Below are 115,343 nucleotides of genomic sequence, written 5' to 3' on the forward strand. Positions count from 1 at the left end.
GTAGATTATCAGTTGATGAAAGAAATTGGAAAAGCATTTGCTGATCATTTTAAAAATGCGGGGATCACAAAAGTTGTCACAATTGAAGCATCTGGTATTGCTCCAGCTATCTATGTTGCTGAAAGTTTAGGATTACCGATGGTTTTTGCTAAAAAAGCAAAGAATATAACGATGACAGAAGGTATTTTAACAGCAGAAGTTTATTCATTTACCAAACAAGTTACTAGTCAAGTTTCTATTGCCAGTAAGTTTATTTCTCAAGATGATAAAGTATTAATTATCGATGATTTTTTAGCGAATGGACAAGCCGCAAAAGGATTGATTGAGATTATTACGCAGGTAGGTGCCGAGGTTGCGGCAGTTGGGATTGTAGTTGAAAAATCATTCCAAGATGGTAGAGAGCTTCTGGAAAAAGAAGGTGTTAATGTCGTTTCGCTCGCTCGCTTGGCTGCTTTTGAAAATGGTCAAGTTGTGTTTACTCAAGCTGATATTTAAAAAAGTATTTGGACGATAAAACCTCACCCTAACAGCTAGGTATAAAGAATCTAGCTGTTAGGGTGAGGTTAATTTTTTAACACTTTTTATTTAAATTGTTCCGCAACTTTAACAAATTTGGCAAATTTACCTAAACCTTGTCCTAAGAATGCGACAGTTGGGCCATCTTTTAAGTCACCTTGTGGATTGAATGCTTCTTTTACATTACCAAGTAAGAACTCATGGCCAGGCATAACTAAGGCTTCTAAACCAGGAGCATCGAGAATTTGGCGTAAGTGTAATTGCGCTCGAGCAGCTCCTTGATCGAAATAAGAGGCCCCCAGTACCATAACAGGTTTATTCTTGAAAGGATGTTGCTCAAATGAAAGCCACTCTAGGGCATTTTTTAAGCAAGATGGTAGGGTGCGATTATGTTCAGGAGTTGTGATGATGACACCATCAGCCGCTGCAATTTTTTCACGTAGGTCATTAACAGCAGGGTCATCAATAAAACTGGCATCGCTTTGATTAAAAAGTGGAACATCTTTAATTTCTAATACTTCTAATTCAAAAAGGTAGTCGAAGTGTTTTTTTATATATTGAAGTAGGATACGATTATATGAGAAGTCAGAATTTGACCCTACAATACCAACGATTTTCATGTTTTTACTTCCTCTTAATTTTTCTATTGATCTAACTTACCAGTTATAAGTTTCAGTTTCACCGAGATGATATAGTTTTGCTGCAGGTAGTTGTTTGATAACCTCGATGTAATCTAGGAAATTATCAAAAATAATTTCTAATTGTTCAATGCGTTTAGGATCTAAAAGATAGCCACTGCTATTAAATGCTTCTTGTGCGTATGGGAGTAAAAACTCAGAACTTGGCATAACACAGGCACGTAGTTGAGGTGCATCAAGGATTTGGCGAAGTTGTGCTTGCGCACGTGATGAGCCAAGAGGTCCATAAGATGCCCCCGTGATGAGTACGGGTTTGTAGCGAAGAGGACGCTTACCAAGCGAAAGCCATTCCAGTGCACTTTGGAGAACAGCAGGTACAGCGTGATTATACTCGGGTGTTCCAATGATAAGAGCATCTGCATCTAAAATTTTATCAGCAAAAACTTCTACTATCTCAGGGACATTGCCACCAGCAGGTTTATTAAATGCAGGGAGATTTTTAATTTCCAGAAGTTCAATATCGGCTTTTTCAGTGAAATAACGTTGAATAAATTCTAGTAATGTACGATTGGTAGACTGATCGGAGTTAGTTCCAACAAGGGCGATAATTTTAGGCATATTAACCTCTTTCTTTAGTGTGGTATAAATAAGGGAGGATGGACGGCGAAGCCGTTATTTTTTTGTTTTTGGTGATACAGATAAAGGCCAAGTCTTTATTAGATTTGATGTGCCTGTAAAGTTCGGAAGGCGCCTGACCAAACCAGCGAGAAGATAGAAGTTCGGCTTCCAGAGCACTTGGTGCAATGATAGTCAAACTGGTCATATCTGTTTTGATGGGATAACCTGTCATAGGGTCTAAAATATGGTGATAGGTTGCATTTTGGTGTGAGAAATAACGTTCATAGATGCCACTAGTTACAATAGCTTTATTTCTTATACCAAGTAACAAGACTTCTTTTTTTAATTTTGATGAGGGGTCTTGGATGCCGATTTGCCAATTACCATCTTGTCTTTTAGGATTAGGACCATAAGTGAGGATATTTCCTCCTAGATCAATCAAAGCAGCTGATACAGCTTGTTTTTTTAAAAAATCAAGGAGTAAATCAGCAATATAACCTTTTGCTAGAGCTCCTAAATCAATTTCCATTCCTTTTTGACGTAAAAAAACCTTTTTATCTTGTTTTGAAAGGATAATATCTTTGGGATCTGTTAGCTTCAATTTTTCACGAATGACAGCAGTTTCTGGAAGTTTAGCGTTTCTAAACCCAATTTTCCACTCTTTTACCAAAGGACCTATGGCAATATTTAGGCGGGAACCAGCTATCAAGCTATTTTTTTTCCCCAACTCTATCAGATGAAAAAGATCTTTGTGAACAGAGCGAGAGTGAGAACCTGCTGCATGATTCACTTGCATCAATTCAGAATTTGGATCATTAGCGCTAAATCTCTTTTCCAAATAAGCTAATAGTTCAAAGGCTTCTTCTAAAATGGGGAGTGGATTAGAAGAAAAGATAGTGATGCTCACAAGAGTTCCCATCATCTTTTGTGATTTTTGGTGAAACATACTTCCAACCTTTCTGATGAACTATTTATATGATAGCGTTTTCTATGGTTAAAATCAAGCTATATCGCTAAAGATCATAGTACAAAAAAGCTAGAATTGATATTCTAGCCTTTTTGATGTATAAGTTTGGAATAAGGCTTATTTTTTCTTCATTTCACCTTGTGGGTAATAAGTTCCTTCAGGCATATCGTTGATAAAGACGTGAATAGCTTCTTTAGGAGCTTTAGCGATACGTGAAACCACCTCGGTAACTTCGCGTGCAAGTTCAATTTTTTGTTCCTCTGTGCGACCTTCAAAAAGATCAATTTTAATAAATGGCATAAACTATCTCCTTAGAAAAGTATAGCTTTATTTTAACATAAATGAAACAAAAAGCATAGAAAAATTCCTCATCTTAGCTAGTGCTTATTCTATTATTTTGTGATAAAATGGATAGGATATTAGTAGAAGGTGGCGGGAAATTGGCTCAATTATATTATAAGTACGGGACCATGAATTCTGGAAAAACTATCGAAATCTTAAAGGTTGCACACAACTATGAGGAGCAAGGGAAACCTGTTGTGATTATGACTAGTGCCTTGGATACACGAGATGGTTTTGGAATTGTCTCTAGTCGTATTGGGATGCGTCGAGAAGCTGTTGCAATAGAGGAAGATACAGACATTTTTGGTTTTGTGCAATCCATCACTCCGAAACCCTATTGTGTTTTAGTTGATGAATCTCAATTTTTAAGACGCCATCATGTTTATGATTTGGCTAGAGTTGTTGATGAGCTGGATATTCCGGTTATGGCTTTTGGTTTAAAAAATGATTTCAGAAATGAATTATTCGAAGGTTCAAAACAATTGTTGCTATTAGCTGATAAAATTGATGAAATTAAGACGATTTGCCAATATTGTTCTAAAAAAGCAACTATGGTTTTAAGAGTTGAAAACGGTCAACCAGTTTATGAAGGTCATCAAATTAAAATCGGGGGGCACGAGTCATACATATCTGTTTGTCGTAAACACTACTTTGCCCCTGAAATTTAAGAATAAAAGGAGATAAGAAATAATGAATATTTATGATCAGTTACAAGCAGTAGAAGATCGATACGAAGAGTTAGGTGAATTATTATCAGATCCTGCAGTTGTGAGTGATACCAAACGTTTTATGGAACTCTCAAAAGAAGAAGCCAACACACGTGAAACCGTGACTGTTTATCGTGAGTATAAGCAAGTGATTCAAAATATCAAAGATGCTGAAGAGATGATTAAGGATGCATCAGGTGATTCAGAGCTAGAAGAAATGGCTAAAGAAGAGCTTAAGGAGTCAAAAGCTGCCAAGGAAGAGTACGAAGAAAAACTCAAAATTTTGCTACTACCTAAAGATCCCAATGATGACAAAAATATTATCTTGGAAATTCGTGGTGCAGCAGGTGGTGATGAGGCGGCCTTATTTGCTGGTGATCTTTTGAGTATGTATCAGAAGTATGCAGAAGGTCAAGGTTGGCGTTTTGAAGTTATGGAAGCATCATACAATGGTGTTGGTGGTATCAAAGAAGTCGTTGCGATGGTTTCAGGTCAGTCAGTTTATTCAAAACTAAAATATGAGTCTGGTGCACATCGTGTGCAACGTGTTCCTGTGACAGAAAGTCAAGGTCGAGTTCATACTTCAACGGCAACTGTTCTTGTTATGCCAGAAGTAGAAGAGGTGGAATACGATATTGATCCAAAAGACCTCCGTGTTGATATCTATCATGCATCTGGTGCTGGTGGGCAAAACGTCAACAAGGTTGCCACAGCAGTCCGTATCGTTCACTTGCCAACCAATATTAAGGTTGAAATGCAAGAAGAGCGTACTCAACAGAAGAACCGTGAAAAAGCGATGAAGATTATTCGTGCACGAGTTGCTGATCACTTTGCGCAAATTGCCCAAGATGAGCAAGATGCAGAGCGAAAATCTACCGTTGGTACAGGGGATCGTTCAGAGCGTATCCGTACTTATAATTTCCCACAAAATAGGGTGACAGACCACCGTATTGGTTTGACACTTCAAAAACTTGACACTATCTTATCTGGAAAGTTAGATGAAGTCGTTGATGCTTTGGTTTTATATGATCAAACACAGAAGTTAGAAGAGTTGAATAAATAAATGGTAACGTATGGACAAGTTATTGGCCAGTTGGAGAGCAAATTAGAAAGTGTAGGTGAGGAAAAAGAGGCCCTCACCTATGTTTTTCAAGCTTTAAAAAAATGGTCCAAAACACATCTTATTTTAAGTCTGAATCAAGAGATATCTGTAGAAGATCAGCACTTACTTCAGCAAATTGCTAGAGATTTATTACAGCATTATCCTCCTCAATATATCATAGGGAGTACTTATTTTTGTGAGTTGTTATTAAAGGTTGACGAACGTGTTTTAATTCCAAGACCAGAGACAGAGGAGTTAGTTCATCTAATCTTGAATGAGAATCCCCATCAAACCTTAAAAGTTTTAGATATTGGAACAGGGAGTGGTGCCATTGCGCTTGCACTAAAGAAGGCACGACCTAATTGGGAGGTCTATGCAGCCGATATTTCAAATGAAGCTTTGGATTTAGCTCGTGAAAACGCAGAGCTAAATCAATTAGAGATTACCTTTATGCAGTCTGATGTTTATAGTCGTATCGTGACATCGGATTTTGACATTATTGTGTCAAATCCACCCTATATATCCTATAAAGATAAGGAAGAAGTTGATCTCAATGTCCTAAGTTCTGAACCCCATCTTGCCTTATTTGCAGAGGAAAATGGTTTAGCAATATACCGTCGGATTATTTCGGGGGCTTCAGAGTTTTTGAAAGATGGAGGAAAACTTTATTTTGAAATTGGTTACCAGCAAGGAGATGATCTTACCTTTCTTGTAAGAAACTATCTGGGTTCAAAGCGTGTACGTGTTCTAAAGGATATGTTTGATCAAAATAGAATGGTTGTGGTCGATAATGGATGATTTAAAAAGAATATTAAATTCTGGAGGAGCCGTTATACTGCCAACAGAAACAGTTTATGGCATCTTTGCTAAAGCTTTAGATGAAGAAGCGGTTAACAGGGTTTACACCTTAAAGAAAAGACCGAGAGAAAAAGCATTGAATTTAAATGTTGGAAATTTTGAGAATATTTTAAAATTTTCTAAAAATCAGCCAAAATATCTTGAAAAAGTGTATAATAGGTTTATGCCAGGTCCATTGACCATTATCCTGAAAGCAAACGACAATGTTCCTTTTTGGGTTAATTCTGGACTGGATACTGTTGGATTTCGTCTTCCCAATCACGAACAAACCTTACGTTTGATCTCAGAGACTGGCCCACTTATTGGACCGTCCGCCAATATTTCAGGAAATGAAAGCGGCAAGAAGTTTTCGGACATCCAGGCACAATTTTCAGTTGATTTGCCTGGCATTGAGGATGACCAAGCTCTGACAGGTATTGATTCAACGATTTTGGACCTTTCTGGACAGAGAGCGCGGATTTTGCGTCAAGGTGCTATCAGCCGCGAAGAGATTCAGAAAGCCATTCCCGAAATAGAATTTGAGGTAGTTTCATGATTCGTCCCATTGAGAAAGGTGACTTGGCAGTCATCAGAGAAATCAATGCTCAATCTTTAGGGTATGATTGTTCATTGGAACAAACTGAGCGACAGTTTTTTAGATGTACGAGTACATGGGGGCATATCTTATTGGTCTATATAGATGACATAAGTGGTGCAGTGCAAGGCTATATACACGCACAAGTCTATGAAAGTCTCTATTCGGATACAGGCCTCAATATTCTCGGACTAGCTGTTTTGTCTAGTCATCAAGGACAAGGGATTGGAGCAAGTCTGCTGAAAGCCGTTGAGCAAATTGCACAGAAAGAGGGCTACCATTTTATTCGCCTCAATTCTGCTGGAAGTCGTCTCCAAGCCCATCTTTTCTACGAAAAGAATGGCTATCACTCCGATAAAATGCAGAAGCGTTTTATCAAGCACATTTAGCCCAATACAAAGGAGTACCGTATATGATTTTTGACAAAGTTAACTACAAAGAATTTGATAAAGAAGTTTGGGAAGCTATCCAAGCTGAAGAAAAACGTCAACAAAATAATATTGAATTGATTGCGTCTGAAAATGTTGTTTCGAAAGCTGTGATGGCAGCCCAAGGAACTTTACTCACCAACAAGTATGCTGAAGGTTATCCTGGTAAGCGTTATTACGGTGGTACGGATTGTGTCGATGTTGTGGAGACCTTAGCAATTGAGCGTGCCAAGGAAATTTTTGGTGCAAAATTCGCCAATGTTCAAGCGCATTCAGGAAGTCAAGCCAATGCAGCTGCTTACATGGCTTTGATTAAGCCAGGAGACACTGTAATGGGAATGGACTTATCAGCGGGTGGACACTTGACACACGGTGCAGCTGTGAGCTTTTCTGGACAGACTTATCGTTTTGTATCATACTCTGTTGATCCAGATACGCATTATTTGGATTATGATGCCATCTTGGAACAAGCCAAGGAAGTACAACCTAAATTGATTGTTGCAGGAGCGTCTGCTTATTCACGTACTATTGATTTTGCCAAATTCCGTGAGATTGCTGATAGCGTAGGTGCTTATTTAATGGTAGATATGGCTCACATTGCTGGGTTAGTAGCGTCTGGTCATCATCCGAGTCCTGTTCCATATGCGCATATTACCACGACAACCACTCATAAAACGCTTCGTGGACCGCGTGGTGGCCTTGTTTTAACAAATGATGAAGATTTGGCAAAAAAAATTAACTCAGCTATTTTCCCTGGTTTACAAGGTGGTCCTTTGATGCATGTGATTGCAGCTAAAGCAGTAGCTTTCAAAGAAGCTCTCGACCCAGAATTTAAAGTGTACGGAGAGAATGTGATTAAGAATGCTCAAGCTATGGCTGATGTTTTCCTAAAACATGATAAATTCCGTGTCATTTCTGGTGGTACGGATAACCACCTATTCTTAGTCGATGTGACAGGAGTAGTTGAAAATGGTAAAGTAGCTCAAAATATTTTAGACGAGGTTAATATTACCTTGAATAAAAATTCTATTCCATTTGAAACGTTATCACCATTTAAAACATCAGGAATCCGTGTAGGTTCTCCAGCTATTACTAGTCGTGGTTTAGGGGTTGAAGAGTCTAGAAAAATTGCGGAATTGATGGTGAAAGCTTTGGAGAATGCAGATGATGCAACTGTTTTAGCAGAAGTTAAAACTGAAGTTAAGACCATTACAGATGCTTTCCCCCTTTATGAGAATTTAAACTAATGGATTTTTACATAAAAAAAATCATCATTCACCAGTTTAGCCCATCTGACACAGAATTATTTTTATCTAATCAAGAATTGGTTTTAACGCCTAAAATAGATGAATACTTTCGCAAGAAATTGTCGAAAGTATTTTCTGATGAAGCCAAGCGTGGAGTGTTTGATGTAGAGAATGTTTTTTTAGAACAACTAACAGACGATTTTATCTCATCTTCGGTGGCAGTGGCAAAACTTTGGAAAGAGGAGTTTGTCATTTCGGAAGATCAAAAAACAAATGATCTTGTTTTTATTCAATTTGATAAAGAAGGACAGGAATACTTTGCTTTTCTACGTATTGCTTTACGTGAAAATTTTGTGCATCTGAGTGATAGTGTAGATCCTATCAAAATGACACAAAATAATCTTCCTTCTGCAGCCCAAACGCCTGATGAGGCTCTGGTTGTTAATCGTTTAAGTAGGCAATATTATTTGATTGAAAAACGGATTAAGCATAATGGATCTTTTGCAAATTATTTTTCAGAAAATCTTTTGCAAGTTCAACCAGAACAGTCTGTCAAAAAATCGATTAAATTAATGGAGCAAACTGCTAAAAAAATTGCAGATAATTTTAATCAAGATGATTTTGGTTTTCAATCAAAACTTAAATCAGCCATCCATAAAAACCTAGAAGAAGAGCAGGTACTATCTCCTGAAAAATTAGCTGATCAGTTGTTTGATAATAATTTGACGGCACGTTTAACTTTTGTAGATCAGTTAAAAGAAAGTATTCCAGAACCAGTTGAAATTTCTGATATTGATCATTCTCGTCAGCTTAAGAAATTTGAGAATCAAAAGTTGTCTCTATCTAATGGTATCGAATTAATCGTGCCTAATGCTGTTTATGAAGATGCAGAATCTGTTGAGTTTATTCAAAATGATGATGGAACGTATTCTATTTTGATTAAAAATATACAAGACATACAGAGTAAATAATATGATTAAACGAATCGGACAATTTATCGCTTTAATTTTTACGCTATTTATTGTTTTTTATCTTTATCAAACCTATCGTAATGTTCAAAATGTTCTTTCCTATCGTTCTCTGGTACAAGAGGTTTTGGCAGAAAATGATACAGTAGCTAACGAGGAATTGGTCTTGGCAATGATTTACACCGAGACCAAAGGGAATGCTGCTGATTTGATGCAATCGAGTGAAAGTTCTACAGGTGTTGCCAACAGTATTACAGATAATAAAGAAAGTGTCCGTCAAGGCGTCAGTGTATTGTCTGAGAATTTAACTGAGGCTGGACAACAAGGTGTAGATGTTTGGACAGCAGTTCAAGCCTATAATTTTGGAAAAAACTATATTGCATATGTTGCCAAAAATGGGAAGGCAAATACAATTGCTGTTGCTAAAAAATATTCTAAGACGGTTGTTGCACCTAGTTTAGGAAATACTGAAGGACTTACTTATCGTTATTATAATCCTATTGCGCTTTATTATGGAGGTGGGGAGTTGTATCAAAATGGAGGGAATATTTACTATTCGAGACAAGTTCAGTTTAACCTTGTCCTTATTAAAATGTTGAGTGATTTATAGATGAAGCAGTTATTTAAATACTTTAGGGGGTATATCAAGGAGTCCATCCTTGCTCCCCTTTTTAAATTGTTAGAAGCATCTTTTGAATTAATGGTGCCAATGATTGTGGCAACGATTATCGACAAGGCGATTCCAGCTAAAGATAATGGATTATTATTTAAAGATTTAATCTTTTTATTTGTTTTTGCGATTCTAGGAATTATTGTTGCGATCACAGCCCAATACTATTCTGCTAAAGCGTCGGTTGGTTACACTGAAAAGTTAACATTAGCTTTGTATGATAAGGTGATGCGTTTACCACGTTTATCGAGAGATCATATTGGTACTGCTAGTTTAGTGGCTCGATTAACTGGAGATACCTATCAAATTCAAACGGGAATTAATCAATTTTTACGCCTCTTTCTAAGAGCACCTATTATTGTATTAGGGGCAATCGTTATGGCGTTTACCATCAATGCTACACTAGCAATTTGGTTTGTCGGCATGGTGGTAGCTTTATTTATACTGGTTTATATAATTTCAAAAGTGGTAACACCTTTATATCATAAGATTCGCCAAAAAACCGATCAACTCATCTCCTTGACAAGAGAGCAGATAGAGGGCATGAGGCTGATCCGAGTTTTTAATGCTAAATCATTTGAGTTATCAGAGTTTGCAACTGTTAATCAAAAATATACTCAGGCACAGCTGAAATTAGGAAACTTATCAAATTTATTAACTCCTCTTAGTTATCTGATTGTAAATGGCACTTTATTACTGCTTTTGTGGCATGGCCACTTATTAATCTTAGATGGTCATATTAGTCAAGGAAAGATAGTAGCTCTAATGAACTATCTTCTTCAAATTTTAGTAGAATTACTGAAATTAACGATGTTATTGACCTCTTTAAACCAGAGCTATATAGCAGCTAAACGTGTTCAAGCAATTTTTGATGAAAAAGAAGAAGATCTATATGATTCTTTACCAATCAAATATGATAAAGAGTTAATCTTGAAAATTGTTGATCTGTCATTTACTTATCCAACAGCAAGGCAATCGTCTTTAAAAAATATTTCTGTTTCAGTAAAAAAAGAAGAGATGTTAGGGATTATCGGTGGGACAGGTTCTGGAAAATCAACCTTGATAACCTTGATTGCGGGGTTATATCAGCCTACAAGTGGTGAATTAGATCTTTTTTATGAAGGGAAGAGCCCTAAGAATCTGTTTATCTGGAGGGAAGGGATTGCGATTGTTCCACAAAAGGCAGAATTGTTCAAAGGAACAATTAGAGAAAATCTGACACTTGGTTTAACCAGAACGTGTTCTGATAGTGAGTTGTTTGAGGCATTGAAAATGGCAGAGGCTGATGAATTTATTAAAGAAAAAGGTGGTTTAGATAGTATAGTAGAAACCTTTGGTAGAAATTTTTCAGGAGGTCAACGTCAACGCTTAACTATTGCGAGAGCACTTTTGAGAAAATCCAAATTATTGATCTTAGATGATGCTACATCAGCACTAGATTATCAAACGGAGAGTCGTCTCTTATCGAATTTAAAGCAATTAGCTGATACCAATCTGATCGTCATTTCGCAAAGAACAAGAAGTCTAGAGACAGCTCAGCAAATACTGGTCTTAGATAAAGGTCAACAGGTTGCTTTGGGAAACCATCAAAAACTTTTGGAAGATTGCTCTATTTATCAAGAAATCTATCATTCACAAGAGAAAAGGAGTTCATGATGAGAGCAAAACAACCTAGAACAATTTTTTATCGCTTACAGCAAGATTTTCTAGAAAAGAAAACTTTGTTTTTTCTAGCTAGTTTATTAACCTTAATTCAGGTTATTTTGACGCTTTATCTGCCCATATTGATTGGTCAATCAATTGATCACTTATTGGACAAAGGGGAGGTTCATCGATTAATTTTACTCATTGGTCAGATGTTTGGTGTTATTCTGCTTAATGTGATCATTCAATGGGTGAATCCAATACTATATACACGCTTGGTTTATGAATATATTTTTCGCTTAAGAGAGAAACTTATGAAAAAAATTCATGAACTCCCGTTATCCCAACTTGATCAACACAGTATCGGAGATATGGTCAGTAGGGTAACAACTGATATTGAGCAATTAGCTAATGGCTTGTTAATGATATTTAATCAGTTTTTAGTTGGTTTTTTGACCATCATCATGACGATGATCATGATGGCAAACATTGACTTTTTAATGATGGGGATGACGATTGTTTTAACTCCTTTGTCTTTATATTTAGCACGTTTTATTGCGAATCGAAGTTATGTTTTTTTTGGTCAACAAACTCAAAAAAGAGGCCAACAAACGCAATTGATTGATGAAAGTATTTCTCAGGAAGATTTGATTCATAGTTTGGGTGCTCAGGAAGATTTTATTAGACGCTTTAAAAAGACTAATGAACAATATGCTCAGGCATCAAAACAAGCTATTTTTTATTCTTCAACAGTCAATCCTTCTACTCGATTTATCAACGCTTTGATTTATCTGCTGTTAACAGGTGTTGGTGCCTTACGTATTATGTCTGGAGACTTATCGGTAGGACAATTAACAACATTTTTAAATTATGTTAACCAATATACCAAACCATTTAATGATATTTCATCAGTGCTATCAGAGATGCAAAGTGCCTTAGCTTGTGCAGATCGCCTTTACAGTATTTTAGATTTACCAAGTATGGTAGAGAGCGTTGAACACTCAACGTTTAGGATACAATTAGGTCAGGTTAGTTTTGATAGAGTTACCTTTGGTTACTACAAGGAAAAACCGTTAATCAAGGACCTATCTTTAGATATTCCTGCAGGTGCCAAAGTAGCTATTGTAGGTCCGACTGGTGCGGGAAAATCCACTTTAATCAATCTTTTGATGCGTTTTTACGATGTTGACAATGGGCGGATTCTAATTGATAACGTTCCCCTAGAAGAGATTCATCGTGAGATTCTTTATCAGGATATGGGGATGGTTCTCCAAGAAACATGGCTGAAAACGGCAACTATTCATGATAATATTGCTTATGGTATCAAAAATGCTAGCCGATCCGATGTCATACAGGCAGCAAAAGCCGCAAATGCTGATTTTTTTATTCAACAGTTACCAGATGGCTATGACACCTTTTTAGAGGATGGCGGGCAGTCGTTATCACAGGGGCAACGGCAATTGATCAATATTGCACGTGTATTTTTGAAATCTCCCAAATTTCTTATTTTAGATGAGGCAACGTCATCCATTGACACACGAACAGAGCTTTTAGTACAGTCTGCTTTCGAGCGTTTAATGGATGGAAAGACCAGTTTCATTATTGCCCACCGTTTATCGACTATTGAACATGCAGATCTCATTTTAGTGATGGTGGATGGAGATATAGTAGAGCATGGTAGTCATTCAGAGTTAATGGATAGAAAAGGCGTTTATTACGGTTTACAAACTGCAAATATAAAAAATTGAGGTTAGGATATTTCCTAACCTCAATTTTTTATATTATTTAGTGAAGCTATTGATTTCTTGTTCAATATTAGCAATTTTTTCTTCAGCTTCTGCTAAAGTCTCACCAACTGTTGCGATGTAAAACTTGATTTTTGGCTCAGTTCCTGAAGGACGAACGGCAAACCAAGAGTCATCTTCGAGGGTATATTTGAGAACGTCTGATGGAGGAGTAGTCAATTTAGTGACATTTCCAGACTTATCCGTTTTCGTTTGAAGAGCGAAATCTTCAAATACCACAACATCTGTTCCGTTAAATTGTTCTGGAGAATCATCACGGAATTTAGTCATGATTGCCTTAATTTGCTCAGCTCCATCTTTACCTGAGAGAGTAAGCGAGATAGTTTTTTCAGCGAAATAGCCATATTCTTGGAAGATTTCATCAATACCATCAGCTAAGGTCATACCACGTGAGCGGTAGTAGGCGGCAATTTCAGCTACCATAAGAACGGCTTGGATGGCATCTTTATCACGTACAAATGGTTTAATCAAGTAACCAAAACTTTCTTCAAAACCAAACATGTAAGTGTGGTTGTGTTTTTCTTCAAATTCTTGGATTTTCTCCGCAATGAACTTGAACCCAGTCAAGACATTAAACATGGTTGCGCCATAGCTTTCAGCAATCTTGGTCACCAATTCAGTTGATACAATTGATTTGGCAAGTGCTGCATTTTCTGGAAGAGTACCAGCTTGTTTATGAGCTTCAAGAATATACTTGGCAATAATTGCTCCAATTTGGTTCCCAGATAGGTTCCAGTAAGAACCATCGGCTTGGCGGACTTCAACACCAACACGGTCAGCATCTGGGTCAGTTGCAAGGAGAACATCTGCACCGACTTCACGACCTAATTCTTCTGCTAGTGCAAAAGCCACTTGGCTTTCAGGGTTTGGTGATGCAACTGTAGAAAAGTCTGGATCAGCAGTTGCTTGTGCTTCAACAACTTGAACAGATTCAAAGCCAGCTTGAGCAAGGGCGCGTCGTGCTAACATTTCACCTGTCCCATGTAGAGGAGTATAGACAATTTTCATATCTTTTCCATACTCTTCAATCAACTTAGGATTAATGCTGAGATCTTTTAATTCTTCAAGGTATTTAACATCTGTTTCCTCACCTAAAACAGTGATCAAGCCATTTGATTTACTATCTTCTAGATCAGCTAACTCTACTGTAAAAGGATCTTGGATAGAGCGGATATATTCTGTTAATGCACTAGCATCCGCAGGAGGCATCTGTCCACCATCTTCACCATAAACTTTATAGCCGTTAAATTCTTTAGGGTTATGACTGGCTGTTACCATGATACCAGCAATGGTATTGTAGTGACGTACAGCGAAGGAAAGCTCAGGGGTTGGACGAAGACTTTCAAATACATAGGATTTGATGCCATGTGCCGCTAAAACTTGAGCTGACTCAAAGGCAAACTCTGGAGAAAAGTGACGAGAGTCATACGCGATAGCTACACCGCGTTTTTTGGCTTCCTCACCTTTTGATTCCACTAATTTTGCCAAACCTTCAGTAGCCTGACGAACCACATAAATGTTGATGCGGTTAGTACCAGCTCCAATATAGCCACGCATACCAGCTGTACCAAATTCAAGATTGGTGTAAAAAGCATCTTCTTTTGTTTTTTCATCCATCTCTACTAATTCTGTTCGGAGATAGTCAGGTAATCCTGTAAAGTCAAGCCATTTTTGGTAGTTTTCCGTATAAGTCATAGTATTCTCCTTTAGGTTTTTGTTTTATAACCGCTTTCATTATACCACTTTCAATAAGAAAATGGAATACTAATTTTTTAAGTTTATCCTTATTTTTAGTTTGATAAAAACCATCTGTATCGATCTTGTAAGTTGATACAGATGGTTTTGTCATTTTTTCAAAGATTCTATGCGTGGAATGATAGTAAAAGTTAGCAGGCTTGCGATAAGCATTTCTGCTATTGAGTTAACAGATACGATTCCAGCTAACAGCAACTCAATGTTTCCTTGATAAACATTGGAGAAAAAGATAAAAATGCCTAATAAAACAAAGAAGGTATTTGTTAAAGTCCCTGCTAATCCAGACAAAATTAATCCGATTCGATTCGGAAGCAATTTATAGACAAAGTAGGGAGTGATTCCGATTAGGACACGTGGCAGGATAGCAATGATCAGAGAATAGAAATTACCATGTGGTACAAAGGGGCTAAAGACATAAGAGAGTGGCGAGATGATGATGGTATTTCGGATAACGCTCATAATCCCCATAAACAAACCAAGTTTCGCTCCTACTTTAGGTCCATATAAAACGGAGGCAATGATGATGGGGATATGTGTGATAGTGGGTTTGATCGGCAAAGTCAAAAAACTAAATACAAGCTGACTGAGGACCTCAATAATGAGCATGGTGGCAATAAAGATTGCTAGGGTTGCGACATTGGAGGCTGATTTTCTATTCACTTAAAGTTTCCTCGATTCTTTCAATAATAGTGGTTAGATCCGCCAAAGCTCCGCGACCAATATCACCGCAGGCTAGTAAGCTTGATCTTGGTTCAATAATAGAGTAGCCTAACTCGGATAAAAGAGAAAGGTTGTTTTGTGTGATAGGATTATCAAACATCTTTGTGTTCATAGCGGGTGCGATAAGCTTAGGTGTTTTTAATGGCAGTGCAAGTGCAGTAGCTGTGACCATATTATCTGCAAAACCATGTGCTAGATGAGCGATGGTATTAGCAGAAGCAGGTGCGACCAAAAATAAGTCTGCTTGTTTTGCAAGTTCGATATGGTTGACTATTTTAGGGTCGAGTTCAGACATGACATCTAAGTGGACAGGATTTTTAGAAAGGACTTGTAAGGTTAAAGGTGTGATAAAATGTGTTGCTGCCTCAGTCATCATAATGTGAAGAGAGTAACCTAATTTGCTTAGTTGACTGGTTAGATCCGCCGCTTTATAAGCAGAGATGCTGCCAGATACGGCGAGTAAGATAGTCTTAGGCATGTTGTGTTATCCTTTCGTAAAGCTTTTGTGCAATAGCTTTTTTTGAATTAACCTTTTCTTGTCCATCAGCATCTACAATATAAGCATGATGTTGATTATCTTTTATTTTACTTAAATCGTTGGCAACAATAATATCAGCTTTATTTTGTCTCAAGCTAGATTTAGCCACATCTAGTAGTTCTTGCTCTGAGACTTCTACTAGTAGTTTAAAGCCGATTAGGAAAATGCTAGGATTCCATTTTTTTATCAGACTGATAATTTTAGGTGTCTTTTTTAAAAATAACACTTGGTAGTCACTAGAAGAAGAGATTTTATTTTCAGAATTTGTTTTAGATATTAGCTGCTCTGGGGAGTGTTTTTCAAGCTCAGAAATGTCTGTCATATAAACAGGAGTATAATCAGACACAGCCATACTATGAATGATAGCATCGTGTTTAGGAATTTCTTCTTTCATGACTTTGAGTAAGTCTGATACGGTTTCAATAATAATAAGGGTTAAATGGTGGTGGGGATTGGGTTTTAGGGCTGTTTTAGTAGTAATTAAAGTAACATGATGATGATTTTCTAAAAATGTTTCAGCTACGGTTTTACCCAGTTGACCTGTTGAGTGATTGGTAATGCCACGCACGCGATCAATAGCCTCGGTGGTTCCACCTGATGTAATCAAAATTTTCATAGACATATTTTACAAAAAAAAAACGTTTTCGTAAACGATTAGCTATGATAGTCTTAAAATTTTCTTAATAAAATATCGAGCTATGGGGAATTTAAGATTTCTTTTAAGGTTTTTCATTATCATAGTCTCATCAACAACAAAGCGAGGTCAATATGAAATTTGTAAAAAAGCATGCCTATGCTATATTATTCAGTACCGCTCTTTTAGGAGCGAATACTTATTCTCTTCTTAAAACTTTTGTTATCCCGTCAGCTGTAACTGCAGTGGCAGAGACAACTACCTCTACCTCTAGTAGTACAGCATCTACTGAAACAGGTGAGGTGACACAAACAGATACGAGCTATAAGGATGACAATATTAGTGTTAACATTGAGACGTTAAGAAAGAGCGACACAACTGTGTATGTCGCAGATATTCAAGTTTCAAGCTCGGAATACTTAAAAACAGCCCTAGCGCAAAATACTTACGGTACTAATATTACAGATACCACATCAAGTATCGCTTCTACAAATAATGCCATCTTTGCGATTAACGGGGATTATTATGGAGCTAATGAGACAGGTTATGTCATTAAAAATGGCGTACTTTATCGTGATACAACAAGAAGCTCAGACTATGAAGATTTAGTTCAGTATAGTGATGGCACATTCGGTGTTATTTCTGAAGAAGAACAAACAGCTCAAGAGTTATTAGATAGTGGAGTCATCAATACATTTACATTTGGTCCAACTTTAGTTAAAGATGGAGAGATTGCTGTTTCAACTTCAGATGAGGTGGGACGTGCCATGTCAGACAATCCACGTACAGCTATCGGTATTATTGATGAAAATCACTATATTATTATCGTTTCAGATGGTCGTACAGATGAAAGTTCTGGATTGACATTATATGAGATGGCAGAATTGATGCAATCATATGGTGTTAAATTAGCTTATAACCTCGATGGTGGTGGATCTTCAACAATGTACTTTAATGGAAAAGTTGTCAATAATCCAACAACAAACGGAAATACAATTCAAGAAAGAGCGGTGAGTGATATTGTTTACATTGGTTACTAATAAAAGCAAACAAAAAGCGGTATGGATCTATTTGGGACTAACTATTTTCAGTTTAGTGTTTACATGGATCTATGAACAGTTTTCTTACGGAGAATCATCCATTTATATGCGTTTGATGTTTTTATCTCCCTTGGTCGGCACTGTATCCTATATTTTAGCTCAAACCAAAATAACGTGGTTACGAACAAGGTTATCAATGTTATTTTGGAATTCCAGTTTGGCTATCGTTGCAAGTGCATGTTTGGTCCGTGGAATTATTGAGGTTTCAGGACGTAGCGCAACTATTGATCAACCGTATTGGTGGGTAGCAGCATTTTTTGCGGCCTTGAGTCTAGGAGTGTCTGTCTTTTCTCTTCCTAAAAAAACACAAGCTATTTCTCAATAGTAAGGTATAATCTAAAATTGATAAAATACATACACTAAAAAAGGCTGGGCAAAAAGCCCAAAGCCTATTCTCAGAGTTCACCTTATTGCCAACCTCGAACTGTCTCCTAGATAGTTTGAGGTGTGTGGAGGTGGACCTTTTTTATTTGTTAAATTATTTCCTGCTTCCTTTATAGGTTAAGTCTATTTTTGAGATTTAAAACGGTAAAGAACACAACATGCTATCCCTAAAATAGCGACTCCCAATGTAGTTAGAAATGAGATGTTTTCTCCAGTTAGTGGTAAGGTTTTTCTTGGTTTTGTTTGAGTAGTGGAAGAAGTTGTTTGACTGTTACTTTCTTGACTACCTTGATTATTGTTAGATTTTTCTTCAGAATTATCTGTGCTTACTGCAGTGGATGTTTCTTGTTTCTCATCTGAACTTGGAGTTTGGGATCTAACAAAAGTGGTGAAAACTGAGTAAATTGGTTGGCTATAGTCTATTTGATGAGTAGGACCGTACCAATTAGCATAGATGAGTTGTGTCCCATCATAAATAAATCCTTCCTCGATGGTATTGCCTTCTGGAATCCAGCCACCACGTCCGCTGACTAAACCAGTTCCATCCCCTTCTGCAATGATATAAGTACTGGTATCAATCTGTCTTAAACTAGAGATAGATTTGCTGACCAGCTGACCATTTGGGTAATAGGCGGTATATGTCCCAGAATTTGAAAAAGTTACATAAGTAGGAACATTTTCATGTACTTGCCCATCGCTAACAGGTACCCAAGTTCCAACGAAGTCGGCTGGGAAAGCAATCAGATGATCATTTGTTTCTGTCTGAGTGGCATTAGTAAAAGAAGATGGGGTTGAGCTACCTACAGTATCAGTAACCATGCTAGAACTAACACTTTGGCTACTACCTGCCTCCTCTGCAAAAACAGGAGGATTTCCGTAAAAATTGTTAGATAAGGTGGCTAAACTAAGAACGGTAACAGTTGCTAACATCATTTTTTTGGCTTTCATCATAACATCTCCTTTGTTTTTCTAAAGTGATTATATCACTTCTGTAACAAAACTGCAACATTTTGTAAAATAAAAAACATAATTCTGATTTTTTATTTGAAGAAACGATGTTTAAGTTTCATTTAAGCGCGGGTTTAGAAAGCTTTTAGGAATCTGATATAAGATATAATCAAGAAAATTTGATAGAAAATAGTTACTCAGAAAGTGAGTCAACACAATGGATATTTTTACAGTCAATAGGAATTGAGGGATGTCGATGAGAGAAATTTGGTTAACTTTGTTAAAAGAAGTGATTATGATGATGCGATAATAAATTACTAGCAAGAATGAGAGACAGAGAGGAAAAATAGATGTATATTATTATCCCAGCTTATGAACCTGATGAAAGATTGGTAGCAGTTGTAAGAGATGTTAAGCAGGAACTTAATGCTGAAGTTATAGTAGTGAATGATGGAAGTGGAAAAGAGTACCATTCCTATTATCATATGTCTGAAAAGTTAGGTGCTGTTGTACTTGAACATGACGTGAACAAAGGAAAGGGAGCGGCACTTAAAACTGCTTTTGATTATATCTTAGACCATTCCGAAGAAAGAGAATGTGAAACCGTTGTAACAGTTGATAGTGATGGACAACATTTGATTAAAGATATTATCAAAGTAGCACATCAAGTTCAAAATTACCCCAACAGTATTGTACTAGGGGCACGCGCATTTGTCGGAAAAGTACCATTTAGAAGTCGTTTCGGTAACAAGGTGACCGCATTATTATTTAAGTTAGTGACAGGAGAGCCAGTAACGGATACTCAAACAGGCCTTCGAGGGATGACAACAGATCTTCTTCCTTGGTTATTAACCTTAGAAGGTGAACGATTTGAATATGAATTTAATATGCTACTGGAAGCTAGCAAAGCAGGGTATCATTTAGTTGAAGAACCTATTGCAACAGTTTATTTAGAAGAAAATAAAAGTTCACATTTTAGACCGATTCAAGATTCAGTGAGGATTTATGCACCGTTTTTAAAGTTTATAGCAAGCGCTAGTGCAGCGGCTCTACTAGACGCGGCTATGTTCTTTATTTTGATGAGCCTGACCAATCATTTGCTTCTTTCAGTTATAATTGCGCGTATTATTAGCGCTTCTCTCCAATGTTTTTTAAATGCAACAGCAGTTTTCAAAAGTCGAAAAAATCCAATCCAAGGCATTGTTAGATATGGTGTGCTGGTTTGTGTGATTTTGATGTTTAACTATTTGTTGATAACAGGTTTGGTGAGTTTGGGAATTGCGATAACAATCGCTAAACTTCTGACAGAGCTTGTTTTATTTCTCTTTAGTTATCGCGTTCAAAAAACAATTGTTTTTGCGTAAAATAGATGAAGCATCGGATTCGGTGCTTTTCTAAAACACGAACGAATTTATAAAATAGTAAAATAACGTGCGTTTTATTTAGGGTCATGTTATAATAGAGATAACAAAAAAGGAATTTAGGAGTTTCGCCATGAAATCTGATATTGAAATTGCTCAAAGTGTTGTGTTAAAGCCGATTGCAGAAGTTGTTGAAAAAGTTGGTATTACTTTCGATGACCTTGAACTTTATGGTAAATATAAAGCCAAGTTATCCTTTGATAAAATCAATGCCATTAAGGATCAAAAGCCAGGTAAGTTGATACTTGTTACGGCAATCAACCCAACTCCTGCTGGTGAGGGGAAATCAACAGTAACCATTGGATTAGCAGATGCTCTTACAAAAATTGGTAAAAAAACCATGATTGCACTTCGTGAGCCGTCACTTGGTCCTGTTATGGGAATTAAAGGTGGAGCAGCTGGTGGAGGCTTTGCGCAGGTTCTTCCCATGGAGGATATCAATCTTCACTTTACAGGAGATATGCACGCGATTACGACTGCTAATAATGCACTTTCTGCTTTGATTGACAACCATATTCACCAAGGTAATAGTATTGGAATTGATCAACGTCGCATTATTTGGAAACGTGTTGTGGACCTTAATGATCGAGCTTTACGTAAAGTAACAGTTGGTCTTGGTGGTCCCTTAAACGGTGTTCCGCGTGAAGATGGTTTTGACATCACGGTGGCTTCTGAAATTATGGCTATTTTGTGCCTAGCGACAGATATAAATGATTTGAAAGAACGTTTAGCGAACATTGTCATTGGTTATCGTTTTGATAGAAGTCCGGTTTATGTTCGTGATTTAGCAGTAGAGGGTGCTTTGACACTTATTCTAAAAGATGCAATTAAACCAAATTTGGTTCAAACTATCTATGGCACACCAGCATTTGTACATGGCGGTCCTTTTGCTAATATCGCACATGGTTGTAACTCAGTTCTTGCCACATCAACAGCGCTTCGTTTGGCAGATTATACTGTGACAGAAGCTGGATTTGGTGCAGACTTAGGTGCAGAAAAATTCTTGGATATCAAGGTACCAAATCTTCCGACAACACCAGATGCTGTTGTCATTGTAGCAACACTTCGTGCCCTTAAAATGCATGGTGGCGTGGCAAAAACAGAATTATCTGAGGAAAATGTAGCGGCAGTTAAAGCTGGGTTTGCCAATTTGAAACGTCACGTAGAAAATATCAGAAAGTACGGTATTCCAGTAGTTGTTGCGATCAATGAGTTTGTTTCAGATACGGAAGAAGAAATCACAGTCTTAAAAGAGCTTTGTGCGGAGATTGAAGTTCCAGTTGAATTAGCAAGTGTATGGGCAGATGGAGCAGATGGAGGTGTTGATCTAGCAAATGCTTTAGTGAATACTATTGAAACACAACCATCACATTACACGCGTCTTTATCAGTCTGATGATAGTTTAGAAGAAAAGGTAACAAAAATCGTCACTGAAATTTACGGTGGTCGAGGTGTTGTTTTTGAAAAGAAAGCGCGTAACCAATTGGTTGAGTTTGCTAAACATGGCTGGGATAAACTTCCTGTTTGTATGGCTAAGACGCAATACAGTTTCTCTGATGATCAATTTGCCTTAGGAGCTCCAAAAGACTTTGAGATTACGGTTCGTGAATTTGTTCCTAAGCTTGGAGCTGGCTTTATCGTAGCTCTTACAGGTGATGTAATGACGATGCCAGGTTTACCTAAAGCACCGGCAGCTCTTAATATGGATGTCGCAGAAGATGGATCAGCATTAGGGTTGTTCTAATAGGATTAATCATTGATACTCTGATGTTATACTAAAAACTCATATTCTATCACAGAGATTAAGTTAGTGATAGGATATGAGTTTTTTTGTTTTGTCTTAGTAAGAGAAAACATGTTAAAATGTAATAAAAAAGGAGGGGGTTAGATGAAAAAGAAATTATTACAAACGATAGTATTATTGTCGGCGATTTTATCTCTGACAGCTTGTCAATCCATAGAAAATTGGTGGAAAAATACCAAGGAAGAATGGGTTGGCTTGCAGATGACCGTTCGGACATATGATGAAAACTCTCAGCTGATTGATCAGATGACAGGGAAATCTTTGTCGATTTCTAGAAATGAGGAATTTGATTCGGTAGATAGTGAGGGGAATTCTAAAGCGGACTCATCGGTATTAAAGGTGACATTAGGAGAATATGAAATAGATCATGTTGGATCATCCTTGATTGCTTCAGAGGAAGGTTTGGAAGACTTGTTTACAAAATATCAAAAATCGGTGGATGTTAGCAATTATAACCACTCTATGCCGATAATTAATCAAATGGTTTCACAATTAAAAAATGATATGACAGGAAAAAAGAAGGTTATTCTCATTCGATCACAAAATGGAACTCCTCTTGCAACCTATGCTGGAAATAAAGTTTCCCTCTATGCTTCGGATGCCCCAAAAACGTCAGAATTATTAATTGATGGGAAACGTTTAATTATTTATCGCTGTGATTATACAATTTATGATAAGGCTCTATTGGAGGAATAATGGTGAAAATTCGTCAAGCTAAGACATCAGATGCTGCTGCTCTTGTTGGGATCTACGCTCCTTATGTCGAGGAGACCGCTATTACTTTTGAATATTTTGTTCCTAGTATTGAAGAGTTTGAAACTAGGATATTAAAGACTCTTGAAAAATTTCCTTACCTTGTAGCAGAGGAAAATGGTGAGGTACTAGGGTATGCTTATGCTTCAACTTACTATGGGCGAGCAGCCTATGATTGGACGGTAGAGTTATCGGTTTATGTCTCTAAGGCATCAAGAGGGAAAAAGGTTGGAAGCCGTTTATATGATGCTTTAGAAAGCGCTCTTAATCAAATGGGAATGGTTAATTTATTAGCTTGTATTGCCTTGCCTAATGATCCTAGCATTCAGTTCCATAAGCAACGTGGCTTTAAACAAGTTGCACACTTTGAAAAAGTTGGCTATAAGTTTGGACAGTGGCATGATATTGTTTGGTTGCAAAAGCGCCTTCGAGATTGTAATGATATGTGATATAATAGAAAAAAAGCTTAGGAGGAGAAATTTATTAGTAAATCAAATAAAGTCAAACATCTTTTGACAAGAGGAAGGCGTAGTTTTTTACGTGGTATTTTTAGTCGAGGCACAGTAGTCATAGTATTATTAATTGTTCAGTTAGTCTTTTTGATTTCCTCTTTTATGTGGCTAGAACAATACCGCATTCAGTTGAGTATTTTATCTGTTATTTTGGTCTCTAGTTCAGTTCTTTATCTGATCAATAGTCAGATGGATACCTTATCTATCATTACTTGGCTATTGTTTATTCTTCCATTCCCATTATTTGGACCATTATTTTTGTTATATACCAAAAAAGATTGGGGCTACAGAGGGCTTAGAGCTTTGGTGAAGAGATCTATCGATGAGAGTCAACCCTATTATACCTTGGATCATACTGTCTTAGAAGAGCTAAAGGAACGTCACTCCACGACCTATAATTTAGCTAAATATCTTCATCGAAGTGGCGGTTTTCCAACTTATCGGGATACAAATGTGACCTATTTCCCATCAGGAGAAGCGAAATTTGAAGAGATGAAGCGTCAACTGAAAAAAGCTGAAAAATTTATCTTTTTAGAATACTTTATTATTGACGAAGGCTTAATGTGGGGTGAAATATTAGCTATTTTAGAGAAAAAGGTCAAAGAAGGAGTAGAGGTACGAGTCATGTATGATGGCATGATTGAGTTCTCAACGCTTTCTTTCGATTATGCAGAGCGTTTGCAAAAGTTAGGGATTCAAGCTAAAGCTTTTGCTCCTATTCGCCCTTTTGTATCAACTTATTATAACTATCGAGACCATAGGAAAATTTTAGTCATTGATGGAAAAGTTGCTTTTAATGGTGGTGTCAATTTAGCAGATGAGTATATCAATCATATTGAAAGATTTGGTCATTGGAAGGACACAGCTATTATGTTGGAGGGGCGAGCTGTTGAGTCTTTTACACTGATGTTTTTACAAATGTGGTCAACGAGTTCTAGAGATTATAATTACCAGAATTATCTGATTGATTATCCTAAAAGACCCGAAGTTAATGGTTTTGTCATTCCTTATGGTGATTCACCATTAGATCATGACAAAGTGGGAGAAAATGTTTATATCGATATTTTAAACCATGCACGAGACTATGTCTATATTATGACTCCTTATCTGATTTTAGATAGTGAAATGGAACATGCCCTTAAATTTGCGGCAGAACGTGGAGTAGATGTTCGATTAATTATGCCAGGTATTCCAGATAAGCCAGTGCCTTATGCTTTAGCAAAACGATACTATCCTGCTCTACTTGAATCAGGAGTGAAGATTTATGAATATACGCCAGGTTTTGTTCATGCTAAGGTTTTTCTTGCAGATGATATTAAGGCAGTTGTCGGGACAATTAATCTTGATTATCGCAGTTTATACCATCACTTTGAATGCGCGACCTATATGTATCGTGTAGATGCCCTTAAGGATATTAAAGCAGATTTTAAAGCTACTTTAAAACAGTCTGACCTGGTAACAATGGACACCTTGAAAAATCTTCCCTTAAAGACAAAGATAATAGGGGTTGTTGTGAAATTAATCGCTCCATTATTATAGGTTAGACTTGCAAATCCTTAGAAATTATGACATAATAAAGACATGCGATGAGTCGATTGTGGCTATGCCACTTTTGCGCTAGGGAGGTCAATAACGCAGGAGCGGACTTTGTCAGATTGTGTGAACCGATTTGGCACATTAGATAATCTAATGCCCTTGAAGCTAGGATATTTATCCTAGCTTTTTTTGATTCTTTAATTTACAAGCTCTTCTATTTTTTGTGGAGAATAGCTTTTCAAGTCATAAAAAAAATAGTATAATATGCCAATAGTATAAATTTTTAGAAAATTGTGAAGAAATCGCAATTTAATTTAGTGATTAGAGGTGTAAGAACATGGGATATACAGTAGCTGTAGTCGGTGCAACAGGTGCCGTTGGAACACAAATGATTAAAATGTTAGAGGAGTCAACTCTTCCAATTGATAAGGTTAGACTTTTATCATCTAGCCGTTCTGCAGGAAAGGTCTTGCAATATAAAGGACAAGATGTCACTGTTGAAGAAACAACAGAGGATTCATTTGCAGGTATTGATATCGCCTTATTCTCAGCAGGTGGAGGAACATCAGCAAAATTCGCTCCGTATGCTGTTAAAGCAGGTGCTGTAGTGGTCGATAATACATCTTATTTCCGTCAAAATCCTGACGTTCCTTTGGTAGTGCCAGAGGTTAATGCGCATGCTATGGATCATCACAATGGTATCATTGCCTGCCCTAACTGCTCAACCATCCAGATGATGGTAGCGCTTGAGCCTGTACGTCAAAAGTGGGGACTTGACCGTATTATTGTTTCCACTTATCAAGCTGTTTCTGGTGCTGGAGCAACAGCTATCCAAGAAACTCTTGGTCAATTGCATGAGGCTGTTGTTGATGGTGTCGATCCAAAACATTTAACAGCTAAGATCTTACCATCAGGTGGTGACAAAAAACACTATCCAATCGCATTTAATGCCCTTCCGCAAATTGATCTCTTCACAGATAATGATTACACTTATGAAGAGATGAAGATGACTAAGGAAACAAAGAAAATTATGGAAGATGACAGTATCAAAGTGTCAGCAACTTGTGTCCGTGTTCCTGTTTTATCTGGTCATTCAGAGTCTGTTTATATTGAGACAAAAGATCTTGCGCCAATTTCTGAAGTGAAAGCAGCTATTGCAAACTTCCCTGGAGCAGTACTTGAAGATGATGTCGCTAATCAAGTTTATCCGCAGGCAGTAAATGCGGTTGGTCGTCGTGAGACGTTTGTTGGTCGTATCCGTAAAGATTTAGATGCAGAAAAAGGAATTCACATGTGGGTTGTTTCTGACAATTTACTTAAAGGAGCAGCTTGGAATTCCGTCCAAATTGCCGAAGCATTGCACGAGCGTGGATTAGTACGTCCAACTACTGAATTAAAATTTGAATTGAAATAAGAGATATCCTAAATGGAAATAAGGATATCTCTAACTCTCGGTCATACTGTGTTAGAAAGGAAGCACTATGTCTATTGAACAATTAAGAAATGTAAAAATTATTACAGCTCTTATCACGCCGTTTCATCCAGATGGTTCAATTAATTTTGAGGCTTTGCCAAAGTTAATTGAGCATCTTTTAGCTCATCATACAGAAGGGTTACTCCTAGCTGGAACAACAGCCGAGAGCCCAACTTTGACTCATGATGAAGAATTAGAGCTTTTTAAGGCCGTTCAAAAAATTGTTGATGGTCGTGTTCCTTTGATTGCTGGCGTCGGAACTAATGATACTCGTGACTCTGTCGATTTTGCTAAGGAAGTAGCAGAGTTTGGAGGATTTGCTGCTGGTCTAGCCATTGCACCTTATTACAACAAACCAACCCAAGAGGGACTCTATCAACATTTTAAAGCGATTGCTGATGCGAGCGATCTCCCTATTATTATCTATAATATTCCTGGCCGTGTTGTGGTGGAAGTAGCTCCCGAAACCATGTTACGTTTAGCTCAACACCCTAATATTATTGGTGTTAAGGAATGTACTAATCTTGATAATATGGCTTATCTTATCGAGAACAAACCAGATGATTTCTTGATTTTTACAGGTGAAGATGGAGAAGCTTTCCATGCTATGAACCTAGGAGCAGATGGTGTCATTAGCGTTGCATCTCATACAAATGGAGATGAAATTTTTGAAATGTTTGAAGCTATCCAGGCTAACGATATCAAAAAGGCTGCCCAAATTCAGCGCCGCTTCCTTCCTAAAGTTAATGCTCTGTTTTCTGTTGCTAGCCCAGCACCTGTTAAAGCTGTCCTTAATCATCAAGGATTTAATGTTGGTCCCTTACGTTTACCCTTGGTATCTTGCACTTACGAAGAAGCAGACCGTATTATCAATGTTGTGTTAGATCGTGCTCCTAAGCACTATGTCACAGGTGTCTTAAGGCCTGATTACTAAAAATAATGGAGAAATGTTGTATTCAAATTTAGGCTCAACTCAAAGGTTTATTGGTTTTGATAGTTATTGTAGTCTAAGATGAAGGATACGGTAAACAAAAAGAGTCCCCTTTATTTCCGACTTAGCTTAAAGCTATACTTTTGGAAATGAGAGGACTCTTTCTCCTTATTTTCGATGATATTGACTAGAAAGATTATAAAATGTTACATAAATTTGTTACTGTCACTATAGATCGACCGATCGGAAGCCGTCATCCTCAATTTAAAGATATGATCTATCCTATTCACTACGGTTATATTAAAGGGATTATGGGAGGTGATGGTCAAGAGCAAGACGCTTATCTTATGGGGGTTAGAGTACCCGTTTCTCAATACACAGGTCAGGTAGTTGCTATTATCCATCGCAGAGATGATGTAGAAACGAAGTGGGTGGTAGCACCTGAGGGATGCCATTTTTCCAAAGAGGAGATAGAAGAAGCAGTTGCTTTTCAGGAAAAATACTTTGATAGTTGGATTGAGTTAAGGGGAGAGGGATCACTTGTTGATAAGGAGTGATATCAACACTTTGGGTGATGAAAATAGTGCCTCATTTTACAAGAAATTTGCAAAAAAGATAAGAAAACTTGAGATTATAGGCTTTTCAACTTGACAAAATCGCTTACAATATATGATAATAGAGGTAGGAAAACTAGAAAAATCACAAAGGAGGTTCCTATGCAAATTATCAAACGTGATGGACAGGTGACAAATTTTGACCCAGATAAAATCTATCAAGCGATTTTAAAAGCAGCACAGACAGTCTATGTATTAGATGATAAGTTGCGTCAAGATTTGGCTCAAGTGACCAAAAAAGTTGTGATTGATTTAGAAGAAGCAAAAGTAGAACGTCCTACCATCAGCATGATTCAATCAATGGTCGAGTATCGATTGTTAGATGCTGGATTTATCAATATTGCAGAACATTATATTTCATATCGTTTACAGCGCGACTTAGAACGTAATGGCTATGGGGACCATATTGCAGTTCACTTACATTTTGAACAGTTAAAATAAACAAAGAAGCTGAGAGAACTGAACTCAGCTTCTTTGTTTATTTTAAGTCATCTAGACGGTGCTCTAGTTTAGAATCTATGGGAATTTGCAAATAGTGATGATCAGTTGGAATTAGGTAGGACTTGGTTAAAGACTGAAAAGCAGAGTTTTTCTTTAGGTCCCACTTTTTTTCCTTACTCACTTCTATAGCCATAGTTTTTATAGAAAGATGGTAAGGAAATGGAATTTGAATCTTATCTAATAAGGTTTCAGCTTTTCTTTTTTCATTTTGAAAATACTGGCGTAGGCGTTTAAGATTTTGATCAAACATACCATTATCCAAGTAAAGTGATAGAGCTTTTTGCATGATCAGATTAGTGTCGTAATCAATCAAACTTTTATAGTCTAAAAACGCTTTCAAAACCATCTTAGGTAAGACAACAGCCCCTAATCGTAAAGCTGGAAATACAGACATAGAGAAGGATTTAAGGTAGATGACACGATCCCTTGTATCATAGTAATGCAGAGGAAGATCGTTTGTCCTTGCGAAATCTCCCATATAATCGTCTTCTACTATATAGACGTCATATCGATAAGCTAAGTCTAGTATAGCTTGTTTTTCTTCTAATGAGTAAGAAAGGCCAAGTGGATTTGAAAAGCGTGAGATGGTATAAAAAAATTTAATATCATCATTTTTAAAGATCGTTTCAAGCTCTTTAAGATTCAATCCCCCAAAGCCACGAGAAATTGTTGTGAAGGGAAGATTTTGTGCTTTCACCATATCATTCATTCGGTAATATGTAGGTTGCTCTAACAAAATCTTTTTTTTCTGATTAGGAAAATCGAGCTGTGTCAAAATATAAAGAGCTTGTTGGCTACCAGCTGTAATCACAATTTGATCCTTTTTAGTATAGATGGTCTGATTACTAAAATAGTTTTCCAAGGATATGAGTAAATCCTCGAGTCCAGCTTGACTATGGTAATAGTTAAAGAGGTAGTTTTTTCTCCCTTTTAATGTTTCTTCGAGGCATAGTCTAAAATCATCATAGGTTTTGTTGTTATAATCTTGGAGCTTAAGTGAAACGTCTGGTGCTGGTTCGTTATCTTCAAGGACGTAATAGCCGCTTTTTTTGACAGGGTAGATGAGATTTTGGTATTTTAACTCCAATAGTGCACGCTGGACAGTATCTTTACTGCAGTGATAATCTTTACTGAGTTGGCGAATAGAGGGCAGTTTATCCCCTTTTTTGAATTGACCTGATAAGATAGCATGTGAGAGTTGGTTAACAATGTTTTGATAGATACTTGTCATGTTTTGTCCCCGTACAGATGATGTTTTAGTCTATTGTACAATAGACTGAATTTTCTTACAATAGTTACCAACTTGAATTCAAGAATTTTATTTAAGGAGGACAAATCATGTCAACAAAACAGCTTAGTATTTCATCTCTTTTTATGGCTCTCGTTATTATTCTTAGTGCGAGTATTTTCTCAATTCCAGTTCCTGGGGGGCATTTTTATTTTAATGGAATTGTTATATTTTTAGTAGGGCTCATTTTTCCACCCGTTCAAGCGGTTATTATAGCGGGAATCGGTTCTTTTTTAGGAGATTTCTTTTTTTATCCTGCTCCTATGTTTGTGACACTTGTCACTCACAGTTTACAAGTTCTTGTTATTTCGCTTATCATTAGTCAAAAAACAAAACCGATTAATCCGATAAGGACCATAATAGCGCTTTTTATAGGATCTATTATTGATTTGGTAGGTTATGGTATTGGACGTGCCTTTATCTATGCTAGTCCAGAATATGCTTTGTTAAAACTTCCTTTTGATATTTTAGCAATTGTTTTAGGAGCTGGCGTAGCTTATTTTATTTATTACCACACTGGATTTGTTAGACAATTCCAAAGAGCTTGGAAAAGTTAATCCTTTCCTATACAGCGTTAAATGAGCGTGATATAATAGTTTACGAGTGAAAGGAGATATGATGCAACAAGGCAATAATGGAAGTAGTGATAAGTGGGTTTTATGGTCCACAGTCTTTTTTCTTTTTTTATACGGAATAGGTGTGATAAAGAATTTATATTCGGGGAATTTTTTATTTGCTGCCTTTTTTGGACTGATTTTTTTGACCAACCTTATCTTTATTGGCAAGCGATGGCGTAAAAAATAATAATGGTGCTGGGCATTAGCCTAGCACCATTATTATTTGGAAGTGATGGTTGTTAATAAGTTGTCTGCGGTAGTAGAAGGTAAGATTCTGATGCGATCAAGGCTGAGTAAACCATCTTCGATACTGGCCAAACCTTCATTTGTCGTGGTGGCTAATTGATAATAATTTTGACTTAGTTGAAGTGTTTCTTGGTTATAGCGTCCAGCAGGATAAGCAATAGCAATAGTATCTTGGTTCAATGCTTGATCTAAGAATGTTTTAGAATCTTGAAGCTCAGTATTTTGAGTCTGATGATCACTAGTAGATAAATCAGGGTGGTTAACAGTATGGCTTTGGAAACTAATACCGTTTTCTTTCATTTCTTTCATTTGTTCGATGGTAAGGTTACTGGTACGCCCTTCTTGAACAAAACCTGTAATGATATGATTAGTGGCCTTTACACCGTATTTTTTTAAAATGGGATAGGCTTGTGTGTAAAAATCAGCATTGCCATCATCAAAGGTAATCCAAACAACTTTTTGACTGGGTAAGCTATTTTCGGTGAGTGCTTTGTAAGCTTCCTCTGGCGTTAAAAAGTAGTAGCCTTGATCCACCAAAGCCTTGATATGACTTTCAAACACATCTGGTGCAACAATGAGGTTAGCAGAAGCTGTCTCAGAAGGATCCATGACATGGATGGCGTGATACATTAAAATCGGAATTTGAACAACTTGTTCTTGTTTTTCCCATGTCAGACTTGATGCAGTTGTAGAAGTTTGGGGAACTTTTGAAGACGAAGAAGTTGCGGCTTGACTAGTAGAGGTTGGTTTGTTTTGATTTAAATAAGTCGTTAGTGTCAATGCGATGACAATAATACTTGCGATTAACAGTAGGGTATTTATCCAGAAAAATTTAGATTTTAGCATATTCTCTCTCTTTATTAATCTCTTTATTTTATTTTAGCATATTTTAATTTGATAAACGAATGTTATTTTTAGAATTTTTTGAAAAATCTAGTGAAAATCAACTCGATCTGGGTTTTAGATATAGCAAAGTAGAGTAATTTTTGATAAAATAGAAAAAATGTTATTTCACAAGGAGTATAAATATGGCTATTAAGATCGGTTTGCTGGGCTTTGGAACAGTTGCAAGTGGAATTCCATTCTTGTTGGAAGAAAACAAGGATAAGATTGTTGCGGCTTCTAAAGAAACACTAGAGATCGCTAAGGTATTGGTAAAAGATGAAGCGGAAAAAGATCGTCTGTTGTCAGCAGGTAATCACTATAACTTTGTCACAAATGTCGATGAGATTTTATCTGATCCAGAAATTACCATTGTTGTGGAATTGATGGGACGTATTGAGCCTGCTAAGACCTTTATCACCAAAGCACTAGGAGCTAAAAAGCATGTTGTTTCAGCAAATAAAGATTTGATTGCGGTACACGGATCGGAATTAATCGCTCTTGCCCAGAAACAAGGTGTCGCATTTTACTATGAGGCAGCTGTAGCTGGGGGAATCCCAATTCTTCGCACATTAGCTAATTCTTTGACATCAGATAAAGTGACACGTATTTTAGGCGTCCTTAATGGTACTTCAAACTTCATGATGACTAAAATGGTAGACGAGGGCTGGACCTATGAGGATGCTTTAAAAACAGCACAAGAGTTAGGATATGCAGAAAGTGATCCGACAAATGATGTCGAAGGTATTGATGCAGCCTACAAAGCCGTTATTCTTAGCCAATTCGGGTTTGGAATGGCTATTGATTTTGATGCTGTTAGCCACAAAGGAATTTCAACTATTACACCAGATGATGTGGCAGTAGCTCAACAATTAGGTTATGTGATTAAATTGGTAGGCGATATTCAAGAAACCGAATCAGGAATTTCAGCTGAGGTATCTCCAACTTTCTTACCTAAAGACCATCCTTTAGCAAGTGTCAATGGTGTTATGAATGCTGTCTTCGTAGAATCTATCGGTATTGGTGAGTCAATGTATTATGGTCCAGGAGCAGGACAAAAACCAACGGCAACATCTGTTGTAGCTGATATTGTGCGTATTGCACGCCGTTTAAGTGATGGCAATATTGGTAAATCTTTCAATGAATATTCTCGCCCAGCTGTTCTTGCTAATCCAGAAGATGTTAAGAGCGACTATTATTTCTCTATTATTACACCAGATCAACAAGGTCAAATTTTACGTTTAGCAGAAATTTTTAACCAAGAGAATGCGTCATTTAAGCAGATTTTACAACAAAAATCAAATGGTAAAGAAGCACAAGTTGTCATTGTCACGCATCGCTTAAGCAAGACACAATTAGCTGCTATTACAGAAAAATTAGAGTCTGATACAGACTTTAAGCTTTTAAATTCATTTAAAGTTTTGGGGAAGTAAAATGAAAATTACAGTACCAGCAACGAGTGCTAATATAGGACCGGGCTTTGATTCAGTTGGCTTAGCCGTTTCCAAATATTTATCGATTACTTTACTTGAACCTGCCTTGGAATGGGAAATCCAACATGATTTAGGTGATATTCCATCTGATAAGCGTAATTTGTTGATCCAAACGGCACTTCGTGTTCAAAATGACTTACCACCTTATCGTATTCAGATGGAAAGTGATATCCCTCTAGCGCGTGGCTTAGGCTCATCAAGTTCGGTTATCGTAGCAGGAATCGAGTTAGCGAATCAGTTAGGTAATCTTCACCTAACAGATCAAGAAAAATTGCTTTTGGCTACAGAGATTGAGGGCCATCCAGATAATGTTGCTCCTGCAATTTTTGGTAATTTAGTGATTTCAACTTATGTTGATGATAAAGTAGATGCCGTAGTAGCGGATTTTCCAGAAAGTAGTTTGATTGCTTTTATTCCAGCATATGAGTTAAAAACTAGTGATAGCCGCGGTGTCTTACCAAGTTCCCTAAGTTATAAAGAAGCTGTGGCAGCTTCCTCTATTGCCAATGTTGCTATTGCTGGATTGCTATCAGGAAATTTAAGTTTAGCAGGTCGTGCGATTGAGGGTGATCATTTCCATGAACCTTATCGCCAATCATTAGTGAAAGAGTTTAAAGCCATTAAACAACTCGGTCATGAGAATGGAGCTTATGCAACTTATCTTTCTGGTGCAGGACCAACTATTATGGTCTTAGCCCCTCAAGATAAAGAGAAGCAGATTTATCAAGCTATAAAAGCACTTGAACTAGACGGTGAAACAGTTATCTTGCAAGTAGATAAACAGGGAGTTCGTCTTGAAAAAAACTAATATAGGCATACTTTTGGGATTAGGAACCTATGTGTTATGGGGATTTCTATCCCTTTTTTGGAAATTATTGTCAGATGTACCTGCCTACAGTATTTTTTCTTATCGTATTGTCTTTACAGTTTTAACCATAAGTATTTATATGGTTCTGTCAAGGCGAACACAGTATTATAAGCATGAGCTTACTCAATTATTTTTACATAAAAAAGAATTTTTCTTAATGGCCTTTGCAGCCTTGTTAATTGCAACAAATTGGCTGGTCTATATTTATGCGATTGGGTCTGGGCAAGCAACAGCAGCTAGCTTAGGATATTATGTTAATCCTTTGATTTCTATTTTGTTGGCTTACCTTGTCTTAAGAGAATCTTTATCTAGAGTGACTATTCTTGCGATTCTTGTCGCTATGCTAGGAGTTATTGTTTTGATGGTTAATACTGGCAGTATCCCTATGGTGACTCTTGTTTTAGCAATTACTTTTGCCTTTTATGGATTGATAAAAAAGCAAGTTAGTATCCCTAGCGATATTGGTATGCTGATAGAAGCTGGTTTGATTTGCCCTGCAGCACTTACTTATCTCATATTTTTTGCTCCAAATAGTTTTTGGTCCTTTAGCCTTAAACAACAAGTTCTTTTAGCTTTATCAGGTCTTGTCACAGCAATTCCCTTACTTTTGTTTGCTGAGGCGGTAAAGCGTGCCCCATTAAATATTATTGGTTTTATTCAATATATCAATCCCACTCTGCAATTGATGATTGCGGTCTTTATTTTTCATGAAAAAGTATCCCTTGGAGAATGGATTGGTTTTATTTTTATTTGGCTTGCTATTGCTATTTTTGTATTAGGGCAGCGTTTTTCTGCCACACTTGAGTAAATTATTGAATTATGCATAAAAAAACAGTTATTGATTTTAAAGAGTTAAAAAAACGTTATTCTTTTAGAAATCCTATTTGTGAGTTGATTGCAATAGACATTCAACAAGTTGGTAGCGTCTTAGAGAAAGTGGAAGAGTATCAGGAAAAGGGGTTATATGTCGTTGGCTACCTTTCTTATGAGGCGGCAGCTTTTTTTGATAAATATCTTAAAACCCATCCCACTAATCTAGCAGGAGAATACTATGCCTATTTCACGGTACATGATCATGTAGAGATGTCAGAGATACCTATTTCTTATTCCCCTGTCGCTATGCCAAATAGTTGGAAGGAGCTCACAGATTCTGTTAGCTATCATCAAGCCATTGATCGAATCCATCATCATATTCGGCAAGGTGACACCTATCAAGTTAACTATACTGTCCAGTTAAAGCAAGAATTACTTGAAGATAGTTTTGATATCTATAATCGTATGGTGGTGGAGCAGGAGGCAGGCTTTAACGCTTATGTTTTACATGATGAAACAGCTATTATCTCAATGAGTCCTGAACTCTTTTTCAAAAAATCTGGTCAAAAGCTGGTTACTCGTCCCATGAAAGGAACATTAAAGCGAGGGAAAAACTTGAAAGAAGATCAGGCGAATTGTGATTGGTTAGCTGCAGATCCCAAAAATCGAGCCGAAAATATGATGATTGTTGATTTGCTTCGCAATGATATGGGGAAAATTTGTCAAACAGGATCTGTCCAAGTGACAAAACTCTGTCAAATCGAACAGTACTCTACTGTCTGGCAGATGACCTCAACTATTGAGGGGGAATTAAAAAAAGATAGTCATTTATATGAGTTATTTCAGTCACTTTATCCCTGTGGGTCGATTACTGGTGCTCCCAAAATTTCAACCATGTCCATTATCAACCAATTAGAACCAAATCCAAGAGGTGTTTATTGTGGGACAATAGGGATCGCTCTTCCTAACGGTGATAGTATTTGGAATGTTGCTATTCGAACTATTCAATTAACAAGGCAGGAAGCTTATTACGGTGTTGGGGGTGGTATTACATGGGATAGTAATTGGCAAAGTGAGTATGAAGAAACGAAGCAAAAAAGCTCAGTTCTTTACCGTCAGCAACCACGATTTAACCTCCTGACCACTGGAAAAATCAAGCAGGGACAGCTTCTTTTTGAACAGGAACTTTTTAATAGACTGGAAGCATCAGCACGTTATTTTGCTTATCCTTTTCAAAAAGAAATTTTAAAAGAGAAGTTACAACAAACTTTAGCCTCTTTAGAGCATCTAAAAGAGTACCGTCTGCGCATCCAGTTAAATAGAAAAGGTGATTTTACTTTAGAAGTAGAGGCCCTCACTCCTTTATCCAAAGACTATCTAAGAGCAAATCTTGTGGTGCGGGATAAAAAAGCTGCTGACTCAGCCTTTACACATTTTAAAACGACTTACCGACCCCATATTCCTACTTCTTTGTGTGAACAGATATTTATCACTGAAGATGGTGTTTTACTTGAAGCTTCCATTGGTAATCTCGTCTTAGAATTAGAAGGAAACTTGTACACCCCTAGTCTAGAGTTTGGTATTTTAGATGGGATCTATCGACAGATGCTAGTAGCAGAAGGAAGGGTCAAAGAAAAAATCCTTACTCTTGATGATTTGGCAAAAGCAGAGCGGATTTATCTTTGTAATGCTGTTAGGGGACTTTATGAGATACAGCTCGCATGATGCATAATTTTAATTATGTAAACAAATGCTATTGAATTTCACTCTCGTTCATTCTTTATGCTATAATAAAACAATCATAATCTTGGAGGCGATATCATGACTTACGAAGAGGCTTTGGCCTGGGTTCAAGGAAAGCTAAAATTTGGCATCAAACCAGGTTTAGAGCGGATGCAATGGTTATTAAGTGAATTAGGAAACCCACAAGAGAAAATAAAAGCAGTGCATATCGTTGGGACAAATGGAAAAGGGTCAACAGTGAGTTATCTGCAGCATATTTTTTCTGAGGCAGGTTACGAAGTTGGGACCTTTACTTCGCCTTATCTGATTGATTTTAGAGAGCGGATTTCGTTGAATGGGCACATGATTTCTAAGGGGGATTTTTGTACTCTGGTGGATCTGGTTATGCCTGTCGTAGAACGCTTGCCACTTGAAACGGAGCTAGAAGCAGCTACTGAGTTTGAAGTGATTACCCTTTTAATGTTAACCTATTTTGGACTTTTGCATCCTGTTGATATTGCTTTTATAGAGGCTGGCTTAGGTGGACTGCATGATTCAACCAATGTTTTGACCCCTTTAGCTGTTGTTTGTCCCTCTATTGGATTGGATCATCAAAATATTTTAGGAGATACCTATGAAGCCATTGCAAAAGAAAAAGTCGGTGTCTTAAAATCAGGTGTTCCCTTGATTTTTTCTAGTAAACGACCTGATGTTACTTCCGTTTTTCGAAAAAAAGCTGCGCAAACAGGAAGTACTCTCTATCAACTTGGAGAGGCTTTTCAAGTTTCCTTATCAGCAAACTCCTTTTCCTTTAACTATCAAACAGAACAATTTTCAAATATTGAACTCTCTATGATTGGCAAGCACCAAATGGAAAATGCTAGCCTTGCTTTAATGACGGCACTTCTATTAAAGGAGGTTTATCCGAGGTTGAACAATCGACAAATTCAGACAGCTTTAGAGCACAGTGTTTGGGCTGGTCGTACAGAATTTATTACACCGAATTTAATGATTGACGGTGCCCATAATCGTGAGAGTGTTTCTGTTTTAGTGGATGTGCTAGAAAGGTATGCCAAAAATAAGGAAGTTCATATTTTGTTTGCGGCTATTGATACCAAGCCTGTCGAAGATATGCTTGAGCAATTAGCTACTTTTGACAGCCTAACTGTTACAACTTTCCCTTACCCCAATAGCCTTCCTCTGGAGTCCTACCCTAGTCAGTATCGGAAAATAGAAAGTATTATGGCATGGTTAGATAAAATTGATCTCTCTTCGAAAGAAAAACTCTATGTGATCACAGGTTCCCTGTATTTTATCGCCCAGGTGAGAAAAACCCTTTTGAAAAGTCTTAAAAAATAAGATATAATGGAAGATATTAAAAGTTGAGGTGAGGATATGTCAAATCAAAAAAAGGTTGAAGAAGCTGTTTTTCAACTATTAGAAGCCTTGGGTGAAGATCCCAAACGTGAAGGTTTACTTGATACCCCAAAGCGTGTCGCTAAAATGTATCAAGAGATGTTTTCAAGTTTAAATGAAGATCCAAAAGATCAATTTACAGCTGTTTTCTCAGAAGCACATGATGAAGTAGTCTTGGTAAAAGATATTCCTTTTTATTCGATGTGTGAACACCATTTGGTCCCTTTTTATGGTAATGCCCATGTAGCCTATATCCCAAGTGGTGGTAAAGTAACGGGGCTTAGTAAATTAGCACGCGCAGTAGAGGTTGCAAGTAAGCGTCCACAGCTTCAAGAGCGTTTAACTGATCAAGTGGCTACTTCTTTAGAAAGTGCTTTGGCCCCTCATGGTGTTTTTGTGATGGTTGAAGCAGAGCATATGTGTATGACCATGCGAGGAATTAAGAAACCTGGTAGTAAAACGGTGACGACTGTTGCAAAAGGTGTTTTCAAAGAGGATGCTGTTTTACGTCGCGAAATTTTATCGATGATTCATCACTAGGAGTTTTCTATGCCAAACGATAAGTATGAGGTTCTTAACCAAGCAACGATTATGGGAATATTAAATGTTACACCAGATTCATTTTCTGATGGAGGTTGCTATAATCTGCTTGAGGATGCACTTGAACAAGTTAAAGTGATGCTTGAGAATGGTGCAACGGTGATTGATGTAGGAGGCGAATCTACTCGTCCAGGTGCAGAATTTGTTTCAGAAGAAGTAGAAATTAAGCGTGTTGTTCCTATTATCAAAGCAATTAAAGCTAATTTTGATTGCTTGATTAGTATAGACACTTATAAGACAGCAACGGCCAGAGCTGCTCTTGAAGCAGGTGCTGATATTATTAACGATGTTTGGGCGGGATTGTATGATGGTGAGATGTTATCTCTTGCAGCAGAATTTGATGTTCCTATTATATTGATGCATCATCAAAAAGAAGAGCGTTATGATAATGTTGTGAGTGATGTGGCATCTTTCTTGGAAAAAAGAGCAACAATCGCCTTAGAGACAGGAGTTAGAAAAGAGCATATTTGGATTGATCCAGGTTTTGGTTTGCCAAAAAATGCAGAGCAAAATATCCAGCTTCTAAAAGGTTTAGATAAAATTGTCGCACTAGGTTATCCTGTTTTATTTGGTATATCGAGAAAAAGTGTTGTGGACTTTTTACTTGGAGGTGGGACAAGGCCTTTGGAAAGAGATCAAGCCACAGCTGTTTTATCTGCTTATGCCATTAGTAAAGGTTGTCAAATGGTTCGAGTACATAATGTCGCTGAAAATAAAAATATTGTGTCTATTTTAGGACAATTGAGGTAAATAATGGATAAAATTAGATTGAAGGATTGCCGTTTTTATGGGTACCACGGTGCATTTTCTGAAGAACAAGTCTTAGGACAAATTTTTGTAGTGGACTGTACCTTGTCTGTTGATTTGACAGCGGCTTCTTTATCTGATCATTTAGAAGATACTGTTCATTATGGCATGGTTTTTGAGACCATAAAAAAACAGGTCGAAGAAGAGAAGTATCAATTGATTGAGCGCTTGGCAGGCGCTATCTGTCAAGATATATTCGATAGCTTTCCACCAGTAAAAAAAATTAAATTAGCTGTAAAAAAAGAAAACCCTCCTATTAATGGGCACTATAGCTCAGTTGGAGTAGAATTGGAGAGAAAACGACGTGACTAAAGTCTATCTCAGTCTAGGAAGTAATCTAGGGGCACGTATTAGTATTATATCTGAAACCTTAGAACGTCTTCTCTCACTCCCAGAGAGCAAGGTAATCGGTTTATCAGAGTTTTATGAAACACCAGCATGGGGAAAAGAAGATCAACCAGACTTTATCAACCTTTGCTGTGAGCTTGAGACGGCACTATCAGCTCAAGATTTATTAACCTATTGTCAACAGATTGAACAAGATTTGGGACGTGAACGAAAAGAGAAGTGGGGACCTAGAACAATTGATATTGACATCTTATTTTTTGGACAAGAGGTCATCAATGAAGAGAACTTAGTTATTCCTCACCCTTATATTCAAGAACGAGCTTTTGTTTTACAACCCTTATCTGATATTGCACCTGATTTTGTCCATCCTGTTTTAAATCAATCCATCAAAGACTTGCTAGCAAAGGTTGATATTTCAGATTTGGTACAGTTAGTAATTGAATAAATATTGTTGACAATCATCGTCAAATAGCTAAAAATTTGATATAATGGAAGAGTTGAGAAAAAGCTCAACTCTTTTATTGTGTCTTGAAATAATTTTTAAAGTATAGATAAGTATGTGTAAAGAAAGATCTGATATGTTAGAAAAAATGAATATAGAGTTGGTTGGCATTGACATTCGTATCAATGAGCCTTTGAAAGATTATACCTACACACGAGTTGGTGGTCCAGCAGACTTTTTAGCCTTTCCTCAAAATGGCTATGAACTATCACGGATTGTTAAGTTTGCCAATCGTCATGGAATCCCCTGGATGGTTTTGGGAAATGCCAGCAATATTATTGTGAGAGATGGTGGTATTCGTGGATTTGTTATTATGTTTGATAAATTAAACACAACAACTGTCAATGGTTATGTGATTGAAGCAGATGCAGGTGCTAATTTGATAGAAACCACACGAATTGCTAAATTCCATAGTTTAACAGGCTTTGAGTTTGCTTGCGGTATACCAGGTAGTGTTGGTGGTGCTGTTTTCATGAATGCCGGCGCTTATGGTGGTGAAATCGCACATATCCTCTTATCTGCTAAGGTATTAACTAAGGATGGAGAAATCAAAACAATCAGTAATCGTGAGATGCGTTTTGGTTATCGCCGTTCAGCTATACAGGATACAGGTGAAGTGGTGATTTCTGCAAAATTTGGTCTCAAACCAGGTCATTATCTTCCGATTTCACAAGAGATGACTCGTTTGAATCATTTGAGGGAGCTAAAACAACCGTTGGAGTATCCAAGTTGTGGATCTGTCTTTAAGCGTCCGCCTGGCTACTTTGCTGGTCAGCTGATTATGGAAGCTGGCTTAAAAGGTTACCGTGTAGGTGGTGTAGAAGTGAGTACCAAACATGCTGGTTTTATGGTGAACGTTGACAATGGTTCTGCAACAGACTATGAAAATTTAATTGCAGATGTTATTGAAAAAGTCAAGGAGCATTCAGGTGTGACCTTAGAGCCAGAAGTTCGCATTATCGGTGAAAAATTAACATAATAGAAAAGTCATGGAGGTTTTATGAGAATTGACTAATCCAATCATTGCGTTTAAAAACGTATCAAAGGTATTTGAAGATAACGGTACAGTAGTCTTAAAAGACATCAATTTTGAGCTAGAAGAAGGGAAGTTTTATACCCTCCTTGGAGCATCGGGGTCAGGAAAATCGACTATTTTGAACATTATTGCGGGTTTATTAGATGCTAGCAGCGGGGATGTTTACCTAGATGGTAAGCGTATCAATGATATTCCTATCAATAAAAGAGATGTGCATACGGTTTTCCAAAGTTATGCACTTTTCCCTCATATGACGGTTTTTGAAAATGTAGCCTTTCCCTTAAAGTTAAAAAAGGTTGCCAAAAAAGAAATTGAAAACCGTGTTAAAGAAGCTCTAAAAATGGTTCGTCTAGATGGTTATGAAAAACGTGCCATTCAGAAATTATCTGGTGGTCAACGTCAACGTGTTGCCATTGCGCGAGCTATTATCAATCAACCACGTGTTGTTCTTTTGGACGAACCCTTATCTGCGCTTGATCTAAAATTGCGCACCGATATGCAATACGAGTTGCGTGAGTTGCAACAACGCTTGGGGATCACCTTTGTCTTTGTTACCCATGATCAAGAGGAAGCTCTTGCAATGAGTGATTGGATTTTTGTAATGAATGAAGGGGAAATTGTTCAGTCAGGAACTCCAGTTGACATTTATGATGAGCCTATCAATCATTTTGTGGCTACCTTTATCGGTGAGTCAAATATCTTGCCAGCAACAATGATAGAAGACTATCTGGTTGAGTTTAATGGTAAGCGGTTTGAAGCAGTCGATGGAGGAATGCGTCCGAATGAACCTGTTGAAGTTGTCATCCGCCCAGAAGATTTGCAAATTACCTTACCAGAGGAAGGAAAACTCCAAGTTAAAGTGGATACCCAACTTTTCCGTGGCGTGCATTATGAAATTATTGCTTATGATGAGCTGGGAAATGAATGGATGATTCACTCTACGCGTAAGGCGATCGAAGGTGAGGTCATTGGCCTTGATTTTACTCCAGAAGATATTCACATCATGCGTCTAAATGAGACAGAAGAAGAGTTTGATGCTCGAATCGAAGAGTATGTTGAAATGGAAGAGCATGAAGATGGCTTAATCAATGCCATTGAGGAGGAGAGAAATGAAGAAAACAGCTAACTTTTTTTCTCTTCCTTACTTTTTATGGATTTTCCTTTTTGTCCTCTCTCCTGTATTAATGATTGTTTATAACTCATTTTTTGATATTGAAGGTCATTTTACTCTAGGGAACTACCAGACATTCTTTGCTAATGGAACCTATTTAAAAATGAGTTTTAACTCAATTTTATATGCAGGTATCATTACTCTGGTTACCTTATTAATTTCCTATCCTACAGCCTTGGTGTTGACGCGACTTAAGCACAAACAATTATGGCTAATGTTGGTTATTTTACCAACGTGGGTTAACCTTTTGCTAAAAGCCTATGCTTTTATGGGGATTTTTGGTCAACATGGTGCGATTAACCATTTTTTAGGTTTTATGGGCTTAGGTCCTCAACAAATTTTATTCACAGATTTTTCTTTTATTTTTGTGGCAAGCTACATTGAAATACCATTTATGATTTTGCCGATTTTTAACGCACTGGATGATATTGACAAAAATGTTATTAATGCTAGTCGAGATTTAGGGGCAACAGAGTGGCAAACGTTTTCTAAGGTTATTTTTCCTTTATCTTTGAATGGTGTTCGTTCGGGTGTGCAATCCGTTTTTATCCCAAGTCTTAGTCTATTTATGTTGACACGTTTGATTGGCGGTAACCGAGTTATTACGCTTGGAACGGCTATTGAGCAACACTTTTTAACAACACAAAATTGGGGTATGGGATCAACCATCGGTGTTATTTTGATTCTAGCGATGCTGATGATTATGTGGGTAACAAAGGAGAGACGCCAATGAAAAAGTTCGAAAAAATTTATCTGGCATTGGTGTTTATCGTATTGTACGCTCCTATTGCCTACCTCATCTTTTACTCCTTTAATGCTGGAGGAGATATGAATGGTTTTACCAAGCCGACTCTTGAGCATTATCAAACGATGTTTGGTGACAGTCGTTTGATGTTGATTTTAGTGGAAACCTTTCTCTTAGCCTTTCTAAGCTCTTTGCTGGCGACGGTTATTGGAACTTTTGGGGCAATTTATCTGCATCAAACCAAGTTAAAAACACAGAATCGCTTGTTGTCACTTAACAACATTTTACTAGTTGCACCAGATGTTATGATTGGTGCGGCGTTTCTGATTTTATTTACTCAAATTGGATTTAAACTTGGGATGACATCAGTCTTGTTCAGTCACATTGCCTTTTCGATTCCAATTGTTGTTTTGATGGTCTTGCCTCGTTTAAAAGAGATGAATCAGGATATGGTTCATGCTGCTTATGACCTTGGAGCGACTCCTTATCAGATGTTAAAAGAAGTGATGTTGCCTTACTTGACCCCAGGAATTATTGCAGGGTATTTTATGGCTTTTACTTATTCGTTGGATGATTTTGCTGTCACCTTTTTTGTAACAGGAAATGGGTTTTCAACCTTATCGGTTGAAATATACTCACGAGCTAGACAAGGTATTTCTTTAGAAATCAATGCTATCTCTACCTTAGTTTTCTTCTTTAGTATTTTGCTTGTGATTGGATACTATTTTATTTCAAGAGAAAAAGAGGAGAAGATAGATGCGTAGATTATATTCTTTTTTAGCAGGGATTGTTGCCATTATTGTTTTATTATCGCTCACTTCTTCCTATATGAACTTGAAATCAGGTAACCAGTCAGATAGTAATAAATTGGTGATTTATAACTGGGGAGATTATATCGATCCAGAGCTTCTGACCAAATTTACTAAGGAAACAGGGATAAAAGTGGAGTATGAGACTTTTGATTCAAATGAAGCCATGTACACCAAAGTGAAGCAAGGTGGGACGACTTATGATATCGCTATCCCTAGTGATTATACTATTGATAAGATGATTAAGGAAAATCTCCTAGTTAAGCTCGATAAAAGTCAAATCAAGGGACTAGAAAATATTGATCCTTCTTTTTTAAATAAAAGTTTTGATCCGAATAACGACTACTCCATTCCTTACTTTTGGGGAACTGTTGGTATTGTTTATAATGATCAGATGGTTCAAACAGCGCCGAAACATTGGGAAGACCTTTGGCGCGAAGAGTATAGAGACAATATTATGCTAGTTGATGGTGCAAGGGAAGTTTTAGGATTTGGCGCCAATACCCTAGGTTATAGTTTAAACACTAAGAAAATGTCTGAACTAAAAGCTATTGAGCAAAAACTGAATAGCTTGACCCCTAATATCAAGGCAATCGTTGGCGATGAGATGAAGGGCTATCTCATCAATGAAGATGCCGCTATCGGGGTTACCTTCTCAGGCGAAGCCAGTGAGATGCTAGATGCCAATGAACACCTTCATTACGTCGTGCCAAGTGAAGGGTCTAACCTCTGGTTTGATAATATCGTGATTCCCAAAACAGTTAAGCATCAAAAAGAAGCTTATGCTTTCATAAACTTTATGCTAGAGCCAGAAAATGCGGCGCAAAATGCAGAATATATCGGCTATGCTACCCCTAATAAGCTAGCTAAAGATCTGTTGCCAAAAGAGGTAAAAAATGACCCAGCATTTTATCCTAGTCAAGATGTGATTGAACGTTTGGAAGTTTATGATAACTTAGGACAGAAATGGTTAGGCATTTATAACGATCTCTTTTTACAGTTTAAAATGTATAGAAAATAAATAAAAACCTCCTTAAGTGAATAATTATTCCAACAAGGAGGTTTTTAAAATCCCATATTTTCAGTTCTTAAGGGCAGAAGCTTGAAAAAAATCAATGAAAATAGTATAATGATGTATATTTTTTGCAAAAAGGAGCTTATGATGGGGTTAAAACCAAACCTAAAAAAAGTTAGTTTAGGACTATTGACAACTGCAACTGTTATGACCTTAGCGGCTTGCGGAAGTAGTCAGACAAGTGATGATAAGGCGCTTAACGTTGCTCTAACAGCTGAGGTCACTACTTTAGACATTTCAAAACAAACTGATACAATTGTTGGGACAATTTTGGGTAACACAGGTAGCAACTTGCTACGTGTTGACGATAAGGGTGAGCTTGTGCCTGACTTGGCAGAAAAACTAGATGTTTCAGAAGATGGTCTAACTTATACTGCAACACTTCGTGATGGTTTAAAATGGTCTGATGGATCAGATCTCACAGCAGAAGACTTTGTTTATTCTTGGCAACGTATCTTAGATCCTAAAACAGCATCGCAATCTGCTTATCTAGCTGTGGAATCTAATATCAAAAACGCCAAGGAAATCAATGAGGGGACCATCACAGATTTGAGTCAACTTGGAGTTAAAGCTGAAGGCAATAAAGTTATTTTTACCTTAACTGCCCCAACGCCTCAAATGAAGTATTTCCTCGCCTTTTCAAGTTTCTTGCCACAGAAAAAATCTTTTGTGGAAAAAGAAGGGGACAAGTACGGAACAACTTCTGAGCACCAACTTTATTCAGGTCCATATGTCTTTGAAGGGTGGAATGGTACCAATAATGAATTCAAGTTTGTCAAAAATAAAAACTATTGGAATGCTGATCGGGTTAAAACAGAAACCGTTAATTTGGAAGTGATTAAAAAACCTGAGACTGCTGTTCAAAAATATAAGCAAGGTCAGCTTGATTTTGCTAATATCTCTGCGACACCAAGTCTTTATAAAGCTAATGCCAAGGACGACAACCTTGTTGATGTGCCAGAGGCAACGTCAGCCTACCTTGAGTATAACCAAACAGGAACCAACAAGGCTTTAGCTAATAAAAAAATTCGTCAAGCTTTGAACTTAGCAACTAATCGTGAAACTTTTGTAGAAACAGTTGTTCCAACTGGCTCTCGTCCAGCAACAGGTTTGGCACCTTATGGTTTGGCAACTGTTGGTGGAAAAGATTTGTCAGAACTGGTTGCTCCAGGCTATACTTATGACTTAGCAGAAGCTAAAAAATTGTTTGAAGAAGGATTGAAAGAAATTGGTGAGTCAAAGGTTAGCTTGACCATTACAGCAGATTCAGATTCTGCTACTGCAAAATCAGCCTTGACTTATCTGCAAGGAGCATGGGAAAAAGCCTTTTCAGGATTAACGATTGAAACAAAATTTGTCCCTCTCAAGCAACGTTTAGAAGATGCTAGCAAACAAAACTTTGATATTATCTTCTCTCTTTGGATGGGAGACTACCCTGAGGGGTCAACTTTCTATGGTATTTTTGCTAAAGGAGCTTACTACAATAGCGGTCAATTTGATAATGTCGCTTACAACCAAGCTTATCAGGAAGCCATTACGACAAATGCTTTAAATCCTGAAAAAGCCGTCGAAAACTATAAGGCAGCTGAAAAAGCCTTGATGGATGAAGCTAACTTTAATCCTCTGTTCTTCCGAGGATCAAAAGCCCTACAAAATCCTGACTTGACAGGCGTTGTCCGTCATACTACTGGTTTGCCTTTAGATTTAACCTATGCTTATAAAAAATAAATCTATCAATAAAAAGATGGCAATTTAAGCTTTTTAAATCATTCTAAGTTTAGAGACTGGATTTTTCCAGTCTTTTTAAGATGAAAGTGGTTATTTCCTATTTTTAGTCTATTATTTTTTCCAAAAAATTTTTATAATAGAAGTAAGAAAGGGCGGAAACAGGATGGAAATTCTTAAAGTTTATAACAATAACATTGTGCAAGATAGTGATGAGACTGGAAAAGAGTTGATTGTCATGGGAAAAGGGCTAGGTTTTCAAAAGAAAGTAGGCCAAGAGATTGATCATGAACAGATTGAAAAGCGTTTTGTTCTAGAAAAAGATGCCTCACAGGGTCAGCTTGATTTAGCCAGTTTAGCGCTATCGGCAGATGAGATGGAATTGATTCAGAGCTTAATTACCCGTGCAGAAGAAGTACTAAATGAAAAATTTGATTTGTCTCTTTATATTGCTTTAGGTGATCACCTTCACTATGCTTTGACGCGTTTGAGAGAAGGACTAGTGCTTCAAAATCCCTTGACTTGGGAAGTAAGAAAATTTTATCTGAAAGAATATCAATTGGGGCTTGAAGCTTTAGATTTAATAAAGGCCAAATTTCAACTGGATGTTCCTGAAGATGAGGCGGCGTCAATTGCTCTACATTTTGTGAATGCCCAAAAAAAACGTAGATCAATTTTCTAGTCATAAAGGACTGACAAAATTAGTCCAACAATTATTGGATATTGTTCGCTTGTATTATGGACAAATCGCTGATGAAAACTCAGTGTCTTATCATCGTTTTGTAACACATGTAAACTATTTTGCTCAAAGGGTTTTGTCCAACATGGAAGAAGGTCAAAATGATGAGTTTTTGTACGAACAGGTGCAACATAATTATCCAGAAGCATTTGCGTGTAGTCAGCGAATAAGGATTTTTGTTGAGCAAGCTTATGATTTTACGATGAGTAAAGATGAACAGGTGTATCTGACCATTCACCTACAACGTTTAGAAAAAAAGTAAATTTTTAAAAAGAAAACGCTTACAATTTTTCTAGATTCTGTTATAATAAATAGCGTAGTAAAGGATTGTTACTGGTAGGCAGGCAAAACCTAAATATATACGAAACATTATCTCTTTTTGTCATGTGAAAGAGAGACGTTTGGTATATATTTAGGTTTTTCTGTTTTTCCAGAAAAGAAAGGAGCCAGATATGGCAAAGGATTATTCAGAACTTGCAAAAGATATTGTCGCTCACGTGGGGGGCAAAGAAAATGTTGTTGATTTACGGCATTGTGTGACACGCTTGCGTTTTCGTCTAAAAGATGAGGCTAAGGCAGACACGGACTACCTTAAACAAAGAGAAGGTGTGGTAACAGTTGTTAAGGCTGGCGGACAATACCAAGTGGTGATTGGTAACCACGTCCCAGATGTTTATGCGGCAGTCCTAGCGCAAGGTGTATCAGGAGTTGGTGAGGTTGATGCTGTTGATAATCAAGTAGAAAAAGGGAATCTTTTTGACCGCTTTGTTGACTTAGTCTCTGGTATCTTCCAACCCTTCTTAGGACCTTTGGCTGCTGCTGGTATTATCAAGGGAATTGTTGCTATTATGGGTGCTCAAGGATTGAGTGCTGATAACAGCGCGCTTTATGTGATTTTAAATGCAGCAGGAGATGGTTTTTTCCAATATCTACCTTTGATGATTTCGCTCACTGCGGCACGTAAATTCAAGCTCAATGAATTTACAGCCCTTGCCATTGGTGCAGCTTTAGTTTATCCGACCTTATCAAGTTCAGTTGATGTCTTGAGTAAAGCTAACCTAAATCATGTTTTTGGTATTCCATTTACGCTTCCGACAGGTGGCTATCTCTCTACTGTAATGCCCGCTATCTTGGTGATTTGGGTGGCTTCTCATATTGAAAAAGCGGTTCGTAAAGTAACACCAGATGTTGTCAAACTTTTTGTTGTTCCATTTGTAACCTTGTTGATTTCAGTTCCTTTAACCTTCTTGGTGGTTGGTCCAGTTGCTAACTTGGCCTCTGATGGTCTTAGTAGTTTCTTCCAAGCTATTATGAACTTTAGTCCGATTTTATATGGTTTAGTTCTAGGTGCTATGTGGCAAGTTATGGTTATGTTTGGTTTACACTGGGCTATTGTTCCACTTGCTATCTTAGATACAGCAACTAAGGGACAATCTTCTATCTTAGTACCTGCACTTTTACCGAACTTTACACAAACAGGGGTTCTTTTAGCTATTATGCTTAAGACAAAAGAACAAAAAGTAAAATCAGTTGCCATGCCTGCTTTTATCTCCTCTATTTTTGGGGTAACAGAGCCTGCAATTTATGGGGTAACTTTACCAATGCGCACACCATTTATTATTAGTTGTGCAGTCAGCGGGCTAATTGGGGCTTATATGATGTTTGCAAATGTTATTGGTTATTCTGTTGGAGCAATGGGGGTTTTCTTATACCCGTCATTAGTTAACTCTAAAACAGGGGATATGTCTGGTATGTATGCCGCTATTATAGCTTCTATTGCTGCAGTTGTGATTGCTTTTCTGATTCAATACTTTGTTCCTGTTCCAACACTTTATGGAAATCCAGACACTAAACAAGAAGAACCAGTTATTCCAAAAGCAAAAGAACTACAATCTAACATTTTAGCTAGTCCTATGATTGGTAAAGTGGTGAAACTTGCTGATGTGCCAGATGAAGTATTTGCTTCAGGTGCCATGGGAGCAGGTATTACGATTGACCCAACAGATGGTATAGTAGTAGCGCCAGCCAACGCAGAAGTTACTCTTCTTTTCCCAACCAAACATGCTATCGGCTTAAAAACAGAAGATGGTCTAGAATTGCTGATTCATGTCGGTATGGATACCGTCTCACTTGCAGGTAAAGGTTTCAAATCATTTGTTGAGGTAGGGGATACTGTTCAAGCAGGTCAAAAACTTCTTGAATTTGATGTTAATACCATCAAAGAAGCAGGACTTCCTGTTATTGCACCAATTGTCATCACTAATTCAGCTGACTTTGAAGATGTCTTGACGACCCAAGAAAGCCGTATCGATGTTGGAGATTATCTTTTGACGGTTGTAAAATAAATACAAACAAAAAACCTACTGTATTTAGCTTTTGAAGCTAGTTTAGTAGGTTTTTTGTTTTTTAATTGTATAGAAAGCATACTTTTGATAGTAAGGTTTATGTTAATAGCTTACATCATATTCATTAACTAATAAAGCTGGGAGAGTTTTTGTTGCCCCAAAGACAGTTTCGTAACTAGTCAGTCCCATGTTAAATCCGTAGAGAGTGACTGTATCATCCTCAGCTATAACATCATTATAAGTTGAAGAGTAAATTTGGGCTAAAATAATTTGATCATAATTTCCATTAATAGCTACTCGTAAAATATGGTCTCCGTCACTTTCAGTATTTTGAACAACGGTTCCTGTCAATTGAATTTTTTCGGAAATTTTTACATCGTCATGATTCCAAGTGTTAAAATCTACAGTTTGATAACTGTTTGGATCAAAAGGTTGAGAACTACTTGTTGATGTTGAAGATGAGGAAGATGAACTAGAGCTACTTGAAGAATATGAACTGCTTGAAGAGCTGCTTTCTTCGTATGTAGTGTCCTCATCAGAGTAATCTTTAGTTTCTTCGCTAGATAAATATGTTGTTTCGCTAGTGGTTTCTGTTTCAGTATCTAGATTTGTATCATTCAATCCAATGAGCATCACGAAAAGTAGAGTTATCATTGCACCAACACTAGACCATATTTTCTTTTTATTTCTAGGTTTTTGAACTAGAAAAACAATGAATAAAGTGGTTGCAACGATAACACCAATAAAACCTAATCAAAAAATATATTCCATACCAAATCTCCTAACATTATATACTTCAATCATTAATCTCTTATTTCAAGAAATCCGTTATAACATTTTTATCACCTCCTAAACTATTTACTTTTAATTATTTCTATCTATGAGCTTCGAACTACTTGTATTACAGTAAAAACTCTTACAGTAGGTTTTGGTTTGCTCAAATTTTATATTTGTAGTTTATGTTCAAGTGCTTGTGTCAAAACTTCTGAGTAGTTGATTTTTTCACGGTCTGCAAGACGGACGAGCCATTCTGGAACGGTAACATTTTTGCGGACAGTTTTGCTGTTTTTTAAAAAGGGAGTGGGGTCAACTTGGATAAGAGTAGCAAACCCATCAAGAACCTTTAACTTTTCTATATCGGTAGGATTTGGTAAGGGGATATCCTCGTCGATATAAGAAGCCAAAATCCCTTCTAACATTTCATGGGCGTTTTTCATAGCTTCTTCGAGTGTATCACCTTCAGTACCACCACCAAACTCTGGAAACTCAACCCAGTAACCATCAAGCTCTTTGTGAAAAATAGCGGGATATGATTTTAACATATGTACCTCCAAATAATAAAAAAGGAAAGATTTAGAACTAGCATAGCCCTAAATCCTTAAGGAGTTTCTTCTCTAGTCCATTTGCTAAATCCTTGTTTCCATGGATTGGAATAGTGACTATCTTAGAAATACCATCCTTTCTGAAATGGTGATGACTTCCTTTAACGCGGATTTCATACCATCCATTTTCCTTGGCAAGTTTTGCCAATTCTTTCCCTGTAAGTGGCATAGTATACCTAACCTCCTTACGATTTCTATTATACACATTATGCGTATTTATGTCAAAAAGAAGTTTATCGATGAAAAAAACTTATCAATATGTTTTCTACTTTTTTCATAAAATATATTGACAAGTGTAAAAAGTTATACTAAAATATTATTTGTTGTGATTGGGGTATAGCCAAGCGGTAAGGCAAGGGACTTTGACTCCCTCATGCGTTGGTTCGAATCCAGCTACCCCAGTAAGATAAAAAGACGTTAGGTGTTCCTAGCGTCTTTATTTTTTGTTTTTAAATTGTTTTCGATATTGGCTTGGTGTCAAGAAATAGTAGGCTTTAAATTGGCGATTAAAATTTGAAAGATTATTAAAGCCAACTTCAGTTGCAATTTCTAAAATGGGTTTGATAGAGTTGAGTAAAAGATCACTAGCTTCTTTTAAGCGAACTTGGATAATAAAATCTGTACAAGAGGTGCCAGTGTGTTGTTTAAAGACGGTCATAAAATGGGTCTTGCTATACCCCATATAATTGGCTAAAAAGTCAATGCTAAGATTCTCCCTATAATGATGGTGAATGTAGTCAATTAAATCACGGATTTTTTCATTTTTCCGATAGAGATCATCAGAAGTTTTTTTGACAATATAATGATGGCGATAAAGAAGATATAGTAGTTCATTTAGCTTAGCTTTTAGTGGCAATTCAAAGTAAGGGGGTTCGGTTTTTACCAGTTCAAATATGTCAAATAGCACAGCTTTGATCTGATCGTATCCCTCTTGGCCTTTGGATAGACGTGGGACAAACTTAAAGGTGCTATTTTGAAGAGGTTGAAGGTAAAGTAAACTTGTCTTATCTAAAATGGAATACCCTATCATATCTAAGTGGAAAAGAAAAGAGTCTGTTTGGTGATGTTTATCCTCAATGGGATGAATGGAATGTGGAGCATTAGGTCTGATGAAAATGATATCCCCTTCCTGACTATCAAAATAATCATAGTCAATATGATACCTAGCGCTCCCTGTGTGAACATAATTGATTTCTAGCTCATTATGCCAATGAAATAGTACATCTGGTCGCCCATTTTCCACTTTTGTATGGTAAAAGGTATATGGTAATAGAGGATTAGGGTAGCTAATTTTATGTTGGAATTGCTCATCAGATAAAAAATCTTTCATAGAAACCTCGTCTATCATAGGATAGTATTATTATAACATAGAATTATAGGGGGGGAATCTTTCCTCCCTTCTATGTCAAGAGAATACAGGATTATTATTTAATTTGATGAATGATTATTAGCTTGCTTACACTTAGACAAATGGTCAGTATAATGTGCTTTGATATGCTCCTCGCCTAATATTTCAAATACCTGAATGGCTTGCTTCATTTTTTCGGTACCATTAGATGGATCTTTTTTGAACTCAAAATACCCCAATGCATATAAAAAGACAGTTTGTTCATAATAGTTTAGTTCATTATCTAGTAATTTTTTTATTTCTCTAATAAGAAAGGTACAATGATGAAACTCACCTTGATCAATACTGACAATTAAACAATTAATTGCTAATTGAGTGACAAGTTTTTTATTTGTTTTATTTAATGATGAGTAGATATAATTTTTCAACATTTCTTTAGTGAGCAAAAAACAAGAAGTATATGGAATTGTTCTGATGCAATTGGCTAATAAAATGATTTCGTAATAGCCCCATTTTTCAACCTTAAAGAGGTAGTCCGTTAACTGAAGTATCTCTTCGTCTGATGGGGTGATATGACAATCTAGAGTATGTAGGATGGACTTCACCATTGTTTTCTCATATTGATTTAAATCATAAGGAGAAGAGTCAGAAAGTACAGATATGATATTATTGATATTTTGCGACGAGTACTGTTTACGAATATATTGTACTAAACTAGCAAATGTTGTACTTTTGGTATGATCGTTGTTATATAAAGTAAGAAACTCCTCTAAGGTAATATGTAACTTATCTAAAATATTGATTAGTCGAATACAAGATATTTCTGATTCTCCACGTTCAAATCGAGAGATTTGTGATTTAGAGAGATTTTCATCCTCTAAAGAGGATAAGCTGACCCGCTTTCCTTGACGCACTTTTCTAAGCGTATTCCCAAGCTTTGATTTCATATTTTCCCACTTTCCCAACGAAATATAGCAATATTTTTATTTATTATACAATAAATAAAAATAAAAGGAGACATAATATGAAAAATTATCAAAACTTATCCCAGTCATGTTGTTGATTATGGATATTATCATTATTTCCGGAGGATAATATATTAAGGAGTAGCTGAGGTATGATTAGTTATCAAGAACTTATTGAAGGATATTTATTAACTCACCCAATTGAAGTGGATGATTTGGCACAAATTTTGAGTCAACTTAAAATCGAAAGTAATGAAAAGATGATTGATAGGAAGAATTTTGTAGGGCATTTTACGGCATCGGCATTTGTTTTATCTAGGAAAAGTAAAAAAATTCTGATGTTGCATCATCGGATTCTTAGGAAATATTTACAACCTGGGGGTCATATTGAAAAGACAGATACTAGTCCGCTTCAAGCAGCACAGAGAGAGCTACTGGAAGAAACAGGAATTGATGCAAATTATCTTTTTTATCAATGTGATGAGGAACTGAATGAATTGATTCCTTTTAATATTTCTATCCATAAAATACCCGAAAATGTATCTAAGAATGAAAGAAGTCATTATCACTATGATTTGCAATATTTATTTTTTTCAGAAGATGACATCCCAGTTACCTTAGATGAACTTGAATCTAGCTCTTTTGAATGGGTTGAATGGGAGAGTTTTAAAGATATGCAGGGCTATAAAAACATTGCTAAAAAGATTGAGAACCTTTAGTCGCTAAAACGTCATTCTTAGGAAACTTTTCTGGCTAAAGTAGTGTCGAAATCTAGCTTTGAAGATTTATCTTGCGTTTCTGTGCAACATACCCTACCTAGATGAAGTTTTAGATGTTATTAATATTAAGTATATGAAGTATAAAACGTATGAGCAATTACTGAAAAAATCAAACACTGAAGGTGTTGACAAATTGGTAGTTGATCTAACTTAGAGAGGAAAAATTCTATGGATTGTTGTGTTTTTTGTGATATTGTCTTACGAAAAAAATCTGGAAGAATAATTTTTGAAAATGATACAACAATGGCTTTTTTGCCAAATGAACCAGATGTGAGTGCACATATATTAGTTATTACAAAGGATCACTTTGTTAATTTAAATGATGTTAGTGTTGAAAAATATATTGAACTTCAAAAAACATTACTTATGATAAATGATCATTTAATAAAAAATTGTGGTTATACTGGAGTCAATATTTTAATGGCTAGTGGAAAAAGTGCGGGGCAATCTATTGAACATATTCACTATCATCTTATTCCAAGAAATGTTGATGATGGTATTAATGCATGGCCAGTTTTATCTAATAAGAAGCATGAAACCTCTGAGGAGATTTTTCAGAAGCTAAAAATTACATTTTGATAGGTTTTAAAAAATAGACATGTAGTATAGATTCTACGAACTTACATATTATAAATCAAAAAATGCCTAAAAAGTTTATTAAAACTACATTGACCATAATATTATATGGGATAAAAATATATTCTTTTAGAGGAGTCCTAGTGAAAATAAATGAGAAAAAATATAATACATTTAGTTAGTAGTAAAGGAATATCACTTATTGGAGATATCGTGTTTGATTTTGCTAATAATACCTTTCTTGCTGGTCTTAATCCAACATCTTTATCTATGGTCGCAATCTATCAATCATTAGAAAGCGTAATAGGTGTCCTGTTTAATTTGTTCGGTGGGGTAATTGCAGATAGTTTTAGGCGGAAAAAAATTATCATTTCTTCAAATATTTTATGCGGAGTCGCTTGTATAGTTCTTTCGTTCATATCCCAAGAACGATGGCTGGTTTATGCAATTGTCATCACCAATGTTATTTTGGCTTTTATGAGTGCTTTTTCTGGTCCATCTTATAAAGCATTTACGAAAGAAATTGTAAAAAAGGATAGTATCTCCCAACTTAATTCATTGCTAGAAACAACGAGTACTGTAATCAAAGTAACCATTCCTATAGTGGCAATTTTCTTATATAAGCTACTTGGGATACATGGTGTGTTACTATTAGATGGATTTTCATTTCTAATTGCAGCATTATTGATTTTCTTTATTGTACCCATTAATGAAGAAGTAGTTACAAAGGAGAAAATGACAATAAGTGGGATCTTTGATGACTTAAAAATAGGGTTCAAGTATGTTTATAGCCATAAGCCAATCTTTATTATTATTGTTCTTTCTGCACTTGTAAATTTTTTCCTAGCAGGCTATAATTTATTGTTACCCTATAGTAGTCAAATGTTTGGAGAAATTTCAGCTGGACTTTATGGAACATTTCTAACAGCAGAGGCGATTGGTGGATTTATCGGAGCAATGTTAAGTGGTATTGTCAATAAATCATTATCAAGTAAACGTTTAATAATCCTATTGGCATGTTCAGGTATGATGTTAATGCTATCTACTCCGCTCTATTCTATATTCCACAATGTTATCGCTCTAGCATTGTCCCCAGCACTGTTTAGCTTATTTCTATCTATTTTTAATATCCAATTTTTCTCTATTGTTCAAAGAGATGTAGATAATGAGTTTCTTGGTAGAGTCTTTGGAATTATCTTTACGGTAGCGATACTTTTTATGCCAATTGGGACTGGATTTTTCTCAGTTACTCTAGATCCAAACAATACCTTTAATCTTTTGATTATTGGAGTATCTATCACTTTGTTATCACTAATTTTTGGAACTCTATTTAAGAGATATCATATGAGTTGATAGTTTTTACAAAGTAATACTAAGTATATGGTCTCGAAAGAAATTAAAAGCGCTTCGTTAATAATCTGTCCTGTACAAATTATTGACGAAGTGCTTTTTGACGAAGTTCTGAGAAATACCGTACCGCAGCTGGTGTATAGAAGAAATAGCTGTTGAGATCTTCGAGGTTGATTTAAGGAATCTGAACACAGGATATTATTTAACTCTCTTATTTGACTATTGGTTTTTTCTTCTAAATTCAAAAGATTATCTTTCATACTTCGTTTCAAGTCAGAATCTGCTTCTGACTTTTCTTTTAGGATTCGTTGGATAGTATCATAATAACATAGAATAAAGTAAGAAAGCGATTTAAAATCGTTATATACTATAGTTATCAGTAGTGAGAAAGGAGGTCTTATGGAGATAAAAGTGATTGCGAGTGATTTGGATGGCACTTTGTTGGATCAATATGGTCAATATGATAAAGATCGATTTGAGCGTATCCTGACTCAGTTAGAGCAAAAGGGGATTCATTTTGTTGTGGCGACAGGAAATAAAATAGAGCGTGTCAACCTTATTTTTCAGGAACTTAGTCCTCGTTTGTCTTATGTTGCTGAAAATGGAGGATACGTCCAAACAAGCTCTAAAATTTTACGGCAGAGTCAAATTACTCAAGATGATGCGTTGGCATTTATTGACTATTTTAAAGAAAGCTTAGTTGATTACCGTGTGGTGCTTTCAACTGCTCATCGCTCCTATGTATTGGACAGTGTTATTTTTTCAAAAGAACATGAGATGATTGAAGAAGAACAGTGGAACGCTTTTTTAGCTCATTTAGAGTTTGTGCCAAACTTTGAAGGGGTGGATTTTAATCATTTAACAAAAATCAATATGTTGGTTGAAAAAGATACCCATCAAGTCATAGAAAGGTTTAATAAAAACTTTAAGGGCAATCTTAGAGCGGTAACGAGCGGTTATGGAGCGATTGATATTTTACCTAGAGAGGTCGATAAAGCAAGTGGCTTAGAGCTTTTACTGAAGCAGTGGCAACTAAGCCCTCATCAAGTGATGGCTTTTGGTGACGGAGAAAATGATCGAGAGTTATTAGCTATGACACCGCATTCGTATGCCATGGCTAATGCTCCTGAAAGTGTGAAAAAAGTTGCCTTGCATCGTGCCCCTCATCATACTGAGGATGGAGTGCTGCAGGTGATTGAAGAATTTTTGAAAGATAAAGGAGAATAATATGGCAAATCAATTTCCAAAAGATTTTTTATGGGGTGGCGCGACAGCTGCTAATCAATTTGAAGGAGCTTATAACTTGGACGGTAAGGGCTTGTCCGTTCAGGATGTGACCCCAAGAGGTGGTGTTCCAGCCAAAGTTGGCGATCTTAATCCGCTGATTACAGAAGTTCCAACACCTGATAATTTAAAATTAGAGGGGATCGATTTTTACCATCGCTATAAAGAAGACATTGCCTTATTTGCAGAAATGGGATTTAAGGTTTTTCGTTTATCTATTGCTTGGTCACGTATTTTCCCAAATGGAGATGAGACAGAACCCAATGAAGCTGGATTAGCTTTTTATGATAAGGTGTTTGATGAGTTGGCTAAATACGATATTGAACCTTTAGTCACCCTATCACACTATGAAACCCCTCTGCATTTAGCAAGAAAGTATAATGGTTGGGCTAGTCGTGACTTAATTGATTTTTACGCGAGATATGTGACAACAGTCTTTGAGCGCTATAAAGATAAGGTAACCTACTGGTTGACCTTTAACGAGGTAAACTCTGTCTTACACGCGCCATTTATGTCAGGTGGTATTGCGACACCGATGGAGGACTTATCCAAACAAGACCTTTATCAAGCGGTGCATCATGAGTTGGTGGCATCGAGCTTAGCAACAAAAATTGGACATGAGATTAACCCTAACTTTAAGATTGGTTGTATGGTGATTGCTATGCCAGCCTATGCCATGACAGCGAATCCGTTGGATCAATTGGCTGTTCGTGACTTCAATAATCAAAACTATCTCTTTAGCGATATTCATGCTAGAGGAAAATATCCAAATTATATTAAACGTTACTTCAAGGAAAATCAGATTGAAATCCAGTTTGCTCCAGGGGATGAGGCTTTACTAGAAGAACACACGGTTGATTTTATTTCCTTTAGTTACTACATGAGTGTGGCGGTAGCGCATAACCCAGAAGATTATGAAACAGGTAGAGGTAATATTTTAGGAGGTGTTTCAAACCCTTATCTTGATAGTTCTGAATGGGGTTGGCAGATTGATCCTGTCGGCTTGCGTTTGGTGCTCAATGACTTTTATGACCGTTATCAATTGCCTCTTTTCATCGTTGAAAATGGTTTGGGTGCTAAAGATGTTTTAGTGGATGGCCCTAATGGACCAACGGTTGAGGATGACTACCGTATTGATTACCTTGAGAAACACCTCAAACAAGTCGCAGAAGCTATCGAAGATGGCGTCGAATTGTGGGGCTACACAACTTGGGGACCGATTGATCTCGTCTCAGCAAGCACGGCAGAACTCAGTAAGCGGTATGGATTTATCTATGTTGATCGACACGATGATGGCACAGGAACCCTTGCGCGTTATAAAAAGAAATCATTTGCTTGGTATAAAGAAGTCATTGAAAGTAATGGTGCAAGTTTATACAGCTAGTTTATGAAATGTTAATCTCACCAATTTGGTGGGATTTTTTTATCGTGGCGTAGCTGTTTTCTGACATTTTTTTAAAGAGGTGGTACACTAAACATATCAGAATCAAAGGAGAAAAACATGAAAACTTACGATATGATTGTCATTGGTTTTGGTAAGGCAGGAAAAACCTTAGCGGCCAAGATGGCTATGCAAGGTAAAACAGTTGCTATGGTGGAGCAGAGTCCTCAGATGTATGGAGGTACTTGTATCAATATCGGCTGCATCCCAACCAAGACCTTACTGAGGGCAGCAGAAAAGGGGCTAGAGTTTGCCAGTGTTATGGCAGAAAAAGATGCAGTGACCAGTCGTCTGCGTGCTAAGAATTTTGCTATGTTGGATCAAAAAGATACGGTTCATGTCTATACGGCAAAAGCAAGATTCGTCCAAAATAAAGTTATTGAGCTCCTGTCCGACCAAGACCAAGAGCAGATTACAGCGGAGACTATTATTATCAATACTGGCGCAGTTTCAAACCGCCTTCCCATACCAGGCTTAGCAGAAAGTCAAGGCGTTTATGATTCGACAGGTATTCAAGAGTTAGCGCAACAACCAGAGCGCTTGGGGATTATCGGTGGTGGAAATATCGGTTTAGAGTTTGCGACTCTGTATGCTGAGCTTGGGAGCCAAGTAACTGTTTTTGATCCGCAATCTCGCTTGTTTGCAAGAGAGGAGCTGATGGTTTCAGACTTAGCTAAGACCTACATGGAAGAGCAAGGGATTCACTTTGAGTTGTCTTCAACTATCTATCAGGTGGCAAATAAGGCTGACACAGTTGTGATAACGAGTGACAAAGGAGAGTTTGTCTTTGATGCTGTGCTTTATGCCACAGGACGCCGACCAAATACTCAAGAACTGAATCTTGAAGTGACTGATATTAAGCTCACGGATCGCGGGGCTATTGAGGTTGATGAGTTTTGTCAAACCAGTGTGCCTGGTGTCTTTGCAGTAGGAGATGTTAATGGAGGTCCTCAGTTTACCTATGTTTCTTTAGATGATTACCGTATTGTTTATGGCTATTTAACGGGAGACCTATCTTATTCGCTACAAAATCGTCATCATGTTCCGACAACTACCTTTGTCAATCCTCCATTGGCGCGTGTTGGTCTAGATGAGGCGACTGCTAAAGCAGAAGGATTGAGCTACAAAGCTAATACCTTGATGGTGGCTAATATGCCCCGTGCGCATGTTAACGGTGATTTACGTGGTTTCTTTAAAGTCGTGGTTAACCCAGAGACAGAAGAAATCTTAGGAGCAACCTTATATGGTGCAGAGGCAGGAGAATTGATTAACCTCATTACTATGGCGATGGATAATAAAATTCCTTACACTCACTTCCAAAAACAAATCTTCACTCATCCTACCATGGCAGAAAATTTTAACGATTTATTTAATGTTTAAGGAGACATCACGCTATGAGCTCTGCTTTTTTAAAAATGCTAGAAAAATACCAGGGAGAAAAATTGGTTCAATTTGCTAGTGAGCCAGCTAAAACTGATCCTTGTTTGCTGTTTTTGGGTGATTCAATTATGGATCTGTTTAAGACGGAGCAACTAAGAACTCAGCTGACACTTGTCAATCGAGGCATTAGCGGGATTGATACTAGCTTTTTGTTAGACCACTTTGATGAGATAACCAAAGGCATTCAGCCTGAAAAGATTTTCCTTTTGATTGGGACCAATGATCTTGGACAAGGAGAGGATCCTTTGAGTATCTATTGCCGTATTGATGAGCTTTGTCACAGACTGTCAGAAACCTTCCCAAAAGCACGGCTCTATCTCCAGTCTGTTTATCCTACACATGACAGTAGAGAGTTTTTTGAAACGGTGGGCTCTCGAACAAATGACCGCATTGAACAACTAAATCAGTTGTTACAGGGAACTAGAGGGGTGACCTACTTAGATGTTCATGATAAGCTTATTGATTTAACAGGTCAGCTTGACAAAGGCTACACTACAGATGGTTTACATCTTAGCCCTTTAGGTTATGATCAAGTAGCAGAGGTTCTCGAAACACTTCTTTAGTATAAAAGGCTGGATGTACTATCTAGCCTTTTGTTTGTAGTTTTCCGAAAAATAACTGAAACACTCTTGAAAATTATCTGAAAATTTTGTATAATGTAACTATTATTTTCAAAGGAGTGTTTTATGTCACAAACTGATTCAAAATGGCGAAATAGATTAAAAGCCATGGGACCTGGTATTCTGATGGCGTCAGCAGCTGTCGGAGGTTCTCATATTGTTTCTTCAGCTCAAGCAGGTGCCTTATATGGCTGGTCTTTGCTTGGTTTGGTTATCCTAGCCAATGTCTTTAAGTACCCGTTCTTCCGTTTTGGTGCGGAATATACAGCTGACACTGGTAAGACCTTGGTTGAAGGGTATGCTGAAAAAGGCAAGCTTTACCTTTGGGTCTTCTTTATCTTAAATGTTTTCTCAGCTATGGTAAACACAGCTGGCGTGGCTATTTTATGTTCAGCTATTATTGCCAGTGCCTTTCCAATGATTGGTCTAAGCATTACCCAGTGGTCATTGATTTTACTAGCGATTATTTGGGCAATGCTCTTGTTTGGAGGCTATAAGCTCTTAGATGGCATGGCTAAGTGGATTATGTCAGCTCTAACAATTGCAACGGTGGTTGCTGTTATTGTTGCAGTTATCGAGCATCCTGAGGTTGGTGCTGACTTTGTTGAAAAGACTCCTTGGCAAATGGCAGCCCTACCTTTTATCGTTTCTTTACTAGGTTGGATGCCAGCTCCGATTGAAATTTCAGCTATCAACTCACTCTGGTCAGCTGAGAAAAAGAAATCGGTCGATTTTAGTACTGAGGATGCCCTCTTTGACTTTAACGTTGGTTTTATCGGGACTGCGATTCTGGCTGTTTTCTTTGTGGCTCTTGGGGCGCTTATCCAGTATCCAACAGGTAAACCTGTTGAGGGTGCATCTGCAGCTTATATCTCACAATTTGTAGGCATGTATGCTTCAGTACTTGGAGAGTGGTCACGTTACTTGATTACTTTTATCGCCTTCTTGTGTATCTTTGGAACAGTAATTACAGTTGTTGATGGGTATTCCCGTGTTAACCAAGCCTCGCTTGATTTGTTGTTGAACCAAAAAGAAACTCAGGCTAAGTCTTTAAATATTTGGATGACAGTCACTGCTATTGTTGGGTTGATTATTATCTTCTTCTTTGCAGGACAAGTGGCTACTATGTTACGTTTTGCCATGATTGGGTCATTCTTGACGACACCATTCTTTGCCCTGTTAAACTACGTCTTGGTAACTGGCGAAAATAAAAATCTTCCGACTTGGCTAAAAGCACTAGCGATTGCAGGTTTGATCTTCTTGTTTGGCTTTGCCTTGTTCTTTATCTACGCTCTGGCGATTGGCCAAGTTTAATGTTACTGACAGCATCTGAGGATGCTGTTTTTTCTTACAAGATTGTAAGGTTTGAGAACGATGTTGTAAGTTTTTGATTAAGTAAAAATTGATATAATGAATTCATCGGTTAAGGAGTAATAAAGAAATGGAGATTTGAAATGATGTTGCTAAAAATCAATCATTTAGAAAAAGTTTACCGCACGCGCTTTTCAAAAGAGGAAACTCGTGCTTTGCAAGATGTGGATTTTAAGGTAGAAGAGGGTGAGTTTATCGCCATCATGGGTGAAAGTGGTTCAGGTAAGACGACTTTGCTCAATATTCTAGCAACCTTGGACAAGCCAACTCGTGGCTCTGTTCTTTTGAACAATCAAGATATTACCAAAATCAAGGAGAGCGAGCTGGCCGATTTCCGTTTGCGTAACCTGGGCTTTGTCTTCCAAGATTTTAATCTCTTGGACACTCTGTCTATCCAAGACAATATCTTTTTACCTCTGGTATTGGCACGTACCAGCCATGAGGAAATGGAAAAACGTTTGAAAGTCTTGGCGCCAAAACTACGTATTCAAGATTTGCTGAAAAAACGTCCCTTTGAACTTTCTGGTGGACAGAAGCAGCGCGTGGCCATTGCCCGTAGTTTGATTACCCAGCCACAGATTGTCCTAGCGGATGAGCCGACGGCTGCCCTAGATTACCGCAATTCGGAAGACTTGCTGAATTTGTTTGAAGACATTAACCTAGACGGACAAACCATTCTCATGGTGACCCACTCAGCCAACGCAGCCAGCCATGCCAAACGTGTTCTCTTTATCAAGGATGGTCGGATTTTCCACCAATTGTACAAGGCAGGTAAGAGCAATCAAGACTTTGCCAAGGAAATTTCGCTCAATATGTCTGCACTTTTAGGGGGTGAGTAGATGTTTTACCTCAAACTTGCTGGGCAAAATATCCGAAAATCCATGGGTGTTTTTGCTCCATTCGTTTTAGCCAGTCTTGTGCTATTTACTCTGATTTGTTCCATGTTCTTACTCATGCTAAGTCCAGTTATGGAGACCATGGGCTCTGGTGCCGTTTCTATCGGTCTTGGTGTTGTTGTTCTGACCATTTTCTCGGTCATTATGGAGATTTATAGTTTTAATTTCCTGATGAAACAACGGGCGAGGGAATTTGGTCTCTATAACATGCTGGGGATGAACAAGAAAAAAGTAGCCTTGATAGCCAGCCTAGAATTGATGATGATATTCTTACTGGTTGTGGTTCTTGGTTCTGTCTTAGCTGGTGTGTTCGCAAATGTTCTCTACTTGATTTTTGTCAATCTAACAAATTATAGTGATTTGCATTTTGGAATAGCTCCTCTGGCATTTGCCATGACCGCCTTTCTCTTTGCGGGTATCTTCTTTATCTTGGAATTGCTGGCTATTCGGACGATTGGCAAGACCAGTCCGCTGATTTTGTTTAGCGCTAGTGAAAAAGGGGAGAAGGAGCCGCGTGGGAATTTCCTCTTGGCAGCACTCGGTGTACTTAGCCTAGGGGTTGGTTACTACCTATCACTTTCTTCTCAATCTGCAGGAGTTGGCGTCATCTATCGTTTCTTCATCGCTGTGCTCTTTGTCATCGCGGGGACCTACTTGTTCTACATCAGCTTTATGACTTGGTATTTGAAGGCTCGTCGGAAAAACAAAGGCTATTTTTACACGCCAGAGCATTTCATTACCACGTCGCAGATGATTTTCCGTATGAAACAGCATGCAACTGGTTTGGCAAATATTACCCTCTTAGCAGTCATGGCCTTTGTGACCATTGCAACAACGACTTCACTTTATACTGGCATGTCAAGCATGACAAGTGGTCTTTATCCAAAGGAAACATCTATTACCTACAAAGTTGCGGATAGAAGTCAGGGTGAAAGTGCCTATCAGCAATCGGTGCTCAGCCATTTTCCAGAAAAAGCGGAAGATAGTCTGTCCTACCTGACCTACCAAGCTGGTCTGGTCTATGACGGTGGGAAGGAGATTGTCATTAGTCCAGAAACCATTGCCAATCCAGACTTTAGCAAAATAGCCTTTACCTACTTCGTCACCCAAGATGATTTCCGGAAGTTGGGCAATGACCTGCCAGAGCTGGCTGCCAATCAAGTTGCCTTTATCCGTCCAAGTGAAATGCCGTTGCTAGAGAAAGTCACTTTGGGAGATAGTACTTTCGAGAATGTAGTAAATCTTGATACAGCTATTTTCCCTGATATTACTAATACGCTCAATGCTGCCGTTATGGTAGTCAGTGATGACACTGTATTGAATACTGTTCGTGAGTATTATGAGTCCAATAATCCACAAGGCTATCAGGTTAGTCTGGACTACCGTGTCTTTACTGATATGACCAATGAGGAAGTGGCCACTCTTGGTGAGCAGGCAGGCGATGCCTATAATATCAGTGATGCTAATGGAGAATCTTTAGGATACGTCATGCAGAAAACAGACTTTACCAATATGATCATGGGCTTCAGAGGTGGATTTCTCTTCACAGGCTTCTTGTTGGGTATTAGTTTCTTGCTAGGTGCTGCCTTGATTATTTACTACAAGCAGTACTCGGAAGGGCATGAAGACAAGAAATCCTACAAGATTCTACAAGAAGTGGGCATGAGTGCAGCAGCGGTCAAAAAGACCATTAACTCGCAAACACTTACGGTCTTCTTTATGCCACTAGCTATGGCGACCTTGCATTTCGTGATTTCTCTTGTTATGCTTAAGCAAATGCTATTGACCCTTGGTGTCACCTCTTCGCTTATGATTTATACCGTCAGCGGAATTACCCTACTGGCAGTCGCTCTGATTTACTTTGTCATTTACAAGTGGACTAGTCGCACCTATTACCGCATTATTGAACGCTAGAAGAAGTCTCGCCTTGTGCGAGATTTCTTGCTTTTTCAGGGGAATGGTGTTACAATGGTAATACCAAAGGAATACTCGAAGAGGTGAGAAAATGGCAGCTATTACATTGAAAGTTTCTGAGCAGGACAAACTCTTTATGCAGGCTATGGCAAAGTTTGAAGGTGTCAGTTTGTCAGAACTCATTCGGACTAAAACCCTTGAAGCCCTTGAAGATGAATACGATGCCCGTGTGGCTGATATTGCACTTGCAGAATACGAGGCTGACTTGGCGAACGGCATTGAGCCGATTAGCTGGGAGGAAATGTTGGAAGAGTTGGGATTGACGAATGAAGACCAGTTATAAACTCGTACCAACCAGTCGTTTTATCAAACAGTTGAAAAAGCTGGACAAATTTACTCAAAAGCAGATTACCAACTACCTTTCCAGTCATGTGACTGACAACCCCAGACAATACGGAAAAGCTTTGACTGCCAATCGTTCTGGCCAATGGCGGTATCGTATCGGAAATTACAGGGTCATCGTCAGTATTGAAGATGATAAAGTGACAGTTACAAGTCTAAAAATGAGAAATGGAAGTATATAAGAAAGCCAAGACCTGTGGCCTGGCTTTTGCAGAATGAAAATGATGAAAAAAGAGAAGATTTATATTGTTGAAGATGATGAGATGATTGTCCAACTCTTGAAGCAGCATTTGGGAAAATCTTATCAGGTAGAAAGTGTGCAGAATTTCCGAGCTGTCAGTCAGGAGGTTGCTGAAATCAAACCAGACTTGGTGCTGATGGACATTAGCCTACCCTATTACAACGGTTTTTACTGGACAACGGAAATCCGTAAAACCATGACCATGCCCATTATCTTTATCTCTTCTAGCGATGATGAGATGAATGCAGTCATGGCCATGAATATGGGTGGCGATGATTTTGTATCCAAACCGTTTTCACTAGGGATTTTGGATGCCAAAATCGGTGCCTTCCTGCGTCGAGTCAATCAATTCAGCAAAACAACTGACTTGTCGATCGACCAGTTCCAGCTTAGTTTGGATGGGCGTTTTTCAAGCGAATCGGAACAGGTTCAATTGTCACCTACGGAAACCAAGATTTTGTCCGCCTTACTAGAACGACAAGGGCAGATTGTCAGTAAGGAAGAACTCTTGGAAAAACTCTGGGAAAATGAAGAATTTATCGACCAGAATACCCTCAATGTCAACATGACTCGTCTGCGAAAGAAGGTGAGTGAAGTGGGATTTGACCGTATTCATACAGTTCGTGGCGTGGGGTACTTGGTCAAATGATGGCAAAATTTATCCGAGAATATCGTAGTTTTTATTTCGCCTATCTGGTCTTGGCTGGTAGTTTTATCTTGCTCTTTTTACTTTACAAACTGCCCACCGAATTCCTGCAAAACGCTCTGCTATTGTCCCTAACCCTCTTAATCCTTCTCACTGCAGGGCTTTTCTGGAAGTTTCGCAACCGCATGAGAGCCTTGGAAGACTACGTCCATGAAGAAGCTCTGCCCCTGCTGAATAAGCCTGTGGACCTTGCCTATCTCAACTTGATTGAAGCGGAGAAGGAGGCGACACGGGAACAGCTCCTGGATTATAAGTCACGAGAAGAGGACCTGCAAGCTATGGTCAAACTCTGGTCCCACCAGATGAAAGTGCCTATGGCAGCCCTATCCCTCATGAGTCAGACCAATCAGCTATCTTCAAAGGACGTAGATTATCAGCTACTACGTATGGAAAACTATTTGGGTAATTTACTCACCTATATGCGATTATCTAGTCAGGTTAGTGATTTTCGCTTTGAAGAGCTTGATGCCCGTGATTTGGTGGTTGGAATAGTGAAAAAGTACCGTCAACAGTTTTTACAAAAAGAGATAGCTGTTGCAATTACGGGTAGTTGGCAGCTGAAAACCGATCGTAAATGGTTGTCTTATGCCCTAGAGCAGTTAATCGATAACGCGCTCAAATATACGCCCAGTCAGGGGAAGATTACCATCACCTTATCAGATGGTATTGAGGTTGCGGATACTGGTATTGGGATTTTAGCTGAGGATATTCCTCGTCTATTTGAAGAAGGGTTTACTGGCTACAACGGTCGTGAGCATCAGAAAGCAACAGGTTTTGGTCTCTACCTGACCAAAAAAATTTTGATGCAGTTAGGACTTGATATCCGCGTCACTAGTCAGGTTGATAAAGGCAGTCGGTTTTATATTGTAAAGCTTTAGAGCAGGGAGGACAATTAGGTTTGTCCTCCTTTTGCTTAGGATACTATCAGTTTGTCATAGGATAGGATAAGATTTAGCTACGAAAAGGTATTATACTATTAGTAAACAAACTTTCAGGAGGTTATAAAATGGCTGTTAAACTTTATTTGATGCGACATGGACAGACCCTATTTAACTCACAAAAACGTGTTCAAGGTTGGTGTAATTCTCCTTTGACAGAAAAAGGGAAAGAGCAGGCGTTATCAGCTAAAACCTATTTTGAGGAGGCGGGCGTTACCTTTGATTTCGCCTATGCTTCAACACAGGAGCGAGCAAGAGATACGCTAGAGTTGATAACAGATACGCCTTTTGAGCAAGTTAAGGGGTTAAAAGAGATGAATTTCGGAGTTTTTGAAGCTAGAGAAGAAGAGCTCCTACCGAAGCATAGACCAGGAAGTCAGTCTTTTGAGGATCTGTTGGTTCCTTATGGTGGTGAGGATATTCGTCAAGTTGGCGACCGTTTGGCTGCTTGTTTGGAAGCTTTACTTGAAAAACATGATGGGCAAGCTATATTAGCTGTGAGCCATGGGGCTGCTATGTGGGGCTTTATCTTGCAGCAAGGTATGGTGCTACCAGATGGCTTTACCTTTGGTAACTGTGCTATCTGCCAGATTCATTGGGACGAGGCTGGCTTTGTGTTAGAAAAAGTCATTAATCCCTTGACTAAGGAAGTTTTTGATTGTTAGCAATATGAACAAAGTATTTGTAATGAAAAAATATTGTAATTAGAACATGAGAGAAGGAGTAAGAAAATGACACAAAAAATCATCTTCCTAGATGTGGATGGGACCTTGGTGGATTACCATAATCGTATCCCAGCGTCAGCTGTGGTAGCTATTCGTCAGGCGCGTGCCAATGGGCATCGTGTTTATGTCTGTACGGGGCGTAGCCGTGCGGAGATGCAGGAAGAGATTTGGGAGATTGGCATTGATGGGATGATTGGAGGTAACGGCTCTTATGTTGAGAATGACGGCAAGGTTATCTTCCACCAGTTAATCGCTAAAGATGAGGCAATCCGTGTCGTGGATTGGCTACAAGAGAGAGGGCTAGCTTTTTATCTGGAATCTAATAACGGCTTGTTTGCTTCTGAGGATTTTAGAGAAGCAGCACCAACTGTTATGGCTGAGTATGTTAATCGCAAGGGAATTGTAAATCCTAAAGAGCAAGAACAAGTAACAACCAACTTTTTGGATCAAATGACCCATGGTGCAGAGCTTTACCGAGATGATCTCAATAAAATTAGTTTTATTCTGTCAAGCTATCAAGATCACCTAGATTCCATTCAAGCTTTTCCAAATCTAGAAGCACATACCTGGGGCGGACGGGGCGAAACAGCTCTCTTTGGTGATTTAGGGGTTAAAGGGATTGATAAGGCACAGGCCGTTGATGCTCTACTAGCCCACTTAGGTGCCGATAGAAGGGATACCATAGCGTTTGGAGATGCTAAGATTGATATTCCCATGCTGGACTATTGTGAGATTGGTGTCGCTATGGGAAATGGTGGCCAAGAAATTCTGGCTATGGCAGATAAGGTTACAGCAGATGTCGAGGATGACGGTCTTTACAAGGCTTTTGTTGATTTAGAGTTAATCTAAATCATAGGATAGTATCAGTTTTTCTTATCATCTGATAAGAAAAGGGTTCCAAAATGATTTATAATATGATTTAAAGAGTAGATTAAGGAGTTTTATATGATGGCAAAACAGTTTCCAGAAGGCTTTCTTTGGGGTGGGGCAACCGCTGCTAACCAATTAGAAGGAGCTTATAACGAAGGTGGTCGTGGTTTAGCTAATGTTGACGTGTCACCAGTTGGTGAAGATCGCATCAAAATTATCACAGGGCAACTCAAACATTTTGACTTTGATGATGAGCATTTTTATCCTGCTAAAGAAGCTATTGATTTCTACCATCGCTATAAGGAAGACATTGCCCTCTTTGCAGAAATGGGCTTTAAAACATTTCGGATGTCTATCGGCTGGTCACGTATTTTTCCAAAGGGGGATGAGCTAGAGCCAAATGAAGAAGGTCTAGCCTTTTATGAAGATGTTTTCAAAGAGTGTCGAAAATACGATATTGAACCTTTGGTGACCATTACCCACTTTGACATTCCTATGCATTTGGTGACAGAGTATGGTGGTTGGCGTAATCGCAAAATGCTAGCATTTTATGAACGTCTCTGTCGTACCTTGTTTACGCGTTACAAAGGCTTGGTCAACTATTGGTTAACCTTCAACGAAATCAATATGATTTTACATGCCCCATTTATGGGAGCAGGGCTTTACTTTGAAGAAGGGGAAAATGAAACGCAAGTTAAATATCAAGCAGCCCATCACGAATTGGTGGCTTCTGCCATTGCGACAAAATTAGCCCACGAGATTGACCCTAAAAACAAGGTCGGCTGTATGTTGGCTGCAGGGCAATATTATCCAAACACTGCCCACCCAAGAGATTACTGGGCAGCCATGCAAGAAGACCGTGAAAATTACTTCTTCATTGACGTTCAAGCTCGCGGTTACTACCCTAACTATGCCAAGAAAAAATGGGAGCGTGAGGGAATCGAGCTAGACATCACCGAAGAGGATTTGGCACTATTAAGAGACTATACGGTTGACTTTGTCTCATTTTCATACTATTCAAGCCGTGTGGCATCAGGTGATCCCGAGGTCACAGAGAAGACAGCAGGCAATATCTTTGCTTCTTTAAAAAACCCTTATCTCGATGCTTCTGAGTGGGGCTGGCAAATTGACCCACTTGGGCTTCGTATCACTCTAAACGCTATCTGGGATCGTTATCAAAAACCAATGTTCATCGTCGAAAATGGTTTGGGAGCTATTGACACCCCGGATGACAATGGTTATGTCGAAGATGACTACCGTATCGACTACCTCCGCCAACATATCAAAACCATGCGTGATGCCATTATAGAAGATGGGGTTGAATTACTAGGTTATACCACTTGGGGACCGATTGACCTTGTCTCAGCTGGAACTGGTGAGATGAAAAAACGTTATGGCTTTATCTATGTTGACCGTGACAATGCCGGTAAAGGCACTCTTAAACGCTCTAAGAAAAAATCATTTGACTGGTACAAAAAAGTTATCGCGACAAATGGCGCAGAGCTGTAATTGTTAAAAGCTAGGGAAAATCACCCTAGTTTTTTAGTGGACATCTCTAAGGGTTTAACGTAAAATAACAAGAAAGAGGAACTTGATATGAAAGATAACGAACAGTTACGTCAAAAAATTGGTGACTTAGCTTACCAAGTCACCCAACACGCTGCAACAGAACCAGCTTTTACAGGTCGATACAATCAGTTTTTTGAAAAGGGTATCTACGTTGACATTGTCAGTGGAGAGCCACTCTTTTCGTCCCTTGATAAGTATCAATCTGGCTGTGGTTGGCCAGCATTTACAAAACCCATAGACAATCGTCTAGTCACCTATCACGATGATTTCTCCTACCATATGTATCGAATTGAAGTAAAAAGCCAGAAAGTCGGCTCACATCTAGGGCATGTTTTTAACGATGGTCCGCTAGAGACAGGGGGGTTACGCTATTGCATCAATTCGGCAGCTCTGCGTTTTATTGCTTATCAAAATTTGGATAAAGAGGGCTATGGGCGTTGGAAGGAGCTTTTTAAGGAGTAGATAATGACATTTATTGAAGAGATGCGACAAACAATGGCGGCATCAGACCGTCGAAGAGATAAAGACCTCATGATTCCCAAGGATATTGAACAGCATAGAGATATCCTTTATGGTAGCGATAAGCAGTGGCAAATTCTTGATCTGTATCGCCCATTAGAAATCAAAGATAAAGAACTTCCTGTGATTATTAATGTTCATGGAGGTGGCTGGGTTTATGGAGATAAGGAGCTTTATCAGTATTATGGCATGAATTTAGCACAGCGGGGCTTTGCTGTTATCAATTTTAGTTACCGATTAGCACCAGAACATCGTTTTCCAGCACAGTTGGAGGACATTAATCTTGTGTTTCATTGGTTATTAAAAAATGCCTCCAATTATCAGTTGAATACAAATAATCTATTTGCAGTGGGTGATTCAGCAGGAGCTCATCTCTTGAGCCTTTACGTTACCTACCTTAACAGTCAAGCTTATAACCGATTTTACGCTTTTGATAAACCTGAACAGTTAGCGTTAAAGGCGATTGCTTTAAATGCTGGGATTTATCAATTTGATTTAAAAGAAACTAAGCAAGATAAGCAGACTAAAAAGTTGCTTCATGCCTTTTTGTCGTCAAAGCATTACTATCGCGACCTGAAAAAAATTTCTGTTTTAGATAAGATCAAGCTGAATTTCCCGCCTACTTTTATTACAACCTCTGTGGCTGATTTTCTCAGATCCGAAAGCCTCCTGTTGGCAGCTACCTTAACCGAAAAAGAAATTGAGTACAGTTATCATTTATACGGCGGTAAAGAAAATCGACTCAAACATGTCTTTCACCTCAATATCTTGGATCAAAGTGCTATCACCTGTAATGATGATACTATAGCTTTCTTTAAAAAATATATGGATTAAAAAAGTAAAAGTACCTTCACTTACGAATAAAAGAGTGGAGGTACTTTTTTATGTATAATATTACATTTCCTAAAACCAGTCTAATGCCAAGAGAAAAACTCGCCTTACGAGGACCAGAACAACTCAGTACACAAGAATTACTTGCTATTTGTTTAAGAACAGGCACGAAAAAAGAATCGGTTGCCAGTATTTCTCAGAAAATACTCGATAAGATTGACCACTTGGGACAATTGCGCCAGCTTTCTTTACAGGAACTTCAAGCTATCAAAGGTATCGGACCTGTTAAGGCAATCGAACTTAAAGCCATGCTTGAGTTGGCAAAACGGATCCAAGAAGCAGAAGTTGAAGAAAATGATCGCATTTTAGGGAGTCAGATGCTAGCTGAGAAGCTAATGATTGAATTAGGGGAATTAAAACAGGAGCATGTTCTTGGTTTTTATCTAGACACTCAAAATCGAATTATTGAACAACGCCTTCTTTTTATCGGATCTGTCAGACGCTCTATTGTGGAAATTAGGGAGGTATTACATTACGCTTGTAAAAATATGGCAACCTCTTTGATTATCGTTCATAACCATCCCTCAGGTGCTATCCAACCTAGCTTTCAAGATGAAGAATTCACAAAAAAACTCAAGCGATCTTGTGAGGACATGGGAATTGTGCTTTTAGACCACTTGATTATTGGGAAAAAGAACTATTATAGCTTTCGAGAAGAAACGGATTATTGTAGTTAGCTTAAAACTCATTGACAATAAAGTCAAACAAGCTACGATCTTCCTCTCTGCTTTCATGGAGCAACTCTGGATGCCATTGAACACCCAAAAATCGAATATCAGGATGGATAGATTCAACAGCTTCAATGGTATCATCTTTAGGGTCGTAAGCAACCACCCTTAACAAAGGAGATAATTCCTTAATACTCTGATGATGAAAGGAGTTAATCTGGCTAGACTTTCCATAAATCGGAAGAAGGACACTATCATCTGACACAATCATTTGCTGACTAAGGTAATCAGATGGTGCATCTTGCCAATGGTTTTCGATATCTTGATTTAACGAACCAGCCAAGGCAATATTCATCAATTGCGTTCCGCGGCAGACAGAAAAAATCGGCTTTCTTTGTTTAATAGCTTCATCTACTAAGGCAAATTCAAATAAATCACGATCACGATGAAAATCATCATCGCTAGTATCTTTTTCTTCGCCATAAAAAACAGGATCTACATTTTGTCCACCTGTTAAAATCAGTTTATCCACCATAGAAATATAGTCTTTAGCGCATTTAGGATCACCAACAGGGATAATAAGCGGGACACCACCTGAGGCTTGAACAGCTTGGACATAATTAGTAGGAGTATAAGACCACATAATATCGGGATACTTATAATTTGGTCTTTCATTACCTGATATTCCAATAATAGGTTTTGACATAATGGCTCCTTAATCTTGATTCATAAAATATAGTAGGGTTTGCAGTTGACTGGTTAAGTCAACATATTGCACAACCACATGTCGAGGAACTGATAGATGAACAGGTGAGAAACACAGTATTCCTTGGATACCAGCCTCGACTAAAATATCAGCAACTTCTTGAGCTTTGAGACTAGGGACTGTAAGAATAGCAGTAGTAATCTCATCTTTTGCAAGATGGTCTTTGATGGTTGAAATGGCATAAATTGGAATACCATCAGGAGACTTTGTGCCAACTAGCTCATTATCATCAGTATCAAATGCCATGGTAATTTTCATCTTATTACGCTCATGAAAACGGTAATGAAGCAGAGCTTTTCCAATATTTCCCACGCCAATCAGTGCAACATTGGTTAAGGAGTGGTCATTTAAAATATCAGCAAAAAAATTCATCAGCTTTTTGACATCATAGCCAAAACCACGACGACCAAGTTCTCCAAAATAAGAAAAGTCTCGTCGAACTGTCGCTGAGTCAATCCCAATTGCCTCTGCAATTTGTTTTGAATTGGCTTTTTCAATATTCTCTGCATTAAAACGCTTAAAAACACGATAATAAAGCGACAGACGTTTGGCAGTGGCTTTTGGGATATTTCTTTCTAATAAGCTCATATAAATAACCTCCTCATACCTTCATTTACCATTGTAACAAAAAGTTTGTGAAAATAACAACAATTTTTGATAATATAAAACCATCAGATGTTCTTGATACTCCTATCCAGAAGTCAAAAATTGACTTAGATACAGGTGCTAGAATAACCATAGTGAAGATTAGCAAAAATTCACCTCTAAACTAAGTTCGTCAGTGGAGGTACGCCAATCAGTGTTATGACACAATTTTTGTCTCTGTTTACATTTCTTTTTGAAGTTTGATCAGTGTAATCTGTTGAATAAAAAGAGATCTCAACGCAGTTGATAAAACATAGTCTGTTTCATTCGATATCAAACAAAAATCCTTAGAAATACTGGTTTCTAAGGATTTTATGTCTGTTAACTTAACTCTATTCCCACTCAACAGTTGCTGGTGGCTTACTTGTGATATCATAGACGATACGGTTAACGTGATCAACTTCGTTTACGATACGAACTGAGATTTTTTGTAGGACATCCCATGGAATACGAGCAAAATCAGCTGTCATACCATCGATAGAAGTAATGGCACGGATAGCGATAGTGTAATCATAGGTACGCCCATCTCCCATAACGCCAACGGAACGTACACCGGTATTAACTGTGAAGTATTGCCAGATGTCACGATCAAGACCTGCTTTTGCAATTTCTTCACGCAAGATAGCATCAGATTCACGAACGGTCTCTAGTTTTTCTTCTGTAATCTCTCCCATTACGCGAATGGCAAGCCCTGGACCAGGGAAAGGTTGACGCCAAACGATTTCATCTGGCATTCCAAGTTCTGTTCCTAAAGCACGAACCTCATCTTTAAACAGTGTATTTAATGGTTCAATCAATTTAAACTGCATATCTTCAGGAAGTCCACCCACGTTATGGTGAGATTTAATGGTTTGAGCAGTCTCTGTTCCAGACTCAATAATGTCTGTGTAAAGGGTTCCTTGTGCTAAGAAAGCAACATCTTCTAATTTACTAGCTTCATCATCGAAAACATAAACGAACTCATTACCGATGATTTTACGTTTTTTCTCAGGATCTGAAACTCCAGCGAGTTTGTCAAGGAAACGTTTTGCAGCATCTGCTTTAACAATGTTCAAGCCAAACTTACCACCAAGCATTTCCATAACTTGATCAGCTTCCCCTTTACGAAGAAGACCATGATCAACAAAGATACAAATTAATTGATCTCCAATTGCTTTTTGAAGAAGAACACCTACGACGGAAGAGTCAACTCCACCTGACAGACCAAGAAGAACTTTTTTGTCACCTACAGTTTCACGAATTTTTTTGATTTCCATCTCAATGAAATTATCCATTGACCAGTCACCTTTTGCTCCACAGATATTAAGAGCGAAATTACGTAAAATATCTGTTCCGTATTCAGAATGACGTACTTCTGGGTGGAACTGAATACCGTAGATACGTTTTTCAGAGTTTTCAATTGCTGCGAATGGACAATCAGCAGAAGTACCAGTACGGACAAATCCTTCTGGGATTTCTGTGACAGCATCACCGTGGCTCATTAAGACAATTTGCTGTTCAGGAGTCGTAGCAAATAGTTCAGAGTCGGTAGTGTGAGTGAGTGGTGATTGCCCATATTCACGATTTCCAGCATCACTAGCAGGAACAACCTTGCCACCCAGTTTGTGAGTAAGTAATTGCATGCCGTAGCAGATTCCTAAAATAGGAATTCCTAACTCAAAGATTTCAGGATCAATATCAAACGAGCCTTCTTCATAGACTGAATTAGGTCCTCCTGAAAGAATAATCCCTACTGGATTAATTTTGCGTACCTCACTCGCTGTGATTTTATGGCTTTTAAGTTCAGAAAAAACCCCAATTTCACGGATACGACGAGAAATCAATTGATTGTATTGACTCCCATAATCCAGTACGATGATTTTTTGCATGTCATTAAAGTCTGTCATCATGTCCCTTTCCTAAATAAAATTATTTATCCTCCTCATTCTATCACAAAGCTACAGTAAATACAATTAAAGATATAGAGTTATATTGAAAATACTAGGAGATAAGTCGGACCGAAAGTTCTATAATGAAGTTAGCCACCTTACCTTAGTCAAGAATTAGATGTTTCACTATGTTTGAGTAAGTTGATGATTTCATTTGATAACAGGCTTGAAGCTGTTAGGCTAGGTGCCCAAGGCTAATCATAGCCTTGGTTTAGCTGAAAAAACAGCTTCAAGGGTTCCTGTTGTCAAATGAAATCTGATGTAAGGTATAAGAAAACACCTCTGTGCTATACTTGTTGTTCACCACAAACACAAGGAAAGGCACAGAGATGCAAAAGTATTATACACCAAAAGGGAAACATTTGACAATAGATAACCGTCGCTTGATTGAGCGGTGGAAACTTGAAAATAAGTCCAATCGTGAAATTGCAGGCTTGCTTGGAAAGGCTCCTCAAACAATTCATAATGAAATCAAGCGTGGGACAACCTTACAACAAGTGCGAAAAGGGGTCTACAAGAAAGTTTATTCTGCTGATTATGCACAAACTGTTTACCAATCCAATCGAAAACGGTCGGTTAAAAAGATAATCCTAACGAAAGAAATGAAAGAGAAGATTTTACACTATCATAAGCAAAAATTTTCGCCTGAAATGATGGTTAAGAAGAAGCAAGTGAAAGTTGGTATTTCAACTATCTACTATTGGTTTCATAATGGTCATTTAGGTTTGACAAAAGCGGATATGCTTTATCCTAGAAAATGGAAAGCTGTCAAGAAGCAAGCCAGTCCGAACTTTAAGCCAGCTGGTAAATCAATTGAAGAGCGACCGGAGGTCATCAATCTTCGATTGGAAAACGGTCATTATGAAATTGATACAGTTCTACTAACCAGAGCGAAAAATCAGTGTCTTTTAGTCTTAACCGACCGACGAAGTAGACACCAAATCATAAGATTAATTCCAAATAAAACTGCTGAATCTGTCAATCAGGCACTTAGGTTACTAATAGCTGAGTATCATATTTTATCAATAACTGCAGATAATGGTTCGGAATTTAGTCGATTGGTTGAAGTGTTTCCTGAGGAACATATCTACTATGCACATCCCTACTCTTCATGGGAAAGAGGTTCAAATGAAAACCATAATCGATTGATTCGGAGATGGTTACCTAAAGGAACCAAGAAAACGACTCCGAAAGAAGTCGCTTTTATCGAAAATTGGATTAATAACTACCCTAAAAAATGCTTGGACTACAAGTCGCCAAGTGAATTTCTTTTGGGTGGCTAACTTCAACTTGAAATTTGGGGAGATAAGTCGGACTCAGCTGAATCTGTCTTTGCCATATTTAAAAAAATTTGATACTATTAAATGAAACTAGAAGGAGAGAGTATGTTACCTGCATATATTCGTATTCATGATGCTATCAAACAGGATATTGAGCAAGGCATCTGGAAAATTGGTCAACGTTTACCTAGTGAACGAAATTTATCTGAGAATTTTGAAGTAAGCCGTATGACTTTGCGGCAAGCTATCACATTATTAGTTGATGAAGGCATCTTAGAACGCCGTATTGGCTCTGGAACTTTTGTCGCCAGCAGACGTGTCCAAGAAAAGATGAGAGGAACAACCAGCTTCACTGAAATTGTAAAATCACAAGGAAAACTGCCATCAAGTAAGTTAATTTCTTATATTAAAACACAACCTAGTAGCCAAGAGATGCAACAATTACAACTCAGTCCTCGAGAAGCTATCATTAGAATGGAACGTGTCCGTTATGCAGATCATATTCCCGTAGTATATGAAGTTGCTGCAATTCCAGAGAAAATGATAAAAAATTTTAGAAAGGAAGAGATTACAGAACATTTTTTTCAGACCCTCGTCAAAAATGGCTACGAGATTGGGAAAAGTCAACAAACAATCTCAGCTAAAATTGCTGAAAAAGAAGTAGCAGCCTACCTTGATATTGATGAGGGAAAGGCTCTCCTTGCTCTGACACAAGTTTCTTACTTTACAGATGGACAACCGTTTGAATTTGTTCGTAGTCAGTATGTTGGTGATCGATTCGAGTTTTATCTTGAGAACAATTGAATGATAAAGAAAAAAACGAGTCTTACTCGCTTTTTTCTTTATCGAACAACCTTTGCAGAACCCACAACGACATATATTTTGAGGTGACTATCTTCTTCTAAGGGAAAATCAATGTAAATATCATCGTATATTGGATTGATAGAGACTAATTTTAAGCCATATTTATCGCTATAAACTTTTTTGATATAGGTTTCATCGTCATAAGCTATTGCGCAAACTTGCCCAGTATATGTGGTAAGTCCTTTATCTGTTAGGAAAACGACATCGCCATCACAATAATCAGGGGACATACTATCCCCGCTCACAATACTTGCTAAATCACAACTTGGAGGTTTAATTTGAACTTGTACCGTTTGTGTTTCATAATCGTCATAAGAATACCCTCTTCCAGCAGAAAGTTTCGTTACGGTTTGGACATCGTATAATCGACTCGGTAATGAAATAATCTTTTCTTCACTTTTTATTCGTAGGGTATTGGCGTAAGATAGAACTTTTTCTTGATCATTATGGTTTAAATGATTTAGGGTTTTCATAACGTCCTCCGTGATATCACTATGCGGTGTGGATTTATATGCCGTGTCAATATCTGACACATGTACCGAAAAAACTTGGGCTAAAGCTTGTAATACAGTAAATGAAGGAGTGCTACGTAAGTGGATATAATCCGACAGTGTACTGGGTTTGATTCCTACTTTTTCTGCTAGAGCTTTTTGTGTCAGCTTGGCTTTTTTTCGATAAAATGAAATATTTTTAGCAATTTCAGTCATACGCTCATTTTGTTTCATATCTTTATTATAAATTATTCTCAACCAATTTTCAATAAAAATACGAAAAAAACGTATTTTTTAAAAATAGATGATTGTTTAAATATAGCGTCAAAAGGCTTTTTTTGATATAATATTCCTTATGGAAATTGAAAAAACCAATCGTATGAATGCGCTTTTTGAGTTTTATGCAGCTTTATTAACTGATAAACAGATGAACTATATTGAGTTGTATTATGCAGATGATTATAGTTTGGCTGAAATTGCTGAAGAATTTAACGTATCGCGACAAGCGGTCTATGATAATATCAAGCGAACAGAAAAAATTTTAGAAGATTATGAGATGAAACTACATATGTACTCAGATTACATTGTTCGTAGTCAAATTTTTGACGAGATTGCTGAACGTTATACAGGTGATTCGTATTTGCAAGAAAAACTCACCCTCCTAACGAGTATTGATAATAAAGATTGATGGAAAAGGAAGAAAAATATTATGGCTTTTGAAAGTTTAACAGAACGCTTACAAGGTGTCTTTAAAAACCTTCGTGGAAAGAAAAACTTATCTGAAAAAGATGTTCAAGAGGTCACAAAAGAAATCCGCTTAGCATTGCTTGAAGCTGACGTTGCTTTGCCTGTTGTTAAAGATTTTATCAAACGTGTTCGTGAACGTGCTGTTGGACATGAAGTGATTGATACCCTTAATCCTAGTCAGCAAATCGTTAAAATCGTTAATGAAGAGTTAACGACAGTTTTAGGGGCTGAGACATCCGAAATTAACAAATCACCTAAAATTCCAACCATTATTATGATGGTTGGTTTACAAGGGGCTGGTAAGACAACTTTTGCAGGGAAGTTAGCAAATAAACTGATTAAAGAAGAAAATGCCCGCCCTCTAATGATTGCAGCTGATATTTATCGCCCTGCAGCTATTGATCAGTTAAAGACTTTAGGTCAGCAAATTAATGTTCCTGTATTTGATATGGGGACAGAGCATTCAGCAGTTGAGATTGTAGCAGCAGGTTTAGCTCAGGCACGTGAAAATCGTAACGATTATGTTTTGATTGATACAGCTGGACGCTTACAAATTGATGAGAAGTTGATGGAAGAGTTACGTGATATTAAAGCACTAGCTCAACCAGATGAAATTCTTCTTGTTATAGATAGCATGATTGGACAAGAGGCGGCTAATGTAGCAGCTGAGTTTAATCAACAGTTAGCTATTACAGGGGTTATTTTGACGAAAATTGATGGTGATACACGAGGGGGAGCTGCACTATCTGTTCGTCAAATCACCGGTCAACCTATTAAGTTTACAGGTACAGGCGAGAAAATTACTGATATTGAGACTTTCCATCCTGATCGCATGGCTAGCCGTATCTTAGGGATGGGGGATTTACTGACCCTAATTGAAAAAGCATCACAAGAATATGACGAGAAAAAATCATTAGAACTCGCCGAAAAGATGCGTGAGAACACCTTTGATTTCAATGATTTTATTGACCAGCTAGATCAGGTACAAAATATGGGGCCTATGGAAGATCTTCTAAAAATGCTACCTGGAATGGCAGGAAATCCAGCTCTTGCCAATCTCAAAGTGGACGAAAAAGAAATCGCCAGAAAACGTGCTATCGTTTCCTCTATGACACCTGCTGAACGTGAAAATCCAGATTTGTTGACCCCAAGTCGTCGCCGCCGTATTGCAAGTGGTTCTGGCAACAGCTTTGTAGAGGTGAATAAATTTATAAAAGACTTTAATCAAGCAAAACAAATGATGCAAGGTGTCATGTCTGGAGACATGAATAAAATGATGAAACAAATGGGAATTAACCCTAATAATCTTCCTAAAAATATGCCTGATATGAGTGGTATGGACATGTCTGCTTTGGAAGGTATGATGGGGGCTCAGGGAGGTATGCCTGATTTATCATCTTTAGGTGGAGATATGGATATGACTCAACTCTTTGGAGGTGGCTTAAAAGGTCGAGTGGGGCAGTTTGCGATGAAACAAGCCATGAAACGCCAAGCGAATAAGATTAAGAAAGCTAAGAAAAAGCGTAAATAAACAAATAACAAGAAAACGAACAGCTCCCTGTCAAGTGGACAATGAAACAATAAAAGATTAGGCGACGGCCTTGTTCCTCATTTCAAGAGGGGCAAGGCCGTTGTTGCGTTCTTGAAAACGTTAGTGATTGTAAAAATGGATGTAAGCATCAATGTCTGATACTTCTTCAAATCATAGCACCCTGTCTTAAAGTGTCCGAAGAAGCTCTCAATTGGTGCGTTGTCAATACACTTACCAACACAAGACATAAAGCGGTTCATCTGATACTGGGTAGTTAGGCGATAATAATCTTTCGAGGTGTATTGCGATCCTCGCTCTCTGAGAATCAATAGGTTGTCTTTAGACACACCGTGGTGCCTAGCTAACCAGCTAAGTGATTTCCCTTCTTCCAAGTCAAGTGAAGTAGAACAATTTCTAGTTTCTCATAGACAGATTTTGGACTTCTTTTGGACATAATAAAACTCCACTATAAGGGGAGTATATCAAATGAGACAATGGGTTTTCTTGTTATTTTATTAAAATAGTGAACATTTATAGTCATCTTGACCAATTTTTATTTGATATGTTATAATCAAAAAATATGGAGATTAAAGGAGATTATTAGGATGATAAGACAGTTTTTACCACGTCAGCATGTCAAAAGTGTTTTCTCGATTGATTATAAAAACATTTATCAAAAAGGATTTAGAGCTATTCTTTTTGATATTGATGCCACTCTGGTTCCGCACGGGTGTGATGTCACACCAGAGGTGGAATCTTTACTTCAATATGTCCAATCTATTGGCTTTAAAGTTTTATTGATTTCCAATAACTCTGATGAACGGATTAGAATGTTTACTAGAAATGTAGCTGTCCCCTATATCCCCTTAGCTAATAAACCACACCCTGAAGCCTATTTAAAAGCCTTGACTGTTCTAGGCGTCGAAAAAGATAAGACACTGGTTATTGGTGATCAAATTTTTACAGATGTATTAGGAGCTAATCGGGCGGGGCTTGATAGTGTTATTGTGAATTTTTTGCCTCAAAAAAATGAGACTAAATTAGGAAAAAAAAGACGGGTAGAAAAGATCCTATTACAACTTTATCGTTTGTTTGGGCTATATGATCAGCAAACATTTGGAGAGATTGAAAAGAGAGAAGTCTAATGGTAGTAAACAACGTTGTTAAGTTTTTTAGAAAAGAAATTTTATTTTGCGATATCCACCCTATCTGTTATGAGATTTCAACACAGAAAGAAATCTTTAAGCGCCATATTCAAAATATGCAGAGTAAAGATCGTTTTGCAGATAGCTATCAGGCGCAAGCTTTACCTAACTTGGTTTCAAGTTCTCAATCTGGTTTGATTAAGCGTGGAAAAGGGATTGATCCTATTTTACAAGAAAATAAAGCCGTCAATATTAGACTAGCTGGTGAAAAAATAAACGGTATTATCATTAAACCAGGTCAAGTTTTTTCTTTTTGGAAATTAGTAGGAAAAATTTCAGAAAAAAATGGGTATAAAGATGGTAGAGTCATTATCGGAGATAAGATAGAAGCAGGTATGGGAGGTGGATTGTGTAATCTGGCAAATACCTTACACCTCTTGATTCTTCATAGTCCTATGGACGTTGTTGAGTTTCATAGTCACTCGGATGCTTTGGCTCCTGATGGAGAAAAACGGATTCCTTTTGCAACTGGGACATCCATTGGCTATAATTATGCGGATTATCGTTTTAAAAATAATACTGATCAAGATGTCCAGATTTTAATTTGGTGTGATGAGGATCATTTATATGGAGAGTTACGTAGTCAAGTTCCTTTCCCTTGGACCTATCAATTAGTCGAAGAAGATCATCATTTTAAAAAAGAAGGTGATAAATATTACCGTATTTCAAAAATTTATCGTGAGACCTTGGATAAAGACTCGAAGGAAGTACTAGGGCGTTTATTGGTTTTAGATAATCACTCAGAGGTGATGTTTGATTATAGTCAAATTCCAGTAGAACAAATTAGAGAATAAAATAAACAGATATTGCTCAGCAATATCTGTTTATTTGTTAATATAATCACAAACTTTATCAATTTGTTCAGCAAAACTGCCCTCAAAACGATTTTCAAAGAAAGCACTGCCAATTGTAAATGCCCAAGGCGATGCTTCTAAGACCTCATCTAAACGTTGGTAACTATCAATACTTCCAGCTAAACAAACTGGAGCAGGGACCTCAGCGACAAAGCGTTGGTTTAGAAGAACAGGATCACCTGTATAGCGATAGCCTAACAAGTCGAAGCCGTGAACCCCTTTTTCAAGGTAAGTATGTGCTTCTTGGATCATTTCTTCGATAGATCCCTCTAAAATAGAAGGACGTTCAGTAATTTTACCAACAAATGGCATATATTTGAGATTATGTTGCTGACAAAATGCATTCACAGAGTCAAAAAAGATGGTTCCCATCAGGATATCGACACCGCATTCAAGAGCCATTTGAGCCCCTTCTAAGCATTCTTTCTCTGTATATTCAACAACCTCAAGAAATGTTGTTTTACCACAAGATTTCATATAAGCATATAACTTTTTCATCTTTTCTAAAGGTAATGGTTTTTCCTTAAACCCCCAGAATTTAGCCTTTGAATCTTTACATTGCTCGAAAATTTCATAAGCATTTTCAACGGTGCAATCATTATGTGTTAACATAACAATTAATTCAGATTTTTCCAAAACATTAAAATCCTTTCCCAAAATCTCCTAATAACTAGCATATTATACCATGAAAAAGACCGTAATACAATAAAAGGTTAGGATATAAGTGTGTGTCTAAGTAGAGAATAAATTAATATACAACGTGATAATATCTTACTCAGAGATCCCAAAACATTAACTAAACGCTTGAAGATAAAAGTGTGGTGGATCTACAAAAATAATAATAAGTACATTTTTAGCTGATTTTTCCTAAAAAATTTTTTTGGTTATTTTTTAAAAACTAAAAATTTATGAACAATTGACCTAACATGGTCTAAACCCTTGATAATACTGGGATAGAAGCATAAAGTACATTGATTAAAAAATGTACTTTATTTTTATTTTGTACTTTTGAATAGGGTTATTTATTGTACATAATGATTAGCTTACCTTATTCTTTGTATCTCTTTTGAAAAGTACATTTATCATCCATAATTTGATGAAGTGCAGCACTTTCAAAAGTACATTTTTTCAGTTACATTATATTATAAAGGATTTTGGGGGATATTTCTATTTTTCTAAGCTCTTTAACATAATTAAATAGGGTACTAAAGATGAAATTTTGCGAATATAGAACTAGAATCTTTTATTAGTTTAACTTTTATTACGGTCTCGAACTATTTGTCTTTTTCGTGTTATAATTACTTAATAAGGATCTTTGAAATAATATATTCACTGGAGGGAATATGTCAATAAACCTGGAATTTTTAGAGATATTATCAAAGATATTTTGCGGAGATCAAGAAGAGCTATTTCTATATAAGTCAGGTCCACAATTAGTTTCATTCTTTAATAATAATTTCAATTACCAAGATGAATACAGTCGAGGTTTCAATACTCGATGGAGATATGTTTGTGATAAATTAGTCGAACTAAACAATAGCAAAAAGTTGGACTCTTTTATAAATCTCATACTTAGTAAAAATTATATATTAACTGAGCTTAAAACAAGTGAAGTTGATGCTTTTGTTCATCAAGAAAAAGTTATAGTTGAGCTAAATAAAATATGTTCTGTGTATTCACTGGTACTTACTAGGAAAGACAATCGCTTCCACCTTGTTGAGATTGATCAAGATTTGGTTGAGATTGGAAAGGGCGGCTTCGCTAACATATACTTACAAAAATCTACAGGATTAGTGTTAAAAAAATTAAACGATGAATCCGTGAAGAGACAATCTCTTCGGAGTAGGCTGAAGAGGGAGTTTGAAATAACAAAGTCTTGCTCTGAGTTTGGCAATGTAATAGAAGTTTATGACTTTAACGAGGGAAACTGCTCTTATACTATGGAAAGGGCTGAAATGACTCTATATGAATTCATTACTAGTAGCGAGCTCACTAATGATTCAAAGTTGAATATTATCCGTCAAGTATTGCACACTATGTCTTTAGTACATGATAATGGTTATCTTCACAGAGATTTAAGTCCTACCAACATTTTTCAAGTTAAAGGGATAATCAAAATAGCAGATTTTGGATTGGGCAAAAATTTAAATACATTAACGTCCCACCAAACGATGGATACAGCTTCATTTGGTCAACTTTTTTATTGTGCTCCTGAGCAACTTACACTACTAAAGGATGCAGACAAACGTAGCGATGTTTATTCACTAGGACGAATAATAAATTTTATAATGACAGAAACTCCTACTGACTACAATCATTATCTTCGTTCAGTGTGCGAAAAGGCTACTAGCCTAAGTCCAGAATTCAGGTACCAGAATGCAAGTGATATGCTGGAAGCTTTGAATCAATGGATAATAATAAGAAATAATCAAAAATATGAAGAGAATATGTGGTTAAAAATATCAAATAGTATTTTTGATTCAGAAGTAGAAGCATATATTTACGAATTACAAGGTGATGCGATATGTAAAAATTGCATTAGTAAAGGAAGTGTTTTCGTTGATAGCTTGATACAATTTATGAAAATTGATGATCCGCATGCTAATCATATAATTCAGTTAATTTATTCAAATTATGAAAGTCATCTAAGAAGATTTGAAGATGGGGATTCTTTTGCAGTTTTATCTTATAGAGTATTGAAGGGAGATTTTTCATATATTGTTAACGAAACAGCAGCTAAGATTTTGCACTATGTCGCTTATATTGGCGGGAGATTTTATGCACAAGATAAAATTGAAGAGTTAAAATCAATAGGTATTGAACCTATGATAGAATCAATACTAGAAAGATGATAAGGTAGATTTGCTATTTCCATCTTTGTTACTTTTTATCATACGATCTTCATTGTAGTTATTCCAATACATTCGATAATTGTTACTCAAACAATTTCAGAAACCTAATGTTTATCAAAGTGTAAATTGACTCTGTTGTACCTTCAATTGAAAAAATCTATATTTTTACTTGTTAACGCTATATATATTAAAGTAAACACCTTATGAAAGATAGCAAAATAAAAACGTTCCATAGTTGCTTTGACCTTGGAACGTTTTTAATCAACTGAGTTATAGGCAATTTCAATAGTTATTATCAAATAAACCAAAGACTTTTTACAAATGGTATCATTTATTTCAATAATTTGTAATGAGAACTTCGATTGTTTTAGCGTTTTTTGCCTTTGACTGATAGTTCGAATTATTATAGTTAAAGTTTAGTATATGAACATTATAGTTTTCTACCCATTTTTTTAGCAATTTATTTTCAATTCCTTTATGAACTAGAATATTTGATAGTGCAAACTTTATTCCTTTAGCATTTAATTGATCCAGATAACTCAAAAGATCTTTTTCATCAGTCTCAGACCACCCTCCGTTTTCATTATATGTTGCAGTAGATATAAGATAGGGTGGATCTAAATAAATGAAATCACATTCATTGAAGTGCTGTTGATTTAGAAATTCTCTAAAATCTAGCGAAGTAAAAGTTATTTCACGTTGTTTTAATGCTTTCATGAATTTTTCTAGCTTAATCAACATTTTTTGATTAAAGTCTCTTTTTCCAGTAGGCATATTAAATTCACCTTTGCTATTAAATCTTATTTGATTATTGAACCCATAAATTATTAGAATGTAAAATATCAATGATTCATGGTCCCTGCTGAATTTGTGATTATTATAATCACTTCGAAGTTTTAAATATGATTCTTGATTAATTTCTTTTAATCCAGTAGATGAATTTACTTTATAGAAATCATACCCATAATACTTAGAATTTGACAATCCATATTTAGAAATTATTTCCTCTATATACTCTACTAATTTGTAATAATCTTCTTTCCTAAATAATTCATAAAGTTCAATTACTTTTTTATTAATGTCATTTACAAAATATCGATTTGCTTCTACATTAATTGTGACATTGGCACCTCCAGCAAAGACATCATAGAAATTATTAATATCCTTTGGAAAAAGAGGGAGTAGCTGAGATATTAGTCTAGATTTTCCACCTGTATAGTTAATCGCTGATTGGCTGAACTTTGCTTTCTTTGTTTTGGGAGTAGATTGTTCAACTTCACACAAATAAAGTATTTCTTTATGATTATCAATATTTGTTTTACCCGTTGTAAATACTTTAAATGGAGTTTCAAATACTTTTACAGTACCTTTAGATTCTAATATAGTCACGATCTCTTCGTTTGAAATTTTTGCATTTGATCGGCCGCTACCCTTTTTTGCCATATTGTTATATGACACTAAAATATATTTCGCATCTATGTTTTTTATTAATGCCTCGAATTCCATGCGTGCTTTGGAAGTTGAATATTTGGATTTAATATGACTTCGATCAACCATTTTTAAAGCAACACCTGTTAACTTTGGTTTCTTCCAATCAATAATATTCTCAAGGAGATGATAAGCATCACCATACTGTCTAGAGTTGTAAGGTGTATCAATATATACTAGATCGGATTGAATTTTTTTAACTAATTGGTTAGCATCTTCACAATAAATTTCATTGTTTGAATTTTTGTTGTATTCAGGTACTTTTAAATGAATAGGATTTAATGTATCCATTTTCTTTCTATAAGCATCATAATGACCTACTGTATTAGCTACTTTGTCCATTGCATATAGCAGAGATGTTAACAAGAAGGATTTCTCCCTACTGTTAACATCATAATCTTCTATTTTTTCTCTAATAGCACCTATTTTTTTTGCGTTCTCATATGAAAAATATTTATTACCAAAATTGACAGAGACATAATTATCATCGGTAGGAGAGAGTGAGTTCAAATCATCAATAATATTTTTGACTTTATCGTAATCAATAGGTTCATTTCCAAACCAAGTATTAAAGTTTACCACATTTGAATGTAGGATGTCATTTACAATAACTTTCTTTCCTTGACGTCTAAATAAATCAGACACTACACCCGTCCCACCAAAAATGTCAGCTACAGTATTTATACCAGAAGTATTAGTAGTCACTACCTCATTAATAAAATCTAACATTTTCTGTTTGGAACCTAAATATCTTCTGTTTTCAATTTTTAACTGACTATTATCAAGGTTAGGAAGATTATTTTTAATTGTTTTATTTTCTATTATATTTTTTACATTCGCAATATCTTTCTCAGACCACTCGTACCAATTTCGAAAATCTTTCTTCGGTGCTTCTAAGATACCTTCATTTATCCAGTTATGTATAGTTTGGCGTGTTAAATTAAATTTTTCTTCTACCATTCTTGTTGTATATTTCATTGTATCCTTTCAAGCAACTATGCATCTATCTATTTTTACAACATAAAAGTATAGCATATTATTGTCATTTTAGCGAATATTTGTTTTGTTTAAAGAAAAGGAAATTATAGTAATATTTAAAGATAACATTTAAAATTGTGATATAATTAATCAAAAAGGAGATATTTGGATGAAAATCAAAGAAAGTTCAAAATTCAATCTTTGGAATACAAATGGCAGAAGAAAAGATATTACCGATGCATACACAAAATACCTCACAATTTTAGATAAAGAATTTGAAAACGGGAATTATACATGGAATAATTTTCCGAGTAGTATTGGTCAATATATTTTTTACAAAGAAGCAGTCCAATCGAGTCCGGAAGTTTTTAAAGATATAAACAAACTAGAAAGCTTTGATAAAATTTTGGAAAACGAAGATTATTATGAAGCATTTAAAAAATTAGATAAAACAAAATTCGAAAGTCTGCCAAACGGAAAAAAACTTCTTACAGACTTAGATCAAAATATTGAAGCAAGAGCAAGGCATTATACCAGCAATCTAACTAAAATAGGGTTTGCATACAATAATAGGCAAATTACGCCAGTAGGTAAATTATATTTAAATGAAAAAATAAGCTATTTCGATGATTTCGAAAAGCTTTTGCCAATAAATTCAATAAATTTAATATTATTGAGACAATTAGCTAAACTGAGAATATACTCTTCAGATGGAAGCAAGTACTATTCTCCAATGAACTTGCTGTTATATATTTTATTAAAATACGAAACTGTTTCGGATTCGATATTATTTAAAATTATAGAGCTACTAAATCCTAAATTTCCAGTTGACCCAGATTTATTTTTGAGTGACGTTTTTACAACTAACTTTGAAGAAGTACAGCTTTCTTACAACAACAGGATATCTGGAGATGATAATACGACAATACCTAAAAATATTATGCAATTTGGGGAATTTTCTAAGTATTTTACTAGTCAAAAAGATTCAGACCAGATTAAAGTTTACTACGATTTCTATCTTAGAAACTACATTTTCAATTTAAATAAAACACAAAAAAATTTAGATAAACTAATAGAATTACTAAAAGATAGTAAATCTGGGCCAATAATAAAAACAGCTTTTGGCGGTAAAACGGCTGTTTATAATTTACGAAAAACCCGATTAGAAGATTTTCTTTCCGAAAATGAAGATAGAGTATTTTTAACCGATGGAATAAATAATTCCATGTATTATTCAGAATTTAAATTCAGTAAACGAAACTCTGATGTCCGAGAATACAACAGAAATTTCAGAAAAGTAGTATTAGCAACCGGGATTGTTCATTCGAAAAATGGGATAGCTGAACTAGCTTTCAAATCTTTATGGAGTAAATTTTTCGATATTGAACAACTCAAGGATAAAATTTTTGTGGCCAGTAGCAAAGAGTGCATGGAATCACACGAACTTAGTTACAATTCAGACTTTTATAAAAATATTACATTATCTCAAATTTATAAAGTAGAGGCATTCCAATTAGGAAAAATAATTCAAGAAATAATTGAAGAATTATCCGTGTCAAATGTAGATGAAGTTAAACAAAAATTAAAATCTACTGTAGCACTAGAATTTGAAAAATTCGTTCAAGAAAATTTTCCAAAAGAAAAAGTATTGGAGATACTTCCTCTATTTTCAAATAGAAACAATGATAAGATAATTCAAAAAATGGTTGGTGTCGATTCATCTGTACCAACTATATTTGAATATATTGTAGGTTTGGTATGGTATCACCTGAGTGATAAAAAATATGATTTATACTCTAGCTTTAATTTGACAATGACAGCTGATTTTTTACCAGAGAAATTTGCAGGCGGGGGTTACGGAGATATCGTTGTTAGATATAAAGATGAAATAGTTCAGATTGAAGTTACTTTAATGGATAAGAATTCTCAAAAAAGAGGTGAATGGGAGCCTGTTCTTAGACATGCTACAAATCTAACAATAGACGAAGAACCGATTCCTGTTACTACTCTATTTGTTGCAGATGAGCTTGATGAAAATACTATAAATATATGGCGAGCAATTGCAACTGTTCCTCTACAATCAAGTAGAGTTGTGCAAACAAAAGGTAGAAGAGCCGAAAATGTCAAAATAATGCCGTTAAAAAATATGGAATTATTGATGTTGATAAATAATAATGTTACCAGTAGTCAATTACTAACTAGCATCAGAAACTCTTTTTCTGCCCTACCTCAAGAATTTGATCTGCACTGGCGCGAGTCAATTTTAGAATTTTAAAGACTCAAAAAAGATTTTTTAAGTCTGAGTGAAAGGTGTTAAATTTTATTTCTCAATCGGTTTAAAATGTCTAACAATCTCACCAATTATTTCAGGTTTTTCTTCAAATGGAGCGAAAATTGTGTCATATTTATTATTGATAGGCATGAACTTGTAGTATGTGCTATTCTTATAAACTCTCCTAAACATAGGTTGTCCATTAAACACAACTAAATAGAGTTTGCCGTCTTCAACTACATTTGCAAATTTTAGTAGAACAACCTCACCCATAGGTATCTCAGGCTCAAGGGAGTCATCTTGCATCCAAAGGGCAAACTGATACGGAGTCTTTGTGTAATCATAGTTCAAAGTGAAGCTAGGAATTTTACTGGAATCATTCAAGGTCTCTAAGAATGAATCCATGTTGTATGTCTTATATGGATATTTGGTTGCTGAAGATGGAATATTTACCTCTTGTTGTTTTAGCATTGTAGCAGCATATTCAATCAACCTTCCTTGAAGGGCAGGGTTTAACTTATTGAAAATAGTAAGCAACTCCCCATAGGAGTAAAAATAGTGAACATCTACATCGAAAACTTTAGCAATCCTTTCAAGGTTTGCCTCACTTGGAACAGATTTCCCAGTCTCCCAATTGGAGATTGCAACTTTAGAAACTTCTAGCAATGAGCCGAGTTTATCTTGGCTCAATTTTTTATTTATTCGTAAATCTTTAAGACGTTCTCCTAAAAACATTTTAGCCTCCTGTTTACACAAAATTATACAAAATGTAACTTTTGTTAACTTTTTACTTTACAAAAAGTATATCAAAAAGATATAATATACGCAAGAAGTTAAGTTGATAATTAACAAGAAAGGCATTTGATGAAGTTTTCTCTTTACAAACATTCATTGATTCTAGGTGATAATCGCATAGTAACCAAACAGTTTATTGTTCTGAAACATACCGATGGCAGTTTGCAATTCACAAATTTTCATCGGTATGTTAAAACCTCATCCAAGATAAAGTCTATCTCGGATGATGGTAATAAACGTTTTTCTTATGTGACGAAATTTTTAAACTATGTCTTCGGAGAGATAAAGATAACAAGCCTAGATTACTTAACACTTGATATGGTGAGAGAGTTTCTGATGCATTATGGCTTAGGAACCTTGCCTGGTGATACCAAACACAGAAAGAAAAGTACAGTGGAGATCTGTGTAAACACCGTACTTGATTTTTTAACACTCTACCTTGATGAACGAAAAGGGAAGGCAGTGCTGACATCAAAGGAACTCTATACGACTGCCTCCTTTACAAATAAGCGAGGAAGGTTAATCAAGCGTAAGGAGCCTAGTTTTGAGGTATTTTATGACGATAGCAACACTGAACAAGTAATCTTTCGTGACATGCCAAATGCTGCCTTTGAAATGCTTTTTGCCCATATCGCCAAAAATCACAAAGACTTACTCATGGTGGTTGCACTAGGGGCGTTTGTAGGTTTACGACCATCGGAGGCTTGTAATGTGAGAAGAGAGGATAGTCCGTTAGGTCCAGGTATTATTTTCCATCAAAGCTACGGTGAAACTTTCAAAGTTGAAATAGACTTAAGAAAAGAAATTCCCCTCAGAAGCGATTTAAAGCCCACAGGACGCATCAAGAAGGAGCGGATGCAAGCAGTCCCATATATCTTTCTAGAAGTGTTTTTGGACACCTACAATGATTATATGGCGTATCTGGAAGGTCAGAAGTACGAGAAGGACTACGGACCACTGAATTTGAACAAGCAAGGAAAGGCTCTGACTTATGATGTCTATTATCAGCGTTTCCGAAAGATTATTCGAGAAGAGATGATTCCAATATTCCTTAACTCAGATGATGAAGAAGTTGTGTTTTTCGGCCATTTATTGCAAGAGCATAATATCTCACCTCATATCTTCAGACACTGGTACACAACACAGTTAGTTCTTTCTGGTGTGAATGAGATCAGTGAGTTGATGTCGGCAAGGGGTGACAAATCTCCTGAAAGTGCTTGGGTGTATCTACAAAATAAAGGTGAGATAGCTAAACAATATACACAAGTTAATAGCGGGGTGTTTGATTATCTTAGTTGGAGAGCAAATGATTTATTTGGAGGAGGAGAGTAGTGGCAGTCGATTTAAAAAGATTTCTTGAAGCTCTTTTAATAGAGTTAAATGCAGATACTCCAAAAATGAGAGAGGAGATTAGTCAATATTTATTAGATAATAAGTGGTTTTATATTGGGATAAATAAAGATAATCAGTGTATTAAAGATCATGATACTCAGCTTTTAAAGAAGCGAATAGTTAGCTTTTTGACAACTGAGCCTGGAATTGAATCGATGGAGGCAATTTTTAAACAAAAATTTCCCATGTCACATCAATATTTTAAAGAATTTGCAACTGTTAATAATCTTGAAGAAGCTAGTCAATTTTATCTGATGGATTTTCTTTGTTATTATTTGGAGAAGGACATTTTTCTTTATAATGATCGTAACCTTGAAAAACTCATTGAATACGCAACCGAAGCACTAAGTAAGTCTCATGGTAAAGAGTTGATATCATTTTCTGATTGGTTATTAGGGAAAGGTGTGACACATTACAGAAACTCTTATGTTATGACGAATCGTTATACACTTGAAGATAAAAACGGAGCATACGAGTTGAATGACTACTTACAATTGATGTTTTATCTTTTTAATGATGACTATATTCAAAAAAATAACATGCTTTACCTTGCAGCCCAATCTAAAGATTACGCTGACACTTGGCTTTATCTTGCACTCCATTTTATATGTGCCTTAAGAACTACAGATTTGGAAAGAATTGGACACCCCAAATTATCTCGTGTTCCTAACGACATACTAAGGGCAGTCAAGAATGGTACTTGGACTACTGGTGAGGCAAGGCGAACACTCCTTAGTATTACCACAAGATTAACATATCTCAACATTACTCCAAACAAGACTAAGAGAGCTTCAAATGTCAGCCAATTGAAATTCCATGTGCCTGAGAGCTGTCAGGTGCTGATTGGAACACTCCTGGCTATCTGTGAGGCACATTTTCAAATAGCAAACAAACAAGCTTCTGAGTCACCTCTAATCAGAAAGATATCCGACTATGAACGAATTCATAGATACATGGGAGAAGAAATTGGATGCTTATTTTTAGAAAGAAACTTTAGTAGCCGTTCAGCAAATAAATCATATCTCCAAGCTGTTGCGATGCTCGCCGATGATGTTATAGAGGAGAAATCTGAACTCAACATAAAAGGGTATTTCTTAGCAGCCTTAGCTAGAAGTCACAAAGGCTCTTACGATGAATTTGCTCAAACGACGTCAACATACTTAAAGGATGCTCAATTAGGGCAAGTGCAGCCTGAAATGGTTGCAAAAGAACTATTTGAGAGAGGTGTACTATCAATGGTTCCTTCAATGTTATTGACGATTGTAACGAGAGGCAAGTACAAAGAGCTGACTCCAAGTCAACAAACACGGATGATTCAAGAATTAAATCTGACACCTGCGGAAATAGAAAAAACTTTAGAAATTAGTATAAGAGCTGATTCTCGCTCGCAGAATGCGCTAAAAACAGTTATTCAAGAGCAGTTGAGTCCTCAACAATTATTGACAGTTTGCCATAGAATCGGTAATGGAGAAGCATTTTCCAAACAGGCCGAAAGCATGTGCTTGTTATCCGCGCTTGGTAAACTTTGCCCCTACATAGACAAACAGCATTGTGTAGGTTGTCAATATGAATTACAGACGAAATCAACGCTTTTGCTTCTCATCGGAGAATTTAATCGTTTGAACCATCGTTATAACGAAGTAAAAGATGATTTAGAAAAAGGAAAGATAAGGGCAATATTGGAATTGCAGTTGAAGCCCTGTTTGACTGAAATGCTACAGTCGCTGTCTGAACAATATGGTGATGAAGTCTTGAATGACTATGAGGAAATAATAAAGGAGTTGATCCATTGATTACGGAAGCAAAGCTATTTCAAACCATAAAAAGTATTACCGAAATCGATCAAGTCATGGTTGATAAGGCACATGTGTATTTTAAGGACTATTATGAAAAAGATATCATTCTTACTCCTGATTTTGAATCAGGAAAATGGTTATTAACTAATGAATATGCTAATGTGAATTTTCTCTTCAATGTCAACAGATTTCAATATGAACGATATTTTGAGACATTGATAGGTTTTACCTACCATTCATTTATTGAATATTTGAAGTCTTATGTAGTCTTATCTATGGATCAGCATGTCCTGACCACTTTGCAAATCTTTTTACGAGATGTAAAAAGATTAGTAAAAACAACAAAGCAAAATATTGTATCGGATATGGCAAATATCAAATTATCAGCTCCCAACTTATGTTTTGACTTTTTTGCAAGTCTACCTTGCGTTGAAGATTCACAAATGAATCAATTCTTGGAGCAACTAGATCAAGTGATTGCATTGCAATATCAATCAAAATCAAAGCAACAGCGTCAGCTAGCCCAATTTCAGTCCTATTTTGCATTTAACGATATCCTAACTGACTATTGGTCTCAACCCCTCCCTGAAGCTGAAAGGTTGTTTTATTACCCAATTTATCTTTGGTGGCAAATTACAGCAGTAGTTCCCTTACGCCCACGGGAATTTTTATTAACTCAACGAGATTGCCTATCTGAGAAGAATGGTAAGTATTACCTAACTCTTAGAAGAAATAACATAAAAGGAAGAGAGAAGGCGATTTCACATAAAATTACTGAAGACTATTACCTAACGACCTATGAGATTCCAAATAATCTTGCTCAATCTATCCAGCATTACTTAAACTTAACACAAGATTTAGAGTCAACAAAATTAAATACACTTTTTGTAACCGATGCGCATTACCAGCGTTGGAATAGAAAGACAGGTATCAATAACCGCTTTTTAACGTATCAAAATATCAACACCATATTAAAGTATTTCTTCAAAGAGATTATTGAGGAGAAATGTGGCTATCAAGTACATTACATCGATCCTATATCACGATTGGAAGATAAGGAAATTAACTTTATCCATATCGGAGACACTAGACATATTGCAATGATCAACCTAATTGCTGAAGGGGCTAGCCCAGTAACTGCAATGTTGCTTGCAGGTCATGATAACGTAGCAACTTCGTCACATTATTTTTCAAATCTTAGTCAATTCATAGAATGTCGAAGTTATCAAGTTTATCGTAAGCTAACCAGTTCTCAAACTAGCTATGAAATTAGCAAATCTCAGCCTAGATATACAGTAGGAAAGGCGTTTGTTCAATTAGAAAACAAAGGACGGTGCTACTCACCGAGGTTTGCTTCGGGTGATTACTCAGATTGTCTAAAAGTTATCAGTAATCATGCAGAACTTGGAGCTTGTACGAGTTGTCCGTTCTATCGCAAGGCTGGAAAAGAGTATTTTTCAATGGATAAGACTTACAAGAAGTCAGTTGACCAAGAAGCCCTAATTGTTGATGAAGCTGTAAAACGAGTCAGACAAGGCAAGGGGAATTTGGAAGATATTGGGGAGGCACTTTTAAAGCTATCGTCTGTAAGCCACTCGTATCAAGAGTATTTAGCTGCGAAACAAATATTTAAAGCGGAGGGGTTAAATGGCTAGAAGAAGACTAATTTCTGATGAAGACTTATTCGAGAAATTCGAGGAATATATCTTAAATGAGTGTTCAAACGATATTTCTTTGTTCAAATTACCAAAATTCGGTGATTACCTGAGAGCTACAGGTTTTCCCGAAGTTACCGATACTACCTTGAGGCGAAATAAAAATTTTCGATTAACTATCGAGAAACGAAAAGCTGAGGCAGAGGATGAAGAATTTCAAACCATCATTACTTACAAGACCTTAGATATAGACAGTTTTATGATGACCAATCGAACACCTAGAGCAATCCGTTCAGCACTAGTTGAACTGAATAAATACTATAAAAGGATTGTTGAAGTGGCTTTAAAGTATAAAGATGAAGCAGAAGTTCTGGTCATTGAGAATAAAAAGTTACAGGAACAACTTGAAACTACAACAAGTAAAAGTGAAGAGTGCAAGCTATTAATGAATGAAATCAGTTCACTTAAAAGTATCATCAAAACTACTGTCTATCCCGAAATTGCTAACGAATTATTAAAAGCTGATGGGTTATTAAAATCAGAGAATAGAATCATTTCTGATGATTATCTAGCAAGTCAGATTATTACTGCAGATTCGAAAATTGATCTTCAATCAAAATCAACCAGCAAGGATGGAGCTAAAAATAAAATTGTAAATATAAAAAATTTACTAGATAGCAAAACAAATTATTGAGAGATGAAGTATGATAAAAACAATAAAAGAAGTGCCAGGTATGCTGTTATACTGGAATTTGAACTTGAATATATTGGATTTAGAAAGTACAAAAGTAAATAGTCGGCATTATGCAAACTGGATTTGCCCTAGCTGTTCGTATCAATGGGAGGCTAAAATCAATGACATTTATAAAATAAGTCTGAAGATTCCCGATTTTTGTCCTTGTTGCAATCTTGGAAAAGTTCATATTAGTGAGATAAATAGCATCAAAGCTATGTTTCCTGACTTTGAGAATTATATAAATTATCATCGTGAGGATAGAGAAACGATTAGCCACTTACTACAGAATCAAAGATTTAACTCTAGACATATATTCCAACTTAAATGTCCAACTTGTCATAGCTCCTGGAGAGATGCAGCTATAAATTTAAGATTATTTCAGTCTGAGGAAAAGGAAATATTTCATATCGGTTGCAATGAGATGTCTTACCAGAATCACTATTCTGAAGTCTATCCGAATCTAGGGCAAATATACAACGATGAGTTGAATGATAGTCAATTCGATGAATTAAGGCTAAACACAAATGTTACAAAACCGATGTATTGGAAGTGTGACAAGTGTCTTTATGATTTCAAAATGCCAATTGATAGTTTGTTCGCTAGAATAAGGCGAAACGGCAGTTATTGTACCGAATGCAATGCAAGTTTCAATAACCCATTACAGAATTCATCAACAAATGCACCATTGGATTTTTTAACACCAGACTACATTGATGAATGGTCAGAAGAGAATAACATATCACCTAATCAAGTTGATGCGCTTTCAGATATTCCTGTAATATGGAGTTGTTTAAAATGCAAGGGTTCCTACACATGTAAAGTCTATGAAAGAACCAACCATAGTTGCCCATTTTGTTTCAACAAAGAAATGTTGAGAGGCTTTAATACACTAGATAAAACCCATCCATATCTAAAACAATTTTTACATCCAAATAACCAGGAAAGTCTAACAGAATATTGGAACCAATCCACTGAAGTAATCACTTGGAAATGCCCTTGTTGCGATATTTCATTTGAATGCAGTCCAAAAGAAATGATTGCTCGAACAGAACCTGAAAATCCCAATTTTCAATCCTGCCCAAATTTCTGCGAATGGTCAACCAGTGTATTTAAAAATAATTCTCTGTATAACGAACCCATTCTTATCAAAGAATGGAGTGAAAAAAATAAAATACCTATGTTTCTAGCCCTCACAAATGTAGAAACTAAGAAATATTGGTGGAATTGCTCAGATTGTAATAACGATTATCTTTGCTCTATACCAATTCGTAGAGAAATTCAAAGTTGCTGTCCATATTGCAATAATGAGTTGCCTTTAAAGGGAGTAAATACCTTGTTTGATATTTATCCTGAATTGAAATCAATCTGGGATAAAGAAAACAATATTACTACAGAATCTGTTATCTTGGATTACAAAAGTAATAGAAACTACAGTTGGCGCTGTAATAAATGTCAAATAAGCTACAGAGAAAGTGTCAATGTAGTACTGAACAGATACTTAACTGAACCGGTAAGTATCGATAATGTCTGTCCCAGTTGTAATAAACTAGATGTTCCTTATGTAGAAAATAACATGAGTGAAACGCACCCTCATTTATTGAAAGAATGGGATTATCGAAACAATATGTTGCTTGGAAATCCTGAGAGCCAAACCGAAAATAGCAGCCAGCAAGTATGGTGGATTTGCAACAATAATTCCGAACATCGCTATAAGGCATCTATTAAAAATAGAATAATGTATGAGATAAGAAATCAAGAGCCTTGTTCGGTATGTAAAGGATTTAGAAGAAAACGAGCTCATTTTGTTCAATTTAAGAAATAATAAAACAGGTCTAATGTATAGATCTGTTTTATTATTTATGTAAAAATTGGGGGTATCTCTATGTCCGAAAATATAGTTTTAGGTATCAAATTAACTAGAAAAATGTACTTTTGAAAAAAATTCCAGTTTTGTCGTTAATAAAGTACATTTTTATGGAAAAATGAGAGTATCTAGAAATTCCAGTTTAGCCTTGAATTAAGTACATTATTAGCTGATTTTTCCTAAAAAATTTTTTTTGGTTATTTTTTACGTATATTTTTATACATCTTTCCGAAAAACTGTAATTTTCTTGAAAAATCTGAATAGGTCTGTTATACTACTGATATAGATAATTGGAAAAATTTTTAGATGATTTTTGTACTTTTCAAACTAGAAAGACTAAAAATTTTATTTTTTAAAACAATATCCTTTGGGAATTGATGCTAAGACCAAATAAGATAATATTAAGGAGACTGTTATGCGCCGTGAATTGCTACTTGAAAAAATTGAAGACTTAAAAACCCTCATGCCTTGGTATGTTTTAGATTATTATCAATCAAAATTATCGGTTCCTTATAGTTTTACCACATTATATGAATATCTAAAGGAATATCGCCGTTTTTTTGAATGGTTAATTGAGTCAGGTATTTCGAATGCTGAAACTTTAAAAGAAATCCCACTAGAAACCTTGGAAAATTTAAGTAAAAAGGATATGGAATCTTTTGTGCTCTATCTTCGTGAACGGCCGTTATTAAATGCAAATACAACTAAGACTGGTGTTTCACAAACAACTGTTAATCGAACTTTGTCAGCTCTCTCCAGTTTGTACAAATATCTGACTGAGGAGGTAGAAAATGATCAAGGTGAGCCTTATTTTTACCGTAATGTTATGAAAAAAGTTTCTACAAAAAAGAAAAAAGAAACTTTATCAGCCAGAGCTGAGAATATTAAACAAAAACTTTTTTTAGGTGATGAGACGATGGAGTTTTTGGATTATGTAGATAATGAATACTCTAGCAAACTATCAAAACGTGCCTTATCTTCTTTTTTAAAAAATAAGGAACGTGATTTAGCGATTATCGCCTTGCTTTTAGCTTCTGGTGTGCGCTTATCAGAGGCTGTTAATTTAGATTTGCGTGATGTTAACCTTAACATGATGATAATAGAGGTAACTCGTAAAGGTGGGAAACGTGATGCTGTTAATATTGCAGGGTTTGCTAAACCTTATCTTGAAAATTACATGGCAATTCGTCAGCAACGTTACAAAGCAGAAAAAACAGATGTGGCCTTTTTTCTCAGTGAGTATCGTGGCATCCCCAATCGTATGGATGGCTCAAGCATTGAAAAAATGGTTGCTAAATACTCTGCTGGCTTTAAGATTAGGGTGACCCCTCATAAATTGCGTCATACTTTGGCAACGAGACTTTATGATGCTACTAAATCACAAGTGTTGGTGAGTCACCAACTCGGACATGCTAGTACTCAGGTTACAGATCTTTACACGCATATTGTTAATGATGAACAAAAAAATGCTTTAGATAAATTATAGTTGCTAGTCTTCTTCTACTTTTCTACTTCTGCTATTTTCAAACTTTTTCATGAAAAAAATACAGGGTATTTGGTATAATGATGATGGTACAAGATACAGGAGGTATTTTGATGAAATCTACTTGGATAAAAAAAGCGGGAAAGACGATAGGAACCATAGGGAATATTTTTTCCGTTCTGGATACGGTTAAAATGGTCGAGGAGGTTTCAAAACATAGTACTCCTTTAATTGATAAAGCTATCGAGAGACACTATGCTAGTAAAAAAGATCGTATTTTTCTTTCCGATGTTGTGCATATGTCGATTGATAAGGCAAAAGACCATTTAGAAGGACTAGGTTTAGTTGTTGCAATCCTTCCTGCAAAGCAGAGTCAGTTAAAGAAAGATATTCGACTAGATGAAGTTGTTCACATGGTTCCAAAGCCAGGATTTGTTTCTAAAGGCAGTTTAGTAAAACTTTATGTTGTAACAGCTGAACAAACTTTGACGGGCGAATCTTCTTCTCTTCCCAATCTTAAAGGGATGTTTTTGGAAGAAGCTGCTTCTCTTTTGGAAGAAAGTGGCTTTAAAGTAGCACGTATTCCGTTAAAAGCGGATAGAAAGTATTACAAAGAGGAGAGTTATCGTGTTATTTCAAGTGATCCAAAGAATAGACTTTTCTCTCAATCTCCGAGACTCGGAGTTATTATTCGCTTATTTTATTTAGATGATTCGACTTTACAAGAATCTCGTCATTTAGAACAACTTTATCAAGATAAAGTCCAAGAACAAAAACAAACCGTTATCGATTCCCTTAATCGTGTCAAAGGTCATTCTCGAGATACGATTCATCATGCCCGAAAGCTATCTCAAGTAACTTGGAGACGGGCTAAGATTCTTTTCAGACGCTAATGTGATAGTGTTGACTGAGTTATAGAAAAAAGCATCTCTTGATGCTTTTTTTAATAATTTATAAAAGTTGAGAGATCGGCTAAAGCTCGTTCAGCTATCTTTTCATAACGTTCTTTTTTATCACGAATGCGGGGTCCTTCCAATTCTTTAATGATTCCAAAATTGACATTCATAGGTTGGAAGTGCTTGCTATCAGCGTGAGTTACATAGTAAGGAAGACTTCCAATAGCTGTAGTATGAGGGAAGACTACCTCATCTTCTCCTTTAAAAAGTTTGGCGGCGTTGATACCTGCAACAAGCCCTGATGCAGCAGATTCAACATAACCTTCTACTCCTGTCATTTGTCCTGCAAAAAACAAGTTAGGATTATGACGTGATTGGAAGGTTTGTGTCAGCAAATTTGGTGAGTCCATATAAGAATTGCGATGCATGACACCATAGCGAACAAATTCAGCATTCTCAAGCCCCGGAATCATCTGAAAGACACGTTTTTGCTCTCCCCATTTCAAATGAGTTTGAAATCCAACGATATTATAGAGACTTCCAGCAGCGTTATCTTGACGAAGTTGAACAACAGCATAAGGTGTTTTAAAGTCTCCGTCACGTTGACCCTTATAATCGTCAGGGTATTCTAAACCAACTGGTTTCATAGGGCCATAAAGCATAGTCTTGATGCCACGCTTTGCCATAACCTCAATTGGCATACAACCTTCAAAATATTTCTCTTTTTCAAAACTATTAAGCGGAGCTTCTTCAGCATTGGTTAGCGCATCATGAAAAGCCAAAAATTCCTCTTTAGTCATAGGGCAATTGAGGTAGGCAGCTTCTCCTTTGTCATAACGTGATTTAAGGTAAACCTTATCCATATCAATAGTTGATTTATCGATAATAGGAGCTGCGGCATCATAGAAGTAAAATCCTGCACCACCATTAAGAGTATGAATTTTTTCAGCTAAGGCATCTGATGTTAAAGGTCCTGTAGCAATGACTGTGATAGTATCATTTGGGATTTCAGTGATTTCATCACGAATGACTTCAATGAGAGGGTGCTGTGTTACTTCTTGGGTAACCAGTTGTGAAAAACCTTCTCGATCAACTGCTAAGGCACCACCAGCTGGTACACGAGTTGCCTCAGCAGCTTTCATAATAACTGAATCTAGACGTCGCATTTCCTCTTTTAAAAGACCTACAGCATTGGTTAAACTATCTCCACGAAGGGAGTTTGAACAAACCAATTCAGCAAAATCAGTTGTTTTGTGCTGAGGTGTTGATTTGACACCACGCATTTCATACAATTTCACTGGAATGCCACGTTTGGCAATCTGATAAGCCGCCTCGGATCCTGCTAAACCAGCTCCGATAACATTGATATAATCTGCTTTTTTAATCGATTGAGACACTCACTAATACCTCTTTGGGAGCTACTCCCACAAATCTTTCTAACTAATTATTGAACATCTATTATAACAGAAAATTAAAACTCAAGCAAAATACTGCATCCACTATTTACATAATTTTTGTTATGTAGATGATTATCGAAAAATAGAGGAGATTATTATGATCTCCTCTAGGTGTAGATTGGTATGTTCTATTTTACTTTTTCTTCCTGGTAGTCGCAGTCATCATTGCTACAAATAACTTGCTTGCCCCCACCACGAACTTTTTTCTCAATAAGGAAATCACCTGATTTCGGACATGTACGTCCTACAGGTTTATCCCAAGAGGTAAATTCACAGTCTGGATAACGATCACAACCATAGAAGAGTCTATTTTTCTTGGTTTTACGCTCAATCACTTGACCTTGTTGACAAAGAGGACAAATGACACCGATTTCCTTGGTAATAGCTTTGGTATTGTGACATTCTGGGAAATTACTGCAGGCATAAAATTTACCATAGCGCCCCAGTTTAATAACCATCTCATAACCACAAACATCACAATCAAAACCTGCCGGTTCATCCTTGATTTGAATTTTTTCCATTTCGGTCTCAGCTTTGGCCAATTCTTTTTGGAAAGGTTGATAAAATTCATCGATAACCTTTTGCCATTCTTCTTTTCCAACTTCAACAGCATCAAGTTTGGTTTCCATCTCTGCTGTAAATGCAACGTTTACAATATCAGGGAAAAACTCTACAATTAAGGAATTAACAATTTCACCTAGTTCCGTAGGTTCAAATCGTTTAGACACTAATTTTACATAGTATCTTCGTTGAATGGTTTCTAACGTAGGAGCATATGTAGAAGGGCGTCCGACACCATTTTCTTCCAATGTCTTAATCAAGGTTGCCTCAGAATAACGTGCAGGTGGTTGGGTAAAGTGTTGTTCAGGATGGGTAGAGACTTTTTGGACGGTGTCTCCTTCTTCCATCTCTGGTAACATTTTATTTTTGTCTGAATCATTATAAACTGCCATATAGCCTGGAAATTTTAATTGGCTACCATTTGCAGTAAAGATAACACCATTTTGTGATAGGTTAACTTTCATTGTATCAAAGATAGCTGCAGTCATTTGACTGGCTACAAATCGATTCCAAATTAAGGTATAAAGCTTTAACTGATCTTTATCTAGGAATTTGGCCATGGCTTCAGGTGTATTGGTGACACTTGATGGACGAATAGCCTCGTGTGCATCTTGTGCCCCTGAGGCGTTCTTCACACGATTCCCATGTTTTGAGTATTCTGCTCCGAATTTTTCTGTAATAAAGTTTGCGGCATCATTTTGTGCAATCGGACTAATACGGGTTGAATCCGTACGCATATAGGTAATGAGACCTTGATGTCCTGCTGATCCTAAACTAATCCCTTCGTAGAGCTGTTGGGCAACCATCATGGTTTTTCGTGTTCTAAAGTTAATTTTATTGGCAGCATCTTGTTGAAGAGATGAGGTCGTGTAAGGTAAGGGAGCATTTCGACGGCGTTCCTTTTTTTCTACCTTATCTACATTAAAGGCATCACTTGTGATACGTGATAAAACAGTTTTGACCTCCTCATTGGTCTGTAGTTTTAACTTTTTACCATCTAAGCCGTAAAAGCTAGCGCTAAATTTTTTATTTCCCTTTTTAAATAGTGTATCAATTGTCCAGTATTCCTCTGGTTTAAACGCTTTGATATCATTTTCACGATCGATAATCAATTTTAAAGCAACAGATTGTACACGTCCCGCAGACAACCCTTTTTTAACTTTTTTCCATAAAATCGGCGAAATAGAGTAACCAACAATACGATCTAAAACACGTCTAGCTTGCTGGGCATCGACTAAATCCATATCAATTTCCCGTGGTTCCACAAAAGCATTTTTGACAGCGTCTTTGGTGATTTCATTAAAGACGACACGGTTTTTATCCTTAGGATCTAGTCCTAAGATATGAGAAAGATGCCAAGAAATCGCCTCTCCTTCACGATCGGGGTCACTTGCCAAGAAGACTTGCTTGGCATTCTTCGCTTCTTTTTTCAGAGAGTTAATCAAGGGACCTTTACCGCGGATATTAATATATTCTGGCTCGTAATTATTGTCAAAATCAATAGACATACTAGATTTCTTGAGATCTCGAATATGTCCTACGCTGGCTACAACTTTATAAGTTCGCCCCAGATATTTTTCAATGGTTTTAGCTTTTGCTGGAGACTCCACAATAACCAATTTTTTCTTAGGACTGTTTTTTTTAGTCGTTTTCTTTTTTGTAGCTGTTTTTTTAGTTGTTGTCTTTGTTGCCACACTCATTCTCTTTTCTATACTTTTAGATAAACCAAAAAGAATGATATATCATTTTTTAGACCTTGTCAATAAAAAAACATTTTCTTATAGGAAAACTTATTTTAAAAATGATACTCTGAAAGGATGTCAAGCCCTGTTGTGACGCACTTTGCTCCCTCTTTTATCAAGTGATGACAACCTTCAGAATTTCCGTCTAAAATATTACCTGGTACCGCAAAAACATCTCGGCCCTCTTCTAGTGCACGCTCACAAGTAATCAAGCTACCTGAGCGGATTTTTGCCTCTACAACAAGCACCCCAAGAGAAAGCCCTGCGATAATCCTATTTCGCTCAGGAAAATGATGACGTTTTGGGCCACTATCTGGACCGTACTCTGATAAAATGAGGTGGTTTTTACTGATATAGTCTTGCAAGGGACGGTTTTCTTTTGGATAGTATTGAGAAAGTCCATTACCTACTACAGCTATAGTCTTTCCGCCTTGCTTTAATGTGGCCATATGAGCTGCAGTATCAATTCCTCGTGCTAGACCACTTACAATAACAAAGTTCTGATTTAATTCTGCCAGTAATTTTTTAACCGTTTCTGAACCTGCTTGGCTGGATTTCCTAGCACCGACAACTGCTAATTTAGGTTTTTCTAACAGTTCTAAAGCCCCTTGATAGAATAATAAGACAGGCGGATTGTAAATCGCTTTTAGTTCTTCCGGGTAAACCTGATCTAAAATTGAGAACGATGGGAAACGCTTAAATTCTTCCAGCAATAGTTTTTTATCCAAACTTTTATACCGTTCTAACACCAGACTAGGATGTTTACAATTAGCAATACGGATCATCTCTTTCAGTGATGGTGACGTCTGATTTTTTTTGATATAGCTTAAAATTTTATTCAGACCTAGATTGGTAATACCTGCTGTTTTTAGTTTATACAATTCAAAATTATTCATAATTTCCCTCCATTATTCTATTCGATAATGGAGAGTTGTAGTTAATCATTTATTTTTTTAAATTGACAATAAGCTCCAACTAGGTTGGCTTGTTGTCGAAAAGAGCAAGCTATGATAGGCAATTGACTTAATTGATTAGACAAACCAACTTGCTCTCCTAATAGTTGAAGGTATTGCTTGGTAATTTCTTCTATTAGTAAGGGTTGCTGACTAATACCACCCCCAACAGCTACCATTTCTAGTTTAAATATATTTCGTAAATTTAAAATCAATATGGCAATATCTTGGCAATATTTTTCGAAAAGTTCTTGTAAGTTTTCTTTTTGACCGAGCTTGAGTTGCTCAAAAACCTCTTGTCCATCCTCCTTTTTTAAATCTAAGATTTGACTCGCTCGCTTAATAAATTGAACTGCAGAACCGGTGTTAGTGATAAGGTTGCCGATGCCGTTGATTTGTAAACCTAACGATTGCGACAAACTCTCAATGCCTTTAAATTCACGAAATCCTCGTTCCCAAAGGTCTGAGGCTGAAAAATCTTTAAAGGTCATCAGATTTTGATCAGAAACCAAGGCCAAGCCTACACCTGTCCCTAAAACGAGAACAGCTCCATAGTGGCAGCTTTTCAGACTTCCGTATCGCGACTCTGCTAACCCTGCAGCATCTGCATCATTCAACACACTGACAGGGAGGTGATACTTTTCTTCTAAATGCTTCCCCAATGGAAAGTTTTTTAGGTAACTAATCAGACCACCATGATAAACATAGCCACTGACCACATTGATTTGCCCAGGGCACGAAATTGCCACGCCCTTAATCTGATGATGGTAGTCTTTTATAAGTGACTCTAGATAGAGAAGGAAATGATTTAACTGATCAGGTGTCTTGTGTTTTTGTTGATGTGATAACACAAGATTATCATCTATTAGGGCTGATTTAATAAATGTCCCTCCAATATCAATGCATAAGTGCTGAGTCATCAGTTTCTTGTTTCTCCTTTTTTGTTTCATCAATAGTTTTAATGATACGCGCTGGATTACCAGCAATAAGGACATTATCTCCGTAAGACTTTGTGACAACGCTACCTGCCCCCACTACAACATTATCACCTAAAGTGACACCAGGAAGGATAATAGCTCCGCCTCCAATCCAAACATTGTCCCCAATGGTAATAGGCGCTCCGTATTCTAGCCCTGCGATTCTCTCTTTGGCTGTTAGAGGATGCAAGGGGGTTAATAATTGAACACTTGGTCCTAACATAGCATTATCTCCAATCCGAATATCACAGACATCTAACATGGTACAATCAAAATTGGCATAAAAATTTTCTCCAACATAAATGTTAGTACCATAATCGCAAGAAAAACGTGGCTCCATATAGATAGAGTCACCGGTTGCTCCAAACCATTTTTTTAAAATTGAAGCTCTCTTTTTACCATCTTTTTCTTCATTAAATGCAGCCATATTTTCTCTGGCCTTTTGGCGTAAACCTTTTAGTTCAGCATCCCCAGCATCATATAATTGTCCTGCTAACATTTTTTCTCTTTCTGTCATAATCCACCTCTATTGATATATTATATTATCCTCACTATAAAACTTTGATTCAAGATTGTCAATTTCTTTTTAACTTTACTACAAAAAAGCCCCCTTCGTCTCCAAGCATAGAGGCTCAATGAACCTGCTAAGCTTGGAAATGAAGGGGCTTATTCTAAAAATTAATGCTAGACGTTATATCTTAGTCTCTGTCTTTTAAAACAATATTTAATAAAAGAGCAGCTAGTGTACCTGTTGAGATACCTGATGATAAGACCATTTGAAGTGGTGTTGGAAGTGAGCTTAATAATTCTGGACGAACGGTTACACCAATTCCGAGTGCGAAAGCAACGGAGATAATCAAAAGTTCACGATCTCCCATTTTTACTTGTGCTAGTGTTTTAATCCCTTGAGCAGCGACCAGTCCAAACATGATGACACCAACCCCACCTAAAACAGGTTGAGGCATGATTGAAATTAGGGCTGAAATTTTAGGGAAAATTCCTAAAGCAGTTAAGATGATTCCTGCGACTACCATAACATGTGTACTAGCAACCTTGGTTAAGGTAATCAAGCCAACATTTTGAGAGAAAGCTGTGTTAGGGCCTGCACCGAAGAAACCTGCGATTAAAGAACCAACCCCATCTGCTAACACTCCATTTGCGGCACGTTCACTTGACACTTTTGTATTTGATGCCTCACCAATTGCCATCATGATCCCAACTGTTCCAATAAGAGAAACAATATAAGCAGGGATGAAGGATAAAATGGATGAAAGATCAAACTTTACCCCATAGCGAAGAATGGCTGGAAAGGAAATCCAAGCTGCATCTCCTACTGCTGATAAATCAACCTTCCCGAGAACAATACAGAGTAGGTAACCAAAAATCATACCGATAAAAACAGAAGCGGTTTTCCAAAGGCCTTTTCCGAAATGATTAAGTAAAAGTGTAAAGACCATAACGATAAAAGCGATGCTAATATTTTCTAAAGAAGCATAATCTTTGGCACCTGATCCTCCCGCTGCCCAGTCCATGCTAACTGGTAAAAGCGTAATCCCAATTAGTGACACAACTGTCCCTGTAATAAGAGGTGGGAAGAATTTCATCAAAGGCTTGATGAAACGGCTTAGAACAATTTCAACTAAAGAACCTGCTATAGTGGCACCAACAATCCCTGCAATCCCAAAACGTGAACCAACACTGATGGCTGGGCTTGCAAAAGTAAAGTCTGTTCCCATCATCCCAGATACACGTGCTCCGATAGGTCCAACTCCTTTTGATTGTAGAATTGTTGTAATCCCTGCGACAAAAATTGCGGCAGCAACCATAGTCGAGGTGTCTTCAACACTTAATCCTAGAGCTGAAGCTACCACTAGGGGAACTGCGATAATTCCTGCAAAAGCAGCTAAAATATGTTGAAGTGCCAAGATAACTGTCACACCAACAGGTGGTTTGTCATCTATCCCGTAGAGCATTTTTTCTGGCTCTTTAACTGAATGTTCTTTAGACATATTGTCTCCTTTATGTAAAAATAATGATGTCATCTATTTTATCATAAGATGTTCTTTCTTTCAAGGTTAAAAGCGAACGTTTTTTATCAGCGTAACATATTTATTCGTATTTTAGACGATGGAAATACATCAAAAAGACCCTCGTAAGAGAATCTCTTTGTGACGTATTGGTTGTTAGTCGAAATTTAGCATTGATTTAATCGGCTCAAAACTTTTTCGATGAATGGGAGTGATACCAAATTGATGGAGTGCTTTTAAATGCTCTGCTGTGCCATATCCTGCATTTTTTTCAAAACCATAGCCAGAAAACTTCTGATCATAATCTGCCATCATTTTGTCTCTTGTAACCTTGGCTACGATAGATGCTGCGGCGATAGACAAGCTGTTAGCATCTCCTTTGATAATGGCTGTTTGCGGTATAGATGTCTCCAACTGCATCGCATCAATCAGTAGGTGATCAGGTTTTTGATTTAATTCACCTAAGGCTTCTAACATAGCTAATTTTGTTGCCTCGTAAATATTAACCTGATCAATGACGCCAGCATCCTTTACTCCCACTCCAACTGCTACCGCTCGTTCCATAATTTCTTGGTAAATAACTTCATGCTTTGATTTAGGAATTTTCTTGGAATCATTGAGGTAGCGGATCTTACAGCCTTTTGGAAGAATAACCGCCGCAGCTACAACGGGACCTGCTAGAGGCCCTCTTCCGACTTCATCTATTCCAGCAATCCACTCTACATTATTGTCGTAGAGTGATTTTTCATAAGATAACATAGCCTCTAAGCGAGCATCTTCTGCGAGTTCTTTTTCCAATTCTTTTTGGCGTTTTTTTATAGCTGTTTGAACGCCTGTCCGATGATCTGTTGATAATTCTTGGAAAATAGGGCTGTCAAGCTGATGAACTTCCTGCAATCGTTCTTTTATCTCTTTAATCGTTGCCATCTAGATCACTTACCTTATCAAGTGTATAGGTTCCAAGACGACCATCGCGGATATCTTTTACAAACAAAGTATAAAAACGATCATAGTCATCTCGAAAACCATGTTTTTTTGTAAGATTCATAATTATCTCAGGCGTCTCTTCATCTAGATCAATTCCCTTAAAACGCTCTAGTAATCTCTCAGGGTAGTTAGCTTTAAAGTAATCTAATCCAAAAATAGTCACCTCGTCCATAGGCAATAAATTATCCTTAATGGCCCCTGTCAAGGCTAACTTCAAACCTACAAGTTGATCTTCAAATTTTGGCCAGAGAATTCCTGGAGTATCCAGAATCTCCAAATCCTTATTAGATTTTAACCATTGTTGTCCCTTTGTGACACCTGGTTTATTTCCGACAACTGCAATTTTCTTTCCTGCCAAACGGTTCATAAGAGTTGATTTGCCAGCATTTGGGATACCAATGATCATAGTGCGCAGAGTTTCTTTTTGGATTCCTCTTTCGCGGAGACGTATAATTTTATCTTTCATCAGCTCCTTAGCTGCGTCAGTTACTTTTTTCACTGTCGCTTGTTCTTTTGAGTTGATAGCTAAGGTTTTAATCCCTTGTTTTTCAAAATAGCTCTGCCATTCTTTCGTTAAAAAAGGATCAGCTAGGTCAACCTTGTTGAGAATCATAAGTTTTGGTTTATCTCCAACAATTTTGGTCAGCATGGGGTTTTGACTAGATAAAGGTAGTCGAGCATCAACTAAAATTGTTACAAAGTCAACGTGTTTAATATTTTCTTGAACTTGACGACGGGCCTTGGACATATGCCCAGGAAACCATTGAATAATTGCCATGAGTGTATAATTCCTTTCTCTATGTGATTTGCTACGGGGACAAATCAACTTTTTTCTTGTCGAGATCAACTTTACTAAGCTAATCACCTAGAAACTTATCTGATTTTTTTCTAAGTTAAATCATATCAAAATTTAGCTTCAAAAACAACACATGGAAAAATACAAAAAACCCGTCATTGACGAGTTTTTGTTTTTATGAAATAGTGCTATTGTGTTTTTCCGATAAAGTCAATCATTTCATCTAACTCTTTTTTACTCTTAGTCACAAGTAGATAAGCATCATTTCCTTGTAGCTCCGCAAAAGCATCAGGCATACGTTTAACGGCCTTGAGATTATCTGCATAGCGTTCATAAATCTCAGTAGCTGGGTAAAGGTAGTTGGTGGTGTCACGGCGTGTAGCCACAAGGCAATATTGTGGCTCAAACACACGCTCTTCCACATTTCCACCGGTCACGATATTAGCATAGTCTCGGAAAAGGTCAATTGAATGCGCATAGTTATAAGCTTCGACAGTAAAGCCCCCTGCCATACGGTTATTGTACTCAATAGCAATATAATCTTTTCCGTCTTTGAAAAACTCAATGTGGAAGAAGCGCTCTTTCATTCCAAATTCTTTAATAATGGCACGACCATATTTGACTAATTGGGGATCCAACTCTTTTTCGATATAATAAGCATTGTCTTTTTTACTTTGCATCAATTCAAATGGGGTGTGAACATAAGTTAAGCCTGTTTCAAAGACCACATTTCCATGACGATCAACCAAACCATCATAGGTTGTGATGATACTAGAATTGACAAATTTTTCAAAGAAGTAAGCAGTTTGTCCATCCCAAGCTTGTTTAAAAGTTTCCAAATCAGCTTTTTTAGTTAATTTGAAAGTTCCTGAAGCACCAACGCCATTGTCAGGCTTAGCAATCATAGGAAATCCAATTGTTTTTACAGCTTTTTCAATGTCTTTTTCTGTTTTAACCACCATGCCCGGTACGACTGGTACACCTGCTTTAGTGAAATGTTTTTTCATCTCAGACTTGTACTTCGTCTTTTTAAGGTGTCTTGGTTTAGCACCGAAAATGTTAAATTGTTCACGGAGGGTAGCATCATTTTCCAACCAGTGCTCATTGTGGGATTCCACTCGATCAATCGGGCCATGTTTATACATCAAGAAAGCTGTTGCTCGCTTAACCTCATCAATGTTCTCCAAGTCATTGACGCGAAAATATTCTGTAAGAGCATAACGTAGTTCTTCAGGCAATTGATCATAGGGTTCTTGCCCAATACCTAGAACTGTAACGCCTTCTTTTTTAGCCAATTCAATCGTGAAGGGTTGGAAATTTTCTGGATAAAAAGGGGAAATAACGAGATAATTCATAGGTAGTCCTTTCTAGATTAAAGTCCGATAGAATGTAAGAAGAATGGCATTTGTTTTCTCCACCAAACCCAGTCATGAGCAACATCAGTTCCCCAGGTGTCAAACCAAGCTGGAATATTCTTCTCTTCAAAGGCACGTTTTAGGTTGTAGAATGAGTCCAGACCGTCTTGTTCCCAATCACCCAAACCTGTGCAGACGATAATATCAGCTTGACGGTATTTATCAATAAACCAGCCATCATTTTGATTCCAGATGTAGTCTGCTGGTGAGTTTTGATAAACGGCATCATCATGACCGTAATCTTGGTTATTGTTAAAGAATCGAGCATCATAAACACCTGAAAGAGCAATGACTTTTGTAAAGACATCAGGATGTTGAAGGAAAAAGTTTAGCGCGTGATAAGCTCCCATAGAACAACCTGTCGTCATCATACCATCATTCCACCCGGTCTTGTATTTAATGAATGGAATCGCTTCTTCAATGACATAGCGTTCATAGGCGCGGTGAGCTTCAGCTTTATCGTGAATAGACTTCCAATCAGCTAACCAACTTTCCTTATCATAACTAGTGAGGGTGAAAAACTGGACTTTTCCAGCTTCAATTGAACCACGACAAGCTTCAATCATTCCAAAATCCGCATACTCATTGTATGAGCCACCTGATGAGGCAAAAACAACCACAGGAATACCTGCGTGGCCATAACGATTGACATTCATTTCTTGACCAAGATTTCCTGACCAATGACTTAAAAATTCTACATGCATATTTTTTCTCCTAACTATTTCTAACGATTACCACTTTTCACTTAAAAAACGTAAGCAATCTGGTAAATAAGCTGCCCAAGCCTCTTCATTATGAACAGCACCTGAAACAACTTCTAAAGCAATATTATCTAGCTCAACTCCTCCTGCTACCAATTGACGATAGTAAGTTAAGGATGAATTGATATAGGCTTGCTTGATGTTACCTGCCATGAGAGTCTTATCGGTGTCATCTGCTTCTTCTGTTCCAACATAGATATAGACACGCTGCTCTTTATCTAATGGTTGGCGTTCAATATAACGATCAAACGCTTCTTGGTGAAGCCAGTTGGCTGATGAAAAGACCCCTAAACCACCAATTTTATCTTGATAGGCTAAGCCCATAAATTGTGTAATATTCCCTCCAAGAGATGAGCCAATCATAGCTGTGTGAGCTTTGTCTGCTTTGGTACGATAGTTTTGGTCAATAAATGGTTTGACCACTTCCATCACAAATTCGGCATACAAGGTTCCTTTGCCACCAAACTGAACTCCTGGAATCCCCATTTCGCTAAACTTCCAAGCAGCGTATTCATGCATCCGTTCAGCACCATCATTGTCAATGGCAACAATTATCATCTTTGCAATATCTGGATTTCGCTTAATCGTTGGAATAATCTTCCAAGAATGACCCGAAAAGGCTTCTTTACTGTATAAAACATTTTGTCCATCATGGAAATAGACGACAGGATAGGAATCAGCGGTGTCTTCGTCATATCCTTTCGGTAGTAAGACACGAACGCGACGTTTTCTACCAGTGAAGGGAACCTCTAATTCGTGGGTTTTCATATCCAAATAAAAGTAAGATTTATTCATATCTATCTCTTTCTAAACAGTGTTTTTAGTATTATACCATAGTTTTTCAACAAATATTCAGAAAATTTAGTTATTTCTGTTCTTTTTTGAATAAAATTGTGATTAGTTTGGAGAATAATGTTATTTTTAAAACTATTAAGGAAGAGAATAAAGGACCGCAAGCCTAAGATATAGAAAAACTGCTCCATCAAACTCCGACCCACATCGTTTGAAGTCTGAAAATATTCAGAAATATACTGCATTAAGAGTAGCAAGGAAATAAGGGCCATCGGTAGAAATATCCACACAAAGTTGTTTTGCCAATCTCCAGCCACAGCTCTTGATGATACTAAAAGACAAATCATCTGAAGAAACATAAAAATAATATTCTTTAGGCTATTGTTTCCAAATCGGTTTGTAAAAACGGTTTGCACCATCCACGAATTAACAAAAACAATTAGACCTACTGAGAAGTTAAAAAAGGATTGGGGACTGACTACTCCATGATGTGCATGATGGATAATCGACGTTAGCTGACTGATGGTATAAACATAAACTAAATCATAAAATAATTCCGTCAACTCGACTTTTTTATGTTTGATGAAAGACGCTGTACGCCAACAATTTCAGGATGCTTCACCACAAAATCTTCTAAAATCTCCAAACTTCCCTCAATGTTGTTCAAAGACAGCATGGCCACTCCAGCTAGAAATTGATTTGGATAGGTCTGAACAGTTCCCAAGAGCTCTTGATTGACCTTTTTTACCAAAGCCAAGGCCCAACATTTTTTGGTAAAACTGAGGCAACAATACATGAGCAAATACATCTATTTTCATACATCAATCTCCTTCCAACTATCTTTTTCGTCCGTCAAAATAGCATACTCTTCAAAATAGGAAAGCTCTTGCTCAATATCACCAGATTCATATAGGGATATTTTATGCTCCAAACGATCTATGGAACGCTGGAGGTTAGCTTGCTTTTGATAAAGAGTCGCCAGTTGCCCCGTAACAAGTTTTCACGTTGGTCTTTTGCCTGATATCTGTAATTGTATAACGTTCAGTACTCATTACAAGAACTCCTTCCATCATTTTACACCTTTCATTACACTACTTATAGTTCACTATAAGTCAATCGAATCACAAAATCTTTTATATGCTCTTGAAAAAAATGAATATTGGAGTAAACTATAAGGTGTTAATCAAAGGAGGCTTTATGAAAATTTATGTTCAATTTATGATTATTCTTTTCTTTGCCTTTGTAGGAGAAGGCATCTCAACACTTGGGCATCTTCCCATACCAGGTAGCATTATTGGCTTGTTACTGCTTTTTATCGCTCTAAAAGTAAAACTGATTCGGTTGAGGCATATTCACTTAGTGGGGCAATTTTTACTAGCCAATATGACGATTTTATTTTTACCTGCTGCTGTTGGGATTATGGAGCGCTATCAGGAAATTGTACCTTATTTATTTCCGATTAGCTTAATTCTTTTCGGGGCCTTGGTTTTAAATATTGTTGTGATT

112 protein-coding genes, 1 tRNA gene and 3 pseudogenes (2 of these 116 running past the window's edge) are annotated in these 115,343 nt (G+C 36.9%); 78 read left to right on the forward strand and 38 right to left on the reverse strand.

Annotated features, from left to right (window positions below):
* Nucleotides 1–495, forward strand: partial view of a xanthine phosphoribosyltransferase gene (locus tag ACEE75_RS05045; protein WP_447575159.1) — the 3' portion only. It extends 87 nt beyond the left edge of the window; 495 of the gene's 582 nt are visible here — the last part of the coding sequence; the start codon falls outside the window, past its left edge; its stop codon occupies nt 493–495.
* A gap of 89 nt (nt 496–584) precedes the next feature.
* Here ACEE75_RS05045 and ACEE75_RS05050 read toward each other — a convergent pair.
* The 4 genes and pseudogenes from ACEE75_RS05050 to ACEE75_RS05065 form a co-directional block, all read right to left on the reverse strand.
* Nucleotides 585–1,136 (reverse strand): annotated as a pseudogene (locus ACEE75_RS05050) (NADPH-dependent FMN reductase); the annotation flags it as partial.
* 36 nt (nt 1,137–1,172) lie between these two features.
* Nucleotides 1,173–1,772: an NADPH-dependent FMN reductase gene (locus ACEE75_RS05055; RefSeq protein WP_447575161.1), complete on the reverse strand. Its 600-nt coding sequence runs from the start codon at nt 1,770–1,772 to the stop codon at nt 1,173–1,175.
* Between the two features lies 1 nt (nt 1,773).
* Nucleotides 1,774–2,718: an FAD:protein FMN transferase gene (locus ACEE75_RS05060; RefSeq protein ID WP_447575163.1), complete on the reverse strand. Its 945-nt coding sequence runs from the start codon at nt 2,716–2,718 to the stop codon at nt 1,774–1,776.
* 138 nt (nt 2,719–2,856) lie between these two features.
* Complete coding sequence (locus ACEE75_RS05065; protein WP_427894014.1) at nt 2,857–3,039, reverse strand: 4-oxalocrotonate tautomerase; 183 nt, start codon at nt 3,037–3,039, stop codon at nt 2,857–2,859.
* A 140-nt stretch (nt 3,040–3,179) separates the two neighbouring features.
* Between ACEE75_RS05065 and ACEE75_RS05070 the strand changes: the two genes are divergently transcribed.
* Genes ACEE75_RS05070 through ACEE75_RS05115 form a run of 10 tightly spaced genes read left to right on the forward strand, consistent with a single transcriptional unit; the run spans nt 3,180 to nt 13,027 of the window.
* Nucleotides 3,180–3,749: a thymidine kinase gene (locus ACEE75_RS05070; protein ID WP_447575174.1), complete on the forward strand. Its 570-nt coding sequence runs from the start codon at nt 3,180–3,182 to the stop codon at nt 3,747–3,749.
* Between the two features lie 22 nt (nt 3,750–3,771).
* Nucleotides 3,772–4,851, forward strand: coding sequence for a peptide chain release factor 1 (gene prfA / locus ACEE75_RS05075; protein WP_427894012.1), 1,080 nt, complete (start codon nt 3,772–3,774; stop codon nt 4,849–4,851).
* A complete protein-coding gene (gene prmC, locus ACEE75_RS05080; RefSeq protein WP_447575164.1) occupies nt 4,852–5,688 on the forward strand; it encodes a peptide chain release factor N(5)-glutamine methyltransferase in 837 nt (278 codons plus the stop codon).
* Nucleotides 5,681–6,283 carry an L-threonylcarbamoyladenylate synthase gene (locus ACEE75_RS05085; RefSeq protein ID WP_449164832.1) on the forward strand — a complete coding sequence of 201 codons (603 nt, stop codon included), beginning with the start codon at nt 5,681–5,683 and terminating at the stop codon, nt 6,281–6,283. The genes prmC and ACEE75_RS05085 overlap by 8 nt, the downstream gene beginning before the upstream one ends.
* Nucleotides 6,280–6,711, forward strand: a complete 432-nt coding sequence (locus ACEE75_RS05090) for a GNAT family N-acetyltransferase (protein ID WP_449164831.1) — start codon at nt 6,280–6,282, stop codon at nt 6,709–6,711. Before ACEE75_RS05085 ends, ACEE75_RS05090 begins: the two co-directional genes overlap by 4 nt.
* Before the next feature lie 23 nt (nt 6,712–6,734).
* The gene (glyA, locus tag ACEE75_RS05095) at nt 6,735–7,997 is read left to right on the forward strand and encodes a serine hydroxymethyltransferase (RefSeq protein WP_447575377.1); all 1,263 of its coding nucleotides are present in this window, start codon (nt 6,735–6,737) and stop codon (nt 7,995–7,997) included.
* Nucleotides 7,997–8,968 (forward strand): nucleoid-associated protein, encoded by a 972-nt coding sequence (locus ACEE75_RS05100; protein ID WP_354367900.1) that lies wholly within the window; start codon nt 7,997–7,999, stop codon nt 8,966–8,968. The genes glyA and ACEE75_RS05100 overlap by 1 nt, the downstream gene beginning before the upstream one ends.
* Nucleotide 8,969: 1 nt before the next feature.
* Complete coding sequence (locus ACEE75_RS05105) at nt 8,970–9,575, forward strand: lysozyme family protein (RefSeq protein ID WP_447575376.1); 606 nt, start codon at nt 8,970–8,972, stop codon at nt 9,573–9,575.
* Nucleotides 9,576–11,291 (forward strand): ABC transporter ATP-binding protein, encoded by a 1,716-nt coding sequence (locus ACEE75_RS05110; RefSeq protein WP_447575375.1) that lies wholly within the window; start codon nt 9,576–9,578, stop codon nt 11,289–11,291.
* The gene (locus ACEE75_RS05115; RefSeq protein ID WP_447575374.1) at nt 11,291–13,027 is read left to right on the forward strand and encodes an ABC transporter ATP-binding protein; all 1,737 of its coding nucleotides are present in this window, start codon (nt 11,291–11,293) and stop codon (nt 13,025–13,027) included. Before ACEE75_RS05110 ends, ACEE75_RS05115 begins: the two co-directional genes overlap by 1 nt.
* 33 nt (nt 13,028–13,060) lie before the next feature.
* Here ACEE75_RS05115 and ACEE75_RS05120 read toward each other — a convergent pair whose 3' ends face one another.
* From ACEE75_RS05120 to ACEE75_RS05140, 5 genes are read right to left on the reverse strand one after another with little or no spacing between them, the layout of a single operon-like run.
* Complete coding sequence (locus tag ACEE75_RS05120) at nt 13,061–14,779, reverse strand: phospho-sugar mutase (RefSeq protein WP_447575373.1); 1,719 nt, start codon at nt 14,777–14,779, stop codon at nt 13,061–13,063.
* Nucleotides 14,745–14,933, reverse strand: coding sequence for a hypothetical protein (locus ACEE75_RS05125; protein ID WP_447575372.1), 189 nt, complete (start codon nt 14,931–14,933; stop codon nt 14,745–14,747). The genes ACEE75_RS05120 and ACEE75_RS05125 overlap by 35 nt, the downstream gene beginning before the upstream one ends.
* Nucleotides 14,930–15,499, reverse strand: a complete 570-nt coding sequence (locus ACEE75_RS05130; protein ID WP_447575371.1) for an ECF transporter S component — start codon at nt 15,497–15,499, stop codon at nt 14,930–14,932. The genes ACEE75_RS05125 and ACEE75_RS05130 overlap by 4 nt, the downstream gene beginning before the upstream one ends.
* On the reverse strand, nt 15,492–16,037 hold the full coding sequence (gene coaC, locus ACEE75_RS05135) for a phosphopantothenoylcysteine decarboxylase (protein WP_447575370.1): 546 nt from the start codon (nt 16,035–16,037) through the stop codon (nt 15,492–15,494). Before coaC ends, ACEE75_RS05130 begins: the two co-directional genes overlap by 8 nt.
* Nucleotides 16,030–16,713 (reverse strand): phosphopantothenate--cysteine ligase, encoded by a 684-nt coding sequence (locus tag ACEE75_RS05140; RefSeq protein ID WP_447575369.1) that lies wholly within the window; start codon nt 16,711–16,713, stop codon nt 16,030–16,032. Before ACEE75_RS05140 ends, coaC begins: the two co-directional genes overlap by 8 nt.
* A 152-nt stretch (nt 16,714–16,865) precedes the next feature.
* On the opposite strand from ACEE75_RS05140, the gene ACEE75_RS05145 reads away from it, so the two are divergent.
* Entirely contained in the window at nt 16,866–17,771 is a 906-nt protein-coding gene (locus tag ACEE75_RS05145; RefSeq protein WP_447575368.1) for a phosphodiester glycosidase family protein, read from the forward strand.
* Entirely contained in the window at nt 17,746–18,156 is a 411-nt protein-coding gene (locus ACEE75_RS05150; RefSeq protein ID WP_449173578.1) for a hypothetical protein, read from the forward strand. The genes ACEE75_RS05145 and ACEE75_RS05150 overlap by 26 nt, the downstream gene beginning before the upstream one ends.
* Nucleotides 18,157–18,338: 182 nt before the next feature.
* Here the strand turns inward: ACEE75_RS05150 and ACEE75_RS05155 are convergent, their stop codons facing one another.
* The gene (locus tag ACEE75_RS05155; RefSeq protein WP_447575366.1) at nt 18,339–19,166 is read right to left on the reverse strand and encodes an LPXTG cell wall anchor domain-containing protein; all 828 of its coding nucleotides are present in this window, start codon (nt 19,164–19,166) and stop codon (nt 18,339–18,341) included.
* A 347-nt stretch (nt 19,167–19,513) separates the two neighbouring features.
* Between ACEE75_RS05155 and ACEE75_RS05160 the strand changes: the two genes are divergently transcribed.
* The 9 genes from ACEE75_RS05160 to ACEE75_RS05200 all read left to right on the forward strand — a co-directional run bounded on the left by ACEE75_RS05160 (nt 19,514) and on the right by ACEE75_RS05200 (nt 28,649).
* Nucleotides 19,514–20,527 (forward strand): bifunctional glycosyltransferase family 2/GtrA family protein, encoded by a 1,014-nt coding sequence (locus ACEE75_RS05160; RefSeq protein WP_447575365.1) that lies wholly within the window; start codon nt 19,514–19,516, stop codon nt 20,525–20,527.
* A 130-nt stretch (nt 20,528–20,657) separates the two neighbouring features.
* On the forward strand, nt 20,658–22,328 hold the full coding sequence (locus ACEE75_RS05165) for a formate--tetrahydrofolate ligase (RefSeq protein ID WP_447575364.1): 1,671 nt from the start codon (nt 20,658–20,660) through the stop codon (nt 22,326–22,328).
* Nucleotides 22,329–22,472: 144 nt separating this feature from the next.
* Complete coding sequence (locus ACEE75_RS05170; protein WP_354367874.1) at nt 22,473–23,084, forward strand: DUF5052 family protein; 612 nt, start codon at nt 22,473–22,475, stop codon at nt 23,082–23,084.
* A 2-nt stretch (nt 23,085–23,086) separates the two neighbouring features.
* Nucleotides 23,087–23,590 (forward strand): N-acetyltransferase family protein, encoded by a 504-nt coding sequence (locus tag ACEE75_RS05175; protein ID WP_447575381.1) that lies wholly within the window; start codon nt 23,087–23,089, stop codon nt 23,588–23,590.
* Between the two features lie 63 nt (nt 23,591–23,653).
* Nucleotides 23,654–25,192 carry a cardiolipin synthase gene (cls, locus tag ACEE75_RS05180; RefSeq protein ID WP_447575363.1) on the forward strand — a complete coding sequence of 513 codons (1,539 nt, stop codon included), beginning with the start codon at nt 23,654–23,656 and terminating at the stop codon, nt 25,190–25,192.
* Between the two features lie 334 nt (nt 25,193–25,526).
* Nucleotides 25,527–26,603 carry an aspartate-semialdehyde dehydrogenase gene (locus tag ACEE75_RS05185; RefSeq protein WP_354367871.1) on the forward strand — a complete coding sequence of 359 codons (1,077 nt, stop codon included), beginning with the start codon at nt 25,527–25,529 and terminating at the stop codon, nt 26,601–26,603.
* A gap of 67 nt (nt 26,604–26,670) precedes the next feature.
* Nucleotides 26,671–27,597 carry a 4-hydroxy-tetrahydrodipicolinate synthase gene (dapA, locus tag ACEE75_RS05190; protein ID WP_354367869.1) on the forward strand — a complete coding sequence of 309 codons (927 nt, stop codon included), beginning with the start codon at nt 26,671–26,673 and terminating at the stop codon, nt 27,595–27,597.
* Nucleotides 27,598–27,797: 200 nt separating this feature from the next.
* Nucleotides 27,798–28,151, forward strand: coding sequence for an inorganic pyrophosphatase (locus ACEE75_RS05195; RefSeq protein ID WP_447575362.1), 354 nt, complete (start codon nt 27,798–27,800; stop codon nt 28,149–28,151).
* A gap of 159 nt (nt 28,152–28,310) precedes the next feature.
* Nucleotides 28,311–28,649 carry an ATP cone domain-containing protein gene (locus ACEE75_RS05200; RefSeq protein ID WP_354367867.1) on the forward strand — a complete coding sequence of 113 codons (339 nt, stop codon included), beginning with the start codon at nt 28,311–28,313 and terminating at the stop codon, nt 28,647–28,649.
* A 37-nt stretch (nt 28,650–28,686) separates the two neighbouring features.
* Here ACEE75_RS05200 and ACEE75_RS05205 read toward each other — a convergent pair whose 3' ends face one another.
* The gene (locus tag ACEE75_RS05205) at nt 28,687–29,940 is read right to left on the reverse strand and encodes an aminotransferase-like domain-containing protein (RefSeq protein WP_447575361.1); all 1,254 of its coding nucleotides are present in this window, start codon (nt 29,938–29,940) and stop codon (nt 28,687–28,689) included.
* Between the two features lie 107 nt (nt 29,941–30,047).
* Between ACEE75_RS05205 and ACEE75_RS05210 the strand changes: the two genes are divergently transcribed.
* Nucleotides 30,048–30,554, forward strand: a complete 507-nt coding sequence (locus ACEE75_RS05210) for an ECF transporter S component (protein WP_427893975.1) — start codon at nt 30,048–30,050, stop codon at nt 30,552–30,554.
* A 61-nt stretch (nt 30,555–30,615) separates the two neighbouring features.
* Nucleotides 30,616–30,801, forward strand: a complete 186-nt coding sequence (locus ACEE75_RS05215) for a hypothetical protein (RefSeq protein WP_447575360.1) — start codon at nt 30,616–30,618, stop codon at nt 30,799–30,801.
* A 32-nt stretch (nt 30,802–30,833) separates the two neighbouring features.
* Here ACEE75_RS05215 and ACEE75_RS05220 read toward each other — a convergent pair whose 3' ends face one another.
* On the reverse strand, nt 30,834–31,706 hold the full coding sequence (locus tag ACEE75_RS05220) for a polysaccharide deacetylase family protein (RefSeq protein ID WP_447575359.1): 873 nt from the start codon (nt 31,704–31,706) through the stop codon (nt 30,834–30,836).
* 182 nt (nt 31,707–31,888) lie between these two features.
* Here ACEE75_RS05220 and ACEE75_RS05225 point away from each other — a divergent pair, with 182 nt between their 5' ends.
* From ACEE75_RS05225 to ACEE75_RS05305, 17 genes and pseudogenes are all read left to right on the forward strand, one after another.
* Nucleotides 31,889–33,175 (forward strand): homoserine dehydrogenase, encoded by a 1,287-nt coding sequence (locus ACEE75_RS05225; RefSeq protein WP_447575358.1) that lies wholly within the window; start codon nt 31,889–31,891, stop codon nt 33,173–33,175.
* A 1-nt stretch (nt 33,176) separates the two neighbouring features.
* Complete coding sequence (gene thrB / locus ACEE75_RS05230; RefSeq protein ID WP_354367855.1) at nt 33,177–34,043, forward strand: homoserine kinase; 867 nt, start codon at nt 33,177–33,179, stop codon at nt 34,041–34,043.
* The gene (gene rarD / locus ACEE75_RS05235) at nt 34,030–34,911 is read left to right on the forward strand and encodes an EamA family transporter RarD (protein WP_447575357.1); all 882 of its coding nucleotides are present in this window, start codon (nt 34,030–34,032) and stop codon (nt 34,909–34,911) included. The genes thrB and rarD overlap by 14 nt, the downstream gene beginning before the upstream one ends.
* 11 nt (nt 34,912–34,922) lie before the next feature.
* On the forward strand, nt 34,923–36,641 hold the full coding sequence (gene pabB, locus ACEE75_RS05240; protein WP_447575356.1) for an aminodeoxychorismate synthase component I: 1,719 nt from the start codon (nt 34,923–34,925) through the stop codon (nt 36,639–36,641).
* A gap of 96 nt (nt 36,642–36,737) precedes the next feature.
* Nucleotides 36,738–37,997, forward strand: coding sequence for a bifunctional folylpolyglutamate synthase/dihydrofolate synthase (locus tag ACEE75_RS05245; RefSeq protein ID WP_447575355.1), 1,260 nt, complete (start codon nt 36,738–36,740; stop codon nt 37,995–37,997).
* A gap of 36 nt (nt 37,998–38,033) precedes the next feature.
* On the forward strand, nt 38,034–38,594 hold the full coding sequence (gene folE / locus ACEE75_RS05250; RefSeq protein WP_447575354.1) for a GTP cyclohydrolase I FolE: 561 nt from the start codon (nt 38,034–38,036) through the stop codon (nt 38,592–38,594).
* A 9-nt stretch (nt 38,595–38,603) separates the two neighbouring features.
* Nucleotides 38,604–39,404 (forward strand): dihydropteroate synthase, encoded by an 801-nt coding sequence (gene folP / locus ACEE75_RS05255; RefSeq protein ID WP_354367845.1) that lies wholly within the window; start codon nt 38,604–38,606, stop codon nt 39,402–39,404.
* A gap of 3 nt (nt 39,405–39,407) precedes the next feature.
* Nucleotides 39,408–39,773, forward strand: coding sequence for a dihydroneopterin aldolase (gene folB / locus ACEE75_RS05260; RefSeq protein WP_354367843.1), 366 nt, complete (start codon nt 39,408–39,410; stop codon nt 39,771–39,773).
* On the forward strand, nt 39,766–40,254 hold the full coding sequence (gene folK / locus ACEE75_RS05265) for a 2-amino-4-hydroxy-6-hydroxymethyldihydropteridine diphosphokinase (RefSeq protein WP_354367841.1): 489 nt from the start codon (nt 39,766–39,768) through the stop codon (nt 40,252–40,254). Before folB ends, folK begins: the two co-directional genes overlap by 8 nt.
* A gap of 133 nt (nt 40,255–40,387) precedes the next feature.
* On the forward strand, nt 40,388–41,290 hold the full coding sequence (gene murB, locus ACEE75_RS05270) for a UDP-N-acetylmuramate dehydrogenase (protein WP_447575353.1): 903 nt from the start codon (nt 40,388–40,390) through the stop codon (nt 41,288–41,290).
* 28 nt (nt 41,291–41,318) lie between these two features.
* Entirely contained in the window at nt 41,319–42,473 is a 1,155-nt protein-coding gene (locus ACEE75_RS05275; RefSeq protein ID WP_354367837.1) for an ABC transporter ATP-binding protein, read from the forward strand.
* Entirely contained in the window at nt 42,457–43,251 is a 795-nt protein-coding gene (locus tag ACEE75_RS05280; protein ID WP_447575352.1) for an ABC transporter permease, read from the forward strand. The genes ACEE75_RS05275 and ACEE75_RS05280 overlap by 17 nt, the downstream gene beginning before the upstream one ends.
* Nucleotides 43,248–44,027, forward strand: a complete 780-nt coding sequence (locus tag ACEE75_RS05285) for an ABC transporter permease (RefSeq protein WP_447575351.1) — start codon at nt 43,248–43,250, stop codon at nt 44,025–44,027. Before ACEE75_RS05280 ends, ACEE75_RS05285 begins: the two co-directional genes overlap by 4 nt.
* Nucleotides 44,020–45,093 (forward strand): ABC transporter substrate-binding protein, encoded by a 1,074-nt coding sequence (locus ACEE75_RS05290; protein ID WP_447575350.1) that lies wholly within the window; start codon nt 44,020–44,022, stop codon nt 45,091–45,093. Before ACEE75_RS05285 ends, ACEE75_RS05290 begins: the two co-directional genes overlap by 8 nt.
* A 141-nt stretch (nt 45,094–45,234) precedes the next feature.
* Nucleotides 45,235–46,875 (forward strand): peptide ABC transporter substrate-binding protein, encoded by a 1,641-nt coding sequence (locus tag ACEE75_RS05295; RefSeq protein WP_447575349.1) that lies wholly within the window; start codon nt 45,235–45,237, stop codon nt 46,873–46,875.
* 163 nt (nt 46,876–47,038) lie between these two features.
* Nucleotides 47,039–47,873 (forward strand): annotated as a pseudogene (gene licT / locus ACEE75_RS05300) (BglG family transcription antiterminator LicT).
* A 190-nt stretch (nt 47,874–48,063) separates the two neighbouring features.
* Nucleotides 48,064–49,956, forward strand: coding sequence for a beta-glucoside-specific PTS transporter subunit IIABC (locus ACEE75_RS05305; protein ID WP_447575348.1), 1,893 nt, complete (start codon nt 48,064–48,066; stop codon nt 49,954–49,956).
* 102 nt (nt 49,957–50,058) lie between these two features.
* Here the strand turns inward: ACEE75_RS05305 and ACEE75_RS05310 are convergent, their stop codons facing one another.
* The 3 genes from ACEE75_RS05310 to ACEE75_RS05320 form a co-directional block, all read right to left on the reverse strand.
* Complete coding sequence (locus ACEE75_RS05310) at nt 50,059–50,589, reverse strand: hypothetical protein (protein ID WP_447575347.1); 531 nt, start codon at nt 50,587–50,589, stop codon at nt 50,059–50,061.
* Nucleotides 50,590–50,900: 311 nt separating this feature from the next.
* Nucleotides 50,901–51,278 carry a type II toxin-antitoxin system HicB family antitoxin gene (locus ACEE75_RS05315; protein ID WP_354367821.1) on the reverse strand — a complete coding sequence of 126 codons (378 nt, stop codon included), beginning with the start codon at nt 51,276–51,278 and terminating at the stop codon, nt 50,901–50,903.
* 37 nt (nt 51,279–51,315) lie between these two features.
* Complete coding sequence (locus tag ACEE75_RS05320; RefSeq protein WP_354367819.1) at nt 51,316–51,507, reverse strand: type II toxin-antitoxin system HicA family toxin; 192 nt, start codon at nt 51,505–51,507, stop codon at nt 51,316–51,318.
* Between the two features lie 161 nt (nt 51,508–51,668).
* Here ACEE75_RS05320 and ACEE75_RS05325 point away from each other — a divergent pair.
* Nucleotides 51,669–51,740: transfer RNA gene (locus ACEE75_RS05325), tRNA-Gln, on the forward strand.
* A gap of 34 nt (nt 51,741–51,774) precedes the next feature.
* Here the strand turns inward: ACEE75_RS05325 and ACEE75_RS05330 are convergent.
* Both ACEE75_RS05330 and ACEE75_RS05335 read right to left on the reverse strand, forming a co-directional pair.
* Nucleotides 51,775–52,668 carry a helix-turn-helix domain-containing protein gene (locus ACEE75_RS05330; RefSeq protein WP_447575346.1) on the reverse strand — a complete coding sequence of 298 codons (894 nt, stop codon included), beginning with the start codon at nt 52,666–52,668 and terminating at the stop codon, nt 51,775–51,777.
* 98 nt (nt 52,669–52,766) lie between these two features.
* Entirely contained in the window at nt 52,767–53,633 is an 867-nt protein-coding gene (locus ACEE75_RS05335; RefSeq protein WP_447575345.1) for an Rgg family transcriptional regulator, read from the reverse strand.
* A gap of 170 nt (nt 53,634–53,803) precedes the next feature.
* Between ACEE75_RS05335 and ACEE75_RS05340 the strand changes: the two genes are divergently transcribed.
* From ACEE75_RS05340 to radC, 20 genes are all read left to right on the forward strand, one after another.
* Nucleotides 53,804–54,370: an NUDIX hydrolase gene (locus ACEE75_RS05340; protein ID WP_447575344.1), complete on the forward strand. Its 567-nt coding sequence runs from the start codon at nt 53,804–53,806 to the stop codon at nt 54,368–54,370.
* Between the two features lie 228 nt (nt 54,371–54,598).
* Nucleotides 54,599–55,009, forward strand: a complete 411-nt coding sequence (locus tag ACEE75_RS05345) for an HIT family protein (RefSeq protein WP_447575343.1) — start codon at nt 54,599–54,601, stop codon at nt 55,007–55,009.
* 150 nt (nt 55,010–55,159) lie between these two features.
* Nucleotides 55,160–56,359 carry an MFS transporter gene (locus ACEE75_RS05350; RefSeq protein WP_447575342.1) on the forward strand — a complete coding sequence of 400 codons (1,200 nt, stop codon included), beginning with the start codon at nt 55,160–55,162 and terminating at the stop codon, nt 56,357–56,359.
* Nucleotides 56,360–56,755: 396 nt separating this feature from the next.
* Entirely contained in the window at nt 56,756–57,583 is an 828-nt protein-coding gene (locus tag ACEE75_RS05355; protein WP_447575341.1) for a Cof-type HAD-IIB family hydrolase, read from the forward strand.
* A gap of 1 nt (nt 57,584) precedes the next feature.
* Nucleotides 57,585–59,024, forward strand: a complete 1,440-nt coding sequence (locus ACEE75_RS05360; protein WP_447575340.1) for a glycoside hydrolase family 1 protein — start codon at nt 57,585–57,587, stop codon at nt 59,022–59,024.
* A 117-nt stretch (nt 59,025–59,141) separates the two neighbouring features.
* The gene (locus tag ACEE75_RS05365) at nt 59,142–60,461 is read left to right on the forward strand and encodes an FAD-containing oxidoreductase (RefSeq protein ID WP_447575339.1); all 1,320 of its coding nucleotides are present in this window, start codon (nt 59,142–59,144) and stop codon (nt 60,459–60,461) included.
* A gap of 14 nt (nt 60,462–60,475) precedes the next feature.
* Nucleotides 60,476–61,084, forward strand: a complete 609-nt coding sequence (locus ACEE75_RS05370; RefSeq protein ID WP_447575338.1) for a GDSL-type esterase/lipase family protein — start codon at nt 60,476–60,478, stop codon at nt 61,082–61,084.
* A gap of 123 nt (nt 61,085–61,207) precedes the next feature.
* Entirely contained in the window at nt 61,208–62,455 is a 1,248-nt protein-coding gene (locus ACEE75_RS05375; RefSeq protein WP_354368259.1) for an NRAMP family divalent metal transporter, read from the forward strand.
* Between the two features lie 143 nt (nt 62,456–62,598).
* Complete coding sequence (locus tag ACEE75_RS05380) at nt 62,599–63,351, forward strand: ABC transporter ATP-binding protein (RefSeq protein WP_449164835.1); 753 nt, start codon at nt 62,599–62,601, stop codon at nt 63,349–63,351.
* Complete coding sequence (locus tag ACEE75_RS05385) at nt 63,352–65,322, forward strand: FtsX-like permease family protein (protein ID WP_449164830.1); 1,971 nt, start codon at nt 63,352–63,354, stop codon at nt 65,320–65,322.
* A gap of 91 nt (nt 65,323–65,413) precedes the next feature.
* Nucleotides 65,414–65,665: a type II toxin-antitoxin system RelB family antitoxin gene (relB, locus tag ACEE75_RS05390; protein ID WP_449164829.1), complete on the forward strand. Its 252-nt coding sequence runs from the start codon at nt 65,414–65,416 to the stop codon at nt 65,663–65,665.
* Nucleotides 65,649–65,906: a type II toxin-antitoxin system RelE family toxin gene (locus ACEE75_RS05395; protein WP_449164828.1), complete on the forward strand. Its 258-nt coding sequence runs from the start codon at nt 65,649–65,651 to the stop codon at nt 65,904–65,906. Before relB ends, ACEE75_RS05395 begins: the two co-directional genes overlap by 17 nt.
* A gap of 39 nt (nt 65,907–65,945) precedes the next feature.
* Complete coding sequence (locus ACEE75_RS05400; RefSeq protein WP_161943640.1) at nt 65,946–66,614, forward strand: response regulator transcription factor; 669 nt, start codon at nt 65,946–65,948, stop codon at nt 66,612–66,614.
* Nucleotides 66,611–67,549, forward strand: coding sequence for a sensor histidine kinase (locus ACEE75_RS05405; RefSeq protein WP_449164827.1), 939 nt, complete (start codon nt 66,611–66,613; stop codon nt 67,547–67,549). The genes ACEE75_RS05400 and ACEE75_RS05405 overlap by 4 nt, the downstream gene beginning before the upstream one ends.
* 128 nt (nt 67,550–67,677) lie before the next feature.
* On the forward strand, nt 67,678–68,274 hold the full coding sequence (locus tag ACEE75_RS05410) for a histidine phosphatase family protein (RefSeq protein WP_447574375.1): 597 nt from the start codon (nt 67,678–67,680) through the stop codon (nt 68,272–68,274).
* 66 nt (nt 68,275–68,340) lie between these two features.
* The gene (locus tag ACEE75_RS05415) at nt 68,341–69,183 is read left to right on the forward strand and encodes an HAD family hydrolase (protein ID WP_447574376.1); all 843 of its coding nucleotides are present in this window, start codon (nt 68,341–68,343) and stop codon (nt 69,181–69,183) included.
* A gap of 96 nt (nt 69,184–69,279) precedes the next feature.
* A complete protein-coding gene (locus ACEE75_RS05420; RefSeq protein WP_447574377.1) occupies nt 69,280–70,713 on the forward strand; it encodes a 6-phospho-beta-glucosidase in 1,434 nt (477 codons plus the stop codon).
* A gap of 87 nt (nt 70,714–70,800) precedes the next feature.
* Nucleotides 70,801–71,235, forward strand: a complete 435-nt coding sequence (gene msrB / locus ACEE75_RS05425) for a peptide-methionine (R)-S-oxide reductase MsrB (RefSeq protein WP_447574378.1) — start codon at nt 70,801–70,803, stop codon at nt 71,233–71,235.
* A 3-nt stretch (nt 71,236–71,238) separates the two neighbouring features.
* The gene (locus tag ACEE75_RS05430) at nt 71,239–72,126 is read left to right on the forward strand and encodes an alpha/beta hydrolase (RefSeq protein ID WP_447574379.1); all 888 of its coding nucleotides are present in this window, start codon (nt 71,239–71,241) and stop codon (nt 72,124–72,126) included.
* Nucleotides 72,127–72,176: 50 nt separating this feature from the next.
* A complete protein-coding gene (gene radC, locus ACEE75_RS05435) occupies nt 72,177–72,860 on the forward strand; it encodes a RadC family protein (RefSeq protein WP_354369767.1) in 684 nt (227 codons plus the stop codon).
* A gap of 1 nt (nt 72,861) precedes the next feature.
* On the opposite strand, the gene ACEE75_RS05440 is transcribed toward radC, so the two are convergent.
* From ACEE75_RS05440 to guaA, 3 genes are all read right to left on the reverse strand, one after another.
* Nucleotides 72,862–73,557, reverse strand: a complete 696-nt coding sequence (locus ACEE75_RS05440; protein WP_427895288.1) for a gamma-glutamyl-gamma-aminobutyrate hydrolase family protein — start codon at nt 73,555–73,557, stop codon at nt 72,862–72,864.
* Between the two features lie 9 nt (nt 73,558–73,566).
* Entirely contained in the window at nt 73,567–74,205 is a 639-nt protein-coding gene (locus tag ACEE75_RS05445) for a redox-sensing transcriptional repressor Rex (RefSeq protein ID WP_427895286.1), read from the reverse strand.
* Between the two features lie 389 nt (nt 74,206–74,594).
* On the reverse strand, nt 74,595–76,151 hold the full coding sequence (gene guaA / locus ACEE75_RS05450) for a glutamine-hydrolyzing GMP synthase (RefSeq protein ID WP_427895284.1): 1,557 nt from the start codon (nt 76,149–76,151) through the stop codon (nt 74,595–74,597).
* 368 nt (nt 76,152–76,519) lie between these two features.
* On the opposite strand from guaA, the gene ACEE75_RS05455 reads away from it, so the two are divergent.
* Nucleotides 76,520–77,473 (forward strand): IS30 family transposase, encoded by a 954-nt coding sequence (locus ACEE75_RS05455; RefSeq protein WP_172054378.1) that lies wholly within the window; start codon nt 76,520–76,522, stop codon nt 77,471–77,473.
* Between the two features lie 102 nt (nt 77,474–77,575).
* Nucleotides 77,576–78,274 (forward strand): GntR family transcriptional regulator, encoded by a 699-nt coding sequence (locus tag ACEE75_RS05460; protein ID WP_447574207.1) that lies wholly within the window; start codon nt 77,576–77,578, stop codon nt 78,272–78,274.
* Nucleotides 78,275–78,312: 38 nt separating this feature from the next.
* Here the strand turns inward: ACEE75_RS05460 and ACEE75_RS05465 are convergent, their stop codons facing one another.
* A complete protein-coding gene (locus ACEE75_RS05465; RefSeq protein WP_447574206.1) occupies nt 78,313–79,059 on the reverse strand; it encodes an XRE family transcriptional regulator in 747 nt (248 codons plus the stop codon).
* Between the two features lie 121 nt (nt 79,060–79,180).
* Between ACEE75_RS05465 and ACEE75_RS05470 the strand changes: the two genes are divergently transcribed.
* Together ACEE75_RS05470 and ffh are read left to right on the forward strand one after the other, a co-directional pair.
* Nucleotides 79,181–79,513, forward strand: a complete 333-nt coding sequence (locus tag ACEE75_RS05470; protein WP_354369773.1) for a putative DNA-binding protein — start codon at nt 79,181–79,183, stop codon at nt 79,511–79,513.
* A 21-nt stretch (nt 79,514–79,534) separates the two neighbouring features.
* Nucleotides 79,535–81,103 carry a signal recognition particle protein gene (gene ffh / locus ACEE75_RS05475; RefSeq protein ID WP_447574205.1) on the forward strand — a complete coding sequence of 523 codons (1,569 nt, stop codon included), beginning with the start codon at nt 79,535–79,537 and terminating at the stop codon, nt 81,101–81,103.
* Nucleotides 81,104–81,160: 57 nt separating this feature from the next.
* Here ffh and ACEE75_RS05480 read toward each other — a convergent pair.
* Nucleotides 81,161–81,432 (reverse strand): annotated as a pseudogene (locus ACEE75_RS05480) (IS3 family transposase); the annotation flags it as partial.
* Nucleotides 81,433–81,660: 228 nt separating this feature from the next.
* Between ACEE75_RS05480 and ACEE75_RS05485 the strand changes: the two are divergent.
* Nucleotides 81,661–82,248 carry a YqeG family HAD IIIA-type phosphatase gene (locus ACEE75_RS05485; protein WP_449164871.1) on the forward strand — a complete coding sequence of 196 codons (588 nt, stop codon included), beginning with the start codon at nt 81,661–81,663 and terminating at the stop codon, nt 82,246–82,248.
* Nucleotides 82,248–83,102 carry a VanW family protein gene (locus ACEE75_RS05490; RefSeq protein ID WP_447574203.1) on the forward strand — a complete coding sequence of 285 codons (855 nt, stop codon included), beginning with the start codon at nt 82,248–82,250 and terminating at the stop codon, nt 83,100–83,102. The genes ACEE75_RS05485 and ACEE75_RS05490 overlap by 1 nt, the downstream gene beginning before the upstream one ends.
* 30 nt (nt 83,103–83,132) lie before the next feature.
* On the opposite strand, the gene ACEE75_RS05495 is transcribed toward ACEE75_RS05490, so the two are convergent.
* Complete coding sequence (locus ACEE75_RS05495) at nt 83,133–83,819, reverse strand: hypothetical protein (RefSeq protein WP_447574202.1); 687 nt, start codon at nt 83,817–83,819, stop codon at nt 83,133–83,135.
* A gap of 686 nt (nt 83,820–84,505) precedes the next feature.
* On the opposite strand from ACEE75_RS05495, the gene ACEE75_RS05500 reads away from it, so the two are divergent.
* Nucleotides 84,506–86,014, forward strand: coding sequence for a serine/threonine-protein kinase (locus tag ACEE75_RS05500; RefSeq protein ID WP_449173579.1), 1,509 nt, complete (start codon nt 84,506–84,508; stop codon nt 86,012–86,014).
* A 336-nt stretch (nt 86,015–86,350) separates the two neighbouring features.
* On the opposite strand, the gene ACEE75_RS05505 is transcribed toward ACEE75_RS05500, so the two are convergent.
* Nucleotides 86,351–88,462, reverse strand: coding sequence for a Dam family site-specific DNA-(adenine-N6)-methyltransferase (locus ACEE75_RS05505; protein ID WP_228380972.1), 2,112 nt, complete (start codon nt 88,460–88,462; stop codon nt 86,351–86,353).
* A 187-nt stretch (nt 88,463–88,649) separates the two neighbouring features.
* On the opposite strand from ACEE75_RS05505, the gene ACEE75_RS05510 reads away from it, so the two are divergent.
* Nucleotides 88,650–90,755 (forward strand): AlwI family type II restriction endonuclease, encoded by a 2,106-nt coding sequence (locus ACEE75_RS05510; RefSeq protein WP_024412099.1) that lies wholly within the window; start codon nt 88,650–88,652, stop codon nt 90,753–90,755.
* 45 nt (nt 90,756–90,800) lie between these two features.
* On the opposite strand, the gene ACEE75_RS05515 is transcribed toward ACEE75_RS05510, so the two are convergent.
* Complete coding sequence (locus tag ACEE75_RS05515) at nt 90,801–91,487, reverse strand: helix-turn-helix domain-containing protein (protein ID WP_449173580.1); 687 nt, start codon at nt 91,485–91,487, stop codon at nt 90,801–90,803.
* 129 nt (nt 91,488–91,616) lie between these two features.
* On the opposite strand from ACEE75_RS05515, the gene ACEE75_RS05520 reads away from it, so the two are divergent.
* The 7 genes from ACEE75_RS05520 to ACEE75_RS05550 all read left to right on the forward strand — a co-directional run bounded on the left by ACEE75_RS05520 (nt 91,617) and on the right by ACEE75_RS05550 (nt 101,366).
* A complete protein-coding gene (locus ACEE75_RS05520; protein WP_449173581.1) occupies nt 91,617–92,879 on the forward strand; it encodes a site-specific integrase in 1,263 nt (420 codons plus the stop codon).
* The gene (locus ACEE75_RS05525; RefSeq protein WP_449173582.1) at nt 92,879–94,732 is read left to right on the forward strand and encodes a hypothetical protein; all 1,854 of its coding nucleotides are present in this window, start codon (nt 92,879–92,881) and stop codon (nt 94,730–94,732) included. The genes ACEE75_RS05520 and ACEE75_RS05525 overlap by 1 nt, the downstream gene beginning before the upstream one ends.
* Nucleotides 94,729–96,390, forward strand: coding sequence for a hypothetical protein (locus tag ACEE75_RS05530; protein ID WP_321056576.1), 1,662 nt, complete (start codon nt 94,729–94,731; stop codon nt 96,388–96,390). The genes ACEE75_RS05525 and ACEE75_RS05530 overlap by 4 nt, the downstream gene beginning before the upstream one ends.
* Nucleotides 96,383–97,084, forward strand: a complete 702-nt coding sequence (locus ACEE75_RS05535; RefSeq protein ID WP_321056577.1) for a hypothetical protein — start codon at nt 96,383–96,385, stop codon at nt 97,082–97,084. Before ACEE75_RS05530 ends, ACEE75_RS05535 begins: the two co-directional genes overlap by 8 nt.
* Nucleotides 97,085–97,094: 10 nt before the next feature.
* Nucleotides 97,095–98,948 carry a zinc-ribbon domain-containing protein gene (locus ACEE75_RS05540; RefSeq protein ID WP_449173583.1) on the forward strand — a complete coding sequence of 618 codons (1,854 nt, stop codon included), beginning with the start codon at nt 97,095–97,097 and terminating at the stop codon, nt 98,946–98,948.
* 457 nt (nt 98,949–99,405) lie between these two features.
* Nucleotides 99,406–100,476, forward strand: coding sequence for a tyrosine recombinase XerS (gene xerS, locus ACEE75_RS05545; RefSeq protein WP_427895365.1), 1,071 nt, complete (start codon nt 99,406–99,408; stop codon nt 100,474–100,476).
* 110 nt (nt 100,477–100,586) lie between these two features.
* Nucleotides 100,587–101,366 (forward strand): PASTA domain-containing protein, encoded by a 780-nt coding sequence (locus ACEE75_RS05550; RefSeq protein WP_449164860.1) that lies wholly within the window; start codon nt 100,587–100,589, stop codon nt 101,364–101,366.
* A 50-nt stretch (nt 101,367–101,416) separates the two neighbouring features.
* Here ACEE75_RS05550 and trmFO read toward each other — a convergent pair whose 3' ends face one another.
* The 13 genes from trmFO to ACEE75_RS05615 all read right to left on the reverse strand — a co-directional run bounded on the left by trmFO (nt 101,417) and on the right by ACEE75_RS05615 (nt 114,594).
* Nucleotides 101,417–102,766: a methylenetetrahydrofolate--tRNA-(uracil(54)-C(5))-methyltransferase (FADH(2)-oxidizing) TrmFO gene (trmFO, locus tag ACEE75_RS05555; RefSeq protein ID WP_447574200.1), complete on the reverse strand. Its 1,350-nt coding sequence runs from the start codon at nt 102,764–102,766 to the stop codon at nt 101,417–101,419.
* A gap of 188 nt (nt 102,767–102,954) precedes the next feature.
* A complete protein-coding gene (topA, locus tag ACEE75_RS05560) occupies nt 102,955–105,087 on the reverse strand; it encodes a type I DNA topoisomerase (protein ID WP_447574199.1) in 2,133 nt (710 codons plus the stop codon).
* Nucleotides 105,088–105,182: 95 nt separating this feature from the next.
* On the reverse strand, nt 105,183–106,025 hold the full coding sequence (gene dprA, locus ACEE75_RS05565) for a DNA-processing protein DprA (protein WP_447574198.1): 843 nt from the start codon (nt 106,023–106,025) through the stop codon (nt 105,183–105,185).
* Between the two features lie 41 nt (nt 106,026–106,066).
* Nucleotides 106,067–107,002, reverse strand: a complete 936-nt coding sequence (locus ACEE75_RS05570) for an ROK family protein (RefSeq protein WP_447574197.1) — start codon at nt 107,000–107,002, stop codon at nt 106,067–106,069.
* Nucleotides 106,980–107,579, reverse strand: a complete 600-nt coding sequence (locus ACEE75_RS05575) for a sugar O-acetyltransferase (protein ID WP_447574208.1) — start codon at nt 107,577–107,579, stop codon at nt 106,980–106,982. The genes ACEE75_RS05570 and ACEE75_RS05575 overlap by 23 nt, the downstream gene beginning before the upstream one ends.
* A 178-nt stretch (nt 107,580–107,757) precedes the next feature.
* Entirely contained in the window at nt 107,758–109,068 is a 1,311-nt protein-coding gene (locus ACEE75_RS05580; protein WP_447574196.1) for a nucleobase:cation symporter-2 family protein, read from the reverse strand.
* Nucleotides 109,069–109,242: 174 nt separating this feature from the next.
* Nucleotides 109,243–110,013 (reverse strand): ribonuclease HII, encoded by a 771-nt coding sequence (locus ACEE75_RS05585; protein ID WP_447574195.1) that lies wholly within the window; start codon nt 110,011–110,013, stop codon nt 109,243–109,245.
* Entirely contained in the window at nt 110,000–110,851 is an 852-nt protein-coding gene (ylqF, locus tag ACEE75_RS05590) for a ribosome biogenesis GTPase YlqF (RefSeq protein ID WP_447574194.1), read from the reverse strand. Before ylqF ends, ACEE75_RS05585 begins: the two co-directional genes overlap by 14 nt.
* Before the next feature lie 206 nt (nt 110,852–111,057).
* Nucleotides 111,058–112,224: an ATP-grasp domain-containing protein gene (locus ACEE75_RS05595; RefSeq protein WP_449164861.1), complete on the reverse strand. Its 1,167-nt coding sequence runs from the start codon at nt 112,222–112,224 to the stop codon at nt 111,058–111,060.
* A gap of 17 nt (nt 112,225–112,241) precedes the next feature.
* Nucleotides 112,242–112,988: an esterase family protein gene (locus ACEE75_RS05600; RefSeq protein WP_277066634.1), complete on the reverse strand. Its 747-nt coding sequence runs from the start codon at nt 112,986–112,988 to the stop codon at nt 112,242–112,244.
* Between the two features lie 27 nt (nt 112,989–113,015).
* Nucleotides 113,016–113,840: an alpha/beta hydrolase gene (locus ACEE75_RS05605; RefSeq protein ID WP_449164862.1), complete on the reverse strand. Its 825-nt coding sequence runs from the start codon at nt 113,838–113,840 to the stop codon at nt 113,016–113,018.
* Between the two features lie 2 nt (nt 113,841–113,842).
* On the reverse strand, nt 113,843–114,400 hold the full coding sequence (locus ACEE75_RS05610; RefSeq protein WP_447575009.1) for a low temperature requirement protein A: 558 nt from the start codon (nt 114,398–114,400) through the stop codon (nt 113,843–113,845).
* Nucleotides 114,397–114,594, reverse strand: a complete 198-nt coding sequence (locus ACEE75_RS05615; protein ID WP_447575011.1) for a hypothetical protein — start codon at nt 114,592–114,594, stop codon at nt 114,397–114,399. Before ACEE75_RS05615 ends, ACEE75_RS05610 begins: the two co-directional genes overlap by 4 nt.
* Before the next feature lie 440 nt (nt 114,595–115,034).
* Between ACEE75_RS05615 and ACEE75_RS05620 the strand changes: the two genes are divergently transcribed.
* On the forward strand, nt 115,035–115,343 hold the 5' portion of the coding sequence (locus ACEE75_RS05620; RefSeq protein ID WP_427895398.1) for a CidA/LrgA family protein. 60 nt of this gene lie beyond the right edge of the window; the window shows 309 of its 369 coding nt (coding positions 1–309); its start codon is at nt 115,035–115,037; the stop codon falls past the right edge of the window.

The organism is Streptococcus sp. 11273D007BT, from assembly GCF_053547195.1.

Excerpts from the sequence above, each read along its gene's own strand:
- ACEE75_RS05055 (WP_447575161.1), bottom strand. The coding sequence starts at position 1,772 with ATGCCTAAAATTATCGCCCTTGTTGGAACTAACTCCGATCAGTCTACC.
- ACEE75_RS05060 (WP_447575163.1), bottom strand. The coding sequence starts at position 2,718 with ATGTTTCACCAAAAATCACAAAAGATGATGGGAACTCTTGTGAGCATC.
- ACEE75_RS05065 (WP_427894014.1), bottom strand. The coding sequence starts at position 3,039 with ATGCCATTTATTAAAATTGATCTTTTTGAAGGTCGCACAGAGGAACAA.
- prfA (WP_427894012.1), top strand. The coding sequence starts at position 3,772 with ATGAATATTTATGATCAGTTACAAGCAGTAGAAGATCGATACGAAGAG.
- prmC (WP_447575164.1), top strand. The coding sequence starts at position 4,852 with ATGGTAACGTATGGACAAGTTATTGGCCAGTTGGAGAGCAAATTAGAA.
- ACEE75_RS05085 (WP_449164832.1), top strand. The coding sequence starts at position 5,681 with ATGGATGATTTAAAAAGAATATTAAATTCTGGAGGAGCCGTTATACTG.
- ACEE75_RS05090 (WP_449164831.1), top strand. The coding sequence starts at position 6,280 with ATGATTCGTCCCATTGAGAAAGGTGACTTGGCAGTCATCAGAGAAATC.
- glyA (WP_447575377.1), top strand. The coding sequence starts at position 6,735 with ATGATTTTTGACAAAGTTAACTACAAAGAATTTGATAAAGAAGTTTGG.
- ACEE75_RS05100 (WP_354367900.1), top strand. The coding sequence starts at position 7,997 with ATGGATTTTTACATAAAAAAAATCATCATTCACCAGTTTAGCCCATCT.
- ACEE75_RS05105 (WP_447575376.1), top strand. The coding sequence starts at position 8,970 with ATGATTAAACGAATCGGACAATTTATCGCTTTAATTTTTACGCTATTT.
- ACEE75_RS05110 (WP_447575375.1), top strand. The coding sequence starts at position 9,576 with ATGAAGCAGTTATTTAAATACTTTAGGGGGTATATCAAGGAGTCCATC.
- ACEE75_RS05115 (WP_447575374.1), top strand. The coding sequence starts at position 11,291 with ATGAGAGCAAAACAACCTAGAACAATTTTTTATCGCTTACAGCAAGAT.
- ACEE75_RS05120 (WP_447575373.1), bottom strand. The coding sequence starts at position 14,779 with ATGACTTATACGGAAAACTACCAAAAATGGCTTGACTTTACAGGATTA.
- ACEE75_RS05125 (WP_447575372.1), bottom strand. The coding sequence starts at position 14,933 with ATGACAAAACCATCTGTATCAACTTACAAGATCGATACAGATGGTTTT.
- coaC (WP_447575370.1), bottom strand. The coding sequence starts at position 16,037 with ATGCCTAAGACTATCTTACTCGCCGTATCTGGCAGCATCTCTGCTTAT.
- ACEE75_RS05140 (WP_447575369.1), bottom strand. The coding sequence starts at position 16,713 with ATGAAAATTTTGATTACATCAGGTGGAACCACCGAGGCTATTGATCGC.
- ACEE75_RS05145 (WP_447575368.1), top strand. The coding sequence starts at position 16,866 with ATGAAATTTGTAAAAAAGCATGCCTATGCTATATTATTCAGTACCGCT.
- ACEE75_RS05155 (WP_447575366.1), bottom strand. The coding sequence starts at position 19,166 with ATGATGAAAGCCAAAAAAATGATGTTAGCAACTGTTACCGTTCTTAGT.
- ACEE75_RS05160 (WP_447575365.1), top strand. The coding sequence starts at position 19,514 with ATGTATATTATTATCCCAGCTTATGAACCTGATGAAAGATTGGTAGCA.
- ACEE75_RS05165 (WP_447575364.1), top strand. The coding sequence starts at position 20,658 with ATGAAATCTGATATTGAAATTGCTCAAAGTGTTGTGTTAAAGCCGATT.
- ACEE75_RS05170 (WP_354367874.1), top strand. The coding sequence starts at position 22,473 with ATGAAAAAGAAATTATTACAAACGATAGTATTATTGTCGGCGATTTTA.
- ACEE75_RS05185 (WP_354367871.1), top strand. The coding sequence starts at position 25,527 with ATGGGATATACAGTAGCTGTAGTCGGTGCAACAGGTGCCGTTGGAACA.
- dapA (WP_354367869.1), top strand. The coding sequence starts at position 26,671 with ATGTCTATTGAACAATTAAGAAATGTAAAAATTATTACAGCTCTTATC.
- ACEE75_RS05195 (WP_447575362.1), top strand. The coding sequence starts at position 27,798 with ATGTTACATAAATTTGTTACTGTCACTATAGATCGACCGATCGGAAGC.
- ACEE75_RS05200 (WP_354367867.1), top strand. The coding sequence starts at position 28,311 with ATGCAAATTATCAAACGTGATGGACAGGTGACAAATTTTGACCCAGAT.
- ACEE75_RS05205 (WP_447575361.1), bottom strand. The coding sequence starts at position 29,940 with ATGACAAGTATCTATCAAAACATTGTTAACCAACTCTCACATGCTATC.
- ACEE75_RS05210 (WP_427893975.1), top strand. The coding sequence starts at position 30,048 with ATGTCAACAAAACAGCTTAGTATTTCATCTCTTTTTATGGCTCTCGTT.
- ACEE75_RS05215 (WP_447575360.1), top strand. The coding sequence starts at position 30,616 with ATGCAACAAGGCAATAATGGAAGTAGTGATAAGTGGGTTTTATGGTCC.
- ACEE75_RS05220 (WP_447575359.1), bottom strand. The coding sequence starts at position 31,706 with ATGCTAAAATCTAAATTTTTCTGGATAAATACCCTACTGTTAATCGCA.
- ACEE75_RS05225 (WP_447575358.1), top strand. The coding sequence starts at position 31,889 with ATGGCTATTAAGATCGGTTTGCTGGGCTTTGGAACAGTTGCAAGTGGA.
- thrB (WP_354367855.1), top strand. The coding sequence starts at position 33,177 with ATGAAAATTACAGTACCAGCAACGAGTGCTAATATAGGACCGGGCTTT.
- pabB (WP_447575356.1), top strand. The coding sequence starts at position 34,923 with ATGCATAAAAAAACAGTTATTGATTTTAAAGAGTTAAAAAAACGTTAT.
- ACEE75_RS05245 (WP_447575355.1), top strand. The coding sequence starts at position 36,738 with ATGACTTACGAAGAGGCTTTGGCCTGGGTTCAAGGAAAGCTAAAATTT.
- folE (WP_447575354.1), top strand. The coding sequence starts at position 38,034 with ATGTCAAATCAAAAAAAGGTTGAAGAAGCTGTTTTTCAACTATTAGAA.
- folP (WP_354367845.1), top strand. The coding sequence starts at position 38,604 with ATGCCAAACGATAAGTATGAGGTTCTTAACCAAGCAACGATTATGGGA.
- folB (WP_354367843.1), top strand. The coding sequence starts at position 39,408 with ATGGATAAAATTAGATTGAAGGATTGCCGTTTTTATGGGTACCACGGT.
- murB (WP_447575353.1), top strand. The coding sequence starts at position 40,388 with ATGTTAGAAAAAATGAATATAGAGTTGGTTGGCATTGACATTCGTATC.
- ACEE75_RS05280 (WP_447575352.1), top strand. The coding sequence starts at position 42,457 with ATGAAGAAAACAGCTAACTTTTTTTCTCTTCCTTACTTTTTATGGATT.
- ACEE75_RS05285 (WP_447575351.1), top strand. The coding sequence starts at position 43,248 with ATGAAAAAGTTCGAAAAAATTTATCTGGCATTGGTGTTTATCGTATTG.
- ACEE75_RS05290 (WP_447575350.1), top strand. The coding sequence starts at position 44,020 with ATGCGTAGATTATATTCTTTTTTAGCAGGGATTGTTGCCATTATTGTT.
- ACEE75_RS05295 (WP_447575349.1), top strand. The coding sequence starts at position 45,235 with ATGGGGTTAAAACCAAACCTAAAAAAAGTTAGTTTAGGACTATTGACA.
- ACEE75_RS05305 (WP_447575348.1), top strand. The coding sequence starts at position 48,064 with ATGGCAAAGGATTATTCAGAACTTGCAAAAGATATTGTCGCTCACGTG.
- ACEE75_RS05310 (WP_447575347.1), bottom strand. The coding sequence starts at position 50,589 with ATGCTCATTGGATTGAATGATACAAATCTAGATACTGAAACAGAAACC.
- ACEE75_RS05315 (WP_354367821.1), bottom strand. The coding sequence starts at position 51,278 with ATGTTAAAATCATATCCCGCTATTTTTCACAAAGAGCTTGATGGTTAC.
- ACEE75_RS05320 (WP_354367819.1), bottom strand. The coding sequence starts at position 51,507 with ATGCCACTTACAGGGAAAGAATTGGCAAAACTTGCCAAGGAAAATGGA.
- ACEE75_RS05330 (WP_447575346.1), bottom strand. The coding sequence starts at position 52,668 with ATGAAAGATTTTTTATCTGATGAGCAATTCCAACATAAAATTAGCTAC.
- ACEE75_RS05335 (WP_447575345.1), bottom strand. The coding sequence starts at position 53,633 with ATGAAATCAAAGCTTGGGAATACGCTTAGAAAAGTGCGTCAAGGAAAG.
- ACEE75_RS05340 (WP_447575344.1), top strand. The coding sequence starts at position 53,804 with ATGATTAGTTATCAAGAACTTATTGAAGGATATTTATTAACTCACCCA.
- ACEE75_RS05345 (WP_447575343.1), top strand. The coding sequence starts at position 54,599 with ATGGATTGTTGTGTTTTTTGTGATATTGTCTTACGAAAAAAATCTGGA.
- ACEE75_RS05350 (WP_447575342.1), top strand. The coding sequence starts at position 55,160 with ATGAGAAAAAATATAATACATTTAGTTAGTAGTAAAGGAATATCACTT.
- ACEE75_RS05355 (WP_447575341.1), top strand. The coding sequence starts at position 56,756 with ATGGAGATAAAAGTGATTGCGAGTGATTTGGATGGCACTTTGTTGGAT.
- ACEE75_RS05360 (WP_447575340.1), top strand. The coding sequence starts at position 57,585 with ATGGCAAATCAATTTCCAAAAGATTTTTTATGGGGTGGCGCGACAGCT.
- ACEE75_RS05365 (WP_447575339.1), top strand. The coding sequence starts at position 59,142 with ATGAAAACTTACGATATGATTGTCATTGGTTTTGGTAAGGCAGGAAAA.
- ACEE75_RS05370 (WP_447575338.1), top strand. The coding sequence starts at position 60,476 with ATGAGCTCTGCTTTTTTAAAAATGCTAGAAAAATACCAGGGAGAAAAA.
- ACEE75_RS05375 (WP_354368259.1), top strand. The coding sequence starts at position 61,208 with ATGTCACAAACTGATTCAAAATGGCGAAATAGATTAAAAGCCATGGGA.
- ACEE75_RS05380 (WP_449164835.1), top strand. The coding sequence starts at position 62,599 with ATGTTGCTAAAAATCAATCATTTAGAAAAAGTTTACCGCACGCGCTTT.
- ACEE75_RS05385 (WP_449164830.1), top strand. The coding sequence starts at position 63,352 with ATGTTTTACCTCAAACTTGCTGGGCAAAATATCCGAAAATCCATGGGT.
- relB (WP_449164829.1), top strand. The coding sequence starts at position 65,414 with ATGGCAGCTATTACATTGAAAGTTTCTGAGCAGGACAAACTCTTTATG.
- ACEE75_RS05395 (WP_449164828.1), top strand. The coding sequence starts at position 65,649 with ATGAAGACCAGTTATAAACTCGTACCAACCAGTCGTTTTATCAAACAG.
- ACEE75_RS05400 (WP_161943640.1), top strand. The coding sequence starts at position 65,946 with ATGATGAAAAAAGAGAAGATTTATATTGTTGAAGATGATGAGATGATT.
- ACEE75_RS05405 (WP_449164827.1), top strand. The coding sequence starts at position 66,611 with ATGATGGCAAAATTTATCCGAGAATATCGTAGTTTTTATTTCGCCTAT.
- ACEE75_RS05410 (WP_447574375.1), top strand. The coding sequence starts at position 67,678 with ATGGCTGTTAAACTTTATTTGATGCGACATGGACAGACCCTATTTAAC.
- ACEE75_RS05415 (WP_447574376.1), top strand. The coding sequence starts at position 68,341 with ATGACACAAAAAATCATCTTCCTAGATGTGGATGGGACCTTGGTGGAT.
- ACEE75_RS05420 (WP_447574377.1), top strand. The coding sequence starts at position 69,280 with ATGATGGCAAAACAGTTTCCAGAAGGCTTTCTTTGGGGTGGGGCAACC.
- msrB (WP_447574378.1), top strand. The coding sequence starts at position 70,801 with ATGAAAGATAACGAACAGTTACGTCAAAAAATTGGTGACTTAGCTTAC.
- ACEE75_RS05430 (WP_447574379.1), top strand. The coding sequence starts at position 71,239 with ATGACATTTATTGAAGAGATGCGACAAACAATGGCGGCATCAGACCGT.
- radC (WP_354369767.1), top strand. The coding sequence starts at position 72,177 with ATGTATAATATTACATTTCCTAAAACCAGTCTAATGCCAAGAGAAAAA.
- ACEE75_RS05440 (WP_427895288.1), bottom strand. The coding sequence starts at position 73,557 with ATGTCAAAACCTATTATTGGAATATCAGGTAATGAAAGACCAAATTAT.
- ACEE75_RS05445 (WP_427895286.1), bottom strand. The coding sequence starts at position 74,205 with ATGAGCTTATTAGAAAGAAATATCCCAAAAGCCACTGCCAAACGTCTG.
- guaA (WP_427895284.1), bottom strand. The coding sequence starts at position 76,151 with ATGATGACAGACTTTAATGACATGCAAAAAATCATCGTACTGGATTAT.
- ACEE75_RS05455 (WP_172054378.1), top strand. The coding sequence starts at position 76,520 with ATGCAAAAGTATTATACACCAAAAGGGAAACATTTGACAATAGATAAC.
- ACEE75_RS05460 (WP_447574207.1), top strand. The coding sequence starts at position 77,576 with ATGTTACCTGCATATATTCGTATTCATGATGCTATCAAACAGGATATT.
- ACEE75_RS05465 (WP_447574206.1), bottom strand. The coding sequence starts at position 79,059 with ATGAAACAAAATGAGCGTATGACTGAAATTGCTAAAAATATTTCATTT.
- ACEE75_RS05470 (WP_354369773.1), top strand. The coding sequence starts at position 79,181 with ATGGAAATTGAAAAAACCAATCGTATGAATGCGCTTTTTGAGTTTTAT.
- ffh (WP_447574205.1), top strand. The coding sequence starts at position 79,535 with ATGGCTTTTGAAAGTTTAACAGAACGCTTACAAGGTGTCTTTAAAAAC.
- ACEE75_RS05490 (WP_447574203.1), top strand. The coding sequence starts at position 82,248 with ATGGTAGTAAACAACGTTGTTAAGTTTTTTAGAAAAGAAATTTTATTT.
- ACEE75_RS05500 (WP_449173579.1), top strand. The coding sequence starts at position 84,506 with ATGTCAATAAACCTGGAATTTTTAGAGATATTATCAAAGATATTTTGC.
- ACEE75_RS05505 (WP_228380972.1), bottom strand. The coding sequence starts at position 88,462 with ATGGTAGAAGAAAAATTTAATTTAACACGCCAAACTATACATAACTGG.
- ACEE75_RS05510 (WP_024412099.1), top strand. The coding sequence starts at position 88,650 with ATGAAAATCAAAGAAAGTTCAAAATTCAATCTTTGGAATACAAATGGC.
- ACEE75_RS05515 (WP_449173580.1), bottom strand. The coding sequence starts at position 91,487 with ATGTTTTTAGGAGAACGTCTTAAAGATTTACGAATAAATAAAAAATTG.
- ACEE75_RS05520 (WP_449173581.1), top strand. The coding sequence starts at position 91,617 with ATGAAGTTTTCTCTTTACAAACATTCATTGATTCTAGGTGATAATCGC.
- ACEE75_RS05535 (WP_321056577.1), top strand. The coding sequence starts at position 96,383 with ATGGCTAGAAGAAGACTAATTTCTGATGAAGACTTATTCGAGAAATTC.
- ACEE75_RS05540 (WP_449173583.1), top strand. The coding sequence starts at position 97,095 with ATGATAAAAACAATAAAAGAAGTGCCAGGTATGCTGTTATACTGGAAT.
- xerS (WP_427895365.1), top strand. The coding sequence starts at position 99,406 with ATGCGCCGTGAATTGCTACTTGAAAAAATTGAAGACTTAAAAACCCTC.
- ACEE75_RS05550 (WP_449164860.1), top strand. The coding sequence starts at position 100,587 with ATGAAATCTACTTGGATAAAAAAAGCGGGAAAGACGATAGGAACCATA.
- topA (WP_447574199.1), bottom strand. The coding sequence starts at position 105,087 with ATGAGTGTGGCAACAAAGACAACAACTAAAAAAACAGCTACAAAAAAG.
- dprA (WP_447574198.1), bottom strand. The coding sequence starts at position 106,025 with ATGAATAATTTTGAATTGTATAAACTAAAAACAGCAGGTATTACCAAT.
- ACEE75_RS05570 (WP_447574197.1), bottom strand. The coding sequence starts at position 107,002 with ATGACTCAGCACTTATGCATTGATATTGGAGGGACATTTATTAAATCA.
- ACEE75_RS05580 (WP_447574196.1), bottom strand. The coding sequence starts at position 109,068 with ATGTCTAAAGAACATTCAGTTAAAGAGCCAGAAAAAATGCTCTACGGG.
- ACEE75_RS05585 (WP_447574195.1), bottom strand. The coding sequence starts at position 110,013 with ATGGCAACGATTAAAGAGATAAAAGAACGATTGCAGGAAGTTCATCAG.
- ylqF (WP_447574194.1), bottom strand. The coding sequence starts at position 110,851 with ATGGCAATTATTCAATGGTTTCCTGGGCATATGTCCAAGGCCCGTCGT.
- ACEE75_RS05595 (WP_449164861.1), bottom strand. The coding sequence starts at position 112,224 with ATGAATTATCTCGTTATTTCCCCTTTTTATCCAGAAAATTTCCAACCC.
- ACEE75_RS05600 (WP_277066634.1), bottom strand. The coding sequence starts at position 112,988 with ATGCATGTAGAATTTTTAAGTCATTGGTCAGGAAATCTTGGTCAAGAA.
- ACEE75_RS05605 (WP_449164862.1), bottom strand. The coding sequence starts at position 113,840 with ATGAATAAATCTTACTTTTATTTGGATATGAAAACCCACGAATTAGAG.